This window comes from Pedobacter sp. R20-19 (genome assembly GCF_000708265.2).
Lineage (GTDB): Bacteria > Bacteroidota > Bacteroidia > Sphingobacteriales > Sphingobacteriaceae > Pedobacter.
This window is the reverse complement of sequence record NZ_JCKI01000003.1, coordinates 461,373-576,715: the sequence shown is the minus strand read 5'-3', so window position 1 is coordinate 576,715 and position 115,343 is coordinate 461,373. Positions and strand designations below refer to the sequence as shown.

At 37.1% G+C, this 115,343-nt stretch carries 85 protein-coding genes and 2 tRNA genes (2 of these 87 cut by a window edge); 44 read left to right on the top strand and 43 right to left on the bottom strand.

All coding sequences use genetic code 11. The features are described from left to right. Both nhaA and AN34_RS10040 read left to right on the top strand, forming a co-directional pair. Positions 1–30, top strand: the final stretch of a protein-coding gene (gene nhaA, locus AN34_RS10045) for a Na+/H+ antiporter NhaA (protein WP_029284893.1). It extends 1,314 nt beyond the left edge of the window; only the last 30 of its 1,344 coding nucleotides appear in the window; its start codon lies beyond the left edge, outside the window; the stop codon is at positions 28–30. 272 nt (positions 31–302) lie between these two features. After that, complete coding sequence (locus AN34_RS10040; protein ID WP_029284891.1) at positions 303–1,841, top strand: SulP family inorganic anion transporter; 1,539 nt, start codon at positions 303–305, stop codon at positions 1,839–1,841. A gap of 199 nt (positions 1,842–2,040) precedes the next feature. On the opposite strand, the gene uvrA is transcribed toward AN34_RS10040, so the two are convergent. Beyond that, complete coding sequence (gene uvrA, locus AN34_RS10035; RefSeq protein ID WP_029284890.1) at positions 2,041–4,548, bottom strand: excinuclease ABC subunit UvrA; 2,508 nt, start codon at positions 4,546–4,548, stop codon at positions 2,041–2,043. A 122-nt stretch (positions 4,549–4,670) separates the two neighbouring features. Beyond that, positions 4,671–5,024: a helix-turn-helix domain-containing protein gene (locus AN34_RS10030; protein WP_029284888.1), complete on the bottom strand. Its 354-nt coding sequence runs from the start codon at positions 5,022–5,024 to the stop codon at positions 4,671–4,673. A 73-nt stretch (positions 5,025–5,097) separates the two neighbouring features. Between AN34_RS10030 and AN34_RS10025 the strand changes: the two genes are divergently transcribed. Continuing rightward, positions 5,098–6,126: an MBL fold metallo-hydrolase gene (locus AN34_RS10025; protein WP_157263275.1), complete on the top strand. Its 1,029-nt coding sequence runs from the start codon at positions 5,098–5,100 to the stop codon at positions 6,124–6,126. A gap of 38 nt (positions 6,127–6,164) precedes the next feature. Here the strand turns inward: AN34_RS10025 and AN34_RS10020 are convergent, their stop codons facing one another. The 5 genes from AN34_RS10020 to AN34_RS10000 all read right to left on the bottom strand — a co-directional run bounded on the left by AN34_RS10020 (position 6,165) and on the right by AN34_RS10000 (position 11,954). Continuing rightward, entirely contained in the window at positions 6,165–6,626 is a 462-nt protein-coding gene (locus tag AN34_RS10020; RefSeq protein ID WP_051666413.1) for a GtrA family protein, read from the bottom strand. Between the two features lie 73 nt (positions 6,627–6,699). Then, positions 6,700–7,380: a CDP-alcohol phosphatidyltransferase family protein gene (locus tag AN34_RS10015; protein ID WP_029284881.1), complete on the bottom strand. Its 681-nt coding sequence runs from the start codon at positions 7,378–7,380 to the stop codon at positions 6,700–6,702. Between the two features lie 160 nt (positions 7,381–7,540). Beyond that, positions 7,541–8,347, bottom strand: coding sequence for a phytanoyl-CoA dioxygenase family protein (locus AN34_RS10010; protein ID WP_029284878.1), 807 nt, complete (start codon positions 8,345–8,347; stop codon positions 7,541–7,543). Positions 8,348–8,967: 620 nt separating this feature from the next. Further along, positions 8,968–9,972, bottom strand: a complete 1,005-nt coding sequence (locus tag AN34_RS10005) for an SDR family oxidoreductase (RefSeq protein ID WP_029284876.1) — start codon at positions 9,970–9,972, stop codon at positions 8,968–8,970. A gap of 116 nt (positions 9,973–10,088) precedes the next feature. Further along, positions 10,089–11,954 carry a TonB-dependent siderophore receptor gene (locus AN34_RS10000; RefSeq protein WP_029284874.1) on the bottom strand — a complete coding sequence of 622 codons (1,866 nt, stop codon included), beginning with the start codon at positions 11,952–11,954 and terminating at the stop codon, positions 10,089–10,091. A gap of 64 nt (positions 11,955–12,018) precedes the next feature. Between AN34_RS10000 and AN34_RS09995 the strand changes: the two genes are divergently transcribed. From AN34_RS09995 to msrA, 4 genes are all read left to right on the top strand, one after another. Beyond that, positions 12,019–13,524 carry a PLP-dependent aminotransferase family protein gene (locus AN34_RS09995; protein WP_029284872.1) on the top strand — a complete coding sequence of 502 codons (1,506 nt, stop codon included), beginning with the start codon at positions 12,019–12,021 and terminating at the stop codon, positions 13,522–13,524. Positions 13,525–13,702: 178 nt separating this feature from the next. Beyond that, a complete protein-coding gene (locus AN34_RS09990; RefSeq protein ID WP_051666411.1) occupies positions 13,703–15,739 on the top strand; it encodes an ATP-binding protein in 2,037 nt (678 codons plus the stop codon). Between the two features lie 182 nt (positions 15,740–15,921). Next, on the top strand, positions 15,922–16,965 hold the full coding sequence (locus AN34_RS09985) for an NAD(P)-dependent alcohol dehydrogenase (protein WP_029284868.1): 1,044 nt from the start codon (positions 15,922–15,924) through the stop codon (positions 16,963–16,965). Positions 16,966–17,645: 680 nt separating this feature from the next. After that, positions 17,646–18,137: a peptide-methionine (S)-S-oxide reductase MsrA gene (gene msrA, locus AN34_RS09980; protein WP_029284866.1), complete on the top strand. Its 492-nt coding sequence runs from the start codon at positions 17,646–17,648 to the stop codon at positions 18,135–18,137. Positions 18,138–18,691: 554 nt separating this feature from the next. Here the strand turns inward: msrA and AN34_RS09975 are convergent. Continuing rightward, on the bottom strand, positions 18,692–20,527 hold the full coding sequence (locus AN34_RS09975) for an ABC transporter ATP-binding protein (protein ID WP_029284863.1): 1,836 nt from the start codon (positions 20,525–20,527) through the stop codon (positions 18,692–18,694). 671 nt (positions 20,528–21,198) lie between these two features. Here AN34_RS09975 and AN34_RS09970 point away from each other — a divergent pair. Continuing rightward, positions 21,199–21,732 carry a DinB family protein gene (locus AN34_RS09970; protein WP_231625525.1) on the top strand — a complete coding sequence of 178 codons (534 nt, stop codon included), beginning with the start codon at positions 21,199–21,201 and terminating at the stop codon, positions 21,730–21,732. A gap of 81 nt (positions 21,733–21,813) precedes the next feature. On the opposite strand, the gene AN34_RS09965 is transcribed toward AN34_RS09970, so the two are convergent. The 11 genes from AN34_RS09965 to AN34_RS09915 form a co-directional block, all read right to left on the bottom strand. Further along, on the bottom strand, positions 21,814–24,942 hold the full coding sequence (locus AN34_RS09965; RefSeq protein WP_029284859.1) for an efflux RND transporter permease subunit: 3,129 nt from the start codon (positions 24,940–24,942) through the stop codon (positions 21,814–21,816). Between the two features lie 30 nt (positions 24,943–24,972). Beyond that, a complete protein-coding gene (locus AN34_RS09960) occupies positions 24,973–26,073 on the bottom strand; it encodes an efflux RND transporter periplasmic adaptor subunit (protein WP_231625524.1) in 1,101 nt (366 codons plus the stop codon). 1 nt (position 26,074) lies between these two features. Next, entirely contained in the window at positions 26,075–27,343 is a 1,269-nt protein-coding gene (locus AN34_RS09955; RefSeq protein WP_029284855.1) for a TolC family protein, read from the bottom strand. A gap of 56 nt (positions 27,344–27,399) precedes the next feature. Further along, positions 27,400–28,752 (bottom strand): HAMP domain-containing sensor histidine kinase, encoded by a 1,353-nt coding sequence (locus AN34_RS09950; RefSeq protein WP_029284853.1) that lies wholly within the window; start codon positions 28,750–28,752, stop codon positions 27,400–27,402. Further along, positions 28,752–29,429 (bottom strand): response regulator transcription factor, encoded by a 678-nt coding sequence (locus AN34_RS09945; RefSeq protein WP_029284848.1) that lies wholly within the window; start codon positions 29,427–29,429, stop codon positions 28,752–28,754. The genes AN34_RS09950 and AN34_RS09945 overlap by 1 nt, the downstream gene beginning before the upstream one ends. A gap of 482 nt (positions 29,430–29,911) precedes the next feature. Further along, a complete protein-coding gene (locus AN34_RS09940; protein WP_029284846.1) occupies positions 29,912–31,390 on the bottom strand; it encodes a redoxin domain-containing protein in 1,479 nt (492 codons plus the stop codon). Between the two features lie 25 nt (positions 31,391–31,415). Continuing rightward, positions 31,416–32,795 (bottom strand): RagB/SusD family nutrient uptake outer membrane protein, encoded by a 1,380-nt coding sequence (locus tag AN34_RS09935; protein WP_029284844.1) that lies wholly within the window; start codon positions 32,793–32,795, stop codon positions 31,416–31,418. An 11-nt stretch (positions 32,796–32,806) separates the two neighbouring features. Next, the gene (locus AN34_RS09930) at positions 32,807–36,193 is read right to left on the bottom strand and encodes a TonB-dependent receptor (RefSeq protein WP_157263274.1); all 3,387 of its coding nucleotides are present in this window, start codon (positions 36,191–36,193) and stop codon (positions 32,807–32,809) included. Positions 36,194–36,365: 172 nt separating this feature from the next. Then, on the bottom strand, positions 36,366–37,391 hold the full coding sequence (locus AN34_RS09925; RefSeq protein WP_157263273.1) for a FecR family protein: 1,026 nt from the start codon (positions 37,389–37,391) through the stop codon (positions 36,366–36,368). 101 nt (positions 37,392–37,492) lie between these two features. Beyond that, positions 37,493–38,083: an RNA polymerase sigma factor gene (locus AN34_RS09920; protein WP_051666407.1), complete on the bottom strand. Its 591-nt coding sequence runs from the start codon at positions 38,081–38,083 to the stop codon at positions 37,493–37,495. Positions 38,084–38,181: 98 nt separating this feature from the next. Then, entirely contained in the window at positions 38,182–38,880 is a 699-nt protein-coding gene (locus AN34_RS09915; RefSeq protein WP_029284835.1) for an NUDIX domain-containing protein, read from the bottom strand. 162 nt (positions 38,881–39,042) lie between these two features. On the opposite strand from AN34_RS09915, the gene AN34_RS09910 reads away from it, so the two are divergent. The 3 genes from AN34_RS09910 to AN34_RS09900 all read left to right on the top strand — a co-directional run bounded on the left by AN34_RS09910 (position 39,043) and on the right by AN34_RS09900 (position 43,039). Then, a complete protein-coding gene (locus AN34_RS09910) occupies positions 39,043–40,101 on the top strand; it encodes a UDP-glucose--hexose-1-phosphate uridylyltransferase (protein WP_029284833.1) in 1,059 nt (352 codons plus the stop codon). Between the two features lie 16 nt (positions 40,102–40,117). Continuing rightward, a complete protein-coding gene (locus AN34_RS09905) occupies positions 40,118–41,272 on the top strand; it encodes a galactokinase (protein WP_029284831.1) in 1,155 nt (384 codons plus the stop codon). 90 nt (positions 41,273–41,362) lie between these two features. Beyond that, a complete protein-coding gene (locus AN34_RS09900) occupies positions 41,363–43,039 on the top strand; it encodes a sodium/sugar symporter (protein WP_029284829.1) in 1,677 nt (558 codons plus the stop codon). Positions 43,040–43,381: 342 nt separating this feature from the next. On the opposite strand, the gene AN34_RS09895 is transcribed toward AN34_RS09900, so the two are convergent. Continuing rightward, complete coding sequence (locus AN34_RS09895; RefSeq protein WP_029284827.1) at positions 43,382–43,699, bottom strand: RNA-binding protein; 318 nt, start codon at positions 43,697–43,699, stop codon at positions 43,382–43,384. A 388-nt stretch (positions 43,700–44,087) separates the two neighbouring features. Here AN34_RS09895 and AN34_RS09885 point away from each other — a divergent pair, with 388 nt between their 5' ends. After that, positions 44,088–44,951, top strand: coding sequence for an OmpA family protein (locus AN34_RS09885; RefSeq protein ID WP_029284823.1), 864 nt, complete (start codon positions 44,088–44,090; stop codon positions 44,949–44,951). A gap of 490 nt (positions 44,952–45,441) precedes the next feature. Here the strand turns inward: AN34_RS09885 and AN34_RS09880 are convergent, their stop codons facing one another. Next, on the bottom strand, positions 45,442–45,963 hold the full coding sequence (locus AN34_RS09880; RefSeq protein WP_029284821.1) for an RNA polymerase sigma factor: 522 nt from the start codon (positions 45,961–45,963) through the stop codon (positions 45,442–45,444). Positions 45,964–46,462: 499 nt separating this feature from the next. On the opposite strand from AN34_RS09880, the gene treZ reads away from it, so the two are divergent. The 6 genes from treZ (at position 46,463) to AN34_RS09850 (ending at position 57,194) form a co-directional block, all read left to right on the top strand. Continuing rightward, on the top strand, positions 46,463–48,331 hold the full coding sequence (gene treZ / locus AN34_RS09875) for a malto-oligosyltrehalose trehalohydrolase (protein WP_029284819.1): 1,869 nt from the start codon (positions 46,463–46,465) through the stop codon (positions 48,329–48,331). Then, positions 48,324–52,385: a malto-oligosyltrehalose synthase gene (gene treY, locus AN34_RS09870; RefSeq protein ID WP_029284817.1), complete on the top strand. Its 4,062-nt coding sequence runs from the start codon at positions 48,324–48,326 to the stop codon at positions 52,383–52,385. The genes treZ and treY overlap by 8 nt, the downstream gene beginning before the upstream one ends. Positions 52,386–52,888: 503 nt before the next feature. Continuing rightward, a complete protein-coding gene (locus tag AN34_RS09865; protein ID WP_036676865.1) occupies positions 52,889–53,458 on the top strand; it encodes a UbiX family flavin prenyltransferase in 570 nt (189 codons plus the stop codon). Positions 53,459–53,552: 94 nt separating this feature from the next. Next, positions 53,553–54,875, top strand: coding sequence for a tRNA (N(6)-L-threonylcarbamoyladenosine(37)-C(2))-methylthiotransferase MtaB (gene mtaB / locus AN34_RS09860; protein WP_029284812.1), 1,323 nt, complete (start codon positions 53,553–53,555; stop codon positions 54,873–54,875). Between the two features lie 252 nt (positions 54,876–55,127). Further along, positions 55,128–56,360 (top strand): prolipoprotein diacylglyceryl transferase, encoded by a 1,233-nt coding sequence (locus tag AN34_RS09855; RefSeq protein ID WP_231625523.1) that lies wholly within the window; start codon positions 55,128–55,130, stop codon positions 56,358–56,360. A gap of 42 nt (positions 56,361–56,402) precedes the next feature. Then, complete coding sequence (locus AN34_RS09850) at positions 56,403–57,194, top strand: inositol monophosphatase family protein (RefSeq protein WP_029284808.1); 792 nt, start codon at positions 56,403–56,405, stop codon at positions 57,192–57,194. A 96-nt stretch (positions 57,195–57,290) separates the two neighbouring features. Here the strand turns inward: AN34_RS09850 and AN34_RS09845 are convergent, their stop codons facing one another. The 5 genes from AN34_RS09845 to AN34_RS09825 form a co-directional block, all read right to left on the bottom strand. Continuing rightward, positions 57,291–57,842 (bottom strand): NifU family protein, encoded by a 552-nt coding sequence (locus tag AN34_RS09845; RefSeq protein WP_029284805.1) that lies wholly within the window; start codon positions 57,840–57,842, stop codon positions 57,291–57,293. A gap of 86 nt (positions 57,843–57,928) precedes the next feature. Continuing rightward, positions 57,929–59,275, bottom strand: coding sequence for an adenylosuccinate lyase (purB, locus tag AN34_RS09840; protein ID WP_029284803.1), 1,347 nt, complete (start codon positions 59,273–59,275; stop codon positions 57,929–57,931). 236 nt (positions 59,276–59,511) lie between these two features. Further along, entirely contained in the window at positions 59,512–59,733 is a 222-nt protein-coding gene (locus AN34_RS09835; protein ID WP_029284801.1) for a hypothetical protein, read from the bottom strand. 130 nt (positions 59,734–59,863) lie between these two features. Beyond that, on the bottom strand, positions 59,864–60,085 hold the full coding sequence (locus AN34_RS09830) for a hypothetical protein (protein WP_029284799.1): 222 nt from the start codon (positions 60,083–60,085) through the stop codon (positions 59,864–59,866). A gap of 134 nt (positions 60,086–60,219) precedes the next feature. Continuing rightward, positions 60,220–60,441 (bottom strand): hypothetical protein, encoded by a 222-nt coding sequence (locus tag AN34_RS09825; RefSeq protein ID WP_029284797.1) that lies wholly within the window; start codon positions 60,439–60,441, stop codon positions 60,220–60,222. Between the two features lie 201 nt (positions 60,442–60,642). Between AN34_RS09825 and AN34_RS09820 the strand changes: the two genes are divergently transcribed. The 4 genes from AN34_RS09820 (at position 60,643) to AN34_RS09805 (ending at position 63,506) form a co-directional block, all read left to right on the top strand. Next, the gene (locus AN34_RS09820; protein ID WP_029284795.1) at positions 60,643–61,209 is read left to right on the top strand and encodes an RNA polymerase sigma factor; all 567 of its coding nucleotides are present in this window, start codon (positions 60,643–60,645) and stop codon (positions 61,207–61,209) included. Between the two features lie 8 nt (positions 61,210–61,217). Then, positions 61,218–62,315 carry a S1C family serine protease gene (locus tag AN34_RS09815; protein ID WP_029284794.1) on the top strand — a complete coding sequence of 366 codons (1,098 nt, stop codon included), beginning with the start codon at positions 61,218–61,220 and terminating at the stop codon, positions 62,313–62,315. A 158-nt stretch (positions 62,316–62,473) separates the two neighbouring features. Continuing rightward, positions 62,474–63,109, top strand: coding sequence for a peroxiredoxin (locus AN34_RS09810; protein WP_029284791.1), 636 nt, complete (start codon positions 62,474–62,476; stop codon positions 63,107–63,109). Between the two features lie 199 nt (positions 63,110–63,308). After that, positions 63,309–63,506, top strand: coding sequence for a cold-shock protein (locus tag AN34_RS09805; protein ID WP_029284789.1), 198 nt, complete (start codon positions 63,309–63,311; stop codon positions 63,504–63,506). Positions 63,507–63,559: 53 nt separating this feature from the next. Here AN34_RS09805 and AN34_RS09800 read toward each other — a convergent pair whose 3' ends face one another. The 4 genes from AN34_RS09800 to AN34_RS09785 are packed head-to-tail and all read right to left on the bottom strand — an operon-like array spanning position 63,560 to position 67,209. Beyond that, positions 63,560–64,744 carry a class I SAM-dependent methyltransferase gene (locus AN34_RS09800; protein ID WP_029284787.1) on the bottom strand — a complete coding sequence of 395 codons (1,185 nt, stop codon included), beginning with the start codon at positions 64,742–64,744 and terminating at the stop codon, positions 63,560–63,562. A gap of 29 nt (positions 64,745–64,773) precedes the next feature. Next, positions 64,774–66,039: an aspartate kinase gene (locus tag AN34_RS09795; protein ID WP_029284785.1), complete on the bottom strand. Its 1,266-nt coding sequence runs from the start codon at positions 66,037–66,039 to the stop codon at positions 64,774–64,776. A 1-nt stretch (position 66,040) separates the two neighbouring features. Next, the gene (locus AN34_RS09790) at positions 66,041–66,508 is read right to left on the bottom strand and encodes a GNAT family N-acetyltransferase (protein ID WP_029284783.1); all 468 of its coding nucleotides are present in this window, start codon (positions 66,506–66,508) and stop codon (positions 66,041–66,043) included. Beyond that, positions 66,505–67,209, bottom strand: a complete 705-nt coding sequence (locus AN34_RS09785) for a YggS family pyridoxal phosphate-dependent enzyme (RefSeq protein ID WP_029284781.1) — start codon at positions 67,207–67,209, stop codon at positions 66,505–66,507. Before AN34_RS09785 ends, AN34_RS09790 begins: the two co-directional genes overlap by 4 nt. 70 nt (positions 67,210–67,279) lie before the next feature. Here AN34_RS09785 and AN34_RS09780 point away from each other — a divergent pair, with 70 nt between their 5' ends. From AN34_RS09780 to AN34_RS09765, 4 genes are all read left to right on the top strand, one after another. Continuing rightward, positions 67,280–67,828, top strand: a complete 549-nt coding sequence (locus tag AN34_RS09780) for a DUF4296 domain-containing protein (RefSeq protein WP_082468362.1) — start codon at positions 67,280–67,282, stop codon at positions 67,826–67,828. A gap of 1 nt (position 67,829) precedes the next feature. After that, positions 67,830–70,208 (top strand): endonuclease MutS2, encoded by a 2,379-nt coding sequence (locus tag AN34_RS09775; RefSeq protein WP_029284778.1) that lies wholly within the window; start codon positions 67,830–67,832, stop codon positions 70,206–70,208. 502 nt (positions 70,209–70,710) lie between these two features. Beyond that, complete coding sequence (locus AN34_RS09770) at positions 70,711–71,412, top strand: CoA transferase subunit A (protein WP_029284776.1); 702 nt, start codon at positions 70,711–70,713, stop codon at positions 71,410–71,412. 76 nt (positions 71,413–71,488) lie between these two features. Then, the gene (locus tag AN34_RS09765; RefSeq protein ID WP_029284774.1) at positions 71,489–72,151 is read left to right on the top strand and encodes a CoA transferase subunit B; all 663 of its coding nucleotides are present in this window, start codon (positions 71,489–71,491) and stop codon (positions 72,149–72,151) included. 112 nt (positions 72,152–72,263) lie between these two features. Here AN34_RS09765 and AN34_RS09760 read toward each other — a convergent pair whose 3' ends face one another. The 3 genes from AN34_RS09760 to AN34_RS09750 all read right to left on the bottom strand — a co-directional run bounded on the left by AN34_RS09760 (position 72,264) and on the right by AN34_RS09750 (position 74,913). Next, on the bottom strand, positions 72,264–72,539 hold the full coding sequence (locus tag AN34_RS09760) for a hypothetical protein (RefSeq protein WP_157263272.1): 276 nt from the start codon (positions 72,537–72,539) through the stop codon (positions 72,264–72,266). A gap of 185 nt (positions 72,540–72,724) precedes the next feature. Continuing rightward, a complete protein-coding gene (locus AN34_RS09755) occupies positions 72,725–73,375 on the bottom strand; it encodes a uridine kinase (protein WP_029284770.1) in 651 nt (216 codons plus the stop codon). Continuing rightward, positions 73,372–74,913 carry a LysM peptidoglycan-binding domain-containing protein gene (locus AN34_RS09750; RefSeq protein WP_036676860.1) on the bottom strand — a complete coding sequence of 514 codons (1,542 nt, stop codon included), beginning with the start codon at positions 74,911–74,913 and terminating at the stop codon, positions 73,372–73,374. Before AN34_RS09750 ends, AN34_RS09755 begins: the two co-directional genes overlap by 4 nt. Positions 74,914–75,195: 282 nt before the next feature. On the opposite strand from AN34_RS09750, the gene AN34_RS09745 reads away from it, so the two are divergent. From AN34_RS09745 to AN34_RS09735, 3 genes are all read left to right on the top strand, one after another. Continuing rightward, complete coding sequence (locus AN34_RS09745; RefSeq protein ID WP_029284766.1) at positions 75,196–75,675, top strand: Dps family protein; 480 nt, start codon at positions 75,196–75,198, stop codon at positions 75,673–75,675. A gap of 104 nt (positions 75,676–75,779) precedes the next feature. Continuing rightward, on the top strand, positions 75,780–77,615 hold the full coding sequence (locus AN34_RS09740) for a UbiD family decarboxylase (protein ID WP_029284764.1): 1,836 nt from the start codon (positions 75,780–75,782) through the stop codon (positions 77,613–77,615). A 45-nt stretch (positions 77,616–77,660) separates the two neighbouring features. Further along, positions 77,661–80,069, top strand: coding sequence for a hypothetical protein (locus AN34_RS09735; RefSeq protein WP_029284762.1), 2,409 nt, complete (start codon positions 77,661–77,663; stop codon positions 80,067–80,069). Positions 80,070–80,124: 55 nt separating this feature from the next. Here AN34_RS09735 and AN34_RS09730 read toward each other — a convergent pair whose 3' ends face one another. Beyond that, positions 80,125–81,648 carry an OmpP1/FadL family transporter gene (locus tag AN34_RS09730; RefSeq protein WP_029284760.1) on the bottom strand — a complete coding sequence of 508 codons (1,524 nt, stop codon included), beginning with the start codon at positions 81,646–81,648 and terminating at the stop codon, positions 80,125–80,127. Between the two features lie 21 nt (positions 81,649–81,669). After that, the gene (locus AN34_RS09725; protein ID WP_029284758.1) at positions 81,670–82,656 is read right to left on the bottom strand and encodes a hypothetical protein; all 987 of its coding nucleotides are present in this window, start codon (positions 82,654–82,656) and stop codon (positions 81,670–81,672) included. A 196-nt stretch (positions 82,657–82,852) separates the two neighbouring features. Between AN34_RS09725 and proS the strand changes: the two genes are divergently transcribed. The 5 genes from proS to AN34_RS09700 all read left to right on the top strand — a co-directional run bounded on the left by proS (position 82,853) and on the right by AN34_RS09700 (position 88,674). After that, positions 82,853–84,325, top strand: a complete 1,473-nt coding sequence (proS, locus tag AN34_RS09720; protein ID WP_029284756.1) for a proline--tRNA ligase — start codon at positions 82,853–82,855, stop codon at positions 84,323–84,325. Between the two features lie 129 nt (positions 84,326–84,454). Further along, on the top strand, positions 84,455–85,594 hold the full coding sequence (locus AN34_RS09715; RefSeq protein ID WP_029284754.1) for a cystathionine gamma-synthase: 1,140 nt from the start codon (positions 84,455–84,457) through the stop codon (positions 85,592–85,594). Between the two features lie 173 nt (positions 85,595–85,767). After that, positions 85,768–86,580 (top strand): TIGR02757 family protein, encoded by an 813-nt coding sequence (locus AN34_RS09710; RefSeq protein WP_029284752.1) that lies wholly within the window; start codon positions 85,768–85,770, stop codon positions 86,578–86,580. Positions 86,581–86,692: 112 nt separating this feature from the next. Further along, positions 86,693–87,307: a Crp/Fnr family transcriptional regulator gene (locus AN34_RS09705; protein WP_029284750.1), complete on the top strand. Its 615-nt coding sequence runs from the start codon at positions 86,693–86,695 to the stop codon at positions 87,305–87,307. A gap of 719 nt (positions 87,308–88,026) precedes the next feature. Beyond that, positions 88,027–88,674 carry a response regulator transcription factor gene (locus AN34_RS09700; RefSeq protein ID WP_029284748.1) on the top strand — a complete coding sequence of 216 codons (648 nt, stop codon included), beginning with the start codon at positions 88,027–88,029 and terminating at the stop codon, positions 88,672–88,674. 17 nt (positions 88,675–88,691) lie between these two features. Here AN34_RS09700 and AN34_RS09695 read toward each other — a convergent pair whose 3' ends face one another. Next, positions 88,692–88,874 (bottom strand): hypothetical protein, encoded by a 183-nt coding sequence (locus AN34_RS09695; protein ID WP_029284746.1) that lies wholly within the window; start codon positions 88,872–88,874, stop codon positions 88,692–88,694. Positions 88,875–89,774: 900 nt separating this feature from the next. On the opposite strand from AN34_RS09695, the gene AN34_RS09685 reads away from it, so the two are divergent. The 7 genes from AN34_RS09685 (at position 89,775) to AN34_RS09650 (ending at position 105,089) form a co-directional block, all read left to right on the top strand. Then, a complete protein-coding gene (locus tag AN34_RS09685) occupies positions 89,775–95,834 on the top strand; it encodes an Ig-like domain-containing protein (RefSeq protein WP_051666405.1) in 6,060 nt (2,019 codons plus the stop codon). A gap of 58 nt (positions 95,835–95,892) precedes the next feature. Continuing rightward, on the top strand, positions 95,893–96,867 hold the full coding sequence (locus AN34_RS09680; RefSeq protein ID WP_231625522.1) for a type IX secretion system membrane protein PorP/SprF: 975 nt from the start codon (positions 95,893–95,895) through the stop codon (positions 96,865–96,867). Between the two features lie 37 nt (positions 96,868–96,904). After that, entirely contained in the window at positions 96,905–98,866 is a 1,962-nt protein-coding gene (locus tag AN34_RS09675) for an OmpA family protein (protein WP_029284738.1), read from the top strand. A 283-nt stretch (positions 98,867–99,149) separates the two neighbouring features. Beyond that, the gene (gene dinB, locus AN34_RS09670; RefSeq protein WP_029284736.1) at positions 99,150–100,466 is read left to right on the top strand and encodes a DNA polymerase IV; all 1,317 of its coding nucleotides are present in this window, start codon (positions 99,150–99,152) and stop codon (positions 100,464–100,466) included. A gap of 293 nt (positions 100,467–100,759) precedes the next feature. After that, positions 100,760–103,771, top strand: coding sequence for a DNA polymerase III subunit alpha (gene dnaE, locus AN34_RS09665; protein ID WP_029284735.1), 3,012 nt, complete (start codon positions 100,760–100,762; stop codon positions 103,769–103,771). 154 nt (positions 103,772–103,925) lie between these two features. Further along, a complete protein-coding gene (locus tag AN34_RS09660) occupies positions 103,926–104,132 on the top strand; it encodes a DUF2683 family protein (RefSeq protein ID WP_029284733.1) in 207 nt (68 codons plus the stop codon). Positions 104,133–104,573: 441 nt separating this feature from the next. Then, positions 104,574–105,089, top strand: coding sequence for a YdeI/OmpD-associated family protein (locus tag AN34_RS09650; protein ID WP_029284729.1), 516 nt, complete (start codon positions 104,574–104,576; stop codon positions 105,087–105,089). 66 nt (positions 105,090–105,155) lie between these two features. On the opposite strand, the gene AN34_RS09645 is transcribed toward AN34_RS09650, so the two are convergent. The 7 genes from AN34_RS09645 to AN34_RS09620 form a co-directional block, all read right to left on the bottom strand. Further along, positions 105,156–105,890, bottom strand: coding sequence for a polyprenol monophosphomannose synthase (locus AN34_RS09645; RefSeq protein ID WP_036676946.1), 735 nt, complete (start codon positions 105,888–105,890; stop codon positions 105,156–105,158). Positions 105,891–106,024: 134 nt separating this feature from the next. Next, the gene (locus AN34_RS09640; RefSeq protein ID WP_051666403.1) at positions 106,025–107,527 is read right to left on the bottom strand and encodes a peptide MFS transporter; all 1,503 of its coding nucleotides are present in this window, start codon (positions 107,525–107,527) and stop codon (positions 106,025–106,027) included. A 1-nt stretch (position 107,528) separates the two neighbouring features. Beyond that, on the bottom strand, positions 107,529–109,292 hold the full coding sequence (locus tag AN34_RS09635) for a peptide MFS transporter (protein WP_029284724.1): 1,764 nt from the start codon (positions 109,290–109,292) through the stop codon (positions 107,529–107,531). Positions 109,293–109,438: 146 nt separating this feature from the next. Further along, positions 109,439–110,332 carry a hypothetical protein gene (locus AN34_RS09630; RefSeq protein ID WP_029284723.1) on the bottom strand — a complete coding sequence of 298 codons (894 nt, stop codon included), beginning with the start codon at positions 110,330–110,332 and terminating at the stop codon, positions 109,439–109,441. 3 nt (positions 110,333–110,335) lie between these two features. Continuing rightward, complete coding sequence (locus tag AN34_RS09625) at positions 110,336–111,511, bottom strand: acetyl-CoA C-acyltransferase (protein WP_029284722.1); 1,176 nt, start codon at positions 111,509–111,511, stop codon at positions 110,336–110,338. A gap of 174 nt (positions 111,512–111,685) precedes the next feature. Next, on the bottom strand, positions 111,686–111,853 hold the full coding sequence (locus AN34_RS21420; RefSeq protein ID WP_082468361.1) for an Arc family DNA binding domain-containing protein: 168 nt from the start codon (positions 111,851–111,853) through the stop codon (positions 111,686–111,688). A gap of 128 nt (positions 111,854–111,981) precedes the next feature. Next, positions 111,982–112,839: an SPFH domain-containing protein gene (locus AN34_RS09620; protein ID WP_029284721.1), complete on the bottom strand. Its 858-nt coding sequence runs from the start codon at positions 112,837–112,839 to the stop codon at positions 111,982–111,984. A 118-nt stretch (positions 112,840–112,957) separates the two neighbouring features. Here AN34_RS09620 and AN34_RS09615 point away from each other — a divergent pair, with 118 nt between their 5' ends. The 3 genes from AN34_RS09615 to AN34_RS09605 all read left to right on the top strand — a co-directional run. Next, positions 112,958–115,036, top strand: a complete 2,079-nt coding sequence (locus AN34_RS09615; protein WP_029284719.1) for an HDIG domain-containing metalloprotein — start codon at positions 112,958–112,960, stop codon at positions 115,034–115,036. 81 nt (positions 115,037–115,117) lie between these two features. Beyond that, a tRNA-Ser gene (locus tag AN34_RS09610) sits at positions 115,118–115,204 on the top strand. Between the two features lie 97 nt (positions 115,205–115,301). Continuing rightward, positions 115,302–115,343 (top strand) — tRNA-Pro (locus AN34_RS09605); it runs 32 nt beyond the window's last position.

The following is a 115,343-nucleotide window of genomic DNA, read 5'->3' as shown; positions in this document are numbered from 1 at the left end:
CTTCATCAACTAAGAGAAGATAATGGCTAAAAGTCGCCCTTCACTATTGCTTCCTTTCTTATTTTTGTGTTGATCTATACACATTAAAGTAGTGCTTCTGTTGCTATAAAGGCGTAAATAAGTTATGGAGGATTTGTAAATAATTGTATATTTGCAGCAATCGAAATGAGAAAAGTTCAACAAGTTTTATATAACCCTGTGACAAAGCCCTGAATTCTTTCAGTATAATATTCTCCCTTAGCTAATTCCATTGTTAAGGATATTTTCCTTATTCAAATTTTTTTACTTTAAATTTTCCTGGTATGTTTTTACGTACACGTTTTTTTGATTTTTCTCAAAAAGTCAACTACAAAACAGAAGTTTTGGCTGGTATTACCGTGGCTATGACCATGATGCCTGAATCACTTTCCTTTGCTATTTTGGCTGGTTTCCCCCCATTAGTTGGATTATATGCTGCTTTTATTATGGGCCTGGTTACTGCGGTTTTAGGTGGCCGCCCGGGTTTAATTTCCGGAGGTGCTGGTGCCGTGGTGGTGGTACTCATTGCTTTAATGAAGGCTCATGGTATTGAATATGTTTTTGCTGCGGTAGCATTGGCTGGAGTGGTGCAAATTTTGGTTGGTGTATTTAAGCTGGGGAAATTTATTCGCCTGGTACCTCAACCCGTGATGTATGGTTTCGTAAATGGTCTTGCTGTGATTATTTTTATGGCCCAACTTGAACAATTTAAGACGGTTATTAATGGAAAGGAAACTTGGTTAACTGGCCAGCCTTTATTGATTATGGGGGGGCTTGTTGCATTAACAATAGCCATAGTAGTCTTCTTTCCTAAAGTAACTAAAGCCGTTCCACCATCACTTGTGGCTATCATTGTGGTATTCCTGGTGGTCTTAGGATTCGGAATCCATACGAAGACAGTTAGTGATATCGCTTCGGTTAGCGGAGGTTTTCCACCTTTTCACATCCCTCAAATACCATTTACATTGGAAACTTTTCAGATTATTTTACCCTATGCCGCTATAATGGCAGGGGTTGGGCTTACAGAAGGACTCCTTACCCTCAATCTTGTAGATGAAATTACAGGAACCAGGGGAAATGGTAACCGTGAATCTATCGCACAAGGCATTGCCAATATCTTAAATGGATTTTTCTATGGCATGGGTGGCTGCCCAATGATTGCCCAAACATTAGTTAATCTTTCTGCAGGGGCAAGGGCACGTTTATCTGGAATTATTGCAGCACTTACAATTTTGCTGATTATCTTATTTGGAGCACCGATAATTGGACTACTCCCTATGGCTGCATTAACAGGAGTAATGATCATGGTTGCCATAGGGACTTTTGAATGGGTGAGTTTCAGAATCATTAATAAGATGCCGAAACAAGATATCTTCGTAGGGATCCTGGTCGCTGTAATTACCGTATGGTTGCATAACCTGGCCCTGGCGGTGTTGATTGGCGTCATCATTTCGGCCCTTGTATTTGCCTGGGAGAGTGCTAAAAGAATCAGGGCAAGAAAATATGTAGACCATGATGGCGTAAAACACTATGAAATATATGGGCCTCTGTTTTTTGGCTCTGTAACTGCTTTTTTAGAAAAATTTGATATAGCTGAAGACCCAGATACGGTGATCATTGATTTTAAGGATAGCCGGGTTACGGACATGTCTGCAATAGAAGCACTGAATAAGCTTACGGAAAGATATCATGTGGCAGGTAAAAAACTTCATCTTAAACACCTTAGCCAGGATTGTCGTTTGCTATTGAAAAATGCATCTGAGGTGATTGATATTAATATTTACCAGGATCCGAATTATAGAATAGCAGCTGAAAAAGGATAGGATGATGGATTAGGATTTGATGTGCAGCACCGTATCATTAATTAATAATTTATGTTAGAATTTGTCATCATGTTGAACTTGTCAATATACTGTTAATGATATTCTTTAATAAGTCCTTCGACAGGTTCAGTATGGCATCTTAAATTGATAATATGGCCAAAGCAAAAACCAGGAATGATTCTCCTGGTTTTACATTCTATCATTTGCCGTTTAAATAATTTGCTATAAATGGAGCAGTTTTGCTGTTTTTACATTTTGTAAGGCCCTCTAAAGTTCCGGTGTAAATGATTTTTCCACCTGCATCTCCTGCACCTGGTCCAACATCAATTAGCCAGTCGCTTTGTGCGATTACCTGCATATCATGTTCTACCAGTACAACAGTATTTCCGGCATCAGCCAGCTTATGAAGTTGAATCAATAACCGTTCAACATCAGCAGGATGCAAGCCAGTAGTCGGCTCATCCAGGATATAAATGGCAGACCCTTTTTGACTTTTTTGAAGTTCGGTAGCCAACTTAATGCGTTGTGCTTCGCCACCCGAAAGTTCTGTTGCGGCTTGCCCAAGCTTTAAATATCCCAACCCAACTTCCCTTACAATATCAAGCGCCCGATAGATAAGCGGATCTTCATCAAAAAAGTTGCAAGCTTCCTCTACTGTCATTTCCAGTACCTGGGCAATGTTTTTTCCCTTATAAATGACTTCAAGTGTATCGGCATTGTAGCGGGTACCTTTGCAAGTAGGGCAGGGTGTATAAACACTTGGCAAAAAAAGCAGTTCAACCATTACAAAGCCTTCTCCGAGGCAATGTGGACAACGACCTTTTGCTACGTTAAATGAAAATCGGCCTGCATCATATTTACGCTTTTTGGCTAGCGGCACCTCAGCAAAGCGTTTTCGCACATGGTCAAAAAGACCCGTGTAGGTAGCCAGATTTGATCTAGGTGTGCGTCCGATTGGGCGCTGGTCTACTACAATAAGCCTTGAAAGCTGTTCCAGCCCTGCTGTTATACTTCCTTTACTTGAAGCGGTATCCTTAATTTGTGGTCCTTCTGTTATTTCCTCTGGTTGCGTTTCTAGTTTTTGATGAAGGCCATTTGCAACCAGTTCTACCAGCAACTGACTCACCAAACTGCTCTTCCCTGAACCAGATATTCCGGTAACACATGTCATTACGCCTAATGGAAAATCGATATTTAAATTCTTTAGGTTGTGACGGGAGCCTCCTGTAATGCTCAACCAGCCTTTAGGTTTTCTTGGCGCAAGAATTTTCCTCACTTCCTGATTAAACAGAAAAGCTGAAGTTTGTGATTCCTTCACTTTTTTTAGCCCTTCAGGCAATCCGCTATATAAGATATAGCCACCCTGGTTACCAGCCATAGGGCCAACATCAATAATCCAATCTGCATGTTTAATCACCTCAAGCTCATGTTCAACTACAAATATGGTATTCCCGGCAGCCTTCAATTTATCCAGAATACCCAATAAGGCTCTGGTATCTGCGGGATGAAGTCCAGCTGAAGGTTCATCAAGCACATAAATGACTCCAAATAAATTAGAATGCACCTGGGTAGCGAGTCTCAGGCGTTGAAGCTCACCAGGAGAAAGGGTAGGAGTGGTACGTTCCATGCTCAGGTAGCCAAGCCCAAGCTCCAGCATCACTTTAATCCGCGATAGGATATCTGAAGAAATACGACCAGTAACAATTTGCTTTTCTGCCGATCCTATATCTTTTCCTAATTGGGCATACTTTTCGAAAATGATGGCCAGTTCAGCCAAAGAAAGGCCGGAGATTGTAGCAATATCTTTTCCATCAAATTTAATAGAAAGTGATTCTTTTCTAAGTCTCTTACCTTCGCAAAGTGGACAGGTAGCACTACGCATATACTGGCTTACTCTTTTTTTCATCAGTTCAGATTGACTGGATGAGAAGGTTTTAAGAATATATGGCTTAGCACCGATGAAAGTGCCCATATAATCGGGTGTTCTTTTATTTTTGATTGCTACTGCGGTTTCTTTTGGTGAGAATCCCGGATATACCGGAACCGTAGGTGTTTCCTCTGTAAAGAGAATCCATTCGCGATCTTTTTTAGGAAGGTCTTTCCATGGAATATCAACATTGTAGCCCATCGATACCAGAATATCACGTTGGTTTTGACCCTGCCAGGCCAGCGGCCATGATGCAATTGCCCGCTCCCGGATAGTCAGCTTATCATTAGGTACCATGGTACTTTCGGTGATCTCAAACACACTGCCTAATCCATGGCATTCAGGGCATGCACCCTGTGGTGTATTTGGTGAAAAACCTTCGGCATATATGATTCCCTGATGTTCAGGATAATCTCCAGCTCTTGAAAAAAGCATCCTCATCAGATTCGACAAGGTAGTAACACTTCCTACAGAAGACCGGGTGCTTGTTCCACCTCGTTGTTGCTGAAGGGCTACCGCTGGTGGAAGACCGTCTATCGTATCTACATCAGGTACACTCATTTGGTTAAACAGCCTTCTGGCATATGGAGAAACAGACTCCAGATATCTTCGTTGTGCCTCGGCATACAATGTTCCAAAGGCGAGTGAAGATTTTCCTGAACCGGATACACCGGTAAATACCACCAGTTTATCCCGGGGAATGTCCAGGTTAATATCTTTTAAATTATTTTCTCTGGCTCCACGAACCCTGATCATGCTACTCTGCTTATCTATTGCCATTACTTTTTGGAGTGACTTTCAATTTCATTTATGCAACAATAGAGACGAGACTAAGTTTTTAATTTTGTGGATGTTTTAGCTGTATAATCTTGATGCTTATCACCATTTGTGATGTGATATAGTTAGCAAGGCATTTTTGTACCTGCTCTAGGGTTTTCCATTATGCGGCGATCGGCCCATCCCCTTAATTCATTGATCAATGGAATAAGCTCTTTGGCATTGGCTGTTAAGGAATATTCAACCTTTGGCGGAACTTCCAGGTATACTTTACGGTTAACCATTTCATCCTGTTCAAGTTCTCTTAATGTTTGCGTGAGCATTTTAGTAGTGATTCCTTTAAGCAGCCGTTTTAATTCGCCGTATCTCAATACCTGATGTAAATGAAGATACCATAAAATTCTGCCACGGTATTTTCCGCCGATCCTTTGGAATGCAAAATCAACAGCACAATAGGGTTCATCTCTTTCCTTTCTCATTTTTTGTAATTTTATATGGCTGATAGTCAGTAATAGAATGTAAAAGGTATGTAGGATACTAAAAAGTACATACTTGACGCAAAGATATCAATATGATAGCTTTGAAGAAAAAAAAATGGACAGAAGAACCGCATTAATCAGATTTGCCGGACTGGCACTTATCGGATTTACAGATATCAGAAGTTTAGTGGCTAAACCGCTAAACGCTATTGGGAAGAAAAGGAATAGCTTTCATCAGTTTAAACTTGGAGAATTAGACTTGATGGTTGTGAGCGATGGCCGAATTGTAATGAAGCCCATTCAACCGAATTTTGCTCCTGGAATCAATTCTCGTCGGGTTGAACAGGAACTGGAGCGAAACTTTGCTCCAACAGACCAGATTGAATTGGGCATCAATATTCTGGTGATTAAATCGAAGAGCAGAACGATTTTATTGGATAGCGGATGTGGTGTAAATTTTGGTGAACAGTCTGGCGGATTAATTAAAAACCTTCAGAAGGCTGGCATCAATCCGGAAGACGTAACTGATGTGGTAATTACACATGCACACCCCGATCATATTGGTGGATTAACAGGTGCCGAAAATCAATTGTTATTTCCTAAAGCAAAGGTTTATTTATCACGTATTGATCATGATTTCTGGTTATCAGAAAATCCCGATTTTTCAAAAAGTAAGCTCACGGATCAGCAGCTAATCAAATTTGTAAAAGATGTGGCTAAAAAAAATATAAATGCTTTGGGTGATCAACTACATCTTTTTGAAGATGGAGATACTATCATTGATTGTATAACCATGCAATTGGCACCAGGCCATACACCAGGTCATTGTACGGCTAAAATTTTCTCTAATGGAGAGTCGCTTTACCATATTGCAGATTTGGTTCATTCAGCAGTCTTAGTGGTAGCGCATCCAGAGTGGGGTTTTGAAGGAGACAGCAATTTTAACCAGGCTATACAAACCAGGAGAAAAGTAATGCGTGATTTAGCCACATCAAGATCGCTGATTTTTTCTTATCATTTGCCATGGCCGGGCTTAGGGCATGTACGCAAAAAAGGTAATGCATTTGAATGGGTGCAGCAAATGGCTATGGTGCCAGATTAACATCATAAAATTGATTCGTTAGGCTTTTGCCAGATATTTTATCGTTGATTGATAAGCCTATCTGTATCAGCGTATTCACTTGGTACTGTTTCCATTACTTGTGTTTTGAAAACCCAAAGCTTCATCATAGGATAATTAAAACCATAAGAAACAACACTGTCTATCAATAAACGTCCGATACGGTAATCGAGGTTAAAACACTTTTGTAATAGATAAGTTCCTGCTGATTTTAAGGAAATACTTCCCAGTACAACGGCTGCAAATTTGATGAGTTGGTTCTTTGGAGATGCAACGTATTCATTACCATCATTGAATGCCCAGAACCTGTTGATACAAAAATTAACAATGCCGCCCAATGTTCCTGATAAAAGAATAGAAATGGTAAAGTGAATACCTAGCATTTCAGTAAAAAGAATCATAAGGCCATAATCTGTTACTCCACCGGCAAATGCAGATACCTGTGCTTTCAGAAAAACCAAAATTGATTTCTTTTTACTCATGTTTGGCGTATGATATTTTGTTCGTGATCAGAAGCAGCCTTGATTATTATTATACCAAGTGCTTATTAATTGGTTAAGGTTTTAATTCTTTTTCTTCGCGATCCCGATCGTTTCCAAGTTCAAGCAAAGCATTGGTATCTTTGAGGTTAATTACCAATAATATCACTGTGGTGATCAGGGCAGAATAGGTGATTGAGCCTGGAATAGCGGTTTCCAGCAGCAGGATCATTGCAATAATGACGCGAAGTTCTGTAGGCCCTAAAAGACCTGCATCAATTCGATATACACCCAAAATCTTATAGCGCAGCAAAGAGATAATCATAGACCAACCATAACATACCACAAAGATAAAACCTAAAATCCTAGTAGAATCTGTTGCATAAAAATAGTATCCCATCCCAATCAGGATGATGCTTAGCCAATCCATAATAATATCTAAAGCAAATCCGTACCATTTTCTGGCAATGCCTCGATAATATGCCAATCTCCCATCAAGCGAATCACCAACCCAGTTTATGAAAAGTCCAATAATTCCAATAGGTAAAAAAATATTTCCAAAATTTGCACCCAAAAGAAAGGCTGCGCAAACGATAATAGAACCAAACATGCCTACGCCGGTCATGATATTTGGCGAAATAAAGCCTGGTATCTTTCCGAGTAAAAAATGAATAAATTGTTGTTCCCCTGCTCTTAAAATGTTTGTTCTTTTTCTATCTGCGAAAATCTTTGCCCGTTCTGTTGTGATATCCTTCATTTATTTAATGACCAAAAGCTAAAAGACAAGCCACTATGGCTGTTTCAGGTCTGATCAGCTTTCCACTGATTTTTCTGGGTAAAGACTTGATCAGGGTAAGCTGACGTTTTAGTTTGCCCGATCGCGCAAGATAACTCAAAAATAAGATTATTAGCATATGTTATTTGACTATTCCAGCGAAACGCTGATAAAATACCGTAGGACTATTCTCGTTTTTAGGCACGTATTTTCCGGCAATAATTGGAATGTAGATCACTCTTCTTCGGCTTGGTTCACCTCGAAGTGAAGATTGTGCCACACGGTGCCAAAGTCTTCCATCATGCACGGTTAAATCTCCGGCCTCTGGCAAAATGGAAATTTCATCTTTATCAGGGCGATTATCCAAAAAATATTTTTTACGGAAAAGCATTTGATAAATACTTTGCTTGTGCGTACCAGGAATAATTTTTAAACCACCATTTTCTTCGGTTTGGGTACTTAAGTGTACACCAACATTTAACATCGGGTTCAGTTTGCCACCATAAAAAATGTCTCTCAAACCATCAGTATGCCAGCCCATTTTGGTAAAACCACTTTCTGGTCCGTTAACATAATGATTAAATACCATTCCATCCTTTTCTTCAATTCCTAATCTCGAATCTTCACCTGCTAATGGCAATAAAGCAGATAACCTTGGGTCTAATAATAATCCACTTAAGGTTTTATGATGCTGGTTGATAAAAGCGAAACGTTGTACAATTTTTTTGCCGTCTATATCCTTTCCATATTTTATAGGAACACCGTTAACTTTTTGAATATCAGTATTAATCCATTTTTGCTGTACTTCCTTTGAAGCATCGATAATGGATTCAACGGTTGGTTTGGTAATGAAATTTTTAAAGTGTATGAATCCGTGAATATTAAAAAATTCTACCTGCTGATCGGTGAGTTTTTCTGATAGGGTGAAGGTTGGATACGATGATGCCATTTAAATAAGATTAATAGTTGGAAATTAAGAATTGGTAGAAGAGAAAATTATGCGCAGCAACAACACATTCGCATTAGCGATGAGTTTTGTACCGATAAATAAAACGACTGTGTTTTATTATACATAATCTATGTATTTAGTAGTGTATAGTACAAACTTAACATTTTTTTAATATTCTTAAGAACAATGTAGCGTTTTTTTTTCTGATAAATTTTTTTAAATAAATTGATGATGGTAAAAAATGAGGTTGGGTGGTTGGTTAGGGGGTTAGATGGTTTAGTTGTTAGGGAGTTTAGGTGGTTAGTTGTTTAGAGGGTTAGTTGTTTAGATTGCCACTAGAAGACTGACGAAGTTTCCCTGGCACACAACCCATCAAACTTCGTAAGTCGGCAAGGGGGTTAACTTGCGAAGTTTTAAAGGCCTGGGGCTGGCAGAACTTCGCCAGTTTAGATGTGGATTTAGGTTGTTTGGTTGGTTAGGTGGTTAGTTGTTTAGAGGGTTAGTTGTTTAGATTGCCACTACAAGACTGACGAAGTTTCCTGGCACACAACCCATCAAAACTTTGTGGGTCAAGATTTAAGCACTAACCTTCAGAATACTGAAGATTAGTGCATAATCGCTTATGGTTGACCAGATCCTCCGGCTGCGCCATAAATTTGACCGGTAGAAAAACTGGCATCATTTGCGGCCAATTGAACATATATGGAGGCTAATTCAGCGGGTTGCCCGGGGCGACCCAGTGGTGTATCTTTTCCAAATGCCTTTAATTTCTCTGGTGTAGAGCCTCCACCCATTTGCAAGGGTGTCCAGATGGGGCCAGGTGCTACACCATTTACGCGTATTCCTTTCGGACCAAGTTGTTTGGCTAGTGATTTTACAAAGTTAGTAGTAGCAGCTTTTGTTTGTGCATAATCATATAAATCAGCTGATGGATCAGTAGCTTGTACGGATGTGGTGCCGATAATAGAAGAACCTGGCTTTAAATAAGGTAATGCAGCTTTGATAATCCAAAAGGGCGCATAAATATTGGTTTTAATCGTCCAGTCGAATTGCTCGGTGGTAATATCCATAATGGAAGGATTAGATTGTTGACGGGCAGCATTACTGATTACGATATCTAAACCACCCAATTGCCTGGCGGCTTCATCTACCAGTTTTTTGCAGAAGTTTTCATCCCTTAGGTCTCCGGGAATAGCAACTGCTTTTCTTCCGGCTTTTTTAATTAATTCTACTACTTCACGTGCATCAGGTTCTTCTTGTGGCAAATAATTAATGGCTACATCGGCACCTTCACGTGCGTAGGCAATAGCCGCTGCTCGCCCCATGCCAGAATCACCACCGGTAATGAGTGCCTTTCTACCCATTAAACGACCAGAACCTTTATAACTGGTTTCGCCATGATCCGGTTTAGGATCCATTTTACTTGCTAATGCCGGCCAGGGTTGGTTTTGATGTATGAATGGCGGGCGTGGATATTTTGTTGTAGGATCTTGCAAATCCGCAGGGCCGAATTTAATATCTTGCGGCACTGCGGCACTACTTAAAATAGGAGAAGCTGCAACGGCAGCCATTGCTAAACTCAGGCCGCCTAAAGCCTTTCGTCTGCTAATTTTTTCATTTTCCATGATGATCTTTTTCTTAGGTATATCTTTATAACCCACTTAATTTTTTTAAGTTTCAGAATTCTGATCAATGGTAATATTTAAATCATGTGAAAGGAAATCACATCACAGTAGTAAATTTAAAAGCTAACGAATTTTACACCTAAGCTCACCCAACGGGATGGGAGTGGAATAGCACCAATTTCATAATACTGAGTATCGAAAATGTTTTGCGCATCTACATATATCGTGAATTTTTGAATAGCCTGGCTAATACGCATATCATTGATCCAATAAGTTGATCCGGCAAATCGCTGGTTGAAACGTGTAGCCAATAATAAAGTAAAATTATGGTATTTAAAATCTATGGTGTTGGTTACCTGATGTTTTAGTGAAGCCAGTTGGTATTTAGACGAAATCCCGGGTTGCATCTCTCCAAACCTGGAGTTAAGGTAAGAATAGGCCAGATTGATATTCATCTTTGCATTTTCTGATATTTCGAGGCTGTAGTTAGAGCGAAGATTAATTCCCTTCGTAATCATGGTGCCCAAATTATTGGCTTCAAATGGTTCTGTGCTTACAACTCTTGTATAATCAATAAAATCGGTGATTCTTCTGTAGAAAAAGTTAGTGTTGAAAGTAAAATCTCCTTTGACAATTTTGAAGCCCATTTCACTTTGAAAGGCATTTTCAGGCTTTACATTTGGGTTACCAATGTTTCCTGGCCGCTGGTTCAGATAAAGATCGGTAAAGGATGGCAACCTTTGACTGGTGCCGATACTACCAATAATTTTAAAAACATCTGTAAAAGAATAACTGGCATCAAGACCTGGATAAACCTGCCATTTATAAGCAGAGTTATAGTTTACATAACTACCCAGATTAACATTTAATTTTTCGGTGAGGAAGGTACGGTACTGGGCATATATCCCCACATTTTCTCTTTGGTGTTTACCAATATTGGAAGAATTAATGGCATCACTTCTCAATTCGGCACCTATGCCTAGCTCTCCACCAGCGGTTTTATACGTGCTGTTTACTTCTGCCGCAAGTGAATTTGTACTGTGTTTGCTAATGCCCGCATTAGGATTGGTATTGCCGAAATAGCGGTAGTCATCGAAGTTGTAGCGATAACTCAGTCTAGGCATTAGCATCCATTTTTCTGAAAGCTTATGTTTGGATTGCACACTGGCCAAAGTCGTTTGTACAGCCTCAGTAGAATTTCGGTCTCCTGGTGCAGCGTAAAATCCATTAGCGCCAAACTCATTTTTGGTGTAACCAAATGAAGTCATGATTTCATTAGCGCTATCAATTTGAATATTCCCCTGGTAAAGTAACTTGAGGTTTTCAAATTGGGTATTAAAGCGGTAACCATTGCTTTGATCACGTGAGCCAAAAATAGAATGTTGATTAGTCTTGTTACTTAACACCGCTCCGGCCTGAATACCTGCACCATAAAATGTTTTTCCGTTACCTTCTGCATTTTTCTTAAAATTTGAGCCTGCATAGGAATCAACCAGAAAACCAGATTTAGTGAATTTTTTAGTGATAATGTTGATGGCTCCGGTTAGGCTGTTGATGCCGTAAATCCGGGCAGCTGGTCCGCGAACAATTTCAATCCGCTCAATTGCTTCTACGGGAATAGGCAGATTAAGCATGTTATGTGCCGTTTGCGTATCAATAATTTTAACGCCATTTAACAGCACAACTGTTTGCTCAAAACTTCCGCCATCAATACTAATATCTGCCTGACTACCAAAAGGTCCTCTTTGCCTTAAATCTACACCATTGGCATATTGCAAAAGCTCCTGAATAGTGCGGCCGGGTAATTTGGCAATCATAGCCTGATCAATGATATAAACATTTCTGTTTTGTTTGGATACGGGTGTATGGAAACCATTCTCATTAATCACCACATCTTTAAAGGTGATGACGGTATCTTGCTTTTGTTGAGCGTATAGGTTAGTACACCAAAAAAGCGGTATAGCCAGGTAAATTTTTTTCATTCCTTATAATTTTCAGCAAAAGTAATACCTTGCCGTACCACTAATGTATACCAGTTTTAATATAATGGATAGTCCGGTTCAAATTCCCTTTAAAAGTTTTATTCAGCTTAAGTTGGGTGATTCTACACCAGTTTATTTACAAATTATCTTTGAGTTTATTAAAGCCATTCAATTGGGTTTACTTCCTGAAGGTACAAAACTTCCGGGTACGCGAATATTGTGTAAACTGTTGTCTATTAATAGAAATACGCTGATTAAAGCCTTTCAGGATTTAGAAGCACAGGGTTTTATTGAAATTCGGCCAAATCAGGGAACATTTATTTTGTCTGATCAAAAACAGCTTAGAAGTAAAAGGGGAGTTTCAAAATCGGAAAGAACACAGGCGACGATTGATCATTTTACCTTCAAATCTTCGTCAGTTCTTGAAAATCCTGTTGAATGGAGTGATTTGCCCTTACAGTTTAATGATGGCTTACCTGATTTAAGATTAATTCATACCGATATACTGGCGAGGTTGTATGTTTCAAAACTTAAACGGCAGAAAATTAGACAGCCATGGGAACAAATCCAAACACAATCTCATCAGCATTTTAAGAAACAATTTTTTAATTTTTTAAATCTTACCCGCGGATTGCGGATTTCTGAATCTAACCTGCTTACCACCAGCAGTCATGAGATAAGCCTTTTTTTAGTGGCTAAACTGCTGATTTCCGAAGGCGATCATGTTGTAGTGGGGTCTCCCGGATATTATTTATCCAATATGACTTTAACAGATAGTGGTGCGAAGATTATTCCTGTAGCTGTAGATGATGAAGGTCTTCATTTGGCCTCGTTAAAGAAAATTTGTGAGGCACAAAAGATTAGAATGGTTTACCTCACTTCAATTTACCATTATCCAAGTACCACTCCGTTAAGTGCCAAAAGGCGAATGGAAATCCTTGAACTGGCAAACCAATATGGTTTTTTAATTGTGGAAGATGACTATGACTTTGATTTTCAACTGGATAGTAATCCAATATTACCCTTGGCTGCCATAGATACCAATCATCAGGTGGTTTACCTGGGCTCCTTCGCCCGGTCATTGCCTGCAGGCTTTGGCTATGGTTTTATAACTGCACCAGCAGCATTTATCAAAGAACTGGAAAAACATCAGCGTATTTTGGAGCCCGGAATTGATGTTATTAAAGAACAGGTTTTAACAGATTGGATCCAGGATGGTGAAGTTCACCGGCTTTCTAAAAAAAATAAGGTCATTTATAAGGACCGGCGTGATGCATTTGTGCGTTTGCTAACAGAAAAGCTGAATGGCCGGATCAGATTTAGTATTCCCGTACGTGGCCTGGCCATTTGGGTGGAGTGGCTCGATGACTTTAACCTGATCAGGATGCAGAAAAAATGCGCTGAAAATGGATTGTTTCTCCCCAAAACCATTTTATACCAAACTAAAAATATTACTGCTACCCGTTTAGGTTTTGGAAGTCTCAATTTGAAAGAGATGGAAAATGCTGTTGATATCCTGGCAAAGTCACTTATGAGTATCATCAATGATTCGTTAGTGGTAAAAAAATAATTTAACTGCTGAAGATTAACTATTCAGGTCAAACATTTTAACCTGCCGTATGTTATTTTCGTCAACCATTACCCTTATATTATTTATAAATAGGGGCATGTGGCAGAGAATAAAATATCCTTTAAAATTTATGGGGATCAAATAAATATGGTTTGATCAAATATGATTTGTTAATAAAATGTCGTCTGTGCCACTACCTGCTAATGAAATTGAACGTTTAAATGCGTTGCAATCTTACAATATTCTTGATACATTATCTGAGCGTGAGTTTGATGATTTGACCGAGCTTTCTTCCATTATTTGTAATACACCGATTGCTTTGGTTAGTTTAGTTGATCAGCATAGGCAATGGTTTAAATCCAGAAAAGGTCTTGATGTTGCGGAAACGCATCGAGATCATTCCTTTTGTTCGCATGCTATTCAAAATCCATATGAATTGATGGAAATTGAAGATGCCAAACAAGATGAAAGATTTATGCATAATCCGCTTGTAACCGGGCAACCTTACATCACTTTTTATGCTGGTGTACCACTGATTAATGAAGAAGGTTTTCCAATCGGCTCACTTTGTGTGATTGATTCCGTTACGAGAAAGCTTACAGATGCACAACGGTCGGCTTTGAAAATTATGGCCAAACAGGTGATGGATAAGATGGAATTGCGCCGAAAAATGAGCCTGTTGGAAAAATCCGAAAAATTGAATACCGCATTGTTGGAACGTTCAGTTTTAGGAGAAATGAGGAGCCATATGCTCATTCAGCAGGCCCCGATTGCCATGGTTTTATTTAAAGGAAATGATTTTCATGTTGAAGCGATAAATCCACCGATGCTGGATTTTTTAGGGCAGAATGCTGATATCCTGCATCAACCTATTCTTTCCGTAATTCCTGAATTTAACAAGCAGGAAGCTTATCCGCTATTATTAAAGGTTTATAAAACTGGTGAAACCATATATGTAAATGAGCAGCTGGTAAAAACAACCGGTAAAAATGCTGACAATATCAGCTATTATAACTTTACTTTTTGTCCTTTAATTGAAAATGAAATCATCACTGGTGTGATTAATATGGCAGTTGATGTTACCGAACAGGTAATGGCTAGAAAGAGGGTAGAAGAAGTAAGTAATGATCTTCATGCCTCATATATTAAACTGGAGCAGAGCGAGCAGAAACAGAGCAGTGCAATTGAACAAGCTAAATTGGGTACATATACCATTGATGGTTTTACAGGCAAAATGTGGGCATCTGCCCGGTTAAAAGAAATCTTTGGTTACAGGGAAGACGAAGAGATGACCTATCACTCTGTAATTGATCAGGTAAGTGCAGAATATAGACATGAGGTAATCAAGGGTGCAGAATCTGTCATTAAAAAAGATCTCGTTTTTGACATGGAATATACCATTAAAAAACACAATGATGGTATGATCCGTTGGGTTAAATCTACCGGAAAACATTACAAAACGGAAGCTGAACCTTATGGCCATTTTTCAGGAACCATTCTAGATATTACAGAGGAAAAGGAAGACAATATCCGTAAAGATGATTTTATAGGAATGGTGAGTCATGAGCTAAAAACTCCTCTTACCTCATTAAAGGGGTTTATTCAACTTTTACAGCTTAGAACAAAAAACGTAGAGGATGCGCTTACTAAAAATATTTTAGATAAGGCTGATAAACAGATCACCAAGATGACAAGGATGATCAATGGTTTTCTGAACGTATCGCGACTCGAATCGGGTAAAATTCATATTGAAAAAGAACTTTTTGATATCAGTGTATTGATCAATGAAATTGAAGATGATACCATTCTGAATGCTGACGGCCATACTGTTATTTTTGATCCGGTGGAAACCGCCTGGGTAAATGCGGATAAAGATAAAATAGGTCAGGTAATTAATAATTTTATCAGTAATGCCATTAAATATTCTCCAATGGGAACTGTTGTACGAATTTCCTGTATTTCAAATCAGCAGGGATCGGTAATCAGTGTAAGTGATGAAGGTATGGGGATAGAAGCTTCAGATATTCCTCATCTTTTCGAACGTTATTATCGGGTAGAAAAACACAATACAAAATCAATAGCCGGATTTGGAATTGGCCTTTATCTGTGTGCCGAAATTATGAAAAGGCAAAATGGAAAAATATGGGTAGAAAGTGAAATTAAAAAAGGTTCTACCTTTTATTTTAGCCTTCCTGCTGCGCAGCATTCTGTTTAATTAATAGTAGTGAATTGGTGTCTGATTTAGTTATGACATCTGGCAGACATGACTTAAAGTACTCTACTCAATTGTTTTATCATCTGTATAACAAATAATGAATTTGTGCAGACATTTTATTTTTAATTCCAAACACTGATTCGATTTATATTTGTTATTAAGACTAATAACTAAGATATTTTATGATAGCAACAAAAGGATATGCGGCACAAAGTGCCGAAACAGACCTGGCTCCCTGGAATTTTGAACGCCGTGAGGTGGGGCCACATGACGTACAGTTTGAAATACTTTTCTGTGGTGTATGCCACTCTGATTTACATCAAATTAAAAATGACTGGTTTCCAGGTATTTTTCCAATGGTACCAGGGCACGAGATCGTTGGTCGTGTAATTAAAGTGGGTGATCATGTTAAAAAGTTTAAAGTAGGAGATCTTGCAGGTACGGGCTGTATGGTAGATTCTTGTCAGGTTTGTGAAAACTGTAAACAAGATCTGGAGCAGTATTGCTTAGAAGGAAATACACAAACTTATAATGGAATGGAGCGTGATGGTTCTATGCCAACTTACGGTGGTTATTCAAACAACATCGTGGTAAGAGAAGAATTTGTATTGCATGTTTCTGATAAACTGAATCTGGCGGCTGTTGCACCCTTACTTTGCGCAGGTATCACCACGTACTCTCCATTAAGACACTGGAAAGTAGGTAAAGGACATAAGCTTGCTGTTTTAGGTTTAGGTGGATTAGGCCACATGGCCGTTAAATTTGGTGTAGCATTTGGTGCTGAAGTAACTGTTTTAAGTACTTCACCTAAAAAAGAAGAAGATGCTAAAAAGCTAGGCGCACATCACTTTGTAGTAACAACGGATGCAGATCAGGTGGCTGCAGCAAAAGGTACCTTTGATTTTATTTTGGATACGGTTTCTGCAGAGCATGATTTTAACATGTACTTATCTCTTTTAAGAACAAACGGAACGCATATCTGCGTAGGTGTACCGCCAAAACCTGCTGAAATTGCAGCGTTTAGTTTATTGGGAGGTCGAAAAAGTTTAGCAGGATCTGGAATTGGCGGAATTGCTGAAACTCAGGAGATGCTTGATTTCTGTGCAGAACACAACATTGTTTCGGATATTGAAATGATTGATATGAAAGATATTCATAATGCTTATGAGCGGATGGAAAAAGGTGATGTAAGATATCGCTTCGTGATTGATATGGCAACATTATAAGATTGATAAATATTTCATTGGATATTTAAGGAAACTTGATTCATCTGGTGGAGATAGTTTAAATCATAAAAACAAGGGATGTCCAAATGGTTATCCCTTGTTTGGTTTTTAAGGGTTAACATGAAAGGTTGTTGGTTTGCAGGGGGATAGATGGTTAGTAGTTTAGAAGGTTATAAAGTTTAGAGGGTTAGTGGTTTAGGGGGTTAGAAGATGAGGCGTTTAGTTTCTTGTTTTAAGACTGACGAAGTTTCCCTTGCACACCATCCATCAAAAATTCGAAAGTCGGATTAACTAACTTGCGAAGTTTCAAAGGCCTTTGCGTAGCAGAACTTCGCCAGTTTTAGTGGGGTTATTTTTGGTTAGAGGGTTATAAAGTTTAGAGGGTTATTAGCTTAGAAAGTTAGTTGTTTAGAGGGTTAGGTTCTTGTTTTTAAAACTCACGAAGTTTCCCCGACACACCATCCAAAAAAACTTAGTAAGTCGGGAAAAGCAGATTTTTAAATCACTGGAGCCAGTAGAGATCATGAAGTAAGCCGGTCGCAAAACTTTATATCTTTTATCGTGTTGTAATTTTTAAATCGCAGATGCATTTATCATTCGCAATAAGGGTGTCATATCGATAATCAATATTTTGGTTTTAGCTATTGGCACCTTAACTTTAATCTATAAATAATATAACTATGAATACTGAAAAAGCCATTCTTGCTGGCGGTTGCTTTTGGGGGGTAGAAGAATTGATTCGTAATCAGCCTGGAGTAATTTCCACTGTGGTGGGTTACACTGGTGGTGATGTACCAAATGCAACATACCGCAACCATGGTACACATGCTGAAGCCATAGAGATTGTTTTTGATCCTGAGAAATTATCATACAGACGTTTATTAGAATATTTCTTTCAAATTCATGATCCAACAACTAAAAACAGACAAGGAAACGATGTTGGAACATCTTATCGTTCTGCTATTTTTTTTGAAAATGATGCCCAGCGGGAAACTGCGGAGGAACTGATTGCGGAGATGGAAGCATCAGGAATCTGGCCAGGTAAAATTATTACGGAAGTAGTTCCTGCTGAAGATTTTTGGAATGCAGAGGAAGAACATCAGGATTACCTTCAAAAATACCCTTATGGCTATACCTGTCATTTCGAAAGACCTGAGTGGAAATTAAGCTAATTAAAGAATTTAAAGATTCATCATTCCGACCGCAGTAGAGGAATCTTTGAGCTAGTTAAATTATATAAATCAATAGACCTAAGTTCAAGGATCTCTCCGTTACGCTGTGGTTAAGTCGAGAGGACGATCCTCGTATAATCGTCATTTCGAGCGTAGTTGAGGAATCTTTGACCCAATAAATTGTTTAATTAAAAGAACTAAGTTCAAAGATCTCACCGTTTCGCTGTGCTTCAGTCGAGAGGACGATTATACGAGGATCGTCATTTCGAGCGTAGTTGAGGAATCTTTGAACCAATAAATTGTATAATTAAAAGAACTAAGTTCAAAGATATCTCCGTTTCGCTACGCTTCAGTCGAGAGGATGATTGTAAGAGGGGTCGTCATTTCGAGCGTAGTCGAGAAATCTTTGAACCAGTTAAATTATATAATTAAAAGGCCTAAGTTCGCAGATTTCTCCATTTCGCTACGCTTCAGTCGAGAAGACGACCTTTGGGTAGTGGGCACACTCCAAAATCAATTAAATGATCATTAATTTTCATGCAGCAATTAAATTTCTATTGATAACCTTTGGCTTGCAGGTTAAAAAGCTCGGCATATCTTCCGTTCTTTTCAAGCAATTCTGCATGTGTACCAGATTCCATAAGTGTTCCCTGGTCTAAAACTAAAATCCGGTCGGCAAGCCGGGCGGTAGAAAAGCGATGCGAAATTAATACCGCAGATTTTCCCTTCGTTAACTCCGAAAAGCGTTGAAAAACTTCATATTCTGCACGGGCATCCAAAGCGGCGGTAGGCTCATCCAGAATCAATATTTGTGCATCCTTCATATAAGCCCTTGCTAAAGCCACCTTTTGCCATTCGCCGCCGGAAAGTTCTATGCCATCATTAAATTTTCTCCCTAACCACTGTTGATATGCACCTGGGAGTTTGGCTGCCAGTTGATCTGCAAGACTTTCTTCTGCAGCTTTTTTAACCAATTGCTGGTTGTCGATTTCTTTGATGTTTCCAACAGCAATGTTTTGATAAAATGTCATTTGATAACGGATATAATCCTGAAATATAATGCCGAGATTGTGTCTTAGATCATCCAAATCATAAGATTTTAAATCTTTTCCATCCAATAAAATCCGACCTTCTGTTGGATCGTATAATCGGGCAAGAAGCTTAACCAAGGTGGTTTTGCCTGCACCGTTTTCACCGACCAAGGCCAGTTTTTCGCCCGGGCGAAGTTCAAAGCTGAGGTTCCTGTTCGCCCACCTTGTAGAATTATGGTATTGAAAGCCCACATTTTCAAATACGAAGCCTGTTTGGATGGGGTTGGGAAAAGGAATTGCATTTTGTGGCTTGGTGATTTTAGGTTTAATCTCAAAAAAATCTATAAAATCATTCAAATAAATAGCACCTTGTGATACGATGGTAAACCTTGATAACATGGTTTCCATTAAACTGCTTAATTGTCTGAAAGAACCTGCTAAAAAGGTAAGGCTACCCACTGTAGATTTTCCAATTACGGTATTGTAAATGATGAAACCATAAGCAGCATAATAACCTAAAGTGCCCAGCACGGAAAAGAAAATACCCCAACCCGAACGCCTGATGGCCAGTTTGCTGTTATCTGCATAAAATTGATCAGACAACATTTTGAAACGTCCGATCACGAAATCAGAAAGACCAAATATTTTAACTTCTTTCGCTGTTTCATCACTTGCTCCCAAATAACGCAGATAATCCAGTTCCCTACGCTCAGGTGTTTGACTTCTGGAAAGGGCATAATTTTTACTATTAAAATAAGATTCACCTAAAAAAGAAGGAACAATAGAAAGCAACAGCAATACAATTAACCATGGATTAAAGGCAATGAGTCCGGTGAGGAGAAAGGCTATGGAAATAAAATCCTGAATCTGGCTCATCACTTGTGAAAGTAATACTGTTCTGCCCACGGTTTGTTGCCTGGCACGTTCCAGTTTATCGTAAAATACAGAATCTTCAAACTGATCCAGATCCAGAGTGGCCGCATGTTGCATAATGCGCATTGAGGTGTAATTCGAGAATAAATCACCCAGTAAACTATCCGTTAGGTTAATCATTCTGTTTAATCCATCAGTAATAATAGCAAGTGCAAATTCTAAAGCCACCAGCTCCCAAAGTTTTTGCATGTCGCCATTAAGCGCCTGACTGTTTAAAGTAACTACTTCATCAATAATGAGTTTGCCTACGTATAATAAAGCAACTGGCATAGCCGATCTTAGTAGGCGAAGGAGAAAACTAATGCTCGTTTTGCCCGGACTGCTTTTCCAAACTAATTTGAAAAAATCTGGTAAATTTTTGAGTGAAGTAAGCCTGTCTTTTAAGGATATGTTTTCTATTGAGATGGTGTTTCTGTTTTTTGCCATAGTTAGGGAAGCGCTTGCAAAGCTAAACTTATTGCATCATTAGAGATTCAGTTGCTTGTAAAATCTTTAAATATTTAGTTTTTTACCATATAGGAGGCATTTAAGTTTATTTAATATTTATTCAGTATACCAAGTTTCCTCAAGGGGTTGATATTTTACCATCTAAGACATTTAAGATTTAGGCTTATATATGCTTAGGTTTCTTGGGTGGTTAATATTTTACCATCTAAGATATTTAAGTTCATTTAAGATTTAGGCTTAGATACGCTTAGGTTTCTTGGGTGGTTAATATTTTACTATCTAAGACGTTTAAGTTCATTTAAGATTTAGGCTTAGATACGCTTAGGTTTCTTGGGTGGTTAATATTTTACCATCTAATATATTTAAGTTTATTTAAGATTTAGGCTTAACTAAGCTAAGGTTTCTTGGGTGGTTAATATTTTTTACCATATAGGCATATTAGTTCATTTAACATTTAAGCTTAGGTTTCTTGGGTGGTTAAATATTTTTTCCATATACAGCATTAAAGTATATAAATTAATATTTTCTTAGTTGATTAAGAACCTTCAATTAATCCGTATTAATATTCAGTGTTGACAACTTTCTATGCAGCCTGATCATATATAAAGCTGAAAATTATTTTTCTAAATGATAAATTTGTAAAAAAACAGATGATGAAAATTATAAAACTCTTAACCAGTACATTCATGTTTCTTGTATTAATGAATGTTGCCAAAGCGCAAACCACCACTGCCGATTTATTGAAAGAGTGGGAGCGTGCTAAAACTTACACTTCGGAATATTTAAATGCCATGCCAGAAACAGGTTATGCATTGAAACCTACACCAGAAATGAGATCTTTCGCTGAGCAAATGTTACACCTGGCAGCAGATAACTATGTTTTTGCCGCTGCTGCTGCAGGTGATAAAAGCCCTGAAGGCAAAGATGAGTTAGAGAAAACCAGTGAGAAAACAAAGGCTGTGGTTACTAAAAATGTACTGGATAGCTATGATTTTATGATCGCCACTATAAAAAAAATGACTCCGGCTCAATTAAACGAAAAGGTAAAACTTTTTGGCCGTTTTGATATGAGTCGTGAGCAGGCTTTAGGTAAGGGATTTGAACACCAAACCCATCATCGCGGACAAACCACTGTTTATTTGCGTTTGGCTAAAACTACCCCTCCACAAGAAAAATTATTTTAACTTAAAAAGCCATTAATTCCTTTAAGAGTTAATGGCTTTTTTAAAATGCTAAATTTTTTGGTTAATTATTTAGGTTAGTTATCAAGCCTGAACCGGATTAATTTTCTGTACCTTTTTCTGATAAGCCCAATAAAAAACAATCGGGTAAACAAAAAGGTTGAAAAGCGTGTTGGTGATTAATCCACCAATTACCACAATAGCTAAAGGCTTTGAAGCCTCAGAACCAATTCCGGTAGAAAGTGCTGCGGGCATTAATCCAATAGCAGCCATCAGCGCCGTCATCAATACAGGCCTAAATCGGCTGGCGATTCCATCACGCATCGCATCGGTAAAAGTCCAGCTTTGATGGTGTTTTAAGTCTGCTAGGTTTGATTTGAATTTAGTAATCAGGATCACTCCATTCTGAACACAGATACCAAACAGGGCAATAAATCCAATTCCGGCAGAAATATTAAAGTTAACCCCAGCGGCCAATAAGGCCAGTATACCGCCAATCATAGCGAAGGGTACATTGTTTAACACCAATAGTGCATCGCGAATGTTGCCGAAAAGTACAAACAAGATAAAAAAGATTAGTAATAAACTTACCGGAACCGCTTGTGAGAGGCGTGAAATGGCTCGTTGCTGATTTTCAAAGTCGCCGGCCCATTCCAGTTTATATTCTTTTGGCAGCTTAATTTCGGCGTTTACTTTTTGCTGTGCCTCAGCAATTACACTTCCCATATCCCGTCCACGAATCGAGAATTTAATGGCGCCATAACGTTTGTGTTTATCGCGGTAAATCATACTAGGGCCGGTAATCTTTCTGATGCTTGAGATCTCGGCCAGCTGAACATTTGATCCGGATAGGGTAGGAATCCGCAGTTTGCCAATAGAACTTTCATCGTTTCTAAAATCTTCAGGATAGCGGATAATGAGATCAAATTTTCTTTCTCCCTCGTAAATTTGTGTGGCGGCCTTTCCACCAATAGCCATTTCAATTACGGCATTGGCATCAGCGGTACTGACACCATAAAGCGCCATTTTTTTCTGGTCGAGGTTGATCTGTAACTCCGGCTGACCTAAGTTTCGTAATATGCCAAGGTCTTCGATTCCATCTACAGTTTTCAGAATTTTTTCAATTTTTTCTTCCTCCCTTTCCATAAAATCGAAGTTTTCGCCAAATAGCTTCACCACAATAGAACCTTTTACGCCAGACACGGCTTCCTCTACATTGTCAGAAATGGGTTGAGAAAAGTTTAAGCTAATGCCGGGGAAACCTTTTAGTTTTTCCTGCATCCGCTCAATCAGCTGTTCTTTACTTTGTTTTCGCTTCCATTCTTTCCGCGGATAAATATCAACATGAAATTCCATGTTATAAAAACCTGTGGCATCTGTACCATCATTCGGGCGACCAGTTTGTGACATCACCTGTTTCACTTCTTCAAAACTTAAAAAGATCTTCCTCATCTCATTGGAAAGCTTTTTGGTTTCATCTAAAGAAATACTCAATGGCCCCGTTGCCCGTACGTAGATAGATCCTTCATCCAGGCTGGGTAAAAACTCTGTTCCCAGAAATTTAAAACTAAAAATCCCCAGAACCAGTACCAAGATGGAAATGGAAAACACCAGTTTTTTCTTGCTGAAACACTTATCGTAAAATTTAAGGGTCGCTTTAGTAATCCATTCTAAAAACACATTATGCTTTTCTTTAACGTTCTTTTTTAGTAATACACTCGCCATTGCGGGCACTAGTGTGAAAGTTAAAATGAGGGCTCCAAGAAGGGCAAAACTTAGTGTCCAGGCGAGGGGAGAGAACATTTTACCTTCTACTTTTTCAAAAGTGAAAATAGGTAATAACCCGGTAATGATGATGAGTTTGGCAAATAAAATCCCTTTTCCATTTTCAAGGCTGGCTTTTTTAATGAAGCCCAGTTTGCTCATTTTATTAAAGCGCTCCATTCCCAGTTTTTTGGCTTTCATATCCAGCGTTACAAAAATCCCTTCTACCATCACCACTGCGCCATCAATAATAATCCCGAAGTCGATCGCCCCCATAGAAAGCAGATTTGCAGGCATTCCCTTCAGCTTCAGGCAGATAAAAGCAAACAGTAATGCCAGTGGAATAATGATGGAAACAATCAGGGTGGTCCGCCAATCTGCCATGAATAAAAATACAATCAAGGTAACAAATAAAATTCCCTCCAGCATGTTGCCCATAACCGTATGCACGGAATAATTAACCAAATCTTCCCGATCATAAAAAGCTTTAATCTTCACATCATCAGGTAAAATACTGTTGTTAATTACCTCAATTTTCTCTTTCAGGCGGGCAATTACTTCGCTAGGGTTTCCACCTTTTCGCATCACAACAATGCCCTCCACCACATCCGGATCACTGTCTCGTCCTACCTGTCCTAATCTTGGTAAGGCAGATTCTGCTACTTCTGCAATGGTTTTAACATAAATTGGTGTTCCGTTGATGTTATCTACCACCACATTCCTGATTTCATCAATGTTATTGAGCACGCCTATTCCTCGAACCACATAAGCCTGGCCACTTTGTACAATCACATCACCACCTACATTAATGTTGCTTTTAGAAACAGCTTCGAAAAGTTCTGTTGCCGTTACCCCATACTGAATTGATTTTTGCGGATCAACCGTAATCTGATAGGTTTTCACTTCCCCTCCAAAACTCACCACATCTGCAATGCCCGAAACCGCCAATAACTCCCGCTGAATCACCCAATCCTGCAGGGTTTTAAGTTCTCGTACGGATTTGGTATCACTGCTTAAGGTATAACGAAAAATCTCACCCGTTGGTCCGTATGGAGGCTGTACTTCGGGCTGAATGTCTTCCGGAAGATCGGCTTCATCCAAATGGTTATTTACCTGTACCCGGGCTTCGGCATAGTCTACATCATCTTCAAAACTTACTTTAACAATAGAAAGCCCAAACAGGGATGAGGAACGGATGCTCGTGCGCTTTTCAGTAGGATTCATCGCAATTTCCAGCGGACGACTTACAAATTTCTCTACTTCTTCAGCACTTCGTCCGGGCCACTGCGTAATAATGGTAATGTTGGTATTGGTTACATCAGGAAAGGCATCAATAGTGGTGTTTTTAAAACTTAAATAACCTGCAAGGATAAGGATAAAAGTGGCAAAGAAAATAAAATATTTATTCTTCAGTGCAAAGCCGATGATGCTTTTGATGAATTTGTTCATAGGGAAAAAATCTGTTGGGTAAAACGAAGGTTACTGGGTTTTAAGGTTCTCAAAAAGAAAAACCTGTTTGGAGGCAATTACACGGTCGCCAGCCTTTAAACCTTTACTGATGTATACCAGACCCGCAGTTTTTCTCCCAATTTCGATTTCCTGAATGTGTACCTTACGCTCGTTATTTAATACCAATACATAATTTTTATTATTGTCGAAAACAATAGCCCTCGCATTTACTGCAGGAAGATCAATACCAGCATGTGCAGATACTTTAACGGTACCCAGCATGCCTGGTTTTAATAAAGCCTGGGTATTGGCAATCACTACACGGGCATTCATCACTTTACTTTCCTGATCAATCAGGTTGTATATTTTATCAATTTTACCTTTAAATACCTGTTCAGGATAGGATAGGGTAGAGAGACTAACTTCGTCTCCTGCTTTGATGCGTGATATATCAGACTCATAAATATTAATCATGGCCCATACATTAGATAGATCGGCAATGGTGAACAGGCTTTTGTCGTTATCGCTACGCAGCTGCATGTTATTGGTCACGTTTTTTTCAATAACAAAACCACTAATGGGAGATTTAATGGCGTATGAACCGGTGTTGCTGCCACCATTAAGCTTTAAAACGGCATTAGCTCTTTTCAGTTCTGCCTGCTTAATGAGGAAATCATTTTTAGCTTCTTCCAGTTCCTTAGCTGATGATAGACCGCTTTCATACAATTGTTCTGCTTGTTTTAAGGCACGATTTGCATTTTTAACTTCAGCATTGGCGGCTATCACCTCTTTATCAAACCCAGCCATTTCTGAACTGGTTACAGTAGCTAAAATTTGCCCGGTATTTACCTGATCGCCCAGGCGCACGTTTACCCGGTTTACCAATCCACTTACCATGGGGAAAAGTTCCGATTTGCGGTCTTCATTAGCCGTTATCTTGGCAGAAAAAATGAGATCAGCTTTGCTGTTGGCCTGTTGCACCGTATCAATTAATAACCTGTTCAGTAATGAATCTGTAATGGCAAACTTTTCGGGGGCAGCTTCTGTTTGATGGCTGCCACACCCAAAGCCTAAACCAATTGAAGAAAATAAAATTACCTTTATTGTATTTTTGTAAATGTGATGCATCATGTTATTTAAATAGGTTTGTACCGGTTACATAATTTAATTCTGCTCTTGAGTTCAGTCTTTGTAGCTGAACCTGATTGATCTGCAATACATTTTCTTTGTAGGATTGGTAGAGATCCAGAAATTCCATTAAACTGATATTTCGTTCCCTGAAATTTTTAATCAGGCCGGAGATCAGTTTGGAAAAACCATTGTTAAAGTCAGGATCAATTGCCGCAAAAAGTTTTTCATTCCGAAGAGCAGTCTGGTAGCTGTTAAAAAGCTCATTACTAAGCAAAAGTTCATGTTTATTAACCTCAGCCGTTGCCGCATCAATGCCAATTTTTGCTTTTTTAATTTCTCCCTGATTTCTGTTAAATAGCGGAATGGGAATTTTTAAACCTATGCCAGTATATTTTTCCGGGTAATTTCCTTTCAAATCGTAGCTTAATGAAATTTCAACATCAGGTATAGCCATTGCTTTCTGTAGTTTTAAGTTGAGTTCATTATAATCTAAGGCTGCTTTAGATCGTTTTAAATCACTTCTGTTGTTTCTGGCCGAATCCAGTAAAGTGAGGTAGGGGATCTGGTTTAGGGGTAGTTCTGGTTGAGCTGAAGATAAGGTTAAAGATAGATTTGCACCTGGTGCTAAACCACAGAGCATACGAAGGTCGCGGTATTCATCTTCCAGCTCATTCAGGAGGTTGGTTTGTTCTGCCTGTAGTCCGATCAATAAAGATTTAATCCTGATCACATCCTTTAGCGCTACATTCCCTGCTTTTAATTGGGTTTCATATGCCTTAATAAGCATTTGTGTGGATTTGATCTGTTCATCAAAAACGTTGACTGATTTCGCAGTGAAATATGCTTTGTAGAAGGTATTCTGTAGCTCAAATTTTAGCGTTCGTTGTACATCGAAATATTCCATTTCTGCCATCCTTACGCCGGATTGTGCCAGTTTAATGTTTTTATTTCTTTTACCAGCCAATTTAATCAACTGCGAAACGGAACCTGCAAACTGACCATAGGCATAGGAGGTTTGCAAAAATTTACCGGTTTCATGGTTGTACAATAGATTTTCGTATTCCAGTTCTGGATTATCAAAAAGCCTGGCGGTGATGATTTCTGCTTTAGCCTGATCAATCTGATAATTGGCCGCCAGTAAATCGAAGTTTTGTTTTAGAAAAAGTGCTTCTGCCTGAGGCAGGTTTAATTTTAAAGTATCCGTTTGGGCAACGGAAACTGCGCTGAAAAAACCCAGTAAGAAAAAAATCAGGGTACCTATCCTTATCATGCCACAAATCTATCTCAGCCGAATTAAACGCGAATTAAATCGAAATTAAAAGCAGATTAAAGTTGAGGTAGGTAGATGATGAGGCAATTCTGTTGATTTGCTGTAACCGATATTTCTATTTTTCCTTTAAAAAGTGTAATGATCTTATTTGCCATATACAAGCCCATACCTTCACCTTTCTCACCAATTTCAGCCGATTGTGTATAAAAAGGCTTAAATACTTCTTCGTGTGCTGAGGATGGGATCCCTGGACCTTGATCAATAATCTTAACCAGAAATTGATGATTTGAATATTCCAGTTGCACCATTACCTTTTGATTTCCGGAAAATTTAAAAGCATTGGAAATCATATTGTCGATGGCAATTTGCAGTAAAACAGCATTCACGGAGACAAGGGGTTCTGCATCGTTTTCCAGTAAATTTTGAATGTCTAACTGTTGATGATGATGTGACTGCCAGTCAGACTGAATTTTAATTAAAAGATTGTCCAGTCGAATAGATGATAACTGCGAATTAATTAGTTCAAGATCCATTTTAGCTAAAGCCAGTAAGCCATTGATGATGTGCTCCATATTTTCCGCATCATCTAAAATGGAATGAATAACTTTTTGATAAGCCTGAACATCTCTTTCTTTCAAGAGCGCCAGCTCGGCGGTCATCATCATTCTGGTTACCGGTGTTCGTAATTCATGTGATGCATTGGCTACGAAGGTTTTTTGCAAGATAAAGGCTTGTTCAAGTTCTTCCATTAAATGGTTAAAACTTTGCGCAATAAGGTTAATTTCGTCTTTGGTCTGGTTTTCTTCCACCCTGAAAGCCAGATTTTCTGAGCCAACCTGTTTTACTTCAGCCATGAACTTTTTAAGCGGTTTCAGCATTTTTTCTGCCACCCACCTGCTCAACAATAAAACAATGATTGAAATGGAAACAAAAGTAACCACCATAATTTTGAGCAATTTTTCCAATCGGTTATGTGTACCCTGATCGGTAGCAGAAGCCAAAATCACAAAATCGCCCTGATTATCCTTATAATAAATGCCAACTACCTGCCGCTCGCCATCTTTGTATTGCAGGTGTTTTTGGTTTCTCACCCGGTTAATGGTCGCCTTCGTCCAGTATTGTGCAGAATCACCGATAAAGGTTGCCCGATCCCGCGAATCATAAATCCGGATGACTTCGTCCCTAAGTTTCTGTAAATATTGGTGTCGTACACTGCTCAAAGCATCTCTGCTCATTTCGTCTGCTTCCAGGTAAAGCTTAGCCGTAACCATGGTGCGGTCTGTCAGGCGTTCAAAAAAATCAGCCTGAAGAAACTTCATAAAGGTAAAATAGACCATGCACAATACCGCAAACAGCATGGAGGTGCTAATGAGGGTAAAATACAGTGCAATGCGGTCTTTTATTTTCATTATTTAAGGATGTAACCCATATTAATTTTAGTGTGGATCAGCTTTCGATCAAAACCCTTTTCAATTTTCTTCCTTAAAAAATTGATATATACATCTATTACATTGGTACCGGTATCAAAGTTGATGTTCCAAACTTGTTCGGCAATATACTGGCGGGAAAGCAATCGGTTTGGATGCCTTAAAAACAGTTCAAGCAAGTCAAATTCTTTAGCACTCAGCTCAATTTTTTTATCTGCTCTACTTACTTCTTTACTTGAGGTGTTGAGGCAAAGGTCTTGAAAACAAAGCTGATGGCTTTCAGGAATTGAGATAGGTGACTGCCGCCTTAAGAGGGCTGTTACTCTGGCCAGAAGTTCTTTTAGATGGAAGGGTTTAACCAGGTAATCATCGGCCCCGGCATCTAAACCCATCACTTTATCATCTACTGTTCCCATTGCAGTAAGCATGAGAATAGGGGTGTTGATCTGGCTTTCACGCAAGTGTTTGCACAATTGGATACCATTTAAACCTGGCATCATAATGTCTATAATCAGGAGATTAAAATCATTTTTGATAAAGCTTTCGAGGGCATCTGTTCCATTATAGGCATTCCAAACCTGGTAACCATTTTCTTCCAGCGCTGATTTCAGCAGTCCTGCAATTTTAAGGTCATCTTCTGCTATTCCTATTTTAAGCATAGTACAAAAGTAATGAACTCATCTTAAAAGGAGATTAAAATAGAACAGTAGGTCAGATTAATAGACCAACTATAACGGTAGTCCTCCTGAGCTTGACTCAGGATCTATTGAAAAGATAATTTACCAATTAGTTCGCATAATTCAAGTGGTCTAAGAAAGGTCCTGAATCAAGTTCAGGATGACGAGGTGGCTATAGCGATCGTTCATTCCCGGTGGCTTTATACTTCTTTTTATAAAGAGGTTATCTAACTAACTATGACGAGGTGGCTAGCGATCGTTCATTCCCAGCGCTCTGATGCGTTTATTACTGTCGGTTTGGTGTCTTCACCAGTCGAAACGCCTCATTTTGAAAATGTTTAGGCATTAAGCAATCATCATTTAGGTCGGTGGGACACACGAGCGATAGTATTTACGCAAAAAAAATCTCATTCAAACTTTCACAGGTGATTGTATGAATGAGATTTGTTAATAGATAACTTTATTTATCCTTTCCTAGCCATATCAATCATCATTGAAATTTCATCAACGGCTGCTTCATTGCTGCCATCAAATCCCATTAAATTAAACCTGATATTTCCCTGTGGGTCAATAACAAACTTAGAGGGGATACCATTCACTTTATAATCGCTCACTACTTTATTAATTTTGGTTTCAGGATCCTTATTGTCCATCAACACCTCAAAATTATAGTTCTGTGATTTGATATAGTCGCCGGCATCTTTGGTAGGCGTAGCGGTTTTTTCCCAGGTATGGATGAACAAAAACTTTACATTAGAGTCATCTTTGTATTTGTTAACAGCCATTTGCATTGCTGGAAAAGAAGCTTTGCATGGTCCGCACCAGGTGGCCCAGAAATCTAGAATAACCGTTTTGCCTTTTAAACTACTTAAGGTAACCTGTTTGCCATCCAAATCTGTAAGTGTAAAATCTACTGCTGGCTTTTTAACCATTTCTTTTGTTAATTTTTGTTGAAGGTTTGCAATTATTCCCTTTCTAATTTCAGCTGCATACTGTTCAAAACCGGCATCGCTGCCTTTTACTTTGATGTAAAGTGTTTTAAAGGCTGCACTCATCTCATCGTTGGCCTTGCCCGATTTTACAGCTTCTTCCAGTTTAGTATAGGCCTCTTCATTTCTGTTTAAAGCCATCAGAATTTTTGCATACTGGAAGTTTGATCTTGGTGATGCTGTTTTGGGATTGGTTGAGGCTAACTTGGCATATTTTAAGGCTTCGTTGTAATTCTTCTGTTCAAAAAGAATATTGGCATAAGTCATGGTTAAACCCGGATAGCCCGATGCGGCAAACTTAGAAGAATTTTCATCTGGCAGTTTCCCATCGTAATACACCTTTGCGCTTTCCATTGCTTTTTTATAATAAATAGAAGCATTTTTTAAGTCGCCGGATTTATAAAAGGCTTCAGCCAAACCACCATAACCATTTCCTTTCCAGAAATCTACCAGAAGTTTTTCGCCGTATTCAATTGCTTTTGCCGTATTTTTTTGTTCGGCATAACCGGTAGCAATGCTGCTGGTTACATAATCATAAACGATCAAATCCTCACCACTAAATTTAGAAGGTGGAAACTTCTGAATCCACGCTTTATAAGCTTTTTCTTTTTCGGCTGGTGTTTTCAAATTATAGATGTCATCACTGGCAGCTTTGTTTCTGGCGCGTGAGCCTAAAGGGAATTTTTTCACCTCAGCTTCTAGCAATGAATCACTTGCTTTTTGATTTTTTAATTTATAGTAATAGTTAATGGCCAAATCCATTTCCTTTTCACTGTTTGATGCAGCAAGTGTTTTCAGTTTAGTATTTAATAGTGCCTGATCGGTGGGGTTTTTAGAGGCGATTAATTGATCTAAATGATTTTTGGTGCTATCTAGAGGTTTGGTTTGTGCGCTTAGCTGCGTTAACGTTGCAGATAGCGCCAGTGATGTAAGAATGATGTTTAAATATTTCATCTTTTAAAAAATTTAGGTAGTTTTTTTAATTATATCCAGGGTTCTGGCTTAGGGCATTATTGATCAAAATTTGTGCTTGAGGAATAGGATACAATACTGAAGTGGTTTTCCATGTTGAAGGTCTGAGCGCTCCCAAAACAGCATCCGCTCTATTTGTTCTTTTTAAATCAAACCAACGATGGCCCCATTCTCCAAAAAATTCCATTTTTCTTTCCTGCTCAATTGCTAAAAGCATTTGTGGCTGTGTTAAGGTTGCACTAATACCAGTTAAACCAGCTCTTGATCTTACTGCATCTAAATCAGTTTTGGCACCGCTAAGGTTATTAAGTTGTGCTCTGGCTTCTGCTCTGATCAGATACTGTTCAGCAAATCTTAACATCACATTATACTCATTTCCAGTGCCTGAACCTATCTTATATTTAGTAATGGAATAATAAGTTTTGCCTCCTAAAGTTTTAGAAGCGGTCCAGTTCGTGCGACGTAAATCCGTTGTGCTTTCAAAACTCTGATAAGTTCCGTCAGCTAAAGAATAGTTTGGAATTGCTGTGGCTGTAGACACATAATTATTCCCTGGTACAGAAAATCCGTTAACATTCGCAATTTGCCAGATAATCTCATTACTGGTATTGACGAATGCCAACTCTGGTACAGGCAAACTGTATGTTCCAGAACTGATAACTTGTGTTGCTTGTGCTTCTGCGTTTGCATAATCCTTTTGATAAAGATAGACACGAGCCAATAGGGCAGAGGCTGCATATTTATTTATCCTGCCTCTAAAAGTACCAACATATGCGGTTGGTAATGAAGCTTGTGCTTCAGTTAAATCTTTAATGATTTGTGCATAAACCTGGGCTGAGGATGTACGTGGCAAAACGGCATTATCAAAGGCAGAATAATCATCCTTTAACGGTAACGGAACATCGCCAAATAAATTAACTAAATAGAAATAAAAATATGCACGTAAAAATTTAGCCTCTCCTAAAAGCTGCGCTTTGGTAGAAGCAGTGAGTGTAGTAGAAGCTGTTATCCCGCTAATGGCATTATTGGTGTTTTTTATAGATGGATATAAATTGCCCCAGGTTGTATTTACAAAACTATTGTTCGTTAAAATGGCATTTTTCGAAAATTCCTGTATGATTGCATCCGAACCATTATACTGTAAATCATCTGCTGATATTCCTGGGTATAAAGTGATATGGGTTAGAAAAGCATTGGTATTTGCCGAAGCAGTTGTATAAATACCCATTACAACACTCTGTGCGGCAGCGTCTGTTTTAAAGACATCTCCAAATAAAACCTGCGTTGGAGGGGCACCCAGTTCTACAAATTTTTTGCAGGAGGAAACAGTGAAAACTGATCCAAGAACAAGTGTAATATAAATTAAATTTTTATATGTTTTTTTCATGATGATCAAAGTTAAAATGAGCAATTAATACCAAATACAATTGTTCTTAAAGGTGGCAATACCTGGCCAATGGTTCCTGTACCCAGACCTGAAGGTCCACCTTGAACGGTAGTTTCAGTATCCAATGTGTATTTATTCTTGGCCCATGTGTACAAATTCTGCCCCTGAACAAAAATACTCGCATTTGAAATCTTTACTTGTCTAAGCCATTCTTGCGGCAGGGTATATGATAAGTTTACTGATCTTAACTTTAGATAAGAAGCATCACCATAAACCGCGTCAGATTGGGTATAAAGATTATATGAATTCGCTATAGTTGTGCCAGAAGTAGCTGAGGCTCCAGGAATATTGGAAGAAGTATTTGCTGGTGTCCATCTGCCTAACCAATAATCGTTTTGATTGATCAATGCACCCGGGCGGGTATTTAAAATTTGAGTTACCCCAAATCGATGGTTAAACTGAAAAAATATACCTAACTCAAAACCTTTGTATGTAAAAGTGTTATTAAATCCACCAAAGAATGGTGTTCCAAGATCAGCTATATAACGGTCGTTTTGATTGATTATGCCATTTCCATCTCTATCTTCATAAGTCGCCGCGCCCGTAGCTGGATTTACACCTAAAAAGTGGTAAGGACGAATAAGGTTGAGGGATTCTCCTACTACATAACTTGAAGCCAAAAAGGACTTGTCAAGATCAGGGAATTCAAGCAGTTTATTGTTGTTAAAAGTTAAGTTTAGTGAAGACTTCCATGAAAAATCTTTAGCAACGATATTGGTTGTATTCAATTCTAATTCCAAACCTTGATTTTGAATAACAGCTGGAAGATTTTGTGTGTAAGAATTATAACCACTTTGGAAAGCTACAGCATTTGAGGTGATTTGATCAGATGATCGGTTTCTATAATAGTTAGCGGTAAAGGAAATCCGGTCTTTTAAGAAACCTAAATCGATTGCCAGATCTATTTTTTTGGTTGTTTCCCACTTAATGGTTTGATTAGGAAGTCCGCTAGGTATTAAAGCAGCATTACCTAAATAAGGCGTAGTTGGGTTATACAAAGAAAGATAAAGATAATTTGGGATCTGATCATTACCAGTTGTACCAAAACTGGTTCTTAATTTACCAAAACTTAAAAAGGATAAATTGTCTTTTATAAAATCTTCATTAGAGAACACCCAAGCTGCGCCAACTGCACCAAAATTACCGAATCTGTTTTCTGGTCCAAACCTTGACGATCCATCACGCCTGAATGTGGCATTGATCAGGTATTTTTCTTTCCAGTCGTAATTTAATTTTGCAAAAACCGCATTGTACTTATACTTCACAATGTTGTTATAAAGAACGGTAACTGTTCCGGCTGCACTAAGCGTACCTAACAATTCTTCAACACTATAATTGTTTCCAAAAATAGATGTTCCGCTAGACGTATTTTGTTGGAAACTGGTACCTACCAAAGCAGTAAACTTACCCTGACCAATATTTTTGGAATAATCTATAGTTGGCTCTACACTCCAGTTTTGAGTGGTAATATTTGCAAAAGTTGCCGAGCTTACAATATTGTTTGCAGGGTTTTGTGAAGATGCCGGATTGGTATTAACTTGCTCAATTCTGGTCGTTGTATAACCAAAGTTTGATTTTGCCGTTAAACCTGGAAAAATGGTATATCTAATGGTTGAATTAGCGATTAAGTTATTGGTAATACCCATATATTTTTTTTGTAGCGTAGCCAGTGGATTGGTAAAACCATTTGCCCAAAACAATTTACCTGCAGCATCATAGAGTGGCAGGTTTGGAGGCAAGTTGTAGGCCGAAGATACATCAGATGCTGGCAAGTTTGTATTATCATTTGTGTAGCTTACTGAGAATGATGAACCAAATTTTTTGTTTTGCGAAACATGGTCAAGATTTAATCTCGAAGAAAATCTTTTATTGCCATTATCACCTAAAAATACACCAGTTTCTTTACGGTAAGCAGAGTTGAAAAAGAATCTCGTTTGATCATTGCCACCAGATAATGAGGCATCAACCTGATTCAAATGACCACGGTTTCCAATTAATAATTTTTGAAAATCTGTGCCATTGTTTTGATCCCAAACCGTTAGATCGGGTGCATTGGTGGCATTAGGCGCAGCATTATCATTTTGAAAAGCCTCTCTTCTCAAGGTTAAATATTCCTGAAGGTCTAAAGTTGGAATAAAGCGGCTAACTTCTGTAAAACCCGTCATTAAGTTTACACCTACTTTAACTTTTCCCGGTGTTCCCTTTTTAGTGGTAATCAGCACCACTCCGTTTGCACCTCTTGAACCATAAATGGCGGTGGCATCAGCATCTTTCAAAATATCTATCCTTTCAATATCAGATGGATTGATCATGCCAAATGGGCTAATACCGCCACTTGCGCCAGATGTTCCAAAGGCATTCAGGTTATCAGTTGCTGGTTGTCCACCATTAAAATTCGTAAAAGGCACACCATCAATTACGTAAAGTGGGATTCCGCCAGATGAAAGGGAGTTTTGTCCACGAATTTGTACCTGAACAGTACTTCCTGGTACACCATTATTTTGTGCAATTAATACACCCGACATTCTACCTGACAGTGCTGCCAATGGGTTGCCCACAGGTTGTTTCTGAATTTCATCAGCAGATATAGAAGCAACAGAGCCCGTATTTAGCTTTCTGGTTGTGGTACCATAACCAATAATTTGTACTTCATTCAAACTGCCTGACTCTGGCGTTAATGAAACCTTTAAAGCTGTATTTTCATTAACTGCCACTTCCCTGGTTACATAACCAATATAACTGAGTATTAAGGTAACACTTTTCCCATCTGGTACGGTAACACTAAAATGTCCGTTTTGATCAGTTGCAGTGCTGAACACTTTATCTCCTTTAATGCGAATAGATACACCTGGAAGTGGATTTCCGGCCTCATCAGTAATCATTCCGGTTAAGCGAGTATCATTAACTGCATTATTGGTAATTAATTGAGCTGATTTGGTAATTAGAATTTTGTTGTCAACCTGCTGATAGGTAAATCCTGTTCCCTTTAAAAGTAAATCCAATATCTCTATTACAGATCTTTCTCCTGCAGGAATACTTACTGGCTGGAGATTTTTCAGTTCGTTGTTGCGGTACAAAAATCGAAACTGACTATTTGCTTCAATTTTTTTGATCGCAGAAATCATGTTTTCCTGCTCTATTTTGATAGAAATTTTTACTTGCCGCGCCGATTGAGCAATGAGATCTGTAGCGAACAGGCATTGGAGAGAAGCTGTTAATACGATAGCAATGAGGAGGCTGGTGCGCATAAGCTGACGAATTAAATATCGTGTTTGGGTTGATGCAGAGAAGAAAACATATTTCTTCATACCCTCTGCCGATTGTGCAGAAAAATACATAATTTTAAGTGTTTTAAATGAATCCTAGAAAATTGTTTAAACGCGTAGATACAGTTAGCGCTATATCTACACCGGCTCCTTGTTTAGCGACAAGGAGTTTTTTTATTCATTCAAATGCGCAGCTGGTAAATTTTTTTCATGTGGTTTGGTTTAGTTGATTTTGGTTTATTTATTATTCACATCCTGCACCCTTGATGGTTATGCCGCCGGCGCTGGTTTGGTATTGTGCATTATTGTAGGAGCAAATGATTTTAAGAATTTCTTCTAATGATTCTCCATTTAAAAAAGTTGCCGTAAACCTGCATTTTTTTGGAAGTTCATTTTCAAATGTAATTGGAGTATTAAATCTTTTTGATAAAATTTTTGCTGCCTCCTCTAGAGAAATATCATCGAAGAAAATATCGCTTTCCTGCCACTGTATTGCGTTTTTAGCCATTACATTGACAAGATTGATACGTTTGTTTTTTCTGTTAAAAATAATCTGCTGGTTTGGAACAAGAATGCCTAAAACTGATTGGCTATCTGTTACACTTACTTTTCCTCTGGTAACGGTTACTTCAATATTATGGTTGCCATCATAAGCTTTAATGTTAAAGGCTGTTCCTAAAACTTTGGTGCTCAGTTTGCCTGCACGCACTATAAAACTTTTTTTAGCATCATGCCTGATGTCAAAATAACCTTCACCCACTAAGGTTACGATCCTTTCAGCGCTAAAAACTTTTGGATAAGTGATGGAACTGTTATGATTTAGGATCACCGTACTTCCATCAGGTAAATTTACTTTCTGGTGCTCATCTTCAGTTTTGATGGTTAATGCAGGATTCGGATTTACAATTTGCTTTGATTGGCTAGCTGTTTTCTCCGCCCATTGGGGCATTTTGTTTCTATCTTTAAATAGTACTGCAGCAAAACAAACGATAAAAAAAGCTGCAGCCCATCCTAGCCATTGTCGAGACAAGTTCGGTTTTTTCTTTATAAATTTTGAATCAGTGGAGATCACCTGTTCGAGGATCTGTTCTGCTTTGACTGAATTTAATGCTGTTTCAGGACTTTTATTCCAAAAATTATCCATCACCAGATCGAGCACTGTAGTATCATCCGCATTTTTTATAAGGGTCATAAACTCTTGCAATTCTGCAGTAGAGCATGTTCTGTTCACATACTGATCAAATAAATAGGCGGCTCTATCCAATTGCATTTTCTTTAGTTTGATGGCTGTGAGGTTGAAATAAGAATTTTCTACCTCGCTTTTAAAGTAATGACAATACAAAAATGAAAAGGAGGTAGTTAAATAAGAGATTATTTTATAAAAAATAATAAAAGTGGAATAACTTTTATTTGATCTTGCGTAATTAAGAAGTTTTTTATTGATTTTACAGCATCTCGCAAGTGAGTTTTTACTGTTAAGGGAGATAGGTTAAGTTTATTAGCCACATCGGTCTGTTTTAAGCCGTCGATATGGCAAAGGCGATAAATTAATTTTTGCTGTGGCGGAAGTTTTTCAATGGCAGATTCCAATAACTTCTTTGTTTCTTTAAATTGAATCTCATTTTCTGTAGCCAAATCTACATCAGATGTTCCTTGGTGGGCCTTTAGGATATTCCTTTGTTCCACCGTAGCTTTTTTCAAGGCATTCAACGTTTCATTTCTTGCGGTTGTACGCAAAAATCCACCAAAATTTTCAATCTGTACTAAATGAGTTCTCTTCACCCAAAGCTTAATAAAAACATCCTGAACAATTTCCTCAGCCGCGGCATCTTCCTGAAGAATGGCTAGTGCGTAGCCATAAACTTTGTTGCGATAAAAATTAAAAAGAATGCCGAACGACAGCTGATCACCATTGGCAATTTTTGCCAGGATCAACTTTTCATCCACCAGTTCCTTTTGCATGGTGCTAATATATCAATTAAACGAAGTTTTATGTCTGATTATAGTGATGATTATTATTATTTTTGATCAGTTCTGGTAGCTCATCTTCATCACTATAGCTATAATTTCAAATTGGGGATGAGGTTTAAAAAAGCCTGAAAATTGGCTTTGTATTTTTTCTTATCCAGTTTAAAATAAAAGGCACCTTTCTTTGAACCTGATTTATCTTTTTCTTCGAGCTTGATAAGTAAACCTGTAGAACTGATTTTTCTGCTAAAATTCCGGGTATCTATTTTAGTATCGTTCACCTCTTCAAAAAGCATCTGCAACTGTGGAATGGTAAACTTTTTCGGCAACATTTCAAATAAGATAGGGTGGAGGGCAGCTTTGTAACGCAGTTTTTTACGGGCATCAGCCACCATTTGTGCGTGGTCAAAAATTAACTTTGGGCTTTCATTCACCAAAAACCATTCTGCATGATATTCATCGCTTAATTGCGCTTCATATTTATGAATATCAATTAAAGCAAAATAGCCTACTGATAGTGTACGTTCAATTGGATCGCGATGAGGTTCACCATAAATTTGTAGCTGTTCCAGGTAAATTCCTTCTAGGCCGGTATTTTTTTTCAATACCCTATTGGCGGCATCATCCGGACTTTCATTGGCGCCAACAAACCCACCAATTAAACTCCATTTGTTAATTTCAGGTTCCAGGCCACGCTTCACCAGCAATAATTTAAGGCGCTCTCCGTCAAAACCAAAAACAATGCAATCTACAGCCACCAGATAATGCGGTTGGCCTGAATATTCTATCATGCTGAAATTAAATTAAATGTGCCTGAATATCTTCAAAATTTCACGAAAATAGAAATTATAAGCAAATTATTAAATGTCATTTTGACAAATAATAATTTATTTATACTTTAGCCGAATTCAAATTCCATTTTGTAGCCCAAACATTCTAATCCATAATATAACATGAGTACAACATTTGATCTTGATTCAAATCCGCACAGAAGGCTAAATATTCTCACTGGAGAATGGGTTTTGGTATCACCGCATCGCACCAAGCGGCCATGGCAAGGTAAGGTTGAAGATTTAGCGGCAGATAACCGCCCGGACTATGATCCAAAATGTTACCTGTGCCCGGGTAATGATCGTGCAGATGGCGATGTTAATCCGGATTATAAAGAAAGCTTTGTTTTTAAAAATGATTTTTCGGCTTTGCTGGAAGACACACCTGCAGCTGGCATGAATGACGATGGCTTGTTGGTGGCGCAAAATGAGCGTGGCATCTGTAAGGTAATCAGTTTTAGTCCTAAACACAATTTAACCTTGCCAGAACTTGGCGTAAATGAAATTACAGCAGTTGTAGATTTATGGCAAAAGGAATTTAATAGCCTATCTGAAAATGAATGGATTAAGTATATCCAGATTTTTGAGAATAAGGGCGAAATTATGGGTTGCAGCAATCCACATCCACATGGGCAAATTTGGTCGCAAAGCGAAGTGCCAATGGAAATTGTAAAAGAAACTGAACGCCAGAAAAATTACTATGCTGTTCATCGTCAAAGTTTATTATCAGCCTACCTTAAAATAGAATTAAAAAAGAAGGAAAGAATTGTTTATGAAAATGAACATTTCGTAGTGCTGGTTCCATTCTGGGCTGTTTGGCCTTACGAAACCATGATAATTTGTAAGCGACAAGTAAATAGCATTAAGTATTTCAGCAATATAGAAAAACAAGCGCTTGCGGATGCTATAAAGGCTTTGACTACCAAATACGACAACCTTTTCAAAACCTCGTTTCCTTATTCTGCTGGAATGCACCAGGCACCTGTAAACGATGGAGAACATCCGGAATGGCACTGGCATATGCATTTTTACCCGCCATTATTACGTTCGGCTACGGTTAAAAAATTTATGGTAGGTTATGAAATGCTGGCTAATCCACAGCGAGATATTACACCAGAATTTGCTGCAAACCGCTTAAGAGAATTGTCAACAAAACATTATAAATTAGCATTAACCAAATAAACATTATTAAGAGCGAATGGATATTGAGCGTTTAAAAAGTACATTCAGAGGTATTTACCAAACTGAGCCCATTCTGGTAAAATCTCCGGGAAGGATTAATATTATAGGCGAACATACCGATTATAACGGTGGGTTTGTAATGCCTGCGGCCATTAATAAAGCCATTTATGTAGCGGTATCAAAAAGAGATGATGAAGAAATTCACTTATATTCTGAAAGTTATCAGGCATCTTATACCTCTTCTGTTTCAGCAATAGAAAAATCTGATCTAGGTTGGGCAAACTATGTACTGGGCGTAGCCGATCAATTGGTTAAAAGGGGCTACAAGATTGGTGGCTTCAATCTTTATTTAGATGGAAATGTTCCATTAGGTGCAGGACTTTCCTCCTCAGCTGCCTTGGAGTGTGCAACGGCCTTTGCGCTTGACCACCTGAATGATCTGGGTATTTCACAAATGGATCTGGCTTTAATTTCACAAAAAGCTGAACATGTGTTTGCTGGTGTAAACTGTGGAATTATGGATCAGTTTGCTTCTGTATTTGGCAAGCAGAATCATGCTGTTTTACTGGATTGCAGAACCATGGAATATGAATATATCCCTTTGGAATTGGATGGCTATAAACTTGTTTTACTGAACACCAATGTAAAACACTCCCTTTCTGATTCTGCCTATAACAAAAGAAGATCTCAATGTGAACAAGGCGTAGCCTGGATTAGCGCTCACCACCCAGAGGTAACGAGTTTAAGGGATGCCAATGTAAATATGCTGGAGGAATTTGTTAAGCTAAAAGATGCGGAAGTTTACCAGAAATGTAAATATGTAGTAGAGGAAATCGTCCGGATTCAAAAAGCTGCTGAAGCACTTAAACGTGGTGATTTAGTTGCATTAGGAAAACTCATGCTCGAAACACATGAAGGCTTAAGTCAAGATTATGAAGTAAGTTGTAAGGAACTTGATTTTCTGGTTGATTATGTGAAAGATTTAGATCATGTTCTTGGTGCCCGGATGATGGGAGGCGGATTTGGCGGCTGTACCATTAACATTGTAAAAAATGAGGAAATTGAGGCATTAATTACAGAGGTGAGTGCACTTTATGAAAAAGAGTTTGGTTTGTCGCTTGATGCATATGTGGTAGAAACGGCGAACGGATCATCATTAATTGATGCCTGAAACCTGGATTTTTAAAAGATCTTGAAATAAAAATAATTAGAATTTAATAAGCCATTTGGGCCAGTTGAAAAAAACTAAACAAATAAATGAATGAAAAATAATATTCTGGATACAAAAGATTACATCGTATTTGCGGTGTATTTTGTAATTGTAGCAGCCTATGGGCTTTACATTTACAATAAGAAAAAATCTGTATCAACAGGCTCAAAAGATTACTTTTTAGCCGAAGGGTCGCTTACCTGGTGGGCAATTGGTGCTTCACTAATCGCCTCTAATATCTCTGCCGAGCAATTTATCGGCATGAGCGGTTCGGGATTTAAAATGGGATTGGCCATTGCCACTTACGAATGGATGGGAAGTTTAACCCTGATTGTAGTGGCGGTTTTCTTTATTCCAGTTTACCTCAAAAACAAAATTGCCACCATGCCGCAGTTTCTTCACCAGCGCTATAACGGCACTGTTGCCATGATTATGGCTGTTTTTTGGTTGCTTTTATATGTAGTGGTTAACTTAACTTCTATCCTCTATTTAGGTGCATTAGCGGTGAGCAGTATTTCGGGGTTCAACCTGGAGTTGTGTATGTATGCCATCGCAGCCTTTGCCATCATCATTACATTAGGTGGGATGAAAGTAATTGGATATACGGATGTTATTCAGGTGTTCTTCTTGATTTTAGGAGGCTTGGCTACAACCTACCTGGCGCTTAATCTGGTATCTACCCATTACGGAACAACGGGTATTTTCGAAGGTTATCATCTCATGAGCACTAAAGCATCAGAGCATTTTCATATGATTCTGAAACCTGACAATGAAAATTATATCGATTTACCAGGTTTAAGTGTGCTGATTGGTGGGATGTGGATTGTAAACCTGAATTATTGGGGTTGCAATCAATATATTACCCAACGTGCTTTAGGTGCCGATTTAAATACCGCAAGAGGTGGCTTATTATTTGCTGCCTTCCTGAAATTGTTAATGCCCATCATTGTGGTGCTTCCGGGTATTGCGGCCTATGTACTTTACAAGGATGGTGCATTCCAGACAGAGATGTTGCAGAATGGTTCTGTAAATCCAGATCGTGCTTATCCGGTACTCCTTAATTTACTTCCTGCAGGCTTAAAAGGTTTGTCTTTTGCAGCACTTACAGCTGCGGTCGTGGCATCTTTAGCAGGCAAGGCGAATAGTATTGCCACTATTTTTACCCTGGATATTTATAAAAAAGTGATTAATCCGGCAGCAACAGAAAAAAATCTGGTATTAACCGGAAAGATTTCCATCATTGTAGCGATGATTTTGGGTGTATTAATTGCGCCTCATCTGGGAATTGATAAAAAAGGTGGTTTCCAATATATTCAGGAATATACCGGTTTTGTTTCACCAGGCATTTTTGCCATGTTTATTCTTGGTTTCTTCTGGAAAAGAACCACTTCAAATGCCGCATTATTTGCCACAATCGGTGGTTTCGGAATGTCGCTATTGCTTAAGGCTTTACCAAATTTAACAGATCTTTCGTGGTTATCAGGTTTAGGTTTTTCTGTGAAAAATGCAACTGGAATTTATGAAATTCCTTTCCTTGATCGAATGGGTTTTGTTTTCGTATTCTGTATTATTGGTATGATTATCATCAGTTTATTTGAAAACAGAAAAGGTGTAAATCCTAAAGGACTGGATATTGATGTTAAAATGTTTAAAACCAGTACCAGCTTTGCCGTTGGAACATTACTTATTATTGGTTTGTTAGTGGCACTTTACAGTGTATACTGGTAAGTATTTGCCAAATATTTTATCAGTTTAGGGATAACAGCTTTGGTTGTTATCCCTTTTTGTTTAAAATTATTTCTTCTCGTAAGGTGACATATCTATGTTAGATGAGAGGACAAATGCATATTATAATTTGCCATCTAGATCATTTTTAATCTGCGGGATATAACAAGTAGTAACCTCCCAATGACCTTAAATCTGCCGGAAATGTTTAGGTTAACACGATCTTATCTAATGACTTAAAGTTTTTAATGTTATGGTTCAAAAAAAATCTTTACAAGTGATTTAGAAATTTAAAACTAAAATCAAAAAAACAAACAGATAGAGACTTGATAGATTGTAAATGTACTAACGTTGTAAACGTGGACGTTTAGATTTAAACGCTTCATTAGATCTGGGTTTCGAAGCTGGCTTTTTCGGCGCAGCTTCTTCAGATAACTTAACAGTGATCACATTGCCTTTAAATGTTTCTCCATTAAGCATAGAGATAATGTTCTTCGCATCATCTAAACTTGCAACCTCAATAAAGGCATAACCCTTACATTTCCCGGTAGCCCGATCTCTAACAACCTTTATCGTATCAATTTTACCATGGAGACTTACAAAAATTGCTAAATCCATTTCCTGAATATTGTCTGCCAGGCCACCTACGAAAAGCTTGTTCATTTTTAGAATATTATTTTAATTATTGATATCGCTTTTGATAACGTTTTCGCAAGCACTATGTTTTATATTAAATTGTTTTGCAAAATAAAAATTTATAATGGTGAAAACAAAACAGATTTTAACTTAAAAGCTTATAATTCTCACATTATCATTAATTTGTATGAGTTGAACCTGGGAATTAATAGTTCAGGGTTTTATCACATCATTATAAATTTAATAAGACAGCATACAAGCCATCTGGATTATTATTTCTGCCCAATAAACCTTCTATACAAATAGATCAACGGAAAACGGTATTAGGATTAACATTCTTTAACGAGGCCTAAAGGCAGTTTTAAACATTACGGCAAGAAATTTGTTAAATGATCAGCTATAAAAAGATAAGATTATGAAATTTTACAAATCAATCCCGATAATGCTCTTGGCTGGAGTGATGATTTCTGGTTGCGTAAGCAATAAGAAATATGCAGAACTTCAAGACACTTACTCTAAGTTAAGAGAAAGAAATCAAGAGTTAAGTAATAAATACCAGGATAGCCAGCGAGAGCTTTCAGGCAGCAGCAGTAGAGTAAAAAGTCTGGAAGAGCAAATTGCTTCCGAAAAATCCAATGTTGCAGCTTTACAGGATGCCCTGAATAAGTGCTTAAACTCCAGCAACCAGGGGAATGTTAATATCTCTAAACTGGTAGATGAAATTAACAGTTCTAATAAATATATTAAGCAACTGGTAAATGCTAAAAATAAAAGTGATTCACTTAATATGGTATTAACCAACAACCTTACCCGTTCTTTAAGCAGAGAAGAACTTAGCGATGTTGATGTTCAGGTGCTTAAAGGTGTAGTATATATATCATTAGCAGATAACATGCTCTATAAATCAGGTAGTTATGAAGTATCTGATAAAGCTGGAGAAACCTTAAGTAAAATTGCGAAGATCATTAAAGATTACAGCACTTATGATGTATTAATTGAAGGTAATACGGATAATGTACCCATTACACAACCCAATATTCGCAACAACTGGGATCTAAGTGCACTAAGGGCTTCATCAGTTGTGCAGGTTTTGCAAACTAAATATCAGGTAGATCCAAAACGATTAACCGCAGGAGGTAGAGGAGAATTTAACCCGGTTGCGGATAACAATACACCAGCTGGAAAGGCACAAAATAGAAGAACCCAAATTATCATTACCCCTAAACTGGATCAGTTTATGGATTTAATTGGTAAAGCTCCAGAGCAATCACAAAAATAAGGATTTATAATAGAGGGCAGTCTTTTAAAAAGGCTGCCTTTTTTTTATGCATTTATTTCTGGCTCAAGGATCAATATCATAACATGATAGAGCTAAGCAAGCCTAATAATCTGAGTTCGGTTAATAAAGTGAAACAGCATGCTATTTAAGTAGCGAATTTATATTTAATCACTTTACATTTTTTATTTTCTAAAAGGGAGGAAAGGTGATTGTAATTCTACTCGTTAAGCGTAGTAGTTGCAGAATGAATTGTAGACGAATAAATCATTAATGAATTTAAGGTTACGTTACCAGGTGGTTGGGCCTTTTAAGGTAGGTCTGCTATGAAAGATTTGATCATCTATTAATAGACGTTAATATTAAGGTGCTTTAATAAGAAAGTGAGTAAGGGTAGGGCGCTGATTTTTGGTTTATTTAGAACGAAGGTAGAATTGGAAAAATAGTTAGGGCACAAAAAAGCCTCAGCTGGCTGGCTGAGGCTTGATCTTGATTATGCCGTATATGCTTCCTTAGCATAAGTTTTTAAGTATTTTTTGAGCATTTCTCGTGCCACATGGATTCTGGTTTTTACAGTTCCCAACGGAATTTGTAATTCACCAGCAATCTCATGATATTTAAATCCTTCAAAATATTTGATAAATGGAACACTATAAACTTCCGGTAAATGATTTAATGCTTTCTGAATATCGTCTACAATCATTTTACCTACACTTCCGTTCCGCTCAGAACTATACATTAAATTTGCAGATGAAATTTCATCATCCTGTGTAATTAATGTTTTTGCTTTTGCAGATTTACGATAATTGTTGATGAATGTGTTTTTCATGATCACAAATAGCCAGCCTTTAAAATTCGTACCTTCCTGAAAGTTTTGATAGAACCTAATGGCTTTTAACATCGTGTCTTGAACCAAATCGTTCGCATCTTCAATATCTTTTGTGAAATTTAAAGCATGCATTTTAAGTGAGAGAGAGTGGCTGTTAACCATGTTATTAAATTCGAACTGTGTCATGATGTTATAGGTTAAGGATGTGCAAATAAATCAACAATAGTTATACCAAAAGATTATGATAATAGGTTTGGTATGATTAATCATTCAGATCAAAAAGTATGTCTAGGGTTGTTTAAAAGCATTTTTTACGTCTTGTAACAAATATGTTCATGCTGATATAACGTATAAATACGGGTGTTTATACTCAGTTAAAATCTACTGTTTTAGAGAGGTGATGGTGTAGTTGCTCAATTTTTAATACAGCAATTATTTCAAACTATTTTCCATATTCAACATCTTTTTCTTTTAAATCAATCGTAGGTTAAAGGGTGTAAGCGGTTAATTGATAGAATGGAAAACCATTGCATTCAATTCTTGTTTTAAAGCTTGTGTAGTCTGAATGCTAAAATAAAATTTAATCTCGTTGTTGTCAGGCTTAAATCTATTGTCTTTCAGTATAAGGCATAAATAATTACAAATAATTTAAGGAAAGCCAGGGCCGAGACCCTTATATGTAAATATGGAAATCAATATCCAAAGAAGAAAAATAGGCTTAAACTTTAATGAAACAGGCGCTGCAGAAATTTATCTATGGGCGCCGTATTCGGGCAGTGTTTCTTTAATTACCGATAATTTAAAACTTCAGTTAAATAAAGAAGATTATGGGTATTGGTTTTTAGAGACCAATCAAATTAATGATCAAGATGCTTATTGGTTTGAAATGATGCCTTCAGCGCAGAAAACAGATCAAACATCAGAAACGAAATACTTAGAGCGGGCAGATCCTGCCTCGTTATGGCAAAAGGATGGTGTGAACGGAAGTTCTATTGCCTATAATTTAAATAAATTTGAGTGGGCAGATCAAGACTGGCAAGGAATTTCATTGGAAGAATTTATTATCTATGAACTTCATACCGGAACTTTTACTGAAAATGGTGACTTCAAATCAATAGAAAATAAGATTCTATATTTAAAAGAATTAGGCATCACAGCAATCGAACTGATGCCCATTGCACAGTTCTCTGGAGATAGAAATTGGGGGTATGATGGTGTTTTTCCATTTGCCGTTCAAAACTCCTATGGTGGACCAGAAGCACTAAAGCACCTGATCAATAGCTGTCATCAGAATGGTTTAGCCGTTATTCTTGATGTAGTCTATAATCACATGGGGCCAGAAGGGAATTATTTTAATGATCTTGGCCCTTATTTTACAGATAAATATCAAACCCCTTGGGGGCAGGCCATCAACTTTGATGATGCCAATTGTGACCCCGTTCGGAATTATTTTATTGAAAATGTTTTGATGTGGTTCCGGGATTTTCATGTAGATGCACTTCGTTTAGATGCTGTACATGCCATTAAAGATTTTAGCTGTACCCATATTTTACAAGAAATTAAGCAATATGTAGATCAGCTTTCCGTACATACCGGAAAAAAATATGAGCTAATTGTTGAACTGGATTTAAATGATCCAAAATATATTAGTCCGGCTGGCGGAGGTGGATACGGTATGGATGCACAATGGGCCGATGAGTTTCACCATGCACTACGGGTCTCTTCAGGACAAGAACCAAATGGATATTATGCTGAATTTAATGGCATTGAGCATCTCGCAAAATCTTACGAAGACGCTTATGTTTATGATGGTCAATATTCACCACACCGGCAAAAAAAGTTTGGTGCAAAGGCAAGTGGTAACGCCGGGAAACAATTCATTGTTTTTTCACAAAACCATGATCAGGTTGGGAATAGAATGCTTGGTGAAAGAACAAGTGAGCTGCTGAGTTTTGAAATGACAAAATTACTCGCAGCAGCCGTGTTATGTAGTCCATTTTTGCCCCTCATTTTTATGGGAGAGGAATATGGTGAAACCAATCGCTTTCAGTTTTTTACCAGCCATAGTGATCAAGAGTTGATAGAAGCAGTTAGGAAAGGAAGGAAATCTGAATTTGCAGCTTTTCATCATGGAGAAGAAACACCAGATCCACAAAGTGATGCTACCTTTTTAACATCTAAGTTAAGTTGGGAAAAAATAGATCAACAACCTTATGGAAGGCTTCTCAATTATTATAAGGTATTAATCAAATTGAGGAAAACCTATAAAGCGCTCTCTGTTTTAGATAGAAAGCATGTAAAGGCGAATGCCCTTGCCAATCAAAACTGTTTAATTTTAGAACGTTGGCACGAAGATGAAAAAATTCTGTGCTTAATGAATTTTTCCGGTCAGGAGCAAACGCTGAATCTTGAAGATATCAATCAATATAAAATCATTTTTAACTCCGCATCAAGCATGTGGGGTGGAATAAATGTTGATAATCAAACATCAACTAGCAATAAAATAACCCTATTACCTGAATCGATCCAAATTTTTCTTAGTAAAAATGTATAAACCTTCCAGCACTTACAGAATCCAGTTTAATAAAGATTTTCCTTTTAAATCACTTAATGAGATTATTCCATATTTAAGAGAACTTGGGATAGATACACTTTATGCTTCGCCGATATTTGAAGCTTCACCTGGAAGCACGCATGGTTATGATACCATTAACCCTCATAAAATAAATCCAGAAATAGGAACAGAAGAGGAACTATATGAACTGGCTGCAAATTTAAAGGCTGCGGGAATTGGCTGGCTACAAGATATTGTACCGAACCATATGGCATTCCATACGGGTAATGCATGGTTAATGGACGTATTGAAAAAAGGAAAAGAATCTGCCTATGCATCCTTCTTTGATATTGATTTAAAGCATGAAAAACAACTCATGGTTCCTTTTTTGGGTGAAGACCTGAACGATGCTATTGCTAATGAAAACTTAAAATTAGCAGAAGAAAATGATGCGTTTTATATCAATTATAGTGAAACGAAATGGCCGTTAAGTGATGATACCTCTAAAAAACTTAAAGGCAAAAATATTGATGATATCAATAGTCATCCATCAGCATTGCTGGAAATTCTGAATGAACAACATTATCGCCTGTGTAACTGGCAGGAAACCTTTTATAAAATCAATTACAGGCGGTTCTTTACTGTAAATAGTTTAATCTGCTTAAATATTCAGGATAAAGCCGTATTTGACACCTACCATGAATATATTTTCAAGTTTGTAAATGATGGTATTTTTCAAGGATTAAGAATCGATCACATAGATGGGCTTTACGACCCGAAAATGTATTTAGACAGATTACGAGACGCCGTAGGTAATGATGTATATGTAGTGATTGAGAAGATTTTAGAATACGAAGAGCAATTGCCAGCAGATTGGAATACCCAAGGCAACACGGGGTATGATTTTCTGGCCATTACCAATAACCTTTTCACCAATCAATCTGCTCAGGAATCATTTGATAAACTATACCAGAAAGTAACCGGAAAGTCGCAGGATCTGGATGTATTGATTCATGAGAAAAAAGAAACCATTCTTTATGAACATATGCATGGCGAACTTGATAATTTATATCAACTCGCTAAAGATCTGAATTTGATTTCATCCACCGATGAAGCAGAAATTGGAGGCCATATCATTAAAAAAGGAATAGGCGAAATGATGATTCAAATGCCTGTTTACCGCTATTATGATTATCATTTTCCTTTAAAAAATGAATCATTAAATCAAATTACGGAATTAATTTCGGGTGTAGTTCAAAAGGATGAATTAAAATTAGCTGGTGCTTTTTTAACAAAAATTTTTATTGAAAAGCCTTTGCAAGGAGATGTAAATTACCTGCAAAATATTAGCAGGTTTTACCAACGGTGCATGCAATTTACTGGTCCGCTAATGGCTAAGGGAGTAGAAGACACCGTAATGTTTACGTATAACCTTTTTGTTGGCCATACTGAGGTTGGCGATGCGCCGCATGCCTTCGGAATTTCTATACGAGATTTTCACCTGAAAATGAAAAACAGACAGGCGTATTGGCCGCTTTCACTGAACGGAAGCGCCACTCATGATACCAAAAAGGGAGAAGATGTAAGGGCAAGGTTAAATGTATTAACAGACCTTCCTGATGAATGGATTAGTCTTGTTGAGCAGTTATTAAAGACTACTGAACAATTAAAAGAAGAAAATGAATCATTTAACGACTTGCATAAAAATGATATGTACCTGGTTATTCAAACCATTTTAGGTGCTTTATCTATGCCGGGAGAAGATTCTGATCAAATTAGTGAACGTTTAGCGCAATATATTGAGAAGGCTTTAAGAGAAGCTAAAAAACGTTCAGACTGGGCATCACCCGATGAAAACTACGAGCAAAACGTTAAAGATTTCGCCAATGCCTTATTGAATAAGGAAAATGCTACTTACCAGGCAATTCAAACATTTATTAGCAAGATTGCTGATTTTGGCATCATCAATAGTTTGGCTCAGCTGGTATTGAAGTTTACTTGCCCAGGCATTCCGGATGTTTACCAAGGCACTGAATTATGGGATTTAAGTATGGTAGATCCCGATAACCGCAGACCGGTAGATTATGAAAAAAGACTTGATTTTCAATCTGTAGCAGATTATCAAAATTTACAAAATCTATGGGATGAACGTTATTCTGGTAAAATAAAGCTTTGGTTAACCACACATTTAGCAACCATTAGAAAAAAACATCACCAGCTTTTTGAAAAGGGTAAATATATTCCGCTTCAGGTTAAAGGGAAATACAATCAAAATATAGTCGCCTTTGCCAGGCAATTAAATAGTGAATGGTTAATTACAGCGACTCCTGTAGGTTTAGCTGCCTTGATAAATGAGAAAACGATTGCGCCTAACAAGTTTGATTGGGCAGATACACAGATTTTGCTGCCAGAAAATGCCCCAATTGAATGGGATGATTTAATTACAGAAAAATCAGGTGTTAAGGATATACTTAACGAGGGAATTTTGATCAGTCAGATTTTAAGTGAAATGCCTGTTGGATTAATTAAACTTAAAACTAAAAATAACAACCGGGCAGCAGGAATTTTAATGCACATCAGCTCATTACCTTCTGCATACGGAATAGGGGATATTGGTGCAGGGAGTAAGAAAATTATAGATTTTTTGGCAAATTCTGGTCAGAAATTCTGGCAAATATTACCTGTAAATCCTACAAAGGCTGGAAACGGGCATTCGCCATATTCTAGTAATTCAGCCATGGCAGGTAATGTATTGCTAATCAGTCCTGATTTTCTTTTATCAGATGGTTTGTTAAATGAAGCTGATTTGGAAGGAGCAAAGCTTGAATCAACAGATCAAATTGATTACGATCGTGTTGAAAGCAATAAATACCATTTACTAAAAGTAGCCTATCAAAATTTCAGGCAACTCACAAACCTTTCTTTAAAATCTTCTTTTGAGACATTTTGGAATGATGAAAAAAAATGGCTTCATGATTTTGCGTTATATATCGCTATAAAAGCACATCACCATCAATTAGAATGGTATAATTGGCCAGATAAGTTTAGAGCAAGTGATCAGAAAACTTTAAGAGAATTTAATGATCAGTTTGCTGATGAAATTGAAGAGATTAAGTGGCAGCAATTTATTTTTTTTAGGCAATGGCACCTTCTGAAAGATTATGCCAATCAACAGGGCGTACAGATGGTAGGTGATCTGCCTTTTTACCTGGATTTGGATGCTGTGGAAGTTTGGTCTCAACCTTCTTTGTTTAAATTAGATGCAGATTTAAAGCCACTTAAAGTTGCCGGAGTTCCACCAGATTATTTTAATGAGAATGGCCAGCTTTGGGGAATGCCTATTTTCAACTGGGCTGCCATGAAGGCTGAAAAGTATGCGTGGTGGGTAAATCGCCTTAAGAAGAATATGGAATTGTTTGACTTATTAAGACTGGATCATTTCAGGGCATTTTCTTCCTTTTGGGAAGTAGATGCAGGTGCCGAAACAGCTATTCATGGTAATTGGATTGACGGACCTGGAAAAGAATTTTTTGAGCTTATAAAGCAAGAGCTCGGTAGTTTGCCTTTCATTGCCGAAGATTTAGGTGAAATTACCAATGATGTGGAATTACTTAGAGACCAGTTTGAATTACCCGGAATGAAAGTATTACAATTTGCTTTTGGAGGTGATTTAATTACTACAACCCATATTCCTCATAATTTTAATTCGCCTAATTGCCTTGTTTACACCGGAACCCATGATAATAATACATTATTAGGCTGGTTTAAAAATGAAGCTGATGCAGACATGAAAAAAAGACTGGATAACTATTTTGGGTTTGAGGTTAATGATAAAAACATTAATCATACGCTTTTAAGAGCTGTATATTCTTCAAGTGCTAAAATTGCAATTATACCTATTCAGGATATTTTAAATCTGGATGAGTCTGCAAGAATGAATAAGCCTGGAGATGGAACTGGAAACTGGAAATGGCGCTTAACCGAAGATAAGCTGGATTCTGAATTAATTGAATGGCTAAAAACAGAAATCGAACTGTATAATAGAAAATGTTGAAATAATGGTTGATTAGCTTTGCAGCATTTGTACATATTATGATAAAGTTAAACCTGGAGGAATGAAAATATGCTCAGGTCAATAGAATTTCATCAGCTCAACTACTTTAAAAAACAACAATTAATCAATATGCTGTTTATATAGAATGGTATCAAAAAAGTTATCATATAAGATTAATAATCGCTTAAGTATAAATAAATATCTTAATTTATGTCTTATTATGATGACTATTTTTATGTAAAATGAATATTTTTGAAGTGTTTTTTAAACAAAAAATTCTTTTATTTAAAAATATATAATTGATAGTCATTGTGTTATATTTTTTTAGCTGCTTGATGCAAACTTTTACACAATTTAACAGTTGCACTTTATCTTTTATTGAAAAAATATATATATTTGTTCTTACCCTTTCGAGGGTATGTTTTTCATAGGTAGATGTAGGGTCGAATACTTGTATTCGGCCCTTTTTTGTGCAGAAGGGTTTTATAACGTATTTTTGAAGGATGATGAAAAAGAAAGTAGTAGTAGCCATTACCGGAGCCAGCGGATCAATTTATGCTAAAGTTTTGTTTGATCAGTTAACTGCACTTCAGGATCAGATTGAAGCAGTTGGTGTGGTAATGAGCGATAATGCTAAAGAGGTGTGGCAATTTGAATTGGGTAATCAAGATTATGCTGACTTTAATCAGTTTACTTTCTTTAATAAAAATGATTTTAATGCACCTTTTGCATCTGGTTCTGCCCGGTATGATACCATGATCATCGTTCCGTGTTCGATGGGTACATTGGGAAGAATTGCACATGGCATATCAAATGATCTGATTTCCAGAGCTGCAGATGTGATTTTAAAAGAGCGTAGAAAATTAATAGCGGTGGTGAGAGATACGCCTTTTAGTTTAATTCACATCAACAATATGAAAATGGTTACCGAAGCAGGAGGAATCATTTGTCCGGCAAACCCATCATTTTATAGTTTGCCTAAAAGCATAGAAGAAGTAGCGGGTACAGTAGTTAGCAGGGTATTGGATTTGGCTGGTTTTGAACAGCAGAGTTACCGCTGGCAGGAGAAATAAGCTTATGTAAGGGTATTTTCTTCGTCTTTAATTTGTCAGTTATCCAAACTCCAAACTGGCAACACCGAACTTATTTCTTATCTTTGCAGGCTCAATGAAAAAGGTCGCATTTTATACATTAGGTTGTAAACTAAATTTCTCAGAAACTTCAACAATTGGTCGTTTATTCACCGATGCGGGTTATGCTGTGGTAGAATTTCAAAATCAAGCTGATGTATATGTAATCAATACCTGTTCAGTAACAGAACATGCCGATAAAAAATGTCGTAAGGTAGTAAAAGAAGCTTTAAAATATTCTCCAAACGCATTTGTAACCATAGTTGGATGTTATGCCCAGTTAAAACCACAGGAAATCGCAGAAATAGAAGGTGTGGATATGGTTTTAGGTGCTGCTGAAAAATTCAGAATTGTAGAATACATCACTGATTTAACCAAGCAACCAAAAGCGGTGGTTCATCAGCAAAATATAGAAAAGGTAAACCATAATTTTATTGCCTCTTATTCTATTGGCGACAGAACGCGTACCTTTTTAAAGGTTCAGGATGGATGTGATTATCCATGCACCTACTGCACTATTCCATTAGCACGTGGTGCAAGCCGCAGTGATACCATAGAAAATGTGGTTAATCGGGCAAGAATGATTGCTGAGAGTGGTGTAAAAGAAATTGTACTTACCGGTGTTAATCTGGGCGATTTTGGTATCCGCAATGGTAGCCGTGAAGATAAGTTTTTTGATCTGGTAAAGGCCCTTGATGAAGTAGAAGGTATAGAAAGAATCCGTATTTCATCTATCGAGCCAAATCTTTTAAGTAATGACATTATAGAATTTGTATCCACTTCAAAGCGATTTGTACCTCATTTTCATATTCCATTACAATCCGGATCCGATAAAATTCTAGGTTTAATGCGTCGCCGTTATCGTACAGATCTTTACGTAGAGCGTGTAGCAAAAATTAAATCAGTAATGCCACATTGCTGTATCGGTGTCGATGTGATTGTAGGCTTCCCTGGCGAAACTAAGGAAGATTTCCTAAATACCTATCAGTTCTTAAACCAACTGGATATTTCATATTTACATGTGTTTACTTATTCTGAACGTGAACTAACTGCTGCTGCTGATATGAAAGGCGTAGTAGCTGGAAGTGAGCGGAACGAAAGAAGTAAAATGTTACATATTCTTTCCGATAAAAAACGTCGTGCTTTTTATCAATCTCAGATTGGAACTTATGCTGAAGTGCTTTTTGAAGCCGATCAAAAAATGGGCTACATGCATGGTTTTACTAAAAACTATGTTAAAGTCCGTGCAAAATACGATCCTGTAATGGTAAATGAACTTAAAGCAGTTAAGCTCCTTGAAATGACGCCTGAAGGTGAAGTCGAAGTAGCTGAACTGGAAACCGCTTTTGTGCATCATTAGGGTTTTAAATTATTATGCTGATCCGATAGTTATCGGATTCAGTTCCAAGCCTATTTAGATGAGATTCTTGTACAAGTTCAGGAAGACGATTCTTCTATTGAATCGTAATAGTTGTGAGAAGGTAGGAAAGCCTGCCCCGACCTTTCGGGGAAGCAATCTACTTAGCGAGATTTACGAAAGAGATTGCTTCAGCAGATGAAGAATCTACTTCGCAATGACGGATTTTAAAGAGAATCGTTATTGCAAGGAGGCATGACCAGGCAATCTAATTTTGCCTTTAGTCTTTCCGCTTTAGCCTTTCAGCTTTCTTTCCTATCTTCGCAACAAATTATTTGTATGTTTCCTACCGTCTCCCATTTTTTAGAATATTTATTTGGCGTTAACCTGCCATTGCCATTTAATACTTTTGGTGTTTTTGTAGCGCTTGCATTTGTTGCAGGGTATTGGGCTTTCACCAAAGAACTGCAACGAAAAGAAGCATTAGGGATTCTTCATCCCATAACGAAAACAGTTGTAATCGGGAAACCTGCTACTACCTCAGAGCTTATTATGAATGCTTTATTTGGGTTTTTAATAGGTTATAAACTGGTCTATGCTTTATTAAACTATTCATTGTTTGTAAGCGATGCACAATCCATTCTAATGTCTGCCAAAGGGAATGTTATTGGCGGCCTATTACTTGCTGCCCTGTTCGCCTATTGGGATTATAAGGAAAAAGATAAATATAAATTAGATAAACCTAAAGAAACAAAAGTAACTGTACATCCTTATCAGTTGATGAGCAATCTAATCGTTTGGGCAGCGGTATGGGGCTTTTTAGGCGCTAAGTTCTTTGATAATTTAGAATATTGGGATGATTTTGTACAACATCCAATTGAGCGCTTACTTTCATTTAGTGGCTTAACCTTTTATGGTGGATTAATTTGTGGTGGGGCAGCTGTGCTTATTATTGCCAGAAAAAATGGAATAAAGCCTTTGCATATGCTAGATGTAGGTGGTCCGGGAATGATGCTGGCTTACGCAGTTGGACGTATTGGTTGTCATTTATCCGGAGATGGCGACTGGGGAATTGTTAATTCAAATCCAAAACCTTTCTCTTGGTTACCAGATTGGTTATGGTCTTATACTTATCCAAATAATGTAGTGGGCGAGGGTATTCCTATTGCTGGCTGCACCGGGAAATTTTGTAACGAGTTGGCTCAGGGCGTTTATCCTACACCTATATATGAAGTAATAGTATGCTTAATTCTTTTTGCTTTCTTATGGAGCATCCGGGATAAAATAAAGGCACCGGGATTAATGTTTGGGATTTATATGATTTTGAATGGAATCGAACGCTTTTGCATCGAACTGATTCGCGTAAATTCTAAGTACCACGTATTCGGATTGTCATTTACCCAGGCAGAAATGATTTCAACTTTTCTGGTAATCGGGGGAATTGCTTTAAGCTTTTACGCACTAAGAAATAAAAACGAATTGAGTTAAATTTATCTTCCAAGTATCTCCAATCCATTTTGATAAAAAAATATGAATTACGAATTAATATGTAATAAGGTTATTTCAATAGTGAAGTTAACCGGGAACTTTATCCGTAAAGAATCTTTACAATTTGATGCCAGTAAAATTGAATACAAAGGGTTGAACGATATGGTTTCTTATGTAGATAAAACAGCAGAACAAAAACTGGTTCAAAACCTGGAAAAACTTATCCCGGATGCTGGTTTTATTACGGAAGAAAAAACTATCAGTAGAGTAGGTAAAACCTATACGTGGATTATTGATCCTCTTGATGGTACCACAAACTTTATTCACGGGATTCCAGCTTACGGTATCAGTGTCGCTTTATATGAAGAAGGTAAGCCAGTAATTGGAGTGGTTTATGAACTTAATCGCGGCGAAATGTTCTATTCATTTAAAGGCGGTGAAGCTTTTATGAATAAAAAACAAATCCGTGTTTCTACCAATCCAGATTTACCTTCCAGTTTGCTGGCCACAGGTTTTCCATATTATCAGTTTGATAAGCAGGCGCAATATTTAAAGTTACTGGAAGAAATGATGCAGAAAAGCCATGGCGTTCGCCGGATTGGTGCTGCTGCAATTGATTTGGTTTATACTGCTTGTGGCCGTTTTGATGCTTTTTTTGAATACAATCTTCAGCAGTGGGATTTTGCAGCAGGTTGTTTTATTGTACAGCAGGCGGGCGGAGAAGTGTTTGATTTCTCTGGTGGCGATGAATATTTTACCAAAAGAGAAATTTTAGCTACCAATGGAAAACTTACTGGGGAAATGTTGGAAGCCATAAAGCGACACTTTAGTTAGGCTTTACCCATATATAATATTAAAAATCTCTGGATATAAGAATGGCTCGCTTTTGGCGAGCCATTCTTATATCTACTAACTATGAAAAATGCTTAATTATAATGCTTCTGATACTACCTCGGTCACTTCAGGAACCATTCTTTGTAGTAAGTTCTGAATCCCTGATTTAAGGGTAATGGTTGATGATGGGCAACCACTGCAAGAACCTCTTAGCTCTACTGTTACCACGCCTTCATCAAATGATTTATATGTAATGGCACCACCATCCTGCTCAACAGCGGGACGAACATAATCATGAAGGATTTGCTGAATTTTAATTTCTGTTTCTGTACCCTCAAAAGATGGCGCTTCTTCAGAAGTAGCTTCTTTAATTTTTAATTCAGATTCAACAGCACCCTTTACAAATTCTTTTAAAATGGCCTCAATATCAGCCCATTCTGCATCATCCGTTTTAGTAATGGTTACAAAATTGCTGGCGAAAAATACACCCGCAACAAAATTGAACTTAAATAATTCCTTAGCAAAAGGAGAATGATCAGCACTTTCTTTCGTGGCGAAATCCTCGCTGCCATTAATCAGCAATTTATTCACCATGAATTTCATGGTAGCTGGATTAGGAGTTTGTTCTGTATATACGTTAATCGTCATGTCTTAATCAATTTGAATAAACAAAATTAACAATTACTGATCAATAAAGCCTTTATAGGCTGTCTGTTTAGCGTCAATTTAATAGACTAAAAAATGCCTGTATAATTAAAAGGAGTGATGGTTCTCAGTTGTGCTTTTACTCCCTCCTCAACCGCTAAACCTTCAATAAATTCAGCAATACTGGCGGCATTAATTTTTGAATTGGTTCTGGTCAGTTCTTTCAATGCCTCATAAGGATTTGGGAAGTTCTCTCTGCGCAAAACGGTTTGAATGGCCTCAGCAACAACTGCCCAGTTATCATCAAGATCTGCATGCAAAGCAGCCTCATTTAATAAAATTTTATTTAATCCTCTTAAAGTCGAATGAATGGCAATTAAGGTATGTCCAAATGGAACACCAATATTTCTCAATACAGTAGAATCTGTTAAATCACGTTGTAAACGTGAAATTGGAAGCTTGGCAGCAAAAAATTCAAATAATGCATTAGCAATGCCGGCGTTGCCTTCAGCATTTTCAAAATCGATTGGATTTACCTTGTGAGGCATGGCCGATGAACCTATTTCTCCTGCTTTGATTTTTTGTTTAAAATAGTTTTTAGAAATATAAGTCCAGATGTCTCTGTCTAAATCAATGATGATGTTGTTAATCCGCTTTAAGGCGTCACACTGTGCCGCAAACTGATCGTAATGTTCAATCTGTGTAGTATGTTGTGCCCTTGTTAAACCTAAAATTTCATTCACAAAATGATTAGAGAAGCTCACCCAGTTTACTTCTGGATATGCAATATGATGTGCATTGAAGTTACCTGTTGCACCACCAAACTTTGCACTATTTGGAATCGATTTTAAATTCTCCAGTTGAATGTTTAAACGATCAGCAAAAACAAGAAACTCTTTTCCAAGCTTAGTTGGAGAAGCAGGCTGACCATGAGTATGGGCTAGCATTGGAATATCTTTCCATTCAGTAGCCAATGCTTCTATTTTGGTAATTAATGTGGTGATTGCAGGATAATAACTTTCAGCCAGCGCTAACTTAATCGAGTAGGGGATAGCAGTATTGTTAATATCCTGAGAAGTTAATCCAAAATGAATAAATTCTTTAAATTCCTGAAGCGACAGGCTGTCAAATTTATTCTTGATAAAATACTCCACTGCCTTTACATCATGGTTGGTTACTTTTTCAGTCTCTTTAATTTCGAGTGCATCACTTTCCGAAAACTTCTCATGGATATTACGAAGTGCCGTATACTGGTTTTTATCAAAATTTTCCAGGCCTGGCAGGTTGGTTTCGCATAAAGAAATAAAATATTCAATTTCTACAAAAACACGATATTTGATTAATGCCTCTTCAGAAAAGTAAGCGGCTAAACCTTCAGTAGTTTTTCTATATCGGCCATCTATTGGCGAAATGGCTTGTAGTGATGTCAAATTCATTATGCGGATTATATTTTTGCCGCAAATTTACTACAATTGATGAGATTTAAGGACTTTCATCTTTAAAGAAATCCCTGAGTGATGAAAAAAGTGGCTATTAAATAGATCCGTCCTATTTTTTAAGGAATAGATATCGATTAGATAGAAGGATATAAAACAATCGCTTATTTGTTAGCCATAAAAAAAGGTATTGATTTTAAAATCAATACCTTTTTTTATTTAAGAGGAAAATTAAACTAGTGTTTAACTTCTTCAGTAGTTTTAGTAGTAGCTTTTACAGTAGTATCTTTTACTGTAGAATCTTTAACAACAGTGTCAACACCAGTTGTATCAGTAACGATAGTTGAAGAATCAGTTACAGTTGTATCAGTACCATCAGCTTTTTTCTCTGAGTTACAAGCAGCAACAGATAGTGATAATGCTAAAGCTAAGAAGCCTAATTTGAATGTATTTTTCATCTTGATATTGTTTTAGAGTGAATATATACCTTTAATACTAAAGGGTTAAAAAGGTAACCCAAAAAAAGTAAAAAAAATAAAAATGGCCTTGAAAATAGATTCAAGGCCATTTTTTATGGGTAAAGTCAGACTAGTGTTTAACTTCTTCAGTAGTTTTTGTAGTAGCTTTTACAGTAGTATCTTTTACTGTAGAATCTTTAACAACTGTATCAACACCTGTAGTATCAGTAACGATAGTAGAAGAATCAGTTACAGTAGTATCAGCACCTTCAGCTTTTTTTTCTGAATTACAAGCAACAACTGATAAAGATAAAGCTAAAGCTAAGAAGCCTAATTTGAATGCATTTTTCATGTTTGAGTTTTTTTTAGTTATTAATTAATTTACCCTTAATACAGTAAAATTTAAAAGGTAACCCAATAATTTAAAATAAATAAAAAAGTCCTTAAGATAATCACCTTAAGGACTTTTTTATATGGTAAGTTAGACTAGTGTTTAACTTCTTCAGTAGTTTTAGTAGTAGCTTTTACAGTAGTATCTTTTACTGTAGAATCTTTAACAACTGTATCAACACCTGTAGTATCAGTAACGATAGTAGATGAATCAGTTAAAGTAGTATCAGCACCTTCAGCTTTTTTTTCTGAGTTACAAGCAACAACTGATAAAGATAAAGCTAAAGCTAAAAAGCCTAATTTGAATGCATTTTTCATTTTTGAATTTTTTAAGTAATTAATTTTCTTGTTAATGCCGCAAAGGTAGAAAGGTAACCCGGTATTTTTAAAAAAAGTGAAAATATTTTTTTTACGCTGCTTTTAGGTTACGTTTACCCGAGGCGGTATTAAACTTATTTATTGGCTATAATTTTTTTTGTCTAATATTGGGTTACTATTTACCGAAAAACGTATTAACCAGTGAATAACAGTTTAAAGGGTTCAGTTCCAACAGATAGAGAGGTTATTTTAGGTATTCTAAATAACTCTGCGGATACACTTAACAAGTTATATAAAGCCTATTTTGCGATGGTTTTGCAATTTATCCTCAATAATAATGGAGATGAAGATGATGCAAAGGATGTATATCAGGAGGCGATTATTATTTTATATAACAAAATTAAGGAAGGAAATTTTGAACTCAGCAGTAAACTAAAAACATATATATACTCGGTTTGCCGGAGGATTTGGTTGAAAAAACTAAGTCAGCGAAGTAAAAAAACAGGCAATATTACCGATTATGAAGATGTGTTTGCTGTAGAAGAGGATGTAGAACAACATGAAGAAAAGGATTTGCAGTTTGTGAAAATGCAATCTGCCCTTGATCATCTTGGTGAACCTTGTAAAACCATTATTCAGGATTTTTATATCCACAGTTTATCCATGCAGGATATTTGCGAGAAGTTTGGTTACACGAATACCGATAATGCGAAAACACAAAAGTATAAGTGCCTGCAGCGGTTAAAGAAAATATTTTTTCAACCTTAGTTATTGAAATGAGAAACGATTTGGAGTTAGACGCAATTATTGAAGATTATCTTTTAGGTAAGCTTAACCCACAGGAAACTGAGGCTTTGGAACAACTACGTCGTAATGATCCGGCGGTTGATCATAAAGTGGTTTCACATAAATTCTTCCTTGAATCTATGGAGATGTTTGCAGCGCAGATCCGTCTGAAAGAACAATTAAATAGTATTCATGCAGAAATCAATTTAGAAGGTTTGGCTTCTTCACTTAGGCCGCATCCATCCCGGGTGGTTCAACTCTGGAGGAAACAGAAATCAGCTATTGCTGTTGCTGCTTCTTTTTTGGTTTTATCTCTGGTGTCTGTTTATTCTATTCAGCACAATACTAAACAAAAAGAACAATTGGTTTTGTTGAGTAACCAGGTGAATAAAGCGATTAAAACACAAAATAGTTTAATCAGGAAAATAAATAACACTACTACAACAGCTGGAAAACCTGTGATTCAAAATAGTTTTGGTGGTACGGGGTTTGCGATTTCTACAAATGGTTATATTTTAACTAATCTCCATGTAATTAACGGAGCTGATTCCTTATATGTTCAAAATAATAAGGGAGAATCATTTAAGGTGAAATCAATTTACACAGACCCTCAAAATGATATTGCCATCCTTAAAATAAATGATAAGAATTTCAGCCATTTATCTTCTATACCTTATACCATTAAAAAGAATACCAGCAGTATTGGTGAAATAGTTTATACGCTAGGTTATCCTAAAGATGATGCTGTGTTAGGTGAAGGATATGTAAGTTCGAAGAATGGTTTTGTGGGCGATACCACTCAGTATCAGGTTTCTATTCCGGTTAATCCTGGGAATAGTGGTGGTCCGCTTTTAGATGCCAATGGCAACTTGGTAGGGATTATTAGTGGTAAGCCAGATCAAACAGAGGGTGCTGCATTCGCTATCAAATCAAAATATATTTTAGAAGCCATGAGAGCAATTCCTCAAGATTCTTTAGGAACCAACCGACTTTCTTCTAATAAGAAAAGCTTGCTGTCGGGATTAAAACGTACAAAACAGATCGAGAAATTGCAGGATTATGTTTTTATGATCAAAGTTTATAATTAAAATAACCCAAACAAATTAATATTGTTGAGACCCTGAAGCTAACTACTTCGGGGTTTTTTATGTGTTTATAATTTAGATGTATTAAATAATATAATGTCTATGTATTTACTATGGTATTGATTAGATTTGTTTAAATTCAAATTAAAAATAATAATATTATGAGTATAAGATTAGGCGATACCGCACCAAATTTTCAGGCAGAAACATCTATCGGGAAAATTGACTTTTACGAATTTTTAGGAGATAGCTGGGGTGTTTTATTTTCTCACCCGGCCGATTATACACCTGTTTGCACTACGGAATTAGGAAGAACTGCTGCTTTAAAGGGAGAGTTTGAGAAACGTAATGTAAAGGTTTTAGCGTTAAGTGTTGATTCGGCAGAATCGCATAAAGGATGGATTAATGATATCAATGAAACTCAGCATACTACTGTAGAATTTCCGATTATTGCTGATCCGGATAAAACTGTTGCAAATCTATACGATATGATTCATCCGAATGCTTCGGAGACACTAACCGTAAGATCACTTTTTGTAATCAGTCCTGATAAGAAAGTTAAATTGACGATCACTTATCCTGCATCTACTGGCAGAAATTTTAATGAAGTATTAAGGGTAATTGATTCTTTACAACTCACTGCTCAATATTCTGTTGCCACACCAGCCGATTGGAAAGATGGTGACGATGTAATTGTGGTGAATAGTATTAAAACAGAAGATATTCCAAATAAATTTCCAAAAGGTCATACCGTTATTAAACCCTATCTACGTACCACACCACAACCCAACAAATAGCTATCATTTATTCTTTAAAACATGCAACATTCTCGTTAATAAATGCAATAACAAATCATTTTTTAGGTCTGTTTGTTATATTTGATAGTTTTGTTTTTGTGAATTGACGTTTAATCTGGTTATCAAATTGAAATGCTTGAAAAAAATGAATAACAAGACGTAAAGAATTATTTATTTATCATTATTTTTTATTTTTTTTATGGCAACAGGAAAAGTTAAGTGGTTTAATACTCAAAAAGGTTTTGGATTTATTATTCAAGAAGATAATAAAGATTTATTCGTTCATTTTAAAGACGTATTGGGTGGAATAGATGCCATACAGGAAGGTGATACAGTTGAATATGATGTTGCCGATGGGGCAAAAGGTTTGCAGGCCGTAAACGTTAAGAAAATTTAATACTTTATTATAATATCATAAGAAAAGTCTTTCCACTGGGAAGACTTTTTTTGTTAATAATGCTGAATAATACGTGCATTCAGGATTATATTTTCATTTCCAGCCGTTTTCGTGAAAATTAAAAACTGATCTTGAGCAGACTTAATTTTATACTTTTTTGATAAGTCTTCTGGCTTTGCCGGATAATTTCTAACAATGATATTCCCAGTCAGATCGACTGCCTTTTTTAAATCTGTTGTGGTTAATTGTTGCTCAATCTCAAAAATTCTTCCCGGAAAATTATTGTTAATGACATTGCTGGCGTAAAGTTGTGTTTGCGGATGTAGTTTAACCAGATTATATCGTTCGCCAATTAAATTAAAGGCGCCTGATTTGAGTAATGCTGTATCTGGTTCATATAAGTAACTAAATGATGAAAGGTTCTCCGCATATTTTAAATTGACAGAACTTTCTGACCTTTTGAATGAAAATACTTTCTCTGTTTCATTAAGTGAAGCGGCAATAATTTGAGGTTCACCAGTAAAATCAAGATCAATAACCCACAATAGTTCCTTGCATTCATTCTTTACGCTAACGATATGAATTTCACTAACACACCTTAATTCATTCAAACCTGCTGTAATATCCAGCAAAGGAGCGGTTTTAATCACGATCCTCTGTGATTTTTCTAATAATAAATCCAGATTGCGACTTACGTCAGGTGTGCAATCTTTTAGCATAAATACCTTACCAATGCTGGCCCTGCGTGCAGGATCTACATAAATGGTATCATATCGCTGATGTGTTGTTTTAATAAATGCCAATCCGTCCACGGCCTTGAATTCAATATTGTTCGATTTCAGAATATCCGCATTATGGGCGGCAATGGCCGATAATTCTGAATTAATTTCACAATGTGTAACCGTGTTTATTTTTTTAGCAAAATAATTTGCATCGATTCCAAATCCTCCGGTTAAGTCAATTAACGAATGTCCGATTGCTAATTTTGATTTATAGCTGGCTGTAATTTCTGATGAGGTTTGCTCAATTGATAGTGCTGCAGGATAATAAATACGAGGAGTATTAAACCAAGCAGGTAATTTCTTCTCCGATTTTTTTTTACTCAGGATTTGTCCGGCCAATTCTGATGAACTTATGCCTTCAAATTTGCTTTTAGCCAAGGCAATCTGATTTACATCTGCCTTTAGGTTTGCGTTAATGTATTCTTGTACAGCCTTGGTTAAAAGTTTAAGGTTCATTCGGTAAATTTATAGCGTTGAGATTTCTATCAAGGCTTATTCTTCATCACCATTTGACAGGTATGGCGACTTTTTACTTCCAATAAAATATCTTTATTTATGGTAACCCGATCAATGGTGTTTTGGTTATAGTAACGGATGGTAACCAATTCCAGACCTTTATTATATTTAATTGTAAACTCTGCTGAAAGATCTTCAATCAGGCGCTCAATCCTTTCAGGGTGATCATCAATACTTACCGAAAAACTGATGGCAGAATTTAACATGGTATTGATTTTGATCTTATGTTTATGAAACAGCTCAAAAATATTACTTAGATTTTCTTCAATAATAAACGAATAATCCTTCGGAAAGATGGAGATTAGTGCCTGATTAACCTTAAATATAAAAGATGGAATTGGTAAGGGGTTATTTTCTTTTGTAATGGCTGTTCCGTTACCTTCCGGCTGAATAAAAGATCTTACAAATAATGGAATGCCCTTGTTTTGTAAGGGTTTTATCGTTTTTGGATGAATAACTGTTGCGCCATAGTAAGTAAGTTCAATGGCATCATGATAGGAAAGTTGAGGAATTAACTCCGTTTCGTCAAACCATTTTGGATCGGCATTTAAAACTCCAGGTACGTCTTTCCAAATGGTTAATGCATCAGCATTTAAGCAAGAGGCAAATATGGCAGCAGAATAATCAGAGCCTTCTCTACCTAATGTTGTCGTATAGTTTTCACTGGTTCCGCCGATAAAGCCTTGAGTAACAATGATATTTTTCTCGAGTAAAGGAACTAAATCTTTCTGAATAATCAAGTTAGTCTTTGTCCAGTCAACTTTTCCTTCACGGTAAGTGTTGTCGGTCTGTATAAAGTTTCTGGCATCTGTCCATAAGGTTTTATTGCCACTCTCATTTAACCATGCAGCTACAATTTTAGTGGAAACTACTTCACCAATAGATACAATCTGATCGTAGATATAATCTGGATCGTTATCAGGATCATCCTCAAGTAACCATTCAATTTCTACAAAAGTATTGGCCACATCATCATAAACGGAATGTGATTTGCCATCAAAAAGTTCCGCTATAATTTGGAAATGGAAGTGCTTTATTTCGTCTAAAAGTGCATGGGTATTCTCATTACCTTCTAAATAAGCCTTTGTCAATTCTTCAAGCTTATTGGTTATTTTGCCCATTGCAGAAACCACAATCAGCAATTTGCCGTTCTGGTAATCACGTACTATAGTGGAAAGATTTTTTACACCAGCCGCATCTTTTACCGAGGCACCTCCAAATTTATATATATCCATATTAAAATGCCTTAACCTGTTCTGTAGATAGTGCTGCATTTAACCATCCGCTTTCCAAGTGTGCTTTATATTTATTGTAGAAATTAATTGCGGGTTCGTTCCAGTCTAATACCTGCCATACCATGCCATTATAATTTCCAGTTTTTGCTTCTTCAATTACCTTTTCGAAAAGTAATTTGCCAACGCCCTTTCCCCTGAAATCTTCTGTAACAATAAAGTCTTCCAGGTATAATCTACAGCCCTTCCAGGTAGAATAGCGGGTATAATATAAGGCAAAGCCAATAATGGTGTGATCTGCTACTGCAACAAAAGCCTTCCACACTGCATTTGCGCCAAAACCAGCCTCAATAAAATGATCAAGATTTACAGTAACTTCTTCTGGCGCACGTTCATAAACAGCTAATTCAGTGATCAATTCGAGCATCCTTGGACAATCGGCAGCTTCTGCATGTCTTATGTTTAAATTCATAACGGATTTTCTGATGTGTTTTTGAAATGTTTGATGGTTCGTTTTCCGAAAATACTGCTTCCAATCCTAACCATTGTACTGCCTTCTTCTATCGCTATTTTATAATCAGCACTCATTCCGGTTGAAATTTCTTTAAAAGAATCTTCATCCTTAAAGAAACTTGCTTTCAGTCCATCAAAAAATACTTTAAGTTCATTAAACTCAATGGTAATTTGTTTTTCGTTTTTTGTATTTGTTGCAATGCCCATTAAACCAGTAATCCTTACATTTTTCATTTCGCTATATTCAGTGGAGCGAAGTAATTCAATGGCTTCATCATGAGCAAGGCCAAATTTAGTTTCCTCATCAGCAATATAAATTTGCAACAAACAATCAATAACCCGCTTGTTTTTAAGTGCCTGTTTGTTAATCTCCTGTAGTAACTTTAAGCTATCAACGCCATGAATGAGGCTTACAAAAGGTGCAATGTATTTAACTTTGTTGCTTTGTAAATGGCCAATTAAATGCCATTCAATATCTAAAGGAAGTTGTGCTTGTTTATCAACCAATTCCTGCACCATGTTTTCGCCAAAAATTCGTTGTCCTGCATGGTAGGCTTCTAAAATGGTATCGGCTGTTTGGGTTTTAGAAACGGCGATCAGTTTTACACCGTCGGCCTCTACTTCGCTTTTATATTGTTTAAGATTATCAGCTATGCTCATTTATAACTATTTTTGGGTAAAATTAACAACCTTGCCGCAATTTGGGCAAAAAATAATATTTTAATTGAGCATGAGAAAAATAATGTGGGTTTTAATTGCTATCCTGTGGTTTGGCTGCAAGTCTAAAACGCCAGATGGCATCATTGATGAAGAGCGGATGGAAGCTATTTTATTTGATGTGCACATTGCAGATGGTTACATTTCTACAATATATGTTCAGGATTCTGCCAGAAAGGTAGCGGCTGCATATTATAATGGGATTTACAAAAAATTTGATACCGATTCTGCCGAGTACAACAGAAGTTTAAATTACTATTATCAAAATCCTGAAAAATTACAGGAGATTTATAAAGTCATTTCTACCCGTTTAGACAATCAAAAAGCTAAACTGAAACAGGCCGATTCCTTATTATTAAGAAGGAGATTTAAGGCAGATTCAATTAAAATTATTAAAATATTTAAAGCGGATTCTTTAGCCATTAGAAAGAAGATGAAAACAGATTCATCATCGAAAGTTAAAGCAGATGCACAAATCAAAAAAAAGAAAGCACAGGCTGATTCGCTTTTAAACACTAAAAAAAGTGGTGATTTAAAGCCTTTATCAGCTGCAGTACAATAATATGTTATATCCCGAAAATTGTTTAGAACGTTTAGGTTTTTTAGAGATAAGGCAACTCATTAGCAAACATTGTTTAAGTCCGATGGGGCAGGCAATGGTGCTAAAGATGCAGGTGATGAACCGTTTTGATCAAATCGATAAATTTTTACGTCAAACCCACGAATTTAAAAGCATCCTGCAAAATCAGGAGCCACTACAAATAAATACTTTTTTTGATATTAAATCTCTGGTTGATAAAATCAGGGTAGAGGGTACTTATCTCATGGAAGATGAGTGGTTCCAGGTTTATACTTCTCTGCAAACTGTTTTTTCTGTTTTGAGGTTTTTTGAAGAGCGTGCAGAAGTATATCCAACATTGGAAGCACTCTTTGAACATTTGCCTATCGAGAAAAATATCCTAAGAAAAATTGAAACCGTAATTGATGCAAAAGGAAAGATCAAACCAAATGCATCAAAAGAATTGCAGGAAATTACTTCTGCCATTTCACGTGCTGAGCAAGATGTACGTAAGCGGATGGATAGTATCTATAAACAAGCTATTGCGAATAACTGGGTAGCGGATGGAAGTTTAACCATCCGTGATGGTAGGATGTGTATTCCGGTTTTAGCCGAAAATAAGCGTAAACTTAAAGGATTTGTACATGATGAATCTGCCACTGGTCAAACCGTTTACATTGAGCCGGAGGAAGTTTTTACTTTAAATAATAAGCTGCGTGATTTAGAATTTGATAAACGCCGTGAGATTATTAAGATTTTAGTAGCGCTTACAGATGATTTGAGGCCATATTCTCCACTATTGCTTTCGTATCATGGTTTCCTTACGAAATTAGATTTTGTGCGGGCGAAGGCATTATTTGCCTTAGATATTGAAGCCGAGATGCCTGGTTTATTGAAAGAGCCTAAAACAAAGTTGATTAATGCCAGACATCCGCTTTTATCAATTTCTTTCGCGGCAGAAAATAAAACGGTTACGCCTTTAAATATTCACATTGATGCAGAAACTCGGGTTGTCTTAGTTTCCGGACCAAATGCGGGGGGTAAATCGGTCTGTATGAAAACTGTTGGGCTATTGCAGATTATGTTGCAGACAGGCCTGCTTATTCCGGTAGATGCCAATAGTGAGGTTGGGGTTTTTGAAAATATCTTCGCCGATATTGGAGATGATCAATCTATAGAAAGTGATTTGAGTACTTATAGTGCACATTTGAAAAAGATGCGGTATTTTGTGGAACATGCTTCCCCAAAAACGATGGTACTCATTGATGAATTTGGTACGGGTACCGATCCACAATTTGGAGGCCCCATGGCGGAGGCTGTTCTGGAAGTGCTGAATAATAAGAAGGTACGTGGCGTAATCACCACCCATTATTCAAATTTAAAGTTATTTGCAGGTAACACACCAGGTTTAGAAAACGCTTCGATGCTTTTTGATAATGCTAAAATGAAACCACTTTACATTTTAGAAATGGGTAAACCCGGTAGTTCTTATGCTTTTGAAATTGCTCAAAATATTGGCTTGCCGAAAGAGGTGATTCAATTGGCCAGAGAGAAAACCGGATCAAATCAAAATCGGGTAGATACCATGCTGGTTGATTTAGAACGTGAAAAAAAGAATGTTTATGATGCTAAGGTAAGTTTAGCGAATCAACAAAATAAAGCTAAAAATCTGATCGCAGAGAATGAAAAATTAAGATCATTTCTGGATGAAAACAGAAGGGTTTTAATTAAGGAAGCGAAGCAGGAAGCGCAGAGCATTATTAAAAACGCTAATAAACTGGTTGAAAACACCATTGCTGAAATTAAAGAAAAACAGGCAGATAAAGAGGCTACCAAAGAACTTCGGCAGAATTTACAGCAGGAGCTTATTAAAAACACAGTACCAAAAGAGCGACCAAAACCAGCACCTGTTGTGGTAGGTGGTGAAATAGCTATTGGTGATTGGGTTAAGTTTACAGATAGCGAAACAACCGGAATTGTATTGGAAATAAACAGGAATGAATTGATTTTGGCTATCGGTGACTTAAGATCTACAGTTAAAAAAAGCCGGGTACAGCGAATTAGTAATAAAGAAGCTAAAAAAGTGGTACAAAATAGTGGCGGTTCTTTTGCCGGCCGAATGAATGATGCTGTTTCTGGATTTCGTGCAGAATTGGATCTCCGGGGCAAACGAACTGAAGATGCGCTATTTGAGGTGGAAAAATATTTAGATAAGGCCATTATGCTCGGCTTTCCCTCAATCAAATTAATTCATGGCAAAGGGGATGGGATTTTGAGAAAAATGATTCGTGAGTATCTCCGGAAGTATAGTCAGGTGAATAGGATGGAAGATGAACATGCAGATCGTGGTGGAGATGGAATTACCTACGTTTATTTGAATTAAGAGCAGGGAGTTGTGAAGGCGGAAAGTTGTAAAAGAAAATGGGAGTGGGAAATAGATATGATGATAATCTATATGATATAAACGGAATGTTTTCTGTTTCCCACTTTGGAGAACCTTAAAAATATAACCAATGGCTTAAAAGATGATTGAAAAGCATTGATTGAGAATTTTCAATCAATGTGAATAGAGGAGTAAGCAAAGAGCTTACTTCTTTTTGTCGCCAGGACATTTTTTGCAGCGCTTTCCTTTTTTATATTTTTCGCAGCATTTTTTGTGTTCAGCCGTGCAGCTGAAAAGAAAGCCCATGCCTTTTTGAAATTCAGGATCAGTTGGGATAATAAATGTTTTGTCTTCGTCTCTCTCGTAAATCATTGCGTCACAAAGGTAAGTGTTGTTTAGATCAATTCCAATTTAATGACATTCTAAAAAGATTTAAACGAAGAGATGTATGAAATTAATCAACGCAATTACTAATTTAGCACACTAACCAAAAATTCATAATATGATAAACAAAGTGGTATCAGGCGCTGAAGAAGCGATTAAAGATATTTCAGATGGTGCTACCTTAATGCTTGGTGGCTTTGGTCTTTGTGGTATTCCAGAAAATTGCATTCACGCTTTGGTTAAAAAAAAAGTAAAAAATTTAACCTGTATCTCAAATAATGCTGGTGTTGATGATTTTGGCATTGGCCTGATGTTGAAGGAGCGCCAGGTAAAAAAGATGATTTCATCCTATGTAGGAGAAAATGCAGAGTTTGAGCGCCAGTTGTTAAGTGGTGAATTGGAAGTTGATTTGATTCCGCAGGGAACACTCGCAACACGTTGCCTGGCTGCCGGATACGGAATGCCTGCTATTTTTACCCCCGCTGGTGTAGGTACTGAAGTTGCGGAGGGTAAAGAAATCAGAAATTTTGATGGAAAAGACTATTTACTTGAATATGCATTTGATGCAGACTTTGCGATTGTAAAAGCCTGGAAAGGAGATGCAGCAGGAAATTTAATTTTTAGATCGACAAGCAGAAATTTTAATCCGGTAATGGCCATGGCGGGTAAAGTGACAATAGCAGAAGTGGAAGAATTGGTAGAAATAGGAGAATTGGATCCAGATTATATCCATACACCTGGAATTTATGTTCACCGTATCTTTCAAGGTGATCATTATGAAAAAAGAATAGAACAGCGCACTGTTCGTGTGAAGTTATAAGTTAATTCATATTGATGAAACTCATTTTTTCTTTCATTATATAATTCAATCAATCTCTCATTAAGTTATTTAAGTTATGTCATTATCAAAAGAAGAAATAGCGAAACGCATCGCAAAAGAAATAAAAGACGGTTATTATGTGAATCTTGGGATAGGTATACCAACCCTGGTTGCTAATTATATTCCAGAAAATATAAACATTGTACTGCAATCTGAAAATGGATTACTGGGCATGGGGCCTTTCCCTTTTGATGGAGAGGAAGATGCTGATTTAATTAATGCCGGAAAGCAAACCATTACAACTTTGCCAGGCTCATCCATATTTGATTCGGCCATGAGCTTTGGAATGATCAGGGCTCAAAAGGTAGACCTCACTATTTTAGGTGCAATGGAAGTTTCAGAGAATGGTGATATTGCCAATTGGAAAATTCCTGGTAAAATGGTTAAGGGGATGGGAGGCGCAATGGATTTAGTGGCTTCTGCTAAAAATATTATTGTAGCTATGCAACACGTTAATAAGGCTGGTGAAAGTAAATTATTATCAAAATGTACGCTACCATTAACAGGTGTAAAGTGTATCAAAAAAATTGTAACTGAATTGGCTGTTTTAAACGTTTTACCAGAAGGTGGTTTTCAACTTGTTGAACGAGCTCCGGGCGTAAGTATCGAATTTATACAGCAATCTACTGCAGGAAGGTTAATTGTTGAAGGCGTAATTCCGGAAATGAGTTTTAACTAATTTCATTTCTTCCCAGAGGCTCTATTCTAAAATCTAAATGTCATCCTGAGGTACGAAAGATCCCTGGGTTTTTATCTACTGACTTCATTTTCGCACAGAACCCATTCGTTGGTTATTGGTTCACCAACCACTTAATCCTTGCCTCGGCTACCGATGAAAGATCGGTACAGGTCGGCCGCCGAAGGGCTTCTTCTTTGTTCTTGATAACAAAGAAGCAAAAAATCAAGGCTTGGATCTGATGTCGGATTAGCTCGTCGAAATTTAAATGGCGGTAGCACAATGGCTCGATTTTTCTTAAATAAAAATTTTTTGAAGAGCCGTTTGCGCTACCTTGGATTTGAGGTCTTTGAAACGGAAGTGCAAAAATTTCAACGGCTTCTCCTTCCATCACCTCCCAGGCCGGATAACAGGGTGCAGATAGCAAAGTGCTAACAGAATGTGTAAAGTAATCTTCCCACTTTGCTATCATCCTAAATCTGTCGAAGGACTTATAAAAATGTTTATAAAGTGTTTCGACGAGCTCAACATAACAATTCTTAATATGAATTAAGCATTATTTTATTATGCAGCCTTCTAGTATATGTTTACCAAAATATTATTTCGAAGGTCATTTGAAATGTCTTCCGTAATTGCAATCAGTTCATCTGGTTCATTGGTATTATTCATCACTACTTTATTGCAACTTTCTCTGTAGGGTAGAAGATATTCCTTATAGGCAGGTACCACATGATTATGCCATTTGTAAATTACATCATCTTCAGGATAACCGCGTTCTAAGCCATCACGTTTTACACGCCTATCCAAGGCTACCTGTTCATCTGCATCTACAAAAATGGTATGGTCTAATAAGTCAGAAATTTCTTTAAAATGTAGAATAAAAAGCCCTTCAACAATAATAATAGGTGCTGATTTAATCTCCAGTATTTTAACAACAGCTAACGGGTTATTAAAACTATATTCCTTTTTATAAACTACTTCACCATCTAGCAATTGTTTAATGTCTTTCAAGAATTGCTGACTATCTATTGTAGATGGAAGATCAAAATTATAGAGTTTATTTTCTTCCTGACTCATGTCTCCTGCAGGAATGTAATAATCATCCTGAGAAACCAGTGTTACTTCATCCTGTTTAAAATGATGAAGGAAACAGTTTAGAAAAAAAGTTTTGCCAGATCCGCTACCACCAGCTATACCAATTACAAAAGGTTTTTTGTTTAAACTCATTGAGCACTATAGGTTAAATTGCATAAAAAACGCTTGTCTAAAGCGCCTAACGAATCTGCAACAGCTTTAGTCATTACAATAATAACATCTTTTGTTGATTCGTTCTCTGTAAATTTACCAACAACCTTGGCAAAGGTGGTGCGGTTCGTCATTGGATTGGTGAGTTTAATCACGCGGCCAACTGGTGCGGTACGGTGAAGTACCAACATTTTTGAACTATCTAAATCTGCATCAGCAATCCATATTGCAGTACCTTTTTCCTCAATCTGGCTTAAGCCATAAACACTGGGATCACGGCGAAGTTTTGGATCTTTTACCATGGTACTATCTGGCTCATTAACCTGCTCTTCTTTAGAGAGATCATTCACAGATCTTGCTTGTGGTGGCCTTGGGATAATTAATTTTTGATCAGTCTTAATGGTATTATCATCCATTTTATTGGCTGTCCTGATCTGATAGGCCGTTACATTATATTTTTTTGCAATGGTAAAGATATTTTCTCCATCAGCAACAGTATGAATAAAGCTTTCTTCTTTTGAAGCAGCAGGCGCTGGTTTTGTTGTTGTTTGTTCTGCCTGCTTTTCTTTAGGTACCTGTACATCGGTAATGATGCCACCAGGTACTTTTAACAACTGACCAATTGTAATGGCATTATCTGGCAGGTTATTTAATTTTCTAAGCTGATAAGCGGTGATGCCATATTGTTTAGCAACAGTAAAAATGGTTTCGTTTCTTAAAACCGTGTGAGTACCTACGGCATCTACAGGTTTTACGGCATCTGTTACCGGTGTGTTTTGTTCAGAAACGCTAACTACTTTATTTTCATCAACATTTTTGGTTGCCGGAATTTTTAATTTCTGACCAATACGAAGGTTGTTACCAGATAGGTTATTGGCCTTTTTAACATCTTCTACCGTTGTGCCATATTTCTCTGCAATTTTTCCTAAAAACTCTTTCGGTGCCACAGTATGTTCAACCATGGTTTGATCGGTAGTGGTACTGGTAGGCGTTGGCTGTACTGTAGGTGTTGGATCAGCCTTTGCTGTCTGTGCCGGAGTTTCCTGATTATTTGATACGGTACCATTCTTCGCCGGAATTTTAAGCAGCTGACCAATGCTTAAATTATTTCCTTTAAGGTTATTCAGCTTTTTAATTTCATTTACGGTTGTACCATACTTTTCAGCAAGCATGTTCAGGTTGTCTTTTGCCTTAACTGTATGTTCAATGATGCCTCCGTCAGTTGAAGATGAAGTAGCAGGTGTTGAAGTATTATTTGAACCCCATGGAATATTGGTTGGAACTTTAATGATTACACCTACCTGCAAAAATTTATTCTCATTAAAAGCCATAATATCCTTTGGTGATACATTGTATCTTCTTCCAACTGAATAATAAGTGTCTTTGGCTACGATTTGATGAACGATCAGTTTTTTGCCATTGTTATTTTCCACGCCGATGGAATCTCTCGCTGTGTTGGCTTTCGCATTTGCAATATTTAAGGCAAACAAAACAACAGCAGATAAATATATTTTATGCATTTATTTTATATAAATTTCTAAGTCAAAGAAAGCAATTATACGAATAATATTATTAACCATATCCACATCAGCCAGCCAGTATTTTGTAAAAATAAGATATCTTAAGCTTTATTTTAAAGGTATGTAATTCATTCACAATCACTTGTAAAAGCGTTAATTCCTGTCTTATCGAATTATAAACGAACATATAAATAAGGTATTGTATTCAATGTACTTTTAAGGGTAAAACTTTTAAAGATTTCATTTGTTACGAACTCATTAAATACATTAAAAACAATTCATATGGACGCTAAAGAAATAAGCTTAAACGAAAAAGAGGTTAAACCTGTAGTTGATCTTTTAAATGATTATTTGGCTAATTATCATATACATTATCAAAAATTAAGAGGTTGCCATTGGAATATTAAAGGACAAAACTTTTTTACGCTACACGTTAAATTTGAAGAGTTATACACTAATGCACAATTAACCATTGATGAAATTGCTGAGCGTGTACTTACTCTTGGAAAACCACCACATAGCCGTTTTGCAGACTACATTCAGGAGTCTGATATTAAAGAGATTGATACCATTGGCATGAAGGATCTTGATATGGTTGATGCTATTTTAGATGATATGGCAAAACTAATTGAGCTGGAAAGAGAAATTTTAGATGCTACGGATGAGGCTGGAGACGACGGATCAAATGATATGGTTAACCGTTTTATGCAGTTCAAAGAAAAAAATACCTGGATGTTACGTTCTTTTGCCGGAAAGAAATAATCGGTTTTAACCAGATCAGAGCCTTAGCTAAATAGATTTAATTAAATATCTGTTTATCTGAGGCTTTTTTGTTTTATCAAAATACTAAATATCTATCTTTGAACATGGCATACAAAAGTTTAGCAGAATGTGTATCAGACCTTGAAAAAAATGGTCATCTCATCAGAATAAAAGAAGAAGTAGATCCATATTTAGAAATGGCTGCCATCCATTTAAGAATCTACGAAAATCAAGGTCCGGCTATATTATTTGAAAAAGTTAAAGGAAGTCCTTTTCCTGCAGTGTCAAATTTATTTGGTACCCTTGAACGCTCTAAATTCATTTTTAGGGATACTTTACCTAAGGTACAGCAATTGGTTTCCTTGCGGAATGATCCAATGAAGGCACTGAAAAATCCATTTAAATATGCCGGTTCGGCAATGTCAGCTTTATCGGCCTTGCCTATGAAAACACCATCTGCTAAAAGTAAATTCCTTAAAACCAGTATCAGTGCACTGCCTCAAATCGTAAACTGGCCAATGGATGGGGGACCTTTTGTAACCATGCCTCAGGTTTATACAGAAGACGTAGAGAAACCGGGAATCCTGAATGCAAACCTCGGCATGTATCGGATTCAATTGGCTGGCAATGAATACATAAAGGATAAGGAAATTGGTTTGCATTACCAGATTCACAGGGGAATTGGTGTTCACCAATCAAAGGCGAATAAACTTGGCCAGCCACTAAAGGTAAGCATTTTTGTAGGTGGCCCGCCTTCCCATCCACTGGCAGCTGTAATGCCATTGCCGGAAGGGTTATCAGAAATGACTTTTGCCGGGGCTTTAGGCGATCGCAGATTCCGCTATTTTTATGATGATGAGGGTTTCTGTATTTCTGCAGATGCAGATTTTATCATCACCGGAACGGTTTACCCCAATGAAAATAAACCGGAAGGTCCGTTTGGTGATCACTTAGGTTATTATAGTTTAACCCATCCTTTTCCTTTAATGAAGGTACACAATGTATACCATAAAAAAGATGCGATCTGGTCGTTTACCGTTGTTGGGCGTCCGCCACAAGAAGATACCAGTTTTGGCGCCTTAATTCATGAAATTACCGGTTCAGCGATTCCTCAGGAAATTCATGGATTAAAAGAGGTACACGCAGTTGATGCAGCGGGAGTTCATCCTTTGCTTTTCGCTATTGGTAGTGAAAGGTATACGCCTTATTTAAAGGAAAGAAGGCCACAGGAAATTTTAACGATTGCCAACCATATCCTAGGTAAAAACCAACTCAGCCTGGCTAAATATGTTTTTATCGCAGCGAGAGAAGATAATGAAAAATTAAGTACCCATCATATCGAGGAATTTTTAACTCATGTTTTAGAAAGAATTGATTTAACCAGAGACCTTCATTTCTACACCAATACTACCATTGATACGTTAGATTACAGTGGTGAGGGATTGAATAGCGGTTCAAAAGTGGTAATTGCAGCTGCGGGCGAACAAAAACGGAACCTATGGAATAAAATTCCTGAAAATTTAATACTGGGTGATGGTTGCTACAAAGCAGAAATTGCCATACCCGGAATCATGGTGCTTGAATGTGATAAATATATCAGTGAAGAAAAAACAGCGGCAGAAATTGCTGCCTTAAATATTTCTTTGATGGATCAAAATTTAAAGGGCTTACCACTGATTATTATTGCAGATGACGCCGAATTTACAGCCAGGAATATTGATAATTTGGTTTGGGTAACTTTTACCAGAAGTAACCCGGCCGCTGATATTTATGGAGTAAATGATTTTACTATTAATAAGCATTGGGGATGCAAAGGTTCATTAATTATTGATGCGAGAAAGAAACCACATCATGCACCAGAATTAATTAAAGATAGTAAGGTTGAGCAAAAAATAGATGAATTAATGAAACAAAACCAAATATTAACAGGTAAAATTTAACTGAATAATTAAATAAAATTTCGAATTTTAAGCATATTGCATGTTATGCTTTCAAAATTCACCACTATTTGTTGCTTTCTTCTTTTAAGTGGACTTGCACAGGCGCAGTATCATGGTATTGATAGCGTAGCGCTAAACCTTAAACAATATGGCTTGAATAAAGCTCAATCTAACCTGTTTATCCATTTTGATAAAAACATTTATACCAATAATGATCAGGTTTGGTTTACAGGCTATTTGCTTAATACTCCCATCGATACTGATCGTTATCATACCTTATACTTATCATTAGTAAATGATGCCGATACTTTTGTTGTGATACAGGAAAAGTTCTTCATTAAGCAGGGAATTTGTTTTGGAAGTTTAGTACTTCCGGATTCTTTACCAAGCGGTCAATATCGTTTTATTGCCCATACCAATATGAAAATTAATGATCAGTTTGATGGAGTGTTTACACAACCGATTACGATCAAATCAACTATCTTAAATCCATTAATTGCCAACGTTTCTATTTTTAAAACTTTTGATGAGCAAACTAAAAATGGAACAGCATTGCTGCAGGTTCTATCTGGAAATAATCGCTTTGTAGAAAATGCTGAGATCAATTATCAGATTGGACATTCTGGCCACATCATTAAGACTGGTAAAGCAAAAAGTAGTGTAATTGGCGAGTTGATGATAGACTATCCGGCCAACGAAATTACAAAGGAAAATAATTTACTTAAAGTTTCTATCAAAAAGGGTAATCAGATAAGGGATATAAATTTTAGCTTGCCAATTAAGCGTGATAAGCGATATCAGCTCAATTTTTATCCGGAAGGCGGACATTTAATAGACGGCCTGAAAATCAAAGTGGGTTTCGAACTCAAATCAGAGAATGGAAGCGCAGTTCAGGGAAAGGTTGTTTTATACGAAGATAAAAAGATTCTGGATACCATTTATACGAATTCAGTTGGTATTGGCGATTTCGTTTTTCAGCCAAATCACAAGAAAAGCTACTATGCACAAATTATTGGAAAAGGGGATAGCACTCATCAATATGAGATACCTGCTATTCTAAATCATGGTCTGGTACTTAGGCTTGGTTCAGCTATTGTAAATCATGAATTAAAAGCACAGATTGAAAGTAACAGTGAGGAGAAAGTTTATGTTATTGTTCATGATTTTTCAAACATTTTGTTACAATCTGATTTTAAGCTGCAGGCAAATAGGCCTCAAAATATAAAATTCAAACTGGATTCCCTTCCAACAGGCTTGTATACGCTTACCGTGTTGAATGAGGAATATAAACCTCTTTCAGAACGGATTTTTTTCGCCCGTTACAATAATTTAAATAAGATTTCAATTACTACCGATCGGGAAAATTATACTACCAGAGATCAGGTTGTGCTAAACTTAAGTGCAATTGGAAATCAGGATGAACGCCAACCAGCGCTGGTTTCTGTGAGCTGCGTTCAGGCAAATCGGTTGTCGGCTGATCATCATCAGAATATAACCGATGCTTATTTCCTTCAACAGCTATTTGCTGATTCACTACCTCATGAATTTAGTCTAAAGTATAATGAACTCAATAACATGTTACTGGTAAAAGGCTGGAGAAGATATCAATGGCCAACAGAAAGTCTTCCAAATATAAAACCGAAACTTACCTCATTAGAATACACTGGTGAGGTATTAAAAAACAAAAAGCAACTGAAGACACCGATAGCGTTAAATATTTTTGCAGGTTCAAATATTAATGTGGTTAATACTGATGATACAGAGAAATTTATGCTGGCAGCTGAAGATTTACTTTCAGAAGATAGGGGCAGGGTTTGGCTGAGCATTGGTGACAAGAGTTATACTAACTATGAGGTTTCTTTACATGATCCCTTAAAAGAGATTAAAAAGGAAGTGATGAGTTTGAAAATAAGTATGCCCATCAATAAAACAGTGGAGGTAAATGATTTAGACCAGTCTATAAATATTACAAACGGGATAAAGTTAAATGATGTAGTGATCAGGCACAAAAAAGATGATCTTATCAAATTCGCTGAAAGTGGACCTAACCGATGTGGCGATTATGTATGTCGGTATAACGTTCTCAATTGCTTAAATCATACTGGATTTCCAGACAATAGGGCACCGGTTAAGGGAAAAAGTTATACCCAATCTGTTGGAGGAGTTATTGTTTATAGTGGTTGCATGATCCATGAAGATAAACCAAATTTACGGATTCTTAAAGGCATCAGTCTGGCCAGAGATTTTTACCTTTCTGATATTTCAAATAAGAGCGAACCGATCAGTTTGGCAACAGTGTATTGGAATTATCAGGTAGCGCTCAGTAAGTCAGAAAGCACTAAGCTTGTTTTTAATACTGGAGATCTTACAGGGAAATTTAAGATCATTGTTCAGGGCATTACTTTAGGAGGGGTAGCCTATGGAGAAAAGGAGATCAATGTAGCTGTAAAATAAAAAATGCGCTTTTGATTCTTAAACCAAGGCGCATTTTTATTAGAAATCTATTAAATTAGAACCTTACTCCAAAGGTTAAAAACACATTATTTCTTTTGCTTTTTACATCTGCAACGGGCTCTGTAAAGTCATAAAGTTCATAAGGTGATGAATTGAAGTTAGTTTTATAATTCTGATAAGCAACATCAAAATAATAATTATCAATCCTATAACCAATACCTCCTGTGTAATATTGAGCTTGATAAAATGACTTATCGCCACCTTTAATACCATTGCCGTTTAATCCATAACCAGCTCTTAAACTAATTTCCGGACTCACTTTAACCTCGGCACCCACTCTGTAATTAACCGCTTCTTTATAGAAATTTTTAACATCCTGGTTATTTATGCTTATAGTACCTGGATCAGATCCGTTATCTGTTGAAAAGCGGATTGTTGAATAGTCAACATAATCCACATCAGCAGAAATCAGGGCCATGCCACCGATTACATAACTTAAACCAGCTGATGCTTTCAGTGGTGTACGCAAGTTATAGGTGAAAGTGTAATATTGTGTAGCATTATTAAAACTATCTGGTCCGTTGTTGCTATTGCCGCCCAAGTTGGCTTGTAATGTTTCAGCAGTGTTGTCCTGAATATTCATCCAGGTAGGGGTTTGGAAATTTAAACCAATTCTCAATTCGCTTACTGGTCTGTAGATCATTCCCAATTTTAAATTAAATCCACCACCTTTTGTTTCCTGATTTCTAATTTGACTTAAATTGTAATTTTCATTTCCAGAGAAACTATTTTGATTTTGAATAAATGGGTTCGTAATTCCAGATTCTGTGAAAACAGCATCACTGATGTACCTTACATTTACAAAACTAGCCGTGGCGCCCAAATATAATTTGTTAGAAAAATTTAACGCACCAGCTATATTAAATTCTGATGTTGAACCAGATCTGCTTTCCATCCATTTTTGATTAAAGCTATTGTTGCCAAATGGAGCTGCAGAATAGCTATTGGTAAAGCCAGGAGCTCCATAATTAATCAAATAGCTATTATAGGCATCACCGGCAATTGTTCCTTCAGTACCAAAATCATTTGCCTGATCTACATAGGCATTTCGGATTGAGTTATTATTGTTAACTCCGTTGTAATCAATATTATTTAAAAAATCATTATTTCTAGAATAACTTACACCAAAAACGGTACTTACTAAGCCTTTATTTACATCTGATCCTTTTGCTTTTGCTGCAGGATTATAAAATACAACGCCAAGGTTGTTCAGGTTGATCTGGCTCTTGCTAGATTTAATATTGTTTCCTAAGAAAGCGCTATTGTTATCTACAGAATTAAATTCTGGTGTAATGCTAAATTCTGATTTCGTAAAAAGACCAAGGCCAGCGGGGTTAGCACTGATAGATCCTATATCGCCACCAACACCAATTTGAGCTCCACCCATACCTTTGAATCGGGCACTGCTACCATAATTTGTTTGCGAAAAGCGAAATGCATCAGGCGCATAACTTTGGGCATATGTTGTTCCTATAGAGGCTACTGTAGCCACTATAATTACTAAAATGTGTTTTTTCATTTATTTTGTGTGTTGCTAGTATTAACCTCTGCCGCCTCTTGATGGTCTTCCGCCGCCACCGCCGCCGCCATATGAACCGCCGCCACCGCTACTACCTCTGCTTGTTGGAGGTGGAGAATAAGTTGGTCTGCTCTCAGTTCTCTGAGGTTGTGGTGCATAATTTTCATTTCTACCTGGTCTACTGTAATTTGCATCAGGTCTTGAATAACCATTTGGTTGTCCGTTCACCTGACTTCTGGTAGGTCTTCCTGCATTATAATTTGGAGCGTATCCTTGTCTTGATGCACCATTTTGAGGAGCAACGCCTGATCTGTTTGGTCTGCCCATATTGCCACCACCGTTAGCGTTACCATAGCCTCTGCTATTCATGGTATTACCAGGTCTGGCTCTGTAACTATTGTTGCCAGTGTAAACACCGCCACCATAGTAACCACCGCCATAGCCCCAGCCTCCGCCGTACCAGCCACCGCCCCAGCCCAAGCGATCATAATAAGAATATGGTCCCCAGTTATTCCAGCCAAAGTTGTTCCAGCCAAATCCCATGTTGCCATAGTAGAAAGGATTATTCCATATGCTGCCGTAACCAAATCCTATTCCGAAACCACCGCCCCAGCCACCTAAGCCGTAACCACTACTCCAGCCTAAACCACCATAACCTAAATAATTGGTTGCACCGTAAGAATTACCGTATGAAAAATTGTCGTAGTAAGGATCGTAGTATCCACGCCAGCTGGTACCGTTAGAAAAGCGATTAATCCGGGAAGAATAATCCATATCATAATAAGGATTGCTGGTTCCGTAGTATTCATCGTAACCTTCCTGGCTCTGGTCGTTGTTTTGATCCTGAGCATACTGTTGCTGAGGAACAATCTCAACCTCTCTGGCTTTTGCCACAGTATTATAAACATCATCAGCCTGGCTGGTTGTAGCCAATTTGGATGTTGAGCATGATGCCACCAGCCCTGCGGCGGCTATCATAACAATGGGTAAAAATTTAGTTGGTTTCATCGTGTCTATATTCAGTTGTGTGTATTCAATTAACAATAATAAATAACTTTACAATCTCCTGCAGTACTATTTATAGAATCAATCACATGTTATTATAATAGCCTGTCATACATAATCGTTTTGTAGGCATAAATTTATAAATTTGTGATCTAATTTCACATTATTTAACATACAAATTACGTTCCAATAACATAACATGAGCAAAGAAATTACAAGTAGAGAAGCAGATTATTCACAATGGTACAATGATATCGTATTAAAGGCCGACCTTGCCGAGCACTCAGCAGTTAGAGGATGTATGGTTATAAAGCCCAATGGCTATGCCATATGGGAAAAAATGCAGGCTGTACTCGATAAAATGTTCAAAGACACCGGGCATAGTAATGCGTATTTTCCCTTATTCATACCTAAGTCATTTTTTTCAAAGGAAGCCTCTCACGTAGAGGGATTTGCCACTGAATGCGCAGTTGTTACACACTACCGTTTAAAAAATGATGGCAATGGCAACATTGTTGTAGATGAAACTGCCAAATTAGAAGAAGAGTTAATTGTACGTCCAACATCAGAGACTATCATTTGGAATACTTATAAAGGTTGGATTCAGTCTTATCGCGATCTACCGATTTTAATTAACCAATGGGCAAATGTAGTACGTTGGGAAATGAGAACGCGTTTATTTTTACGCACCGCAGAGTTTTTATGGCAAGAGGGGCATACTGCTCATGCTACTGCGGAGGAAGCTATTGAGGAAACGGAACGCATGTTGCATATTTATGCAGATTTTGCTGAAAACTGGTTGGCTGTACCTGTAGTGAGGGGTCGGAAATCCCCAAACGAAAGATTTGCGGGAGCTCTTGATACTTATTGTATAGAAGCCTTAATGCAGGATGGTAAAGCTTTACAGGCTGGAACCTCTCACTTTTTAGGTCAAAATTTCGCAAAGGCCTTCGATGTAAAATTTACGGGTAAAGATGGTAAGCTTGATCATGTTTGGGCAACCTCATGGGGTGTTTCTACGCGATTGATGGGCGCATTAATTATGGCACATAGTGATGATTCAGGATTAATTATTCCACCAAAACTGGCTCCAATCCAGGTGGTTATTGTTCCAATTTATAAGGGTGAAGAAGATTTGGCTAAGATTACTGCCTATGTTAATGAACTAACCATGCGTTTGAAAGGTTTGGGCGTTTCAGTAAAATATGATGATCGGGATACGCAACGTCCGGGTTTTAAATTTGCCGATTATGAATTGAAGGGGGTGCCGGTTCGTATTGCAATTGGTGGTAGAGATCTCGAAAATAAAACAGTTGAAATTGCCAGAAGAGATACCAAGCTAAAGCAAACAGTTCCGCAGGAAGGACTGGACATTTATATCATCAAATTATTAGAAGATATTCAAACCAGTATGTTCAATAAAGCATTGGCTTACCGGGATGCACATATTACTGAAGCCAATTCTTACCAGGAATTAAAAGACTTACTGGATACCAAAGCTGGTTTTATTTCTGCCCATTGGGATGGTACGCCTGAAACAGAGCAGAAAATTAAAGAAGAAACAAAAGCAACCATCCGTTGTATTCCTTTAGATAATAAGCTAGAAGATGGCGTTTGTATTTATTCAGGCAAACCATCTATACAAAGGGTATTATTTGCAAGAGCGTATTAGGAGAAGCTTGAGCTGAGAGTCTAGAGTCCTAAGTCTGGAGTCATGAGTTAAAGTCTGGTGTATTTTAAAGTTATAATTAATAAGGAGCTAGTGCGTTTTACCCATCACTAGTTCAAATCTATTTAAGAAATGAAATTCGGAACAAAAGCAATACATGCAGGTCAGGAACCTGATCCAACAACGGGCGCTGTAATGACGCCTATATATCAAACTTCTACTTACTGGCAAAAATCGCCGGGTGATAATAAGGGTTATGAATATTCAAGGGGAACAAACCCAACCCGTAAGGCTTTAGAAGATTGTCTTGCCGCATTGGAGAACGCTAAATATGGTTTAGCCTTTTCAAGTGGTATGGGCGCTACTGATGCAGTATTAAAACTGCTTCAGCCGGGTGATGAAGTAATTACGGGAAATGATTTGTATGGTGGATCTTATAGAATATTTACGAAAATATTTTCCAAATATGGTATCAAGTTTCATTTTCTGGATCTTTCCAAACCAGAAAATATGCTGCCTTATATTAACGATAAAACGAAATTGGTATGGATTGAAACGCCTACAAATCCAACCATGCAAATTATTGATATTGAAGGTGTAGCAAAAATTACAAAGGAGAAGAATTTAATTCTTACCGTTGACAATACCTTTGCTTCTCCATATTTACAGAATCCGATTGATTTAGGAGCAGATATTGTGATGCACTCGGTTACCAAATATATTGGCGGGCATTCTGATGTTGTAATGGGCGCTTTAGTAACAAGCGATGAGCAACTCTATAAAGATTTATGGTTTATTTATAATGCTTGTGGTGCAACTCCTGGTCCTCAGGATTCATTTCTGGTTTTAAGAGGAATTAAAACCTTGCATTTACGAATGAAAGCCCATTGCGAAAATGGGGAGCGCATTGCCCACTTTTTAAAAAAACACCCCAAAGTAGATAAAATTTACTGGCCAGGTTTTGAAGATCATCCCAACCATGATATCGCGAAGAAACAAATGCGTGGTTTTGGAGGAATGATTTCCATTACGCTCAAGGGAGCTGATTTGCAGGAAACTTTCAGAATTTCGTCCAACTTTAAAGTATTTACGCTTGCAGAATCTCTCGGTGGTGTAGAATCTCTAATTAATCATCCTGCTACAATGACACATGGTTCTATACCTAAGGCAGAACGTGAAAAGGTAGGTGTTACTGATAATTTACTTCGCTTAAGTGTTGGTGTAGAAGATATAGAAGATCTTTTAGAGGATCTTGGTAACGCGCTGGCATAGCTTATTATGGGCAAATGATATTTCATTTGCCCAATTATATTCCATTATATAATCGGGTTAAAAGCATCAGCTTTATCTTAACTTATACTTTTTTTAAGATTTGTAATTCAGTGTATTGTGTATCCGGGTGATTGATATTTGACTTCCCCGATATTTCCACTTATTTAAAATAAATGCAATTTTTAGAACTGAAGAACTTCCTTGATCATAAAGTTGAACAATATAATTGCGTAGACTTTATATCAAATGATCCAATCTGCATACCACATCTCTTTAAAAAAAAGCAAGACGTTGAAATAGCTGGTTTTTTTGCGGCTATACTGGCATGGGGGCAGCGTAAAACCATCATCAATAAGTGTAAAGATTTATTAAGCCGTATGGATAATGCGCCTTACGATTTTATGATGAACCACAGTGATGAAGATTTGAAAGGTTTACTGAATTTTAAGCACCGAACATTTAACGATACAGATTTACTTTATTTTACCTCATTTTTTAAAAAGCATTATCAGCAACATGATAGCTTGGAACAGGCATTTTTAATTCCCGAAAAGGGAGATGATGCGGTTTTAGTTTTGGAAAAGGCTCAGTCTGAAAAGTATTTATCTATTGAAGATTCATTAAATCATTTCAGATCTTACTTTTTCTCTTTGGAGGATTTTCCACATCGCACCAAAAAGCATATTTCATCACCACAACAAAAATCTACCTGCAAGCGATTAAATATGTTTTTACGCTGGATGGTTAGAAACGACTGTAATGGGGTAGATTTTGGTATCTGGGAAACACTTCAGCCTTCAGCTCTGATTTGCCCTTGTGATGTTCATGTTGATCGGGTAGGACGTTTATTGGGCCTAATTAATCGAAAACAAACAGATTGGTTAACTGCAGTAGAACTTACAGATCATTTAAAACAATTTGATGCGAATGACCCCGTTAAATATGATTTTGCCTTATTCGGGTTAGGAGTAGAAAAGATTCTTTAATTTTTTATAAAATTGAGAAATGTCAATGAAAAAATTCTTTTCTTTGGGGTAATCTTGCAGTTTTACATGTACATTCAGTGAGTTTTTTGCCAGTTACCTTAGTTGTTTATATATGATTGCTGTGAATTTATCTGAAGAGGACAGATGGAAAAAATTTAATAATGTTTCTCCATTAATAGCTATTTTCAAAAAATACCATCCTTTAAATGAGGAAATTGAACAGCATATTAATCGGCAAACATTTCCGGTAAGCTATAAAAAAAATAAATTTATAGTATCACCATTAGATCGGAATAAATATTTATTTCTGATTATTAAGGGCATTGTTAGGGGTTTTATAAAAGATGGCAACTTAGAAATTACCACTTGGATTTCAAAAGAAAATGAAATTGTTGGCACTATCCGTAACCTTTGGGTAGATAGCGAATCAGAAGAATATCTCCAGGCTTTGGAAGATGTTGATCTGATAGCTATTCCACATGAATTAACAGAATACTTATTTGAAAATTTCGAGGAAGCCAATATTGTAGGGCGAAAAATTATGGAATTGTATTATCGTTCTGCTGAAGAACGAGCATACCTTTGTAGAATTTCATCTGCCGAAAAAAGATACAAGCGCTTTCTGATTTCTTTTCCAGATCTTATTCATCGGGTTTCCTTAAAACATATTGCTTCTTTCTTAGCAATTCGTTTGGAAACGCTGAGTAGGATAAGAGCAAAAATTTAAATTTATAGATGGAAAATTTTTTATTTCAAATCAATTAACATTTTTATAGTTTAAACATGTTTCAATATTAATAGTAAGCAAACTTATAAATCAGTGCAATAAAGGCTGAAATAAAAATTGTATCACCGTTAATGGTTAATTGATAAAGCATTTGAATGTAAATTAATGGTAAAAAACATATATAAATATTCGGCGTATTTGATTATTAATGTAACAACGTTTTCATTCATGCGTACAATTATATCCGATGGTTTAATTTTTTTATTCTTAGTTTATAATATTATATTTATAAAATATAAGTAGAATTTATTTGTCTATAGTATTTTAAAAGAGTATATATGATATAAATTACAATTTTGATAATAAAGTTGTTTCTACGTTATATAACAATACGCTCTAAAAACCTAAATCATCCCCAATTTTCAATCCTGTATTTTTTAAATTTAACGTATTATTACATTTAATCGATTTAGTATTGTATATAAGATACGTTTAACGATTTAGTAAATGAGGCAAGATTTTTATAGCTTAAACGTTTATTAAGAAGTTTGAAAAATGAGTAAATTCTTTTTTTATGAAAAAAATGTAAAAATGATGAAAATTGTATAATAATATTTACATTTGAAATGTCTTAAAAATAGTCTTTTTTTGAAATGAATAGACTACGAATTAATGCAAAACTGATAACTTTAATAATATTAATAACTATATAACACACAATGAAACCAAAAAATAATGGAAGTGCCTTTTCTGTACTTATAGCTGACGATCATGAAATTGTTCGTAGGGGATTAAAAAACTTAATATCTGACTTCTGGTCTGGTGTAGAAATTATTCATGCTTCTACGATGGAAGAAGCGCTGGTTGAGTCTCAAAAATCACCTAGCTTAACTATTATTGACGTCAACTTGCCAGGAGGTAACAATTTAAAAGTAATTGATCAGATTAAATCGGTGCAACCGGCTGCGAAAATTTTGGTATTCTCTTCTTTGAATGAGAATATTTATGCTGTTCCTTATTTAAAATCGGGAGCATCAGGATACTTGACAAAAAATGCAGAGGAATCAGAAATTGTAACTGCTATCACCACCATTTTGGCTGGAAGTCGTTACTCAAGCAGAAACGTAAAAGAAAATATGTTCAACAGCATTTTAGGAAATGATGCCGATAATCCATTTACTAAATTATCTGGTAGAGAACTCGAAGTTGCAGAGCTTTTAACAAAAGGAATAGGTGTTTTAGAGATTTCTAATCAGCTTAAACTTCAAATGGGTACAGTTAGTACTTATAAGCTTAGGTTGTTTCAAAAGCTTAAAATTAAGAGCATTATTGAACTTGCTGAGAAAATGAGTATTTATGAAAAATAGAAAGAGGAAAACTCTTTCTATTTTTTATTTCTTTGTTCTTTTGCCGTGCCAACACCGTCTTCATCATTAGATTCATTAGGAGTATCACCAGATTGTCCGTATTTTTCTGATGCGCCTTTTCCGTTTTGATCAAAAGTTGCTTTCTCTTTAGCGGTGCCTTTTGTTTTATTATCCGTGTTTTCTTTATCTTTTGTATTCATTTTAGTTATTTTTATAATCTTTTAATAGTTTAACAAGTAAAAAGCATCAATAGTTTTATCATATTTTAACATCAGAGATATTGTTATTCTCTTTTTAAGATTATTTGTGCATATTTTTGTAAATTTCGAGGGTATATGGTCAGTTTGCTATATGATTTCTCATACATAATAAATATTTTTGTTAGGACAATTAAATTATTGCAACATATGTCATCCCAAATTATCAATCCACCATCTCGGGTATGTCCTATATGCCCATCCTGCAAGAACCCAGAAACATCCAGGGTGCCAAGAGGTTTTATTTTTAAAGTGCTCATGCCATTTGTTCCGGTAAAGCATTTTAAATGTTATAGATGTTTTAAAAAGTTTTATGTCTTTACCAGGTAAGTGAATTTCTTGATTTCAGTCATTGAGTAAATTTTTATATTTAAAAGATAATTTGATTTAAAATAATATTATCACGCCAAACTGATCTCATACAATCCTGTTACTGATTAAGTTAATTTCGGCATCCTGTATTTTATTAAATGCTATTCTCTAGATGACGATTGCTTACTTTCATCTATATAATTACCAATTAAAAATAAATTTATTTTTAATTGGTAAATAATTTATACAAAAAGATACATTTTAAAGATTTGGAAATATTCTGAATATCTCTAAAAAAAGATTTGATAATTATCAAAAATCTTCATTTTTTGTATATTTAATTACACAAAATAAACAAGATAATTAAGATTGATTTCTGATATTTGCGGCCTTATTGGTATGCAAAGATATAGATAGTAGAAAAGTTCACTGTTAATCTTTATTTAACAATATGCAGGTATAAACTGTGCCTGAAAATATCATCAAACAATGCATCATTTTATTGCTGCGATTTAAACGTTGTGTCCCTGTATGTTTAAAACTTTATTTAGTTTACGTATTTACGTATATCAAAGTTTTATGTTTAACAATTATAAGACAAAGAAGTTTGCTAATTGTTTTACCAAAATTGCTTTTATTTTTATTCTCTTTATTACGCATGCTGTAAATGCGTTTTCACAATTTACCATTACGGAAAACTTTAGGGGATCTGGATCTCCACAAGTGATTATAGGAGGCCCTGGTGGAATAGATGGTACAGCAATTTTAACTTCAGGAATAGTAGATCCGCTTGGGGCAGGATGGTTACGTTTAACCAATTCTACCGTTAACCAACGTGGTTATGCCTATGTAGATAAGTCGTTTCCTTCAACATTGGGGGTATTAATCGATTTTGAATATAAAATGTGGCGTAATGCGGCTAACACTGAACATAATTATAATGGGGGAGACGGCATTTCTGTGTTCTTATTTGACGCTACACAACCTTTCAGGTTAGGCGGCTTTGGGGGGTCTTTAGGTTATGCACCCAATATTCAGTCAAATCCTCCTGTTCTGGATGGCTTAGCTGGTGGTTATATCAGTGTAGGTTTGGATGCATTTGGAAATTATGGAAATGCCATTGAAGGTAGAAACGGTGGGTTTGGGACGAGTGAAACGGCTAATACTGTAGTTGTTCGGGGTATTACCACATCAAATAGAACAGAGAACACTGTTGATGGTATACTACCCACCAATAGATTTTTAAGTGGTGTACGTTTAGGAGATAGAAATGGTACAATTGGAGATATCAGATTAAGGAATGAAATTGATTACAATATTGGTACAGGACCAGGAAATTCATTTTCGGATATCAGACCCACCGATGATCAATTTTTTAGAAGAGTACAAATTGAAATAAAGCCTGAAGCTGGTCAATACCGGGTAATTGTGAGAATGGCAAAATCTACAGATGGTTCATTAGTAGAATTAATCAATTATTTATCACCTGATGTGCCACCAGCAACTTTGAAGATGGGTTTCGCTGCATCTAGTGGTGGCGCTTTCAACTATCATGAGATCCGGAATTTACTGGTAACTACACCAGGTAATATCAGGGTTGTGAAACGAGCCAACCGTGATATTCTTCAGGCAGGTACAAATAATGAGGTGACTTACACACTGGATGTAATCAATGATACCAATGCTGCATTAACTAATGTGCAATTTGATGATCAATTGACGGATGCTAAAGGTACTCCGCTAGCCAACGGCGCATTTACCATTAACAGTATTACCCCAACCGGATTTACAAGTTCTAATTTTACACCTGCCAGCCCAAACACCAGCGGAAAGATCGTCGGAAGTTTTAATATTGCTGCAAACGCAGCTGCAAAAATTGTCGTTTCAGGATCACTCAATGCTATTCCAACCGGTAATGTGCTTAGCAATACGGTTAATATTACCACTACTGATATTCAGGATGAAGATTTAAATAATAATACGTCAGTTGTTAATATTCCTGTTCAGGCAACTGGTACAGATGCAATAATAGATAAAACGGCTGATCGTTATTGTTTGAATACTGCTGGTAATACAACAACAACTTTTACCATGAGGGCTGGCAATGTTGGTACAGGGCCAATGGAAAATCTTTCCAGTATTGCTATTGGTAATCATTTAGTCATTACAAAAACTATTCCGTCGGGATATAGCTTTACTGCAGGTGCCAATGTGGGGTGGGATATTTCACAATCAGGATCTACAGTAACTTACATCAGTAATCAGCCCATTGATGTTCTAGGTGGCAGGTACTATAACTTTCCGATTACTTATACCTTAACGGGGGCTGGAAATTATAATGATGAATCAAAAATTGCTTACCGCAATTATAATTCGGCAAGCACTTTTAATAATATTGAACCACCTGAAAATACATCAAATAATACAAGTACCACCTGGCTTTCTACACCCGTAAATCCAACAATTATTAGCAGTCCTGTGGTATATTGTCAGGGTACTGTTGCATCATCACTTACATCTGCTGTTGCTAGTCCGCCTTCAGGCAATACTTTATTATGGTATACCAGTATAAATGGAACTTCGAGTATTAATGCTCCGATTCCAGGCACATCAATAGTGGGGAGTACAACCTATTATGTTACCCAAACCAATGGAAGTTGTGAAAGTGATAAAGTTCCGATTGTAGTTACGATAACTCCTGCGCTAACAGCAGGTACGATTTCCGGTGATCAGATATTTTGTACAACAGGAGATCCTATTCCTTTTACACAGTCTCCCCCGTTAGGAGGATCTGGTAGCTATGATTATCAATGGCAGTCCTCTACCACTAGTGCAACCGCAAACTTTATAGATATTTCAGGAGCCAATTCAGCTATTTATGATGCTCCGGTTGTAAATCAAACTACCTATTTCAGAAGGTTGGATGGTAGTAAGGGAAGTGGATGCGATCGTATAGCAACAAACGTATTAACCATTACTATACAATCTGTTTTAAGTAATAATATCATCACCCCACCTTCAATTACGGCATTCTGTGCAAGTGGCGATCCTGGAATAATTACAGGTGCTGTACCTGTTGATGGTTCAGGAAACTTTAATTATCAATGGCAGTCTAGTTTGGATAATTTGAATTTTACCAACATTAATGGGGCTACTCAGATTTCTTATGATCCGGGTGTGCTTACCACTACTACCTATTTTCGCAGGCAGGTGACTTCCGGAAGTTGCACCATTCCCACAGTAAGTGGAGTTGTGGAGATTACAATTAATGCTTTACCAGCTGTTTATAATGTTACCGGAGGAGGTGCTTATTGTGCTGGCTCTGCAGGTGTAACAATTGGTTTATCAAGCTCAGAGGTGGGCGCAAGCTATCAACTTCAGCATGCTGGTGTTAATATAGGGAATCCGGTTTCTGGAAATGGCTCTGCCATTTCATTTGGTAACCAAACCATACCTGGGATTTATACGATAGTAGCCACCAGTTCTAACATGCCAGCCTGTATACAGTTCATGAATGGCAGTGTAACAATTAGCATCACTAATAAACCACTTGCAAATACCTATACGGTAAGTACCAATGAAGATGTCGTCTTAAATGGGAATGCACTCACAACAGACCCCGATGGAGATAATTTGTTTTATACAAAGGCTACCGATCCTGCTCATGGAACCGTTACAGTTTCGGAGACTGGTACCTATAGTTATGTGCCCGGATTAAATTATAATGGAACTGATTTCTTTACGGTTTTGGTAAACGACAATGTCTGTGGAACTTCTCTGGTGACCGTTAATATTACTGTGGTTCCTGTAAATGATGCACCTGCATTTAAAAAAGGTAGCAATCAGCTGGTTAATGCAAATTCTGGCTTACAAACCATAACTGGTTGGGCCTCAGAAATTGATGCTGGTCCGGCAAATGAATCGGCGCAGGTTGTTGATTTTATTACTACTAATAATAACAATGCTTTATTTAGTATTCAGCCAACCATAACTCCTAACGGAAGTTTAATCTTTATGCCTTCAGGTAACTTTGCCGGCAAAGCAATTGTATCGGCGTCTATTCATGATAATGGTGGTAAAGAAAACGGAGGGGTTGATCAAAGTCAGGTGCAAACTTTCATCATTGAGGTGAAACCTGTTGGCGTAACTGACGATATTACAACATTGGCAAATACGCCAGTTATTACTGACGTAAAGGCAAATGATGGTGCAACAGCTATTAATAGTACGGTTATGGTTACCAATGGTAGCCATGGCTTAACATCTGTAGATGCTTTAGGTAAAATAACTTATACTCCAAATAGCGGGTATACTGGAACAGATACTTATACGTATACCCTTACCACGGCTGATGGTGTGGTGAGTGATCCAATATCAGTTAAGGTTGTTATTTATCCAACAGTGGTATTATCAGGCCCTATTTTAGTAAATGAGAATGCAAGGACTGTTAATTATACGGTCACCCTATCCGGAACAGCAGGCACGGTTCTCGCATCGCCGGTTTCTGTAGTTACCGGAATTATTAATGGCACTACAAACTCTGCTGATTATACTTTCAACTCACAAACACTTACATTTCCTGCAGGTACAATCATAGGGCAACCTGGTAGCACCCTCACTTTTCAGGTAGGTATTAATGATGATGGCATAAATGAAGATGATGAAAATTATACCATCATCATTCAAAATCTAAGTGGTCCGGCTACCCTTGGAAATGCGGCTGTACGCACTACTATTCTGGATAATCGCCCGATTGTTGCTTCTATAAAGGCAGGAAATGATGGGAATGAAAATGGTACTATCAATGGAACATTTATCATTACATTAAGCAAGCCATCTGCTACCAATACTGTGATCAGTTATACTTTAAGTGGTACAGCAAAAGAAGGAGAAGATTATAGTCCAGTGGTTAAAAAAGTTACAATCCCGGCGGGTGAAACTTCATCATTGATTCAGATTCCGGTACTTGAAGATGGGTTAATTGAAGGAAACGAAACCGTAATTGCAACCCTGACTACTTCAAATAATCCGTCACTGTTGATTATTCCTGCATCTGCAACCATCAACATCATTGACGGAACAACCGGAACAGTTAGCGTAGCTGGAACAAAGGATGGTGCAGAACCATCAACTCCCGGACAATTTACCTTTACACTCAGTCATGCTGCTACAACGGACACTAAAATAAACTTTGTGGTATCCGGAACAGCAACTGCAGGATTAGATTATACTTTGTTAGGTTCTTCAATTATTATCCCGGCAGGTGCAACCTCAGTAACTTTAAATGTAACCGTACTGGATGATAACCTTAATGAAGGAAATGAAACAGTTATTTTAACCCTGAATAGTGCAACTGATAATCCACGCATTACCGCGATAACAATACCTGCTGTGGTTAATATCAGAGACAACCGGGCTCCGGTAGCAAGTGCTCCGGGAGTGACCACGACAGAAAACACACCAGTTAATGGTGTCATCACAGCATCAGATATAGATGGCGACGTATTGGTGTTTAATATTTCAGCAGCACCGGTTCACGGAACAGTGATTTTAAGTAACGGTACCTATGTTTATACACCGGCAGCAGGATATATTGGTGTAGATTCATTTACTGTTACAGTGAGTGATGGTAAAGGTGGTGTAGCTACCGTAACGATTCCGGTAATAGTAACCCCTACAAATATATCTGCCAGCAGCTCTATCGCATTAATTAAAACAGCGGTATGGAACGGCAATCAAATCACTTATACGTTTCTGATTAAAAATACAGGAGCGCTCACCTTAAACAGTTTGACCTTAACTGATACCAGGCTGGGTATTGATAATAAGATGATTGCAGTTGCAGGCGGTCTGTTACCCGGCGCAACAGTAACTGATGTAGCCGTTTATACCATCACACAAGCTGATAAAGATTTGGGTACGGTAACTAACACAGCAACCATTAATGCAAAAACAGCTGGTGGTGCCAATGTAAGTGATGTTTCTGGTACACAGGAAAATAATGACACACCTACAGTAACCAGTTTTCCTAAATCACCCAAAGCGGTTGATGATACCGGTGTGAGTATAGCAAATGCATCGGTAACCATTAATATTCTGTTAAACGACAATGCCGGAAGTTCAACTTTTATGAAGTCAAGCATTGAAATCGTAAGTCAGCCTAAAAATGGTCGTATTGTAATAAATGCAGATGGTACAATAACCTTTATACCTCATACAGGCTTTACAGGTAGTGATACCTTTACTTATAGGGTGAAAGATGCTAACGGATACTATACCAATATCGCATCGGTAGTGATCACGGTTAGTTTCATAGCACTTAAAATTCCAAATCTGTTTACGCCAAATGGTGATGGTATTAATGATGCATTTGAAATTATTGGACTAAACCAATATCAAACAAATGAACTGCAAATCATTAATCGCTGGGGTAATGAAGTCTTCCACGCAAAGGGATACCTAAATAACTGGACTGGCGAAGGCTTAAATGAAGGCACATATTATTACTTATTGCGGGTTAAAAAAGCCGGAAGTGATGAAGTAGAAGTGTTCAAGGGATACATTACATTAATCAGAGCATTTAAAAACTAGAAAATGGCTTTTAAGGAGTTATTCCTAAAACAGGATGACTTCTCTTGAAGATATTAAGATGATGAAAAAAATATTATTTTTAATTGGTTGTTATGTTTTATTGCTGTCTCAACGTTCAGCTGCTCAGCAGGATGCACAATACAGTCAATACATGTTTAACGGGATTTATATCAATCCTGCTTATGCCGGATACAAAGAGGTATTGAATATACATAGCTTTTATCGCAGTCAATGGACGGGTATTAACGGATCACCCCGCAGTATGTCATTAGCTATCGATGCCACTGCAAATAATGGTAATGTAGGTCTTGCCCTTCAGGTTTCAAGTGATCAGTTAGGTGCACAAACCAATTTGGGTATTTATGGTAATTATGCTTATCGCATCCGGTTGAATGATGATGGAAGTTCAAGGATGGCACTTGGTTTAGGTGTAGGAATGGTGCAATTGGGTATTGATGGATCAATGCTTAATCCAAACAATCCTGAACCCTTTCAACCGATTGGTGTACAAAGTACAATTATTCCTGACGCCAGAGCCGGAGTGTATTTTGCAAATGATCGTTATTATGCAGGCTTCTCTGCAGATAACCTAATTGCCACTTATATCAATATTGACCGTTATGCTTTCATTCCACAACCTAAACCACATTATTATTTAACGGCGGGAGCATTATTTCCGCTTTCTGAGGATTTTCAAATCAAGCCATCATTTTTGCTTAAAGACGACCGTGGCGGGCCTACCAGTTTAGACCTGAATGCATTTTTAATGATTAAAGAAGTTTTATGGGTAGGAGGTTCTTATCGTACAGGCGTAAAAATTTATGATAAAAGTTATCTTCAAAAAGACCTTAGCCAAAGAAATTCAGCAGTTGCATCTGTTCAAATCTTTCCTTCTGAAAGGTTGAGGATTGGTTATGGTTATGATTTTTCCATCGGTGCTTTACAAGGCTACAGCGGGGGCACACATGAAATATCAATTGCTTATTCCTTTATCAAGCCAAACATCAGGTTGGCCACACCGAGGGTATTTTAATGTAATCGATTATTAAAGGAATTATGCTGCTATTATAATGAAGAAAAAACTACAAAGAATATGTTTCTCTGCCTGTTGCGTACTGGCTTTATCGGGTTCTGTAAATGCCCAATATATATTAAAAACCGCAGATCATCAGTTTGAGTTATTTAACTATGCTAAGGCTATTGATTTATATGAACAAGCTTTTAGAAAAAAAGAAAGTTTGCATACAGCAGAGCGCTTGGCCAATGCATATGAATTAATAAACAATTATAAACAGGCCGAAAGCTGGTATGCCATTGCTACGAAAATGCCTGCCAGCAATCCAGAAAATCTATTGGGTTATGCGAAGGCACTTCAAAGCAATTCGAAATACAGGGAAGCCAAAGTGCAATATAAAGCCTATATCGAGGCTGGTAAAGATATTTCTGAAAAACAGGCAAATGTTTGGCTAGCCTCTTGTGATTCGGCTTTGAAATGGATGAAGCGGCCTAAACAAATTGAAATAATTGATCAGAAAGAGCTAAATAGTCAGCAATCTGACTGGGGATCAGTTGAGTACAATGGTGGCATTGTATTTACATCAGATCGAACGAGGTTTAGTTCCGGGCATACAGGACAATCTCCATTTTTAAGGTTTGACGGTACCAGAATGCCTGATCAAAAAATCTATGGCTGGACAGGTAATGGTTATCTAAAATTATATATGAAAGCTTCTTCTGCAGATAGCTTAAAATTATTTCCATTGCAAACCGGTGCTAGTTATCATGTTGGATCAACCACTTTTACAGCTGATGGAAATACGATGTACTTTACGATGACAAAGATTCCGGAGTATTTGAAGCGGATAAATAATAAACCAAGTACGGTGAACGTGTCTATCTACAGCAGTGTAAAAGATGCAGGTGGCCATTGGGGTGCACCGGAAGCTTTTGCCTACAATTCTATAAACGAATATTCCGTTGGTGATCCTTTTATTTCAGGCGATGGCACAAGCCTCTATTTTTCTTCAAATAAACCAGGTGGAAAAGGGGGAACGGACATTTATGTTTGCTTGAAAAATGATGCAGGTAAATGGGGTAGCCCAATTAACCTGGAGCAAATTAATACAGCAGGTAATGAACGTAGCCCTTTTCTTGCTGCCAGGAATAGCTTGTATTTTGCAAGTGATGGCCATGTAGGAATGGGAGGGCTGGATATTTTCCGTACGTTAAAGAACAGTGCAGGTATCTGGCAGGTTGAAAATCTGGGCTATCCTTTTAACTCGCCGCAAGATGATTTTGCCTTTAGTTTAAATGAAAAGAATGGTGTAGCGTATCTGTCATCAAACCGTTCAAATGGAATGGGTAATGACGATATTTATCTGCTTGATCTGAAGTCTGTTCACACTATTGAACTAACAGGAAAGGTTTATAACCAAAAAACCAAACAACCTGTTGCAGGTGCATTAGTTACCTTGGAAAAAATTGACGGTGGAGGTTCAAAAGTAGAAACAGATGATCGTGGTGAATATAAATTTAGTTTATCAGCTAAGTCAGCCTATACCGTATCAGCAGAGGCCACTAACTTTCGTACTGATGCCGTAAAACTGGGCAACATGTATGCTGAAAAGGCACAAACAATTATTCAGGACTTGTATCTGGAGCCTATAGAACTGAACAAAGAGATCAGATTAGAAAATATTTATTACGATTTTGATAAATGGAATATTCGTGCTGATGCGGCCATTGAACTGGATGCACTTGTTAAAGTAATGAAAGACAATCCAACCATCTGGATCGAAATTGACTCGCATACCGATAGCCGTGGGCATGATGCGTTTAATTTAAAATTATCGCAAAAACGTGCTGAATCTGCCGTGGAGTATATTATTTCCAAGGGTATAGATAAAAACAGGATCGAAGCAAAAGGCTATGGAGAAACACGGTTAATCAATTCATGTGCCAACGGGATAATTTGTAGCGAGGCTGATCATCAACGTAACAGACGAACCGAATTTAAAATTGTTAAACAATAACGGCTACATCAGGTTCCTTCTGTAAGTAAATAATTTTTTAATGCGCTGGTAGAAATATCAGCGCATTTTTTTTGGTCAAAAATTAACCATCAAAACTTATTTACTAATTGGTATCTGTTAGGTAATCTACTGGGTATGATTTAAATGGCGAGGATATTCTTAAATAATTTAAGCTAAAAATGTTAGTATTTTGTTGGTAATTCAATTGAATTTTAAAATATAAAAACTAAATATATTAGTATTTTTGTTTAATGTGTTGCTATAAAATTTAAACTGATGAGAGATGACGGACAAGGATAAAAAAATTATTCACATGGATCAGGACGCTTTTTTTGTGTCGGTAGAATTAAAGAAGAATCCTAAACTTATAGGCAAGCCTGTTGTTGTGGGTGGAAATTCTGATCGGGGAGTGGTTACTTCCTGTAGTTATGAAGCCAGGAAATTTGGTGTGCACGCGGCAATGCCTGGTAGGATGGCAAAACAGCTTTGTCCACAGGCCATTTTTGTGAAAGGGAACATGGATGATTATTCAAAGGCCTCGCATGAGATTACGGAAATTATTTCTGAACGAGTTCCACTGTTTGAAAAGGCCAGTATTGATGAACATTATATCGATATGACCGGGATGGATAAGTTTTTTGGCTGTATGAAGTTTGCTTCCGAACTGCGGCAAACCATTATCAGAGAAACCGGTTTACCCATTTCGTTTGGTTTATCCGTAAATAAAACGGTTTCGAAAATTGTAACCAATGAGTGTAAACCTAATGGTGAAATGGAGATTCCCTTTCCTGGGGTTCAACCATTCTTAAATCCGCTGGCGGTTTATAAAATACCTGGAATAGGTGATGCCACACATAAAAAACTGAGTGAAATGGGCGTGCGTAAAGTACAGACCTTAGCCGAAATTCCTCAAGAGCTGATGTTCAAAATTTTAGGCCAGCATGGCTTAGGCATCTGGCAAAAAGCAAACGGAATTGATCTTTCTCCTGTTGTTCCCTATCGTGAAAGAAAATCTATTGGCACACAAACCACCTTTGAAAACGATAGTATGGATATTTCAAAAATGAAGGCCATACTAAGTGGAATGGTAACTAATTTAACCTATGAACTAAGGAGCCAGCAAAAATTAACCGCCTGCATTACCGTTACCATCCGTTATTCTAATTTTGAAACCGTAACCCAGCAAGCACGGATTCCATATACAGCACTTGATTCCTTTTTGATTAATAAAGCGCATGATCTGTTTAAAAAACTCTATGCTAAAAGAATGTTGCTGCGCTTAATCGGGGTTAAGCTTTCACACCTCGTAAGTGGTTTTGAACAGATTGGACTGTACCATACTTCGGAAGAAGAGTACGATTTGTATCAGGCAATGGATAAGGTTAGAAATCATTATGGAATTGAATCAATAGTTAAAGCCTGCATTGTAAAGCGGCCTGAACGGGATGAGTATGGAAAGGTTATTAAGTATAACCCACGGAAAAAGAAGCTTGATAAGCAATCAGAAGGAGAAGCCGAACAAGTTGAAGAACGGAAAAAGTCAAGAATCAGAACTTTTATCAATGCTGATTTAGGTACAGCTACAAAGCTGGATGGATAAAAAATTTGCGAAGTTTCAAAGGCTGTAAGCATGGCAGAACTTCGCCCGATACTAAATATTAAAGGCTTGATATAATTTTAGATCTGAATTTATTATTTGCTCACTAGGATTAACAATACGAATTATAAACAAGAATAATTAGATGGATAGACTGACGAAGTTAACCCTGTACTCCATGCCATCAAAACTTCGTAAGTCGGGTGGCTAACTTGCAAAGTTTCAAAGGCTGTAAGCATGGCAGAACTTCGCCAGTTTTAAACGATAAAGTTGACAACTATTAACAGAAAACTAAAATGTTTCTAAATGTACATTCTTCCTATAGCCTGAAATATGGAACAATGAATATCCCAGCCATTGTTTCGAAGGCCCGTGCTTTGGGCATCCATCAAATGGTGCTAACTGATATTAACAATTCTACCGGAGCAATCGAATTTATCCGTGAATGTTACAAGCAAGGCATTGCCAAAGAGCCCGATGAAGTACAAGCCGGAAATATTCCATACCATTTAAAACCAATTGCTGGGATTGAGTTTCGAAAAGACGGTCAGCTGTTATATATCGGTATTGCAAAAAATAAAGAAGGAATGCGGGAGCTTAACGAGTTTTTAAGTACTCATAATGTTGAAGATCAGGTCCTACCAAATGATGCACCTGCTTTTGAAAATGCCTTCATTATTTATCCGTTTACCAAAAGTTTCAATAGGGTTTTAAAGGCAAATGAGTTTATTGGGATTAAGAGCAGTCAGTTAAACGGGTTATACAAACATGATTTATTGCATCAAAAAGAAAAACTGGTGGTTTGGCATCCCGTTACGGTAGGTAGTAAAGTAGAACATCGTTTGCACGAGTATTTAAGGGCAATTGAACTGAATACCTTATTGAGCATGGTGGATGATAATTCAAAATGTGATCCCGATGAAGTTTTGATTCCAGAGGAAGCACTCCAATCAAAATTTGAAGCCTTTCCTTTTATTATTGATAATACCCAAAAGTTAATAGATGCCTGTGATTTGAGTATTTATTTTGAGCCTCAGGTAAAATCCAAAAACAGATACGCCTATACGAAAGAAGGTGAAATGTTCGATCGTACCTTACTCAGGCGAATTGCTTATAAGGGTTTGGTTTACCGTTATGGAAATAATCATCCCGTTGCCAGAGAAAGGATGGAGAAGGAGTTAAGTATCATTGAGTTTAAAAACTATTGTGCGTATTTTTTAATTACTTTTGATATTGTTCGCTATGCCATGGGGCGGTGTAAATTTTACCACGTGGGCAGAGGTTCTGGTGCCAATAGCATTGTAGCGTATTGCCTGCGGATTACGGATGTAGATCCCATCGATCTTGATTTATATTTTGAGCGTTTTTTGCATGAAAAACGTACAAGTCCGCCAGATTTTGATATCGATTTTGCATGGGATGAGCGGGAGACCATTCAGCGTTATATTTTTAATAAGTACCCTAAGTGGCATGTTGCCTTTTTAGGAACGATGAGCACTTTTAAAGACCGTGCAATTATTAGGGAAATTGGAAAGGTTTTAGGTTTACCAAAAGAAGAGATTGATACCTTTACTGATCCTACAAAAGAACGTGAAAACCAGCAGAATTTAACTTATCAGAAGTTACTGGCGGTTCATCATCATATGAGAAGTATGCCCAATCAGCGCTCTATTCATGCAGGAGGAATCTTAATTTCTGATGAACCCATCACTTATTACACCGCACTTGATTTGCCGCCGAAGGGTTTTGTAACCGTTCAATGGGATATGTATGAAGCAGAAGCTATTGGTTATGAAAAGTTTGATGTGTTAAGTCAGCGGGGAATAGGGCATATCCGTGAAGCCGTTCAACTCATTAAAAAAAATCAAAATAAGGAGATTGATATTCACGATTTTAAGACATTTAAACACGACCCTCAATTAAATGCAATCCTTCGCGAAGGGCAACCCGTGGGCTGTTTTTATATTGAATCGCCAGCCATGCGGCAATTGCTGAAAAAATTAAAGTGCGAAGATTACCTGACATTGGTGGCAGCCAGTTCGATCATTCGTCCCGGCGTGGCCAGTTCAGGCATGATGAAATCTTTTATTGAACGTTATCATGCTCCAGATAAGGTAGTTTACCTCTGCAAGGAAATGGAAGAACAGCTGAAGGAGACCTATGGCGTAATGGTTTACCAGGAAGATGTAATTAAAGTTTGCCATTATTTTGCTGGCCTGGATTTGGCTGATGCCGATGTGTTGAGAAAGGCCATGAGCGGAAAGTATCGTTCAAAGCTTGCCTTTGAAGAACTGGTTAACAAGTTTTTTCAATCTGCCAGGGTTCAGGGGCATTCTGAAGAGCTGATTACAGAGGTTTGGCGACAAATTTCTTCCTTTGCAGGTTATAGTTTTTCAAAAGCACACTCCGCCTCATTTGCTGTAGAAAGTTATCAGAGTTTATACCTTAAAACTTATTATCCAAAAGAGTTTATGGTGGCCGTTTTAAATAACTATGGTGGCTTTTATAGTCGTTGGGTTTATGTTCATGAGTTACAAAAAACAGGCGCAAAGGTTTATCTCCCCTGCGTAAACCATAGTGATGAAGTGGTAAACATCAATGGTAACGAAGCCTATCTTGGTTTTATGTCGGTACAAGGTTTGGAAAATAAAATGATTGAACGGATTCCGCAGGAGCGACGGAGAAATGGCCCTTTTAAAGATCTGGAGCAATTTGTAAAGCGGACTCAGATCACTTTAGAACAAGCCATTTTGTTAATCCGGCTGGGTGCGTTAAGGTTTACCGGGAAAGACAAAAAAACATTGCTTTGGGAGATCTATAATTACCTGGGCCATAAACAAAAGCGAATAGATTCGGCTGAGTTATTTAATCTCGAAAGCAAAGAATACGTGCTGCCAACATTAGAAAACTCTGCACTGGAAGATGCTTATGTAGAACTGGAATTATTGGGGTATCCACTAAACTTTAATATGTTCGATTTTTTGAAAACAAGTTATCGAGGTGAGGTAATGGCGGCAGATTTAAGTAAACATGTGGGAAAAACAGTGCGTATGGTGGGGAATTACGTTTGTGAAAAAACGGTGCATACCATTAAAAATACTAAAATGTGGTTTGGTACTTTTCTGGATGTAAAGGGTGATTTTTTTGACACTACTCATTTCCCGAATACAACTCCCATGTATCCCTTTGCAGGAAAAGGTTGTTATTTGATTTTAGGTAAGATAGTAGAAGATTTTGGCTTCCCAAGCGTGGAAGTTTTAAAGTTTGCCAAGCTGGATATTATGATGAATCCGGTAGCTGCTGATTAATCATGAGCCGAATAGGATGGTTAATCGGCTCATGAATTGGCTATTTTTTGAGCCGAATAGCAAAAATAGCTACTTCTTTATAAGGCGATAAAGATTTATAGGTTTTGCCTGATAATTTTTAAATTTGTACATTAGTTATAAAAATCATATCAAAATGGAAACTTACCTTGTACATCCTGATAAAATACAAGAGAAAGCTTTAAAGGCCTTTCTTGAGGCTTTGGAAGTTCCTTATGAAATCAGGAAAGATGATGCTCTGCCTGCACATGTTATATTTGGAATAAAAAAAGGACAGGAAGATATTAAAAAAGGGAAAAGTTTTTCATTAGCAGAATTCAAAGAGAAAATCTCAATTATTTGATTGGATTGCCTGTCATCATATCAGAAACGGCCTACTTAACTTTTGAGTCGATTTGTGATCAGGTGCAAGACCAATTAGGGGAGAAAGCACTTAATGATTTCAAAAAAAATACTATAAAAACACTTGAGTTAATCAGCGAATCACCTTTCTTTTATAAGCAGACAGCACTTGATCCGAATGTAAGGCAGGGATTAATTAAAAAAAATATCCTCTGTGTTTTATGAAGTTAAGTCAGATAGGATAGAAATACTTTTCTTCTGGGATAACCGGCAAGAGCCAATGTTTTATCGTTAAAAGTTCTTGTTGTAATGTAGTATAGAAAGTCGATTTGATAAGTAAATAATATAAATAGGTCAACTTCTATAAAATTTCAAAGCCTGTACAGATTTCTATCTTTAAATGAGTTAAATATTGTTTTAGCTACTTTATATCAAATAACAAATGATTCACATCAAAGCAGAAATAGAACGTTTTGAACAGATGGGCGAAAAAACAGGCTGGAGTTACGTCTTTATTCCTGCTGCCATAGCAAATGAAATTAAGCCTGATTATAAAGTATCTTTCAGGGTGAAAGGGAAAATCGATGATTTTGATATTGCCGGAGTAGCGACCATACCAATGGGGGAGGGCGATTTTATTATTGCTATTAACGCCATAATCCGTAAAAAAATAAGAAAGGAAGCTGGTGCCAAAGTGGAATTATGGCTTGAAGAAGATAAAGATTTTAAAATTGAAATGCCGGCAGATCTGGAAGTATGCCTGGCTGAAGATGAAAGGCTGCTCACTTGTTTCCTTCAGCAACCTAAATCACATCAAAACTATTTTATTAGATGGATTAATGATGCCAAAACGGAAACCACACGTACGAAAAGATTAATCATGACAGTTAATGCAATGGAAAAGCAACAGGATTATGGTACAATGATTCGGGAAAGTAAACGGAGTTTGGAGTTGTGAGTCCTAAATCAGCTAACCCCTAACCCCCTAACCAATACTAACCCACACTAACCTCTTCTTTAACTACTAACCTTTCCTCTTATAATCCCTAAACCAGCTGCTTACTTTCATCTGTATTACGCCCAAAAAGGCCTCACGGAAAATACGTGTACTCATTTTTGATGTGCCTTCCGTTCTATCGGTGAAGATAATTGGTACCTCTACCACGTTAAATCCAAATTTAATAGCTGTAAATTTCATTTCAATTTGAAAGGCATAACCCACAAATCGAATTTTATCTAAGGGGATGGTTTCCAATACCAATCTGCGGTAACATTTAAAACCAGCAGTAGCATCCTGAATGTTGATCCTGGTGATAAAACGAACATACATCGAGGCAAAGTACGACATTAAAACCCTGCCCATGGGCCAGTTTACTACATTTACACCTTTCACATACCTCGATCCGATGGCAACATCTGCACCATTAACACAGGCATCACGCAAACGAGCCAAGTCATCTGGATTATGAGAAAAATCGGCATCCATTTCAAAAATAAACTGATAGTCTTTTTGTAGTGCCCAGTTAAAACCGTAAATATATGCAGTGCCCAAGCCTTGTTTGCCAGCACGTTCTACTATAAATAAATGTCCGTCATATTCAGCCTGAAGCGATTTTACAATATCTGCAGTTCCGTCAGGAGAACCATCATCAATAATCAAAACATGAAAAGGTTGATTTAATGAAAATACCTTCCGGATAATCCTTTCAATATTCTCCTTTTCATTGTAGGTAGGAATGATTACTAAACTGTCTGACACTTTTGTTCTGGGTTTATATGATTGCATTTTAAGTTAAAAAAATCTAATTTTAACTTTAGAGGGCGAAAGTAAATATTATAAATCAAAAAACCGTATCAACAGTGCTGATACGGTTTAAAATCTATTGAAATGTTTTATCTAACCTCTTGCATCAGTTTTTTAATCAACTGAGAAAATACAATCAGAAATACTCCGGCAATTAATGAGTAAAGCGCAAGTGATTTATAACCTTCAGTGTATGAAGTAAGTTTGGTCATCAAAGATGCATTTTCAATACTAGACATTTCTGCACCTAATTTACCGGCAGCAAGCTGTCCGAAGGCACTAAAAAGGAACCACATGCCCATCATCATTCCAAACATCCTTTTAGGTGATAGTTTAGTAATGATAGACATTCCGATTGGACCGATACATAATTCGCCGAGCGTAAGCAGCAAATAACCTAAGGTGAAAATATTTAGAGAACTAATGCCTTGCACGTTAGCAAAAAATCTAGTTGCATAAAAAACGTAGAAACTCAACGCTAATAAAACAAAGCCCAATCCAAATTTTACCACGGTATTGGGTTCAATTTTACGTTTGTACATGCCAATCCATAATAAACCTACTAATGGACTAAACACGATTACGAAAAATGAGTTTACACTATTGTTTACTACATTCGGATCGATAGAAAAGAATAACAAATTATGGTCTAAATTATCTTTGGCAAATAAAGAAAGCGAACCTCCGCTTTGTTCTGAAATGGCCATAAAAATAAAGTAGCAAAGAATGAAGATAAAAGCAGCAAGTAATTTATAACGTGCTTTAATTTCCTTGATACTGAACATTTCATAAAAAAAGTAGATCAATGCAACTATACCGAGCGTGTACATAAAATAATCAGTATAGGCCGTATTCCTTACCATGATAAAGATCAGCGGAATACACAACAGTGAACCTGCATATACTACCATTTCATAAATGGTTCTTTTAGTTTTTTGTAAATGTAACAGTGGCGAATTACCAATAGGGCCGAGGTATTTTTTAGTGAAGATAAAAGTACCTAAGCCAAATGCCATCACCAGGGCTGCAGAAAGGAAACATAGATGCCAGGAAACATACTTTCCAAGGTAAATACACATGGCGCCACCCAACAAACCACCCACGTTTATACCTGCATAAAAGAGTCCGTAACCTGCGTCTCTACGATTATCTTTTTCGTGATAAAGTTCGCCTACCATTGATGATATGTTAGGTTTAAAAAAGCCTGTACCAATAATGGATAGCGTAATGCCGACATAAAATAAATCATGTGGTGAAAAGGCAAGGATCAGGTTTCCTACAATCATCAGTGAACCACCCCAGAAAAGAGATTTTCTAAAGCCTAACACTTTATCAGCAAAAATACCCCCTATAAAAGTAAAGGCATAAACAAAAGCCTGGATGGCACCATATTGAAGGTTTGATTTCTGATCACTCAGTCCCAATTGATCAACCATAAAAAAGGCAAGCACCCCACGCATGCCGTAGAAACAAAAACGTTCCCACATTTCTACCAGCGATAAATACCAGAGTTGTTTAGGGTATTTACCTTCAAAATTTTGAATCGCTTCTAAAGTTTCAATAGAAGGTGTCTTTTCAGTAATAATCTGCATTTTATTTAACCCCGTGCATTAGTTTTTTAATTATTGGCGTAAGCAACATAATAAAGATACCCAAACTTATAGGAATAAGCGTGAAGATGAGGAAGAAGGTAGACATGGAGTATTGCGCTGTAATTTTATCAATCATACCACCCATGGTACCTGCAATTTTATTTCCGATAGCCAGCGCTAAATACCAGATACCAAACATGATTCCAATCATACGGCCAGGAACCAGTTTACTCAGATAGGATAGACCAATAGGAGAGATAAACAATTCAGCCATGGTATGGAAGAAGTAAGCTAAAATAAGCCAGATCATACTTACGGATGCCACTTTAGCGCCTGCAGGTATGGAGCTGGAACCATAAGCCAGTGCCGCAAAACCAATGCCTAATAAGATCATGCCTATACCGTTTTTAACGGTTGCAGTCGGACTATATTTGCTTTCCCAAAGTTTGGATACAATAGGTGCACATGAAATAATAAATAGTGAATTTAGGATACCAAACCAGGTGGCTGGAACCTCAGTTTTAACTGCGCTATATTGGTTTTTTAGCATATATATCACCATGCACCATATTATTGCAAAGCCAACTGCCAAAATGATATTGCCTAATGCAAACCTGGAGAATGTTTGTCTGAATAATTTAAATAATACGTAAGAAATGATTGTTAGCGGAATAATTGTAATTAAAGTATTGGCTATGTTAAAAATGATTTTTGAATTTCCTTCCAGTATTCTGGCGGTATAATCTTTAGCAAAAATGGTCATGGAACCACCAGCCTGTTCAAATGATGCCCAGAAGAAAATAGCCACAAAGGCGAGTACAATAACCACAATCATTTTATCTCTAAGCTGTGGCGTATACTGAACTATTCTTTTGATCAGTACGAAAATAAAGAGACTTAAAGCTAAAATAATGGCGAAGTTATCACCTGTTAGCTTACCTACAGAAAAGTTGAAAACCGTATGTCCCGAAACTTTAGAGTAAGGATCATTAATGATCCATACGAGACCAATAACAGCGATAAAAACAATTAATACAATGTCAATAATAGAGAATGGATTTCGTTTGGCTTCAGCAGGATGTTCGTCTTCATCCAATTTTTCTTCATTTTTAACTGGTTTTAAACCAATAGAGCCAAAAATGTTTTTAGTGAAATAAAACTGTAGCATGCCAACAAACATGAAAATACCTGCCAGACCAAAGCCATAGCTCCAACCTATTTTTTCACCAATGTAACCGCATAATAGCATTCCTAAAAATGAGCCACAATTTACACCCATATAGAAAATGGTATAGGCACCATCTTTTTTCTCCGGATGTTTTTTGTACATATGAGATAAGATGGAAGTCATATTGGGTTTGAAAAATCCATTACCCAATACCAAAAGGCATAAGCCCAGGTACATAAAAATTGGATTAAACTCAAAAGCCATCGAAAGATGGCCCAATGTCATTAAAAATGCTCCAATAATAACTGCCCAGCGATAACCTAAAAATCTGTCGGCAATATATCCTCCTAGAATAGGCGTAAGGTAGGCAAGGGAAGTATATGAGCCATAAATAGCTAAAGCATGTTCACGAGGCCAGCCCCAACCTGGATTATCACCCAGTATAGATGATGTTAGAAATAAAACGAGCAAAGCCCGCATACCATAATACGAAAATCTTTCCCACATTTCCGTAAAGAAAAGTACGAATAATCCGGAAGGATGACCCAATACTTTGCTGCTAAAGAAATCGTCTTTGGTTTCAAGGGATGTATGCATAAAACATTTATTGGTTTTAGTTTATGAATTCAGAATTTGTGTGTTGTTTATGCTTGTTTGCAAGGCGCAATATAGTCAGCGAAGGGCAAACTCACAAATTTTTAAGTTATGGGAATGGTAATGAAGAGGTTAAGATAGGGCCCAGGTTAAAACTTTCTGATGGGTTTAACATTTTTCTTTGGATCGGCATATTGTTCATCCATGGCTTGAGGATCGTTATTCAGTTCCAGCCCTTCTTGTAATTTAAGTTTTCCACCCATAATTTTGAATCCATCAAAGGTACCATCCGATCCATAAAACTCATATTTGCCTACCATCTCCGGATCGAAAGGGCCAAGGTGATCAAAAACAATCATACCTGCCTTTTGATCTACTTTAAGCGTCATTGCATTTGATTTGGTATACTCAAAGATTATCCGGTTTTTATCCTTCAGTTCTTTACCATCGAAAACAGGTGCGCCGAAATTTACTTGCTCCTGATCGAAGGAAAGAATTTCGATAACCTTTTTGGTGGTGCTTGGTGTATTTCCCTTCCATCCCAGCAAAACATAATAAGGTTTACGATTTCCACTGGTTACCGCAACCATCTCATAATAGCGTGCCCCAAACCATTTTTGATTATTGGTTACTGCATTTGCATCTGTGATGTTGTCAGTTTGATCAATGAGCGGATATAATTTTAACGGCCCGTTACCCGTATTCATTTGAATGGTTCCGAAATAACGGTAGGTGCCATTTTCCTGTTGAACATACCAACTTAAAATCCGGAAAGACTTATCGGGCGATTTAATTACGGAAACGTTCTTTAGCGAATCAAAAGGATAGGAAAAAGAATTTGGTATTTTTAATGCTTCAACTAAGGTTTTTACAAAGGCGCTATTGCTTGCCGTTTTTTTAATATCCGTTTCTGCTGCTATAGTAGCTGTAGAAATCCTGATCAGGGAATCCTGGAAAACATCAAGTTTTTTATTGCTTTGTTGAGCTTTTATATTAAAACTCAACAAAGCAGCGATAAGAAAGAAATAATATTTAATGTTCATTTCTTACATTTTCTCAATTACCAGGGCACTGGCACCACCACCACCATTACAAATGCCTGCAACACCAATTTTACCATTGTTTTGTTCCAGAACAGACAATAAGGTTACCACTATTCTTGCTCCGGATGCACCAAGCGGATGGCCTAAAGAAACTGCTCCACCGTTTACGTTTACCTGATTCTCTTTTAAATTTAGTTTTTTATTGTTCGCAATGGAGACTACAGAAAAAGCCTCATTAATTTCAAAATAATCAACGTCTTTAATATCGATATTTGCTTTTTGTAAGGCTAAAGGAATGGCTTTTGAAGGGGCTGTGGTAAACCATTCAGGCGCTTGTTGCGCATCTGCATAGCCTAGTATTTTAGCCAGAGGTTTAATTCCCAGTTCTTTTGCTTTATCTGCACTCATCAGCACTAAAGCTGCTGCGCCATCATTCAGCGTAGAAGCATTGGCTGCAGTAATGGTTCCATCTTTTTTAAATACGGGTTTTAATGATTGGATTTTATCAAACTTAACAGCTGTAGGTTCATCATCCGTATCAATAATCGTAATCTCACCTTTTTTATCCTTTACTTCGATGGCAATGATTTCGCCCGCAAATTTTCCGGCGGTTTGTGCCTGTTGTGCTCTTCTATAAGATTCTATAGCGAAACTATCTTGGTCCTCGCGGCTGATATGGCATTCGCTGGCACAAAGTTCAGCTGCAGACCCCATATGGTAGTCGTTGTAAACATCCCAAAGTCCATCTTTAACTAGGCCATCGGTAATTTGTCCATGACCTAAACGGTAACCATTTCTGGCTTTATCTAAGTAATACGGCACATTGCTCATGCTTTCCATGCCGCCGGCAATAATAATATCCTGATCGCCATTGGCAATGCTTTGTGCCGCTAACATGATGGCTTTCGTACCCGATGCGCAAACTTTATTTATAGTGGTTGTTGGTAAATCTGGTAAGCCTGCAAATTTTGCTGCCTGAGTGGCAGGTGCTTGCCCTAAATTCGCAGACAGCACATTGCCCATATAAACTTCCTGAATATGTTCGGGTGTTAAGCCTGCTTTTTCTATTGCGGCTTTGATGGCGAAACCACCTAATTGAGTAGCAGAAAATTGAGATAATGTGCCTCCGAAACTGCCAATAGGCGTTCTTACAGCTGATACAATTACAACTTCTTTCATGAATAAATATTTTATGAACTTTTGGTTAGGCCACTAAGTTATACATTTTTTGACTGGAGAAAATGAATCAAATGTTATTTTTAGGATGAACTCTTAGCAGCTCTTAAAGTAAAACGAAGAATGCTATTAAATTTATATTAGACAGCAATGCATATCTCTGCAGAAATCTGGCATTTATTCCTCTTTTACTTTACCTCTTTTCCGTGATTTAAGTGCTTGATTCAGAAGAAACTCAATCTGTCCGTTAGTGCTTCTGAATTCATCTGCAGCCCATGTTTCTACTTCTTTTAATAAAGCAGGGTTAATCCTTAATACAAAAGCTTTTTTATCTTTCTCCGCCATCTCTATAAATTGCTTGAATAAGTCCTCCCTTATAAAAAATCAATTTTACTATTGTAGGAAAAATGCTTAAACCGGTGATTAGGTATAACCACCATATTTTTAAGCTTTGTTTTTCCTCAAATTCCATCTTAATTATAAAGCGTTCCTGTATTTACAACTGGCTGCACGTGCCTGTCGCCACAAAGAACTACTAGTAAATTACTCACCATAGCAGCTTTACGTTCTTCATCAAGTTCAACTATTCCTTTTTCTGATAACTTTTCTAAAGCCATTTCAACCATTCCTACAGCACCTTCTACAATTAATTTTCTGGCTGCAATTACCGCTGTAGCCTGTTGGCGCTGTAACATGGCACTGGCAATTTCTGGTGCGTAAGCCAGGTGAGAAATACGTGCTTCTAAAACATCAATTCCTGCTCTTGAAAGTCGCTCAGTTAATTCTTTTTCTAAAATTTCGCTCACCTGTTCTGCGCCATCTTTTAAAGTGATGCTGGATTCTTCACCTTCAGCATGATCATAAGGGAATATGTTAGCCAGGTGCCTTACTGCGGCTTCACTTTGAATGTTTACATACTGCATGTAATTTTCTACCGCGAAAACAGCCTTTGCCGTTTCATTAACCTTCCACACCACAACAGCTGCAATTTCAATCGGATTACCCAATTTATCATTTACCTTTAATTGCTGGCCGTTAAGGTTGTTCGCTTTTAGTGATAATTTTCTTTTAGCGGTAAGTGGATTTACCCAGAAAAAACCATCTGCCTTTACCGTTCCGGTGTATTTCCCGAATAAAGTTAATACCATAGACTGGTTAGGGTTGATAATTAGAAAGCCCGGGAAAACCAGGAAAAGATCTACAGCCAATATAATGCCTCCAGCAATAAAGGATTCGGAAATAAAGCAGAATATTGAACCGACTAATAATAATATAGATAATACAAATGTTAAATACCCTGATGGCGGGCTAATGATTTTTTCCTGATACATGGTTGATATTAATTTGATATCATAAAGTAAATTATAAAACCTGGTAATTCCAAACAAAATGATTAAAATGTATATTAGATAAAAATGCTATTTTTGACAATATAATAATCAGATCGTTTTGGCCAAAATCAAGAAAAATTCACATAAAATTCTATATCGTAAGTATTCATCCAATCTAAAGTATGTGATGATGTTGTTTACGGTTTTCGTAATTACATTATTTCTTCCAAAACAACCCCGGTTTAGATACGAGTTTGAAAAGGGAAAAGTGTGGATGAATAAAGACTTAATCTCTCCCTTTAGTTTCGCTATTTTAAAAACCAATCCACAGGTTAGTATTGATAAAAAGAATGCGCTCAAAGATGTTTTACCAGTTTACCAGTATGATCAGTCGATCAGTAAGAATGCATTAGAAGCTTTTACCAATGAGTTTGATATCAAATGGAAGTCTACTCAGCTGGATGAAAACGATAAGGTCAAATTTAAAACAGAATCATACCGATTGCTTGATAATATTTATCAGCGGGGCGTAATCAGTTTAAATGCCAAGCAACAAACAAATGGTAAAAACTACGATTTTTCCCTGATGGAGCATAATGTGGCGAAGCAAAAAAATACACAGGACGTATTTACCACTGAAACGGCATTGCTCTATTTTAAGCATAATTTTATTTCACCCAACCAGGTAATGAGCGATTTGGTCGCTAACCTGGCAGAAGACCACATTACCCCAAATATTATTTTTGATGAGCGGTTAACGCAGGTTATTCAGCAAAATACTGTTGATAATATTTCAACTACGAAGGGAATGGTGCAGAAAGGCGAGCTGATTGTATCAAAAAATGATGTGATTGATGATGAAATATATCAAAAACTGGAATCATACAAAGCTACTTACGATGCACAGACGAAAACCATTGGCAGCCGGGCATTGGTTTACCTTGGTCAGGTGGTGTTGGTAAGTTTTATGCTCTCCATCCTGATGTCTTTTCTTTTTCTTTTCCGAAGGGATATTTTCTCTGATAACCGTCAGCTGTCATTAATTCTGATTGTAACAACAGGCATGCTGCTGGCGCTTACCTGGGCTATTAAAATGGAAATACCGAGTTTATATTACATTCCATTCTGTGTGGTGCCTATTATTATCAGAATCCTTTTTGATACCAGGCTGGCGCTTTATCTTCATTTGCTGGTGATTTTAATTGCAGGTTTTTTTGTAGCGAATAGTTTCGAATTTGTTTTCTATCAGGTTACGGCAGGGATGGTTGCCATTTTTAGTATTAAAAATTTCGTTAAAAGGGAACGATTCCTGGTGTCTGCTTTATTTATATTACTGGCTTATTTTGTTTCGTTTGTAGGGATTGCATTATTGAGAGAAGGTTCTTTCCGTGAAATTGAGTGGGCGAATTTTATTCCTTTTATCTTTAGTGTATTGTTATCACTTCTTGCTTATCCGCTAATCTATTTATTTGAGCGTATTTTTGGAATCACTTCCGATGTGGCCTTGATTGAGTTAACCAATACAAACAATAAATTACTTCGTGAGCTGGCCTTTAAAGCGCCTGGTACCTTTCAGCACTCTTTGCAGGTAGCAAACCTGGCAGAAGCTGCAATATTTAAAATTGGTGGTAATTCTGTGCTGGTGAGGGCAGGGGCACTTTACCATGATATAGGAAAGGTAGATAACCCGCAATACTTTATTGAGAATCAAAATACAGCTGTGAGTCCGCATGATAAATTACCATATGAACAGAGTGCGCAGATTATTATTCAGCATGTGCACAAGGGAATTGAGATTTTGAGGAAAAACTTAATACCTGAAGCGATTATCGATTTTATTAGAACACATCATGGCAATACAAGGGTAGATTATTTTTACCAGTCATTTTTAAAAAATTCTCCTGAAAAATTTGTGGACGAAAATATTTTCCGCTACCCCGGACCGATTCCTTTTAGTAAGGAAACAGGTGTGTTAATGTTGGCCGATTCGGTAGAAGCAGCCTCAAGAAGTCTAAAAAATCCGGATGCGCAGAACATAAATGACATCGTTGAAAGGATAATTAACTATAAATTGGAGCAAAATCAGTTAGATAACTGCGATTTAACATTAAAAGATATTGAAACTATCAAATTGATATTCAAGACGATGCTGATGAGCATCTATCATGTGCGGATAGATTATCAACAAGTTTTGTAATTTTTTTTTGTAGAATAACTTGTTTTACTATATTTGCAGACCTCAAAACAAGGTCGGTAGGACAAATTTAGAGGTTGAAAAGGAGAGGTGCCTGAGTGGCCGAAAGGAACAGTTTGCTAAACTGTCGTACTGGTAACGGTACCGCGGGTTCGAATCCCGCCCTCTCCGCTCAAAAAAAAAAGTAATAATAAAAGTGAATATGTCATTTTAAAATCGTTACTTTGCAACCCTTAGAAATAAGGAAATAAAAAGGAGATACCAAGTTCGGGATGTAGCGTAGCCCGGTATCGCGCCTGCTTTGGGAGCA

Excerpts from the sequence above, each read along its gene's own strand:
- AN34_RS10040 (WP_029284891.1), top strand. The coding sequence starts at position 303 with ATGTTTTTACGTACACGTTTTTTTGATTTTTCTCAAAAAGTCAACTAC.
- uvrA (WP_029284890.1), bottom strand. The coding sequence starts at position 4,548 with ATGGCAATAGATAAGCAGAGTAGCATGATCAGGGTTCGTGGAGCCAGA.
- AN34_RS10030 (WP_029284888.1), bottom strand. The coding sequence starts at position 5,024 with ATGAGAAAGGAAAGAGATGAACCCTATTGTGCTGTTGATTTTGCATTC.
- AN34_RS10020 (WP_051666413.1), bottom strand. The coding sequence starts at position 6,626 with ATGAGTAAAAAGAAATCAATTTTGGTTTTTCTGAAAGCACAGGTATCT.
- AN34_RS10015 (WP_029284881.1), bottom strand. The coding sequence starts at position 7,380 with ATGAAGGATATCACAACAGAACGGGCAAAGATTTTCGCAGATAGAAAA.
- AN34_RS10010 (WP_029284878.1), bottom strand. The coding sequence starts at position 8,347 with ATGGCATCATCGTATCCAACCTTCACCCTATCAGAAAAACTCACCGAT.
- AN34_RS10005 (WP_029284876.1), bottom strand. The coding sequence starts at position 9,972 with ATGGAAAATGAAAAAATTAGCAGACGAAAGGCTTTAGGCGGCCTGAGT.
- AN34_RS10000 (WP_029284874.1), bottom strand. The coding sequence starts at position 11,954 with ATGAAAAAAATTTACCTGGCTATACCGCTTTTTTGGTGTACTAACCTA.
- AN34_RS09995 (WP_029284872.1), top strand. The coding sequence starts at position 12,019 with ATGGATAGTCCGGTTCAAATTCCCTTTAAAAGTTTTATTCAGCTTAAG.
- AN34_RS09990 (WP_051666411.1), top strand. The coding sequence starts at position 13,703 with ATGTCGTCTGTGCCACTACCTGCTAATGAAATTGAACGTTTAAATGCG.
- AN34_RS09985 (WP_029284868.1), top strand. The coding sequence starts at position 15,922 with ATGATAGCAACAAAAGGATATGCGGCACAAAGTGCCGAAACAGACCTG.
- msrA (WP_029284866.1), top strand. The coding sequence starts at position 17,646 with ATGAATACTGAAAAAGCCATTCTTGCTGGCGGTTGCTTTTGGGGGGTA.
- AN34_RS09975 (WP_029284863.1), bottom strand. The coding sequence starts at position 20,527 with ATGGCAAAAAACAGAAACACCATCTCAATAGAAAACATATCCTTAAAA.
- AN34_RS09970 (WP_231625525.1), top strand. The coding sequence starts at position 21,199 with ATGATGAAAATTATAAAACTCTTAACCAGTACATTCATGTTTCTTGTA.
- AN34_RS09965 (WP_029284859.1), bottom strand. The coding sequence starts at position 24,942 with ATGAACAAATTCATCAAAAGCATCATCGGCTTTGCACTGAAGAATAAA.
- AN34_RS09960 (WP_231625524.1), bottom strand. The coding sequence starts at position 26,073 with ATGATGCATCACATTTACAAAAATACAATAAAGGTAATTTTATTTTCT.
- AN34_RS09955 (WP_029284855.1), bottom strand. The coding sequence starts at position 27,343 with ATGATAAGGATAGGTACCCTGATTTTTTTCTTACTGGGTTTTTTCAGC.
- AN34_RS09950 (WP_029284853.1), bottom strand. The coding sequence starts at position 28,752 with ATGAAAATAAAAGACCGCATTGCACTGTATTTTACCCTCATTAGCACC.
- AN34_RS09945 (WP_029284848.1), bottom strand. The coding sequence starts at position 29,429 with ATGCTTAAAATAGGAATAGCAGAAGATGACCTTAAAATTGCAGGACTG.
- AN34_RS09940 (WP_029284846.1), bottom strand. The coding sequence starts at position 31,390 with ATGAAATATTTAAACATCATTCTTACATCACTGGCGCTATCTGCAACG.
- AN34_RS09935 (WP_029284844.1), bottom strand. The coding sequence starts at position 32,795 with ATGAAAAAAACATATAAAAATTTAATTTATATTACACTTGTTCTTGGA.
- AN34_RS09930 (WP_157263274.1), bottom strand. The coding sequence starts at position 36,193 with ATGTATTTTTCTGCACAATCGGCAGAGGGTATGAAGAAATATGTTTTC.
- AN34_RS09925 (WP_157263273.1), bottom strand. The coding sequence starts at position 37,391 with ATGCAATTGGATAGAGCCGCCTATTTATTTGATCAGTATGTGAACAGA.
- AN34_RS09920 (WP_051666407.1), bottom strand. The coding sequence starts at position 38,083 with ATGCAAAAGGAACTGGTGGATGAAAAGTTGATCCTGGCAAAAATTGCC.
- AN34_RS09915 (WP_029284835.1), bottom strand. The coding sequence starts at position 38,880 with ATGATAGAATATTCAGGCCAACCGCATTATCTGGTGGCTGTAGATTGC.
- AN34_RS09910 (WP_029284833.1), top strand. The coding sequence starts at position 39,043 with ATGAGTACAACATTTGATCTTGATTCAAATCCGCACAGAAGGCTAAAT.
- AN34_RS09905 (WP_029284831.1), top strand. The coding sequence starts at position 40,118 with ATGGATATTGAGCGTTTAAAAAGTACATTCAGAGGTATTTACCAAACT.
- AN34_RS09900 (WP_029284829.1), top strand. The coding sequence starts at position 41,363 with ATGAAAAATAATATTCTGGATACAAAAGATTACATCGTATTTGCGGTG.
- AN34_RS09895 (WP_029284827.1), bottom strand. The coding sequence starts at position 43,699 with ATGAACAAGCTTTTCGTAGGTGGCCTGGCAGACAATATTCAGGAAATG.
- AN34_RS09885 (WP_029284823.1), top strand. The coding sequence starts at position 44,088 with ATGAAATTTTACAAATCAATCCCGATAATGCTCTTGGCTGGAGTGATG.
- AN34_RS09880 (WP_029284821.1), bottom strand. The coding sequence starts at position 45,963 with ATGACACAGTTCGAATTTAATAACATGGTTAACAGCCACTCTCTCTCA.
- treZ (WP_029284819.1), top strand. The coding sequence starts at position 46,463 with ATGGAAATCAATATCCAAAGAAGAAAAATAGGCTTAAACTTTAATGAA.
- treY (WP_029284817.1), top strand. The coding sequence starts at position 48,324 with ATGTATAAACCTTCCAGCACTTACAGAATCCAGTTTAATAAAGATTTT.
- AN34_RS09865 (WP_036676865.1), top strand. The coding sequence starts at position 52,889 with ATGATGAAAAAGAAAGTAGTAGTAGCCATTACCGGAGCCAGCGGATCA.
- mtaB (WP_029284812.1), top strand. The coding sequence starts at position 53,553 with ATGAAAAAGGTCGCATTTTATACATTAGGTTGTAAACTAAATTTCTCA.
- AN34_RS09855 (WP_231625523.1), top strand. The coding sequence starts at position 55,128 with ATGACCAGGCAATCTAATTTTGCCTTTAGTCTTTCCGCTTTAGCCTTT.
- AN34_RS09850 (WP_029284808.1), top strand. The coding sequence starts at position 56,403 with ATGAATTACGAATTAATATGTAATAAGGTTATTTCAATAGTGAAGTTA.
- AN34_RS09845 (WP_029284805.1), bottom strand. The coding sequence starts at position 57,842 with ATGACGATTAACGTATATACAGAACAAACTCCTAATCCAGCTACCATG.
- purB (WP_029284803.1), bottom strand. The coding sequence starts at position 59,275 with ATGAATTTGACATCACTACAAGCCATTTCGCCAATAGATGGCCGATAT.
- AN34_RS09835 (WP_029284801.1), bottom strand. The coding sequence starts at position 59,733 with ATGAAAAATACATTCAAATTAGGCTTCTTAGCTTTAGCATTATCACTA.
- AN34_RS09830 (WP_029284799.1), bottom strand. The coding sequence starts at position 60,085 with ATGAAAAATGCATTCAAATTAGGCTTCTTAGCTTTAGCTTTATCTTTA.
- AN34_RS09825 (WP_029284797.1), bottom strand. The coding sequence starts at position 60,441 with ATGAAAAATGCATTCAAATTAGGCTTTTTAGCTTTAGCTTTATCTTTA.
- AN34_RS09815 (WP_029284794.1), top strand. The coding sequence starts at position 61,218 with ATGAGAAACGATTTGGAGTTAGACGCAATTATTGAAGATTATCTTTTA.
- AN34_RS09810 (WP_029284791.1), top strand. The coding sequence starts at position 62,474 with ATGAGTATAAGATTAGGCGATACCGCACCAAATTTTCAGGCAGAAACA.
- AN34_RS09805 (WP_029284789.1), top strand. The coding sequence starts at position 63,309 with ATGGCAACAGGAAAAGTTAAGTGGTTTAATACTCAAAAAGGTTTTGGA.
- AN34_RS09800 (WP_029284787.1), bottom strand. The coding sequence starts at position 64,744 with ATGAACCTTAAACTTTTAACCAAGGCTGTACAAGAATACATTAACGCA.
- AN34_RS09795 (WP_029284785.1), bottom strand. The coding sequence starts at position 66,039 with ATGGATATATATAAATTTGGAGGTGCCTCGGTAAAAGATGCGGCTGGT.
- AN34_RS09790 (WP_029284783.1), bottom strand. The coding sequence starts at position 66,508 with ATGAATTTAAACATAAGACATGCAGAAGCTGCCGATTGTCCAAGGATG.
- AN34_RS09785 (WP_029284781.1), bottom strand. The coding sequence starts at position 67,209 with ATGAGCATAGCTGATAATCTTAAACAATATAAAAGCGAAGTAGAGGCC.
- AN34_RS09780 (WP_082468362.1), top strand. The coding sequence starts at position 67,280 with ATGAGAAAAATAATGTGGGTTTTAATTGCTATCCTGTGGTTTGGCTGC.
- AN34_RS09775 (WP_029284778.1), top strand. The coding sequence starts at position 67,830 with ATGTTATATCCCGAAAATTGTTTAGAACGTTTAGGTTTTTTAGAGATA.
- AN34_RS09770 (WP_029284776.1), top strand. The coding sequence starts at position 70,711 with ATGATAAACAAAGTGGTATCAGGCGCTGAAGAAGCGATTAAAGATATT.
- AN34_RS09765 (WP_029284774.1), top strand. The coding sequence starts at position 71,489 with ATGTCATTATCAAAAGAAGAAATAGCGAAACGCATCGCAAAAGAAATA.
- AN34_RS09760 (WP_157263272.1), bottom strand. The coding sequence starts at position 72,539 with ATGGAAGGAGAAGCCGTTGAAATTTTTGCACTTCCGTTTCAAAGACCT.
- AN34_RS09755 (WP_029284770.1), bottom strand. The coding sequence starts at position 73,375 with ATGAGTTTAAACAAAAAACCTTTTGTAATTGGTATAGCTGGTGGTAGC.
- AN34_RS09750 (WP_036676860.1), bottom strand. The coding sequence starts at position 74,913 with ATGCATAAAATATATTTATCTGCTGTTGTTTTGTTTGCCTTAAATATT.
- AN34_RS09745 (WP_029284766.1), top strand. The coding sequence starts at position 75,196 with ATGGACGCTAAAGAAATAAGCTTAAACGAAAAAGAGGTTAAACCTGTA.
- AN34_RS09740 (WP_029284764.1), top strand. The coding sequence starts at position 75,780 with ATGGCATACAAAAGTTTAGCAGAATGTGTATCAGACCTTGAAAAAAAT.
- AN34_RS09735 (WP_029284762.1), top strand. The coding sequence starts at position 77,661 with ATGCTTTCAAAATTCACCACTATTTGTTGCTTTCTTCTTTTAAGTGGA.
- AN34_RS09730 (WP_029284760.1), bottom strand. The coding sequence starts at position 81,648 with ATGAAAAAACACATTTTAGTAATTATAGTGGCTACAGTAGCCTCTATA.
- AN34_RS09725 (WP_029284758.1), bottom strand. The coding sequence starts at position 82,656 with ATGAAACCAACTAAATTTTTACCCATTGTTATGATAGCCGCCGCAGGG.
- proS (WP_029284756.1), top strand. The coding sequence starts at position 82,853 with ATGAGCAAAGAAATTACAAGTAGAGAAGCAGATTATTCACAATGGTAC.
- AN34_RS09715 (WP_029284754.1), top strand. The coding sequence starts at position 84,455 with ATGAAATTCGGAACAAAAGCAATACATGCAGGTCAGGAACCTGATCCA.
- AN34_RS09710 (WP_029284752.1), top strand. The coding sequence starts at position 85,768 with ATGCAATTTTTAGAACTGAAGAACTTCCTTGATCATAAAGTTGAACAA.
- AN34_RS09705 (WP_029284750.1), top strand. The coding sequence starts at position 86,693 with ATGATTGCTGTGAATTTATCTGAAGAGGACAGATGGAAAAAATTTAAT.
- AN34_RS09700 (WP_029284748.1), top strand. The coding sequence starts at position 88,027 with ATGAAACCAAAAAATAATGGAAGTGCCTTTTCTGTACTTATAGCTGAC.
- AN34_RS09695 (WP_029284746.1), bottom strand. The coding sequence starts at position 88,874 with ATGAATACAAAAGATAAAGAAAACACGGATAATAAAACAAAAGGCACC.
- AN34_RS09685 (WP_051666405.1), top strand. The coding sequence starts at position 89,775 with ATGTTTAAAACTTTATTTAGTTTACGTATTTACGTATATCAAAGTTTT.
- AN34_RS09680 (WP_231625522.1), top strand. The coding sequence starts at position 95,893 with ATGATGAAAAAAATATTATTTTTAATTGGTTGTTATGTTTTATTGCTG.
- AN34_RS09675 (WP_029284738.1), top strand. The coding sequence starts at position 96,905 with ATGAAGAAAAAACTACAAAGAATATGTTTCTCTGCCTGTTGCGTACTG.
- dinB (WP_029284736.1), top strand. The coding sequence starts at position 99,150 with ATGACGGACAAGGATAAAAAAATTATTCACATGGATCAGGACGCTTTT.
- dnaE (WP_029284735.1), top strand. The coding sequence starts at position 100,760 with ATGTTTCTAAATGTACATTCTTCCTATAGCCTGAAATATGGAACAATG.
- AN34_RS09660 (WP_029284733.1), top strand. The coding sequence starts at position 103,926 with ATGGAAACTTACCTTGTACATCCTGATAAAATACAAGAGAAAGCTTTA.
- AN34_RS09650 (WP_029284729.1), top strand. The coding sequence starts at position 104,574 with ATGATTCACATCAAAGCAGAAATAGAACGTTTTGAACAGATGGGCGAA.
- AN34_RS09640 (WP_051666403.1), bottom strand. The coding sequence starts at position 107,527 with ATGCAGATTATTACTGAAAAGACACCTTCTATTGAAACTTTAGAAGCG.
- AN34_RS09635 (WP_029284724.1), bottom strand. The coding sequence starts at position 109,292 with ATGCATACATCCCTTGAAACCAAAGACGATTTCTTTAGCAGCAAAGTA.
- AN34_RS09630 (WP_029284723.1), bottom strand. The coding sequence starts at position 110,332 with ATGAACATTAAATATTATTTCTTTCTTATCGCTGCTTTGTTGAGTTTT.
- AN34_RS09625 (WP_029284722.1), bottom strand. The coding sequence starts at position 111,511 with ATGAAAGAAGTTGTAATTGTATCAGCTGTAAGAACGCCTATTGGCAGT.
- AN34_RS21420 (WP_082468361.1), bottom strand. The coding sequence starts at position 111,853 with ATGGCGGAGAAAGATAAAAAAGCTTTTGTATTAAGGATTAACCCTGCT.
- AN34_RS09620 (WP_029284721.1), bottom strand. The coding sequence starts at position 112,839 with ATGTATCAGGAAAAAATCATTAGCCCGCCATCAGGGTATTTAACATTT.